We start from the raw sequence: 113,135 nt of genomic DNA, 5'->3' as shown, positions 1-113,135 counted from the left end.
CGTTTCCCACCCGTGGTGTGGCTGGTTTCCGTCTCTTCCCCCGGGCCCCCCCCCCGCCCGCGGGGGGCGGGCGGGGGGGGGGGGGGGCCCCCCCCCCCCCCCCCCCCCCCGCGGCGCGTGTACCTGCCGGACCGCGGCCGCGGACCACTGTGGCGGTCCACCTGCGGCAACAGGCATGATGGGCACATCAGTTCCACACGCCCCCAACATGCCGCGCCCCCGTCCCGCCCACGGGCACCGGGGTCCGGGAGGTAAGAACGTGTCACGCCAGGTGCTCACCGTCGCAGCGGACGGGACGGGCGACTGCCGCACCATCGCCCAGGCCGTCGCCCGGGCCCGCACCGGAGCCGTCGTCAGCATCGCCCCGGGGCGCTACGAGGAGACCGTGACCGTGGCGGTCGCCATCACGCTGACCGCCGCCGAGGGCCGCGGAACCGTGGAACTCGCGCCGCGGCGGGGCACGGCGCTGACGCTCACCGGGGACGCCGTGATGGTGAGCGACCTGGTCCTGCGGGGGCACGACGACGAACTGCCCGTCGTGGACGTGCCGCGCGGTCAACTCGCCCTGGACCGCTGCGACGTCCACGGCTCGGCCTGGGCGGCGCTGTTCGCGCGGGGCAGCGGATCGCTGGCGCTGCGTCAGTGCCGGGTCAGCAATCCGGCGGGGGCGGGCGTGGTGGCCACGTCCGGCACCGAGAGCTTCCTGGAGGACTGCGTCGTCGAGCATCTGGGCACGTCCGCGGTGGTGGCCGGGGAACGCGGCCGGATCTCGGTGCGCGCGAGCCGGCTGCGCGACGCGCGGGGCAACGGCGTCCTCGCCAACGGCCAGGCGCAGGTGCTCGTCGAGGACTGCGAGATATCCGCGGCGGACAAGCCCGGCGTCGCCGCCGAGGAGGACAGCTCGGTCAGGATGGTGCGCGGCACGGTCCGCGAGTCCGTCGTCGGCGTGTTCGTGAGCAGCACCGGCCGGACCGCCCTGGAGGACGTCACGGTCCGGGACACCACCGGGCACGGCTTCGTGGTGGGCGCGGGTGGCTCCCCCTCGCTCATCGGCTGCCGCAGCGAACGCACCGCGGGTCACGGGCTGCTGGTCACCGAGCGCAGCCGGGGCACGGTGAAGGAATGCGTGTTCGCCGCCGCCAAGGAGCCCGCGATCCGCGTGTGCGGCTTCTCCTCCCCGGTCCTGACCGGTGTCGTCGTGCGGGACGCGGAGGGCACCGGGCTGCTGCTGGACGAGGATTCGGCGGCCGAGGTCGACCGGCTGGAGGTGCTGGACGCGGCGGCGAGCGGAATCGTGATCCGCGGCGGCGCCAATCCGCTGGTGCGGCGGGCCACCGTCGCCCGGGCCGGAGGGCACGGCGTGGAGGTCTCCAAGGACGGCCGGGGCCGCCTGGAGGACTGCGTCGTCGAGGAGTCGGCTGGCTCGGCGGTCCATGTCTCGGGCCACGGCAATCTGTACGTCGGCGGCGGGACGCTGCGCGCCGCCGTCGCCGCTGGCGTCCTGGTCGGCGCGCTCGGCACGCTCACGCTGCGCGACACCTCGGTGGAGGACTCCGGCGCGGCGGGCGTGCGGGTCGACGCCGAGGGCGAGTTGAGCGCCGCGCGGGCCCGGGTGAGCGGCTCGGCGGAGCACGGTGTGCTGATCGCCGCGGGCGCCAGGGCCTCGCTGAACGCCTGCGAGGTGACCGGATCGGGTGCCGACGGGGTACGGGTGGAGGGCGCGGACCCGGTGTCGCTGATCGGCTGCACGGTGCGGGAGAACCGGGGCAGCGGACTGCGTCAGGCCGTACCCGGCGACCGTCTCGCCGTCGAGGGACTGACCAGCGCGGAGAACGGCGCCCAGGACGCCTGGGGCACCGCGGCGGGCGCGGAGGCGGCGGGCGACGGGCGGCTGCCCGGCGGCGGTGTTCCGGTCGCGGACGCCCCCGCGGCGGGCACCGGCCCGGTGGCGGAGCTGGAGTCGCTGATCGGCCTTGACGACGTCAAGCAGCAGGTGCTGACCCTGATCAACCTGAACCGGATGGCGCAGCGCCGGGCCAGTCTCGGCATGCCCGCCCCGCCGATGAGCCGCCACCTGGTCTTCGCGGGCCCGCCGGGCACCGGCAAGACGACGGTCGCCCGGCTCTACGGCTCGATCCTGGCCTCGCTCGGCGTGCTGCGCTCCGGCCATCTGGTGGAGGTGTCCCGGGCGGACCTGGTGGCTCAGGTCATCGGCGGCACCGCCATCAAGACCACCGAGACCTTCAACAAGGCCCTGGGCGGGGTGCTGTTCATCGACGAGGCGTACACGCTGCTGTCGGACGGCGGCGGTTCCGGCGCCGACTTCGGGCGCGAGGCCATCGACACCCTGGTGAAACTGATGGAGGACCACCGCGACGACGTCGTCGTGGTGGCGGCCGGTTACCCGAAGGAGATGACCGGGTTCCTCGCCTCCAACCCGGGGCTCGCGTCCCGCTTCACACGCAATGTCGAGTTCACCGACTACACCTCGGACGAGCTGGTCACGATCGTGGACCGGATGTGCACCGGCCACCACTACGAGCTGGACGCGGCGGCCCGTACCGCGCTGCGCGCCCACTTCGAACGGATCCCCCGCGACGCGGGCTTCGGCAACGGCCGCACCGCGCGCAAGGTCTTCGAGGAGATGGTGGACCGGCAGGCGTCCCGGCTCGCCACGCAGGCGGACGTCAACGAACGTGACCTGGCGGTGCTCACGGCCGGGGACGTCGGGGTCGTGGCGGGGCCGGGAGGCGCGGACGCCGGGGCGGACGACGACCCGCTGCTGCGGCTGGACGGACTGGTCGGCCTCGCCGCCGTCAAACGTGAGGTGGGCGACCTGGTCAATCTGCTCGCCACCACCCGGCGGCGCGCGGAGGCCGGACTGCCGACACCCCGGATCAGCAACCACCTGGTGTTCGCCGGTCCGCCCGGCACCGGCAAGACGACGGTCGCCCGCCTCCACGGCGAGCTGCTGGCGTCGCTGGGGGTGCTGCCGCGCGGGCAACTGGTCGAGGTCTCGCGCGCCGACCTGGTGGGCCGCTGGGTCGGCCACACCGCGCAGCTGACCCGGGAGGTCTTCGAACGCGCCCTGGGCGGGGTGCTGTTCATCGACGAGGCGTACACCCTCACCCCCGAGCGGGGCGGTGGTTCGGACTTCGGCCAGGAGGCGGTGGACACCCTCCTGAAGCTGATGGAGGACCACCGGGACGAGGTGGTGGTGATCGTGGCCGGGTACACGGCCGAGATGGACCGCTTCCTCGACTCCAACCCGGGGCTCGCCTCGCGGTTCACCCGGCACATCGAATTCCCGGACTACTCGTCGGACGAACTGGTCACCATCGTCCGCCAGCACGCGGCGGACAACGGCTACGAGTGCGCGCCGGGGGCCGCCTCCGCGCTGCGCGAGCACTTCGACGCGGTGCCCAGGGGCCGTACCTTCGGCAACGCGCGGCTCGCCCGGCAGACGCTGGAGCTGATGATGACCCGTCAGGCAGGTCGGCTCAGCTCGGTCGCCGCGCCGAGCCTGGACGATCTGCGGATGCTGCTGCCCGAGGACCTGCCGAACCGCTGACCATCGTGGGCGGGGCCGTGAACTCCCCCGCCCGCCGAACCGCCCGAGGACCGGTGCCATGCGTCGCCGTACCACGCTGTTGCTGTGCGTCTCCGCCCTGGCCGCCGTCCTGCCGGGGCCGCTCGCGCACGCCGCCGACGGCGGGGGCGTGGCCCTGCCCGGCATCCCCGAGCGGCTGGCCGCCGATCAGAAGTGCACCTCCCACAAGGGGCGCACCACCCCCGACGCGCCGTGGACACGGCAGGCGCTGTCCCTGGACCAGGTGTGGCGGCTCTCGCAGGGGCGGGGCGTGAGCGTGGCGGTCGTGGGCACGGGGGTGAGCGACTCCCCCGCCGTGCTGGCGGGCCGGGTGAGCGCGCTCGGCGACGCGGGCCACGACTGTGTGGGCCGGGGCACCTTCCAGGCCGGCCTGGTCGCCGGGGCGACAGCTCCGGGCCAGGGGTTCTCCGGAGTCGCTCCGCAGGCGACGGTGCTGGCGGTGCGGGGCACCGGCACCCGGGGGGAGCCCGACGCGGGGCGGCTGGCCGCGGGGGTCCGGGAGGCGGCCGAGGCCGGTGCGGACGTCATCACGGTGACGGCCCCGCTGGACGGGGCCGACAAGGCGGTACGGGCCGCGATGGCGGTGGCCGCGCGCGAGGACGCCCTGGTCGTCGTGCCGGCCGCGGCGGACAGTCTGCCGTCCGGGACGGCCGAGGCGCCGCCCGCGCCCGAGGCCCCGGCGACCGCGCTGGCGGTCCTCGACACCGGGCCGCAGGGCGGCAGGCCCGACGGCGCGCCGCGCCACCGGCGGGCCGACCTGTCGGCGCCCGGTGACGCGCTGGTCGGTCCGGGCCCGGTGGGCGACGGCAAGTGGACGGGGTCGGGGTCGTCGCTGGCGGCGGCCGTGACGGCGGGGGCGGCGGCCCTGGTCCGCTCGTACCACCCGGATCTGACGGCCGCGCAGGTGCGGGCCCGGCTGCTCGACACCGCCTACCCCGGGGACCTGCCGGCGCTGGACCCGTACGGCGCGGTGTCGGGGGTGGCCCCGGCCGCGGCGCCGCCCCGGGCCGCGGCGGCCGATCCGGTGCGCCTGCCCGTGCCGCCCGACACCTCGGGGGCCCGGGTCACCGCGTATCTGGTCACGGCGGGTGCGGGCGGCACGATCCTGCTGGTCGCGGCCCTCGCGGTGGTCCTGCCGCGCGGCCGGAGCCGGCGCTGGCGGCCGGGGCGGCCGGCGCAGTGACCCGGGGGGCCGGCCGGGCGGCTCCACCGCTTCCGGCGCACGGCGACGGCCCGCCCGCGCACCGGTGACGCGGGGCGGGCCGCCCGGCCGGTCTCATTCCTCCTCGGCGGCCTCGGGCAGTGCGTCCGGGAGCGCCAGTTGCACCAGGGCGGCCTTGCGGCGCGCGATGCGCAGCGCCCGGCCGGGCGGCAGGATGCGCGGCTTGATGTTCTCGAAGACGTAGCCCTCCGAGGGCGGGCAGGACATCAGCAGGGCCGGGGAGTTGACCTCCTGGAGCTTGCGCATCGTCGGGTCCAGGCGGGACGCGCCGGTGGCGGCCCGGGCGACCACCAGGTGCAGGCCGAGTTCGTACCCGAGCGGAAGGTGCGGCAGGAGCGGCTCGAAGGGGGTGTTGAATCCGGAGCCGACCATCTCGTAGTCGTCGACAAGGACGAACACGCGCGGGCCCTTCCACCAGTCGGCACGCCGCATCCGGGCAGGTGAGATGTCCTCGCCGGGGGTCCGGACGGCCATGGCGCGGCTGACGCCGTCGACGAGTTCGCGCAGCGGGTCGGCGGCGACCGCGTGGCCCAGGCGGTATTCCTCGGGCACCGCCTCCACCAGTTCGCGCCGGTAGTCGACGACCAGGATGCGGGCCTGGTCGGGGGTGTGGGAGGCCACGATGCGCTGGGCGATCAGGCGCAGCGCGCTGGTCTTGCCGCTCTCGGTGTCGCCGACCAGCATCAGGTGCGGGCTCTGCGCGAAGTCGTGCCAGACCGGTTCCAGTTCGGCCTCGTCCAGGCCGACCGGGATGCGCAGCGGCTGTTCGGAGACGGGGAGTCCGGAGGCGGGGAGCCGGGTCGGCAGCATCCGGACCGCGGGGGCGTTCGGGGCGTCCCAGCTCTCGGCGACGGCCTCGACCAGGTCGGTGAGCGCCTCGGTGAGGTCCTCCGCCTGCTCCTGGCCGTCGATGCGCGGCAGCGCGGCGAGGAAGTGCAGCTTGTCGGGGCTCAGACCGCGGCCGGGCGAGGTGGGGACGGCTGCGGCCCTGCGGATGTCGACGGCGGAGTCCATCGGGTCGCCCATCCGCAGTTCGAGGCGGGTGCCGATCTGGTCGCGGAGCGCGGCGGACAGCTCGACCCAGCGGGAGGTGCTGACCATCAGGTGGACGCCGTAGTTGAGGCCGCGCACGGCGAGGCCGTTGAAGACGGCGACGTCGTCGAACATGTCGGAGCGCACCGTGGACCATCCGTCGACGACGAGGAACACGTCGCCGAACGGCTGGTCGGGGTACTGTCCGGCCGCCCGGCGTTTGCGGTAGGTGGCCATCGAGTCGATGCCCTGCTCCTGGAAGAACAGCTCGCGGCGGTTGAGCAGCGAGGTGACCTCGGCCAGGGTGCGGGAGATGCGTTCGCGGTCGAGACGTCCCGCGACACCGCCCACGTGCGGCAGTCCGGCGAGTCCGGCGAGCGCGCCGCCGCCGAAGTCGAGGCAGTAGAACTGGATCTCGCGGGGGGTGTGGGTGAGCGCGAGCGCGGTGATGAGGGTGCGCAGCAGGGTGCTCTTGCCGCTCTGCGGTCCGCCCGCGACGGCGACGTGGCCGCCCGCGGCGGAGAGGTCGACGGTGAGCAGGTCGCGGACCTGCTCGAAGGGCTTGTCGACGATACCGACCGGCACCCGGAGCCTGCCCCGGTCCGGGGACCCGGCGGTGGTGAGGCCGAAGTCCGGGTCCGGCACGAGCGGCGGCAGCAGCGCGTCCAGGCTGGGCGGGGTGTCGAGCGGCGGCAGCCACACCTGATGGGCGGGCGGTCCGCTGTCCCGGAGCCGTTCCAGGGCGAGCCCGAGGAGCGTCTCGCCGGTCTCCGGCTCGGCCGCCGGTTCGGGTTCGGGGGCCGCGGGCAGGGTGCGCGGCACCACCCAGCCGGTGCCCCACGGCACCACCTGCCGGGCGATCTGGGCCTGCTGCACGCTGCCGCGCCGGGGCTTGTACGCGCCCGAGACGTAGGCGGCCCGGAACCGGGTGAGGGCTTCGACGCCGCTCTTGAGGTAGCCGCTGCCGGGGGTGGGCGGCAGGTGGTAGGCGTCGGGGACGCCGAGGACGCCGCGGCTCTCGATGGCGGAGAAGGTGCGCAGGCCGATGCGGTAGGAGAGGTGACTCTCCAGTTGGTGCATGCGCCCCTCCTCCAGTCGCTGCGAGGCGAGCAGCAGGTGGACCCCGAGGGAGCGGCCGAGCCGGCCGATCATCACGAAGAGCTCCATGAACTCGCGGTGCGCGGCGAGCAGTTCGCTGAACTCGTCGACGACGATGAACAGGCTCGGCAGCGGGGCGAGCGGGGTGCCGGCGGCGCGTGCCTTCTCGTACTCCAGGACGGACGAGTAGTTCCCGGCCCGGCGCAGCAGTTCCTGGCGCCTGATCAGTTCGCCGTGCACGGCGTCCTGCATGCGGCCGACGAGCGCGGTCTCGTCGGCGAGGTTGGTGATGACGGCCGAGGTGTGCGGCAGTTCGTCCATGCCGAGGAAGGTCGCGCCGCCCTTGAAGTCGACGAGGACGAGGTTCAGCGTCTCGGACGAGTGGGTGAGGGCGAGGCCGAGCACCAGGGTGCGCAGCAGTTCGCTCTTTCCGGAGCCGGTGGCCCCGATGAGCATGCCGTGCGGGCCCATGCCGCCCTGCGCGGACTCCTTGATGTCGAGTTCGACGGGGGTGCCGTCCTCGCCGACGGCGATCGGCACGCGCAGCCGGGACCGGCTCTCCAGCGGCCGGTCCCACAGCCGGGCCGGGTCGTGGCGGCGCAGGTCGGGGATGCCGAGCAGGCTGGTGAGTTCGGTGTCGGTGGCGAAGGGCTCGGTGGCGGTCGTGCCGCCGCCGAGGCGGTACGGGGCGAGCCGGGCCGCCAGGGTGCGGGCGGCGGCCGGGCCGAGTGTGTCGGGGTGTCCCAGCAGCGTCGCCTGCTCCTTGCGCTCGCGGTCGGTGCGGACCAGGTGCAGACCGTCCTCCTCGATGCGCAGCCGCAGCGTGCCGCGGGCCGGTTTCCAGGCGAAGGCGGCGGACAGGTCGAGGACGACGGTGTTGCGGTAGCCGGGGCCCTCCAGCCGGTGCCCGGTGGGGACCAGCCCGCCGTCGACGACGATCAGCGTGAAGGGTTCCTCGCGGCCGGGCGGGGTGTCCGGGTCGAAGGGCGGGCGCTCGGTGAAGTCCGCGCCGAGCAGTTCCTCCAGTTCGACGATCCCGGCGGCGGCGATGCGGGCCTGGCCGGCGCCGTCGCGCTGGTAGGCGTGCTGGGCGTGCGGCAGCCACTTGACCCATTCCCAGGTGTCCCGGTGCTCGTCGTCGGCGCAGAGGGCGACGGTGAGTTCCTCGGGGGCGTGGAAGGCGACGAGTTGGGCGATCAGGGCGCGGGTCAGGGCGCGGGCGCGATCCGCGTCGCCCTGGACCAGGACCCGTGACCAGGCCCGCAGGTAGAGCGCGATCGGCTGGTCGGGAACGGTGCCGTAGGCGCGGATGAAGCTGCGCAGCGCGTGTGCGGAGAGCGGTTCCAGGTCCTCGACGGGTTTGGTGGCGAGCGGCGCGAGGCGGGTACCGAGCTTCTGCTCGCCGACGGCGACGCGTACCTCGGCGAAGTCCTCGTCGGCGGGGCGGCGTTCCCACTGGCGGCTGGTGCCGGTGAGGGCCCACAGGGCGGCCGGGTCGGGGTGCCGCCAGGCCAGTGCCTTCTGCTGCTCGCCGACCGTGCGGCGGATCTTGCGCCGGGTCTGTGCAAGGTAGCGCAGATAGTCGCGCCGTTCGCCCTTGAGCTTGCGTTTGCGGTCGCCCGCGCTGCGGATCAGCTGGCCGACGATCATGCCGACGGAGGAGAGCAGCATCAGCCCGATCGCGATGTAGCTGAACGTGGTGGCGGCGCCGGGGCGGATGAACATCATGAGCATCGCGAGCGAGGTGAGGCCCATGGGGAGGTACATCCACACGGCGGAGGTGTTCGGCTCGGCCTCGGGCAGGGTCGGCGGCTCCTGGAGGGCGATCTCGCCGTCGGGCATGTCGGGGCCGCGCCGTCGGGCCGGCCTGCGGAACAGAACGGTGCTCACGCTGATGTCTCCTCGGGCTCGTCGCGTCCGTCTCCCGGGCACGCGCGATGGCTCGTCACGTCCGGGCACACGCGCGGTGCTCGCCGCCGGATTCCCGGGCACGGGCGCCGTGCCCGGCGCGTCCGGAGCGGCGGTGCCCACGGATCCTCGCAGCGTACGGAGGGGAGGGCGGGCGCGGGGTCCCTGTGACCTGACGCGCCGCCAACGGTAATGTGCGGTGATCGACTTCGGTATCCCGGCCCCTCGGAGAGGTGCGGCCAGCCACCATGACAGACATATCGGGCCCCGGTCTGTGCCGGCTCACGGTAAAGACCCCGCAGCGGCTCATCGACCTCGCCGTTCCCGCCGACGTTCCCGTCGCCGACCTGCTCCCCACGCTCCTCGACCACGCCGGGGACGACCTGGCGGAGCAGGGCATCGAGCACGGTGGCTGGGTGCTGCAACGTCTCGGCGAGGAGCCGTTGGACGAGGAGAGCACCCCCGAGGCGCTCGCCCTGCGCGACGGGGAGACGCTCCACCTGCGCCCGCGCGCCGAGGCGTTGCCCCCGATCCACTTCGACGACCTGGTCGACGGTGTGGCCACCACCATGCGGGAACGTCCGCACGGCTGGGACACGCGCACCAGCCGGTGGCTGCTGCGCGGCACCGCGGTGGTACTGCTGGCGGCCGGACTCCTGGTCCTGGCACTGCCCGGCGGGTCCGGGCCGCTGCGGGCCGCGGTGGCGGCGGGGACCGCGCTGCTGGTGCTGTTCGGCGCCGCGTCGGCGAGTCGCGCGGTCGGCGACTCCGCGGCGGGGGCGGCGCTCGGCGCGCTGGTGGCACCGTATCTGGCGCTGGCCGGTGCGTTGCTGCCGGTCGGCGACGCCGACGCGGGCGGGCAGTTGCTCGGCTCCCGGCTGCTGGCCGCCTCGGCGGCGGCGGCCGGTGGGGCGGTCCTCGCGGTGGCGGCGGTCGCGGCGTTCGTGCCACTGCTGCTGTGCGCGGCGGTGATCGCCGTGGCGGGTGCCGTGTGGGGGGTGCTGATGCTGACCCTGGACGTGCCGGCCGGACACGCCGCGAGCCTCGTCGCGGTGGTCGCGGTGGTGTTCGGCGGGCTGGTGCCGGGCCTCGCGTTCCGCCTGTCGGGACTGCGGCTGCCCGCACTGCCCACCAACGCCGAACAGTTGCAGGAGGGCATCGAACCGCACCCGCACCAGCGGGTGGTCAGCCGGACCGGGCTTGCCGAACAGTGGATGACGGCCCTGTACACGGCGGTCGGCGTGGTCTGTGCGGGTGTGCTGACCGCGCTGGTGCTGGATGATCCCGGCACCCCGTCGCTGGTGACGGCCGGGGTGCTGTGTCTGCTCCTGCTGCTTCACGCACGCGGTATCGGCAATGTGTGGCAGCGCCCCGCGGTGCTGCTGCCCGGGCTGTACGGGCTGGTGCTGATGGCCGTCCGGGCGGCCGGGGACCTGTCCGCGGGGCAGCGGCCCGCGCTGCTCGCCGGGCTGATCGCCCTGGCGGCGGTCGCGGCGATCGCGTCCTGGACGGTGCCGGGGCGCCGGATGCTGCCGTACTGGGGGCGGGCCGCGGACATCCTGCACACACTGGCGGCCGTCGCCATGATTCCGCTGACGTTGTGGGTGCTGGGCGTGTACGGCACCCTGCGCACCGTGACCGGCTGACGGGGGCGGGGACATGCAGTCGCGCAAGGACCAGGTCCAGGCCCACATGTTCGTCATGGGCCGGCTCACCAGCGGGATGCTGCGCAGCGATCCGGACGCGCCGGAGAGCCCGGTGGGACGCACCAACCGGGGCATGGCGTGGGGTATCGGTCTCGCCGTGGTCCTGGTCGTGGGGTCGGTGCTGCTGGGGCTGATCTCGCCCTCGGGCACCAAGTCATGGCGTCAGGCCGACGCCCTGATCGTGCAGAAGGACACCGGCACCCGCTACCTGTACCTCGACGGCCGGCTGCGCCCGGTGCGCAACTACGCCTCCGCGAAGCTGATCGCGGCGGACCGGCTGAAGGCCGTCCAGGTGTCGGCGGCCTCGCTGCGCGGTGAGGCGCACGGCACCCCGGTGGGCATTCCCGGCGCCCCGGACGCGCTGCCCGGCCTCGCCGACCTGGAACAGGGCGCCTGGCAGGTCTGCGCGGAGGAGCCCGAGCGCACGGGGCCGGACGGCACGGGCCGCCGTCCGGTCACCTCGCTGCGCCTGGGCTTCCCCGTCGGCGGCGGCTTCCCCGACAGGGGCGGGGCGCTGCTGGTCCAGGGCCCCGACGCCGCCCAGTACGTCCTGTGGGGCGATCACCGGCTGCGGCTGGGCAGGCACGGCGCGGCCCAGGCGCTCGGTTATTCCGGCGTGACCCCGGTCCAGGTGTCGGCGGCGTTCCTGGACAGCGTGCCCGCCGGTACCGACCTGGCGCCGCCCGAGATCGGGGCACGGGGCGCGGCGGGCCCGGCCGTCGGCGGCCGTGCCAGCCGGATCGGGCAGGTCTTCGAGCTGGTCTCCCCCGGCGCCGCCGCCCAGTACTTCCTGCTGGAGAAGGCCGGTCTGCGCCCGCTCTCCGCACCCGCCGCCGCGCTCGTCCTCGGCGACGACCGCACCGCGCGGCTCGCCTACAAGGGCGCCGCGCCCGTCCCCATCCGCGTCACGGCCGACCAGTTGACACGGCATCAGGCCCCGGCGGGCACGGCCGGCGAGGACCCGGCCGACTGGCCGTCCCGCACACCCACCGCACAACTCCCCGAGCCGGGTGCGGCGGTGTGCGCCCAGGTGCAGCCGACCGGGACCGCGCCCCGGGTGCGCCTGGCCCTGGTGTCCGGTGCGCAGCGGGTCGCCCCGCCCGCCTCGGGGGCGGAGATCGCGCGGGCCTGCCTGCCGGTGGACGGTGTGGTGGTGCGCCCCGGCGGCGGTGCGCTGGTCCAGGCGCTGGGCGCCGGGGGCGGGGTGATCGGCACGACGACGTACCTGGTCACCGATGTCGGCGTGAAGTACCGGCTGCCGGACGCCGAATCGGTGAACCGGCTCGGTCTGGAGGGCGGTCACGCCCAGTCCGTGCCGTCGCGGCTGCTGGACATGCTGCCGACGGGGCCGGTGCTCGACGCGGCGGCCGCGTCGGGTGACCTCCCGTCGGTGCCGGGCTCGTCCGGCACGACGGGGCCGGCCTGCGGGTGACCCCCGGGCGTCCGTCCGGCGGCACCTTCGCCGGGCGGCGGTCCGACGTGACCTCCGCCCGGGGCCGAAGATCAGGAAAAGCTCAGATTTCGCCTCACCGGATTGCATGGTTCCCCTGAACCTCCTTAGCATCACAGCGCATTGGACAGGTGTTCCCTTCGGGCGCCCCCGGCCGTGATCCGGCCTCCGATCAGACAAGGATTCCGCCATGTCAACCAACGCTCCCGGCAACCTCCAGACGTCGTCGCAGAACGAGAACCAGAAGGGCTACAACGCCCTCGACCAGGCCAAGCGCGGCGTCACGCGCGCGCAGGACGACGTCAAGACGACCATGCAGGGGCTGATCAACGCGTACGGCGGGCAGGACGGCGGTGCCTTCCAGCAGTTGCTCGCCGACTGGAGCGGGCAGGTCGACCTGATCGTCAAGAACATCGGCGACATGATGCGGCAGCTGGAGGAGACCGGGGTCTCCCAGCGCACGATCCAGGCGAACACCACCGATCTGATCAACTCCTCGAAGTCGTCGAACGACGTCTTCGCCACGGTGGTCCCCCAGTAGCCGTTTCCGCCGCACTCCCCCTTCGCACGTCCGACAGCCCGAGGAGCCCGTCATGCCCGATTACTCCAACAAGACCGACGGCATCATCCACGTCGAGTACAACCACGTCGACCAGGCCGCCGAGGACATGCGGCTGCAGACGAAGGCGATCCAGAACACCGTCAAGGCGCTCAACGAGGAACTGGCCGGGCTGCGCGGTGCCTGGCAGGGTGCGGACTCGGTGGCGTACCAGGGCAAGCAGGACTCCTGGAACGAGGCGTCGCAGCAGCTCGGCATGGTCCTCCAGCGCCACAGCGGCACCCTCAACGAGATCTCGGACCTGTACCGCAGGCACGAGAACCAGAGCGCCGACCAGTGGGCGAACGTCCGGATCGGCGGCTGACGGGCCCCGCCCGGTCCCTCCCCGCCGGCCGCCGACCATCCTGCGACGATTGCGAGAGACGTCATGGCTCCCTCCTTCGATCTGTCCCACCTCGATCCGGAGAACCTCACGAAGTTCATCGACGGCACGACCTCGGCCGACGGGACGTCGGAGGGCGTCCAGGGTGTGATCGACGCCCTGGTGGAGCTCCAGACCGACCTGGACGACGCGTCGGTCGACGGCGACGAGGTCATGTCGATGCTGACCCTCTCGAACGCCCTGGCCACCCCCGGTTCGCCCTTCGGCAAGGGCAGCCTGCAGATCGGCCTCCTCAACAAGGAGGGCCCGTTGGCGGGCGGGGTGCTGCTGACCTTCGTGAAGGGCGCGGCGGGCAGCATCCATCCCGTCGAGACCGCCCAGGAGCAGTTGTTCCGGGACATCCAGTCGAACCTCCGCGACACCATCGCCGAGATGAAGAAGGCCCAGCTGGACAGCCTGGCGAAGGTCGAGGCGGAGACGTTCCTCAACGATCTGCACAACGTCGAGGACGACCTCACCACCAGGCCGGCCACCGCCTGACCGGGCGGGACCGGCCCCCGGTCCGCGCGTCCCGCGGATCCGTCACACCCTCTGGAAATCGAGCGCTGCCATGACCACACCAGCCCCCTCTCCCGTGCTGTGGGAGTCCGTCGTCAAACAGCTCACCGGCTTCGACGGCGGCACCCGCGAGGACGTCGGCGGCATCAAGGGCAAGGACGGCGGGGGCGGGGGCGACAACCCGTCCAAGGAGGAGCAGTCCGCCGGCGAGACCCGGTGGATGACGCCCACGATCACCAAGATCAACGGCACCACTCCGACGCTCGGTCACATGGTGCCCGGCCAGGCGGAACGGGTCATCCAGTTCTACGGTGCCAACGACGGCGGCGGCAGCGACTCGACGATCGACACCTACCAGGTCAGCATCACCTTCCCCTGGCTGAAGACCGGGATGGACTGGGACTGGGGCAAGGACGGGATCGCCGGGGCCTTCGACTGGGGCTACGGCCTGGCCCTGGAGGAGCTGAAGAAGAACTACACCACGCTCGGGTTCTCCGTCGGCTCGCGCAGCGTCGGCGCGGACACCGGGCTCAATCTGCGGAGTTTCGTCCAGACGTCGATGGCGTTCGACCGGGTCTGGGAGTTCTTCAACAAGCGTTCGCAGACGCTGGAGCAGTGGTTCCTGGACCTCGGCGAGGAGGACGCCGCCATGCGCGGCAAGGCCGCCGGGGTGTTCCGGCACCTCATCGACGGCCTGCAGACCGGATACAAGAACTACGCGCACGACCTCGCGCCCACCGGCACGACCGCCGCGGTCTCGCCGTCGAACTCCAGCTACCACGCCAGGACGGGCGTGGGCAACAACCTCATCTCCGCCGAGAAGGCGCTGCACGACTGCGCGACGAGCCTGTACGCCGCCTGGCAGGACTGGACCTCCCAGCCGGGCCAGGAGTGGCTGCCGACAGCCGTGCTGCTCAAGCTGCTCGACGAGGTGGCGGAGTGGGTGAACGCCAACAACATCCTCCAGATGGACGGGACCGGACTGAAGTGGAAGCGGACGGACGCCTACAGGGTCAGCATGTCGCCCTACGGCGACCTTCGGCAGGTCCAGGCGTGGCAGCTCATCGCGGATGACGCCTACAAGCGGTGGACCGACAACATCAACACCAAGCTGGACGGTCCCGCCACCACCGCGGCGTCGGTTCTCAACAAGGCTCTTTCGGCGGCCGGCCGCGGCCGCACCTCCTTCAACTTCCGGCCCGGGGTGACCAGTCTGGCCGACGCGCTGGCCAAGGACGAGGCGGCCAAGGAGAAGGAGGAGCTCCAGAAGGAGAAGGAGGAGGCCAAGAAGCAGAGCGACGAGCTGAAGAAGAAGCTGGAGGGGGGCGGCGGCGGTACGGGCGACAGCGACCCGCTGGGCCTCAACCCGACGGGGAACGGCGACGGCACCACCGACAAGGGCATCGGCGACATCAACGGCCTCGGCGGTGGCGACGGCACGGGCGGCGACGGCGACGGCACCGTCTCGAAACTGCCGCCCTCCCTGGGCCTCAACGACATCGGCGGCACGGGCACCGGTACGGGGACGGGGACCGGCACGGGCACGGGCACCGGTCTGGTGACCCACAACGCGGACGGGTCCACCACCGAGATCCGCCCCGACGGCTCCTCGGTCACGACTTACCCGGACGGCCACAAGGAGACGACGCCGCCGGGCACCAACGTGCTGCCGCCCCCGCTGAACCCGAACCAGACGGGCGGCACCGGCGGTCTCGGCGGCCACGGCACCGCGCTCAAGACCACCAAGGGCCCCGACTCCAGCACCACCTCGTACAACTCCGACGGGTCGCGCACCACCACGCACAAGGACGGCACGACGACCACGGTGGACCGCGACGGCACGGTCACCACGGTCAACCCGGACGGCAGCAAGACCGTGCTGAACAAGGACGGCAGCGAGACCGTCACCTACCAGGACGGCACCCGGACCACCATCTCGCCCGACGGCACCGCCGTGACCCAGTACCCGGACGGCACCACGACCAAGCTGGACCCGAACGGCACCCTCACGACCACCGACGCCCAGGGGCACACCACCACCAGCCATCCGGCGCCGGGCCAGACCGTGCAGAACCCCGACGGATCGCGCACGACCTTCGGCGAGGACGGTTCGGCCACCACGACGTACGCGGACGGCACGAAGACGACCGTGAAGGCCGACGGCACGGTGACCACCGTGGACGCCGACGGCACCACAACGGTCGCCCACCTGGGCAAGGGGACCTCCACCATCACCTACGCGGACGGTTCCGTCGCCAAGGTGGAGGCCGACGGCACGGTGACGACGGCGTACAAGGACGGCAGCACGACCAGGCTGGGGCCGGACGGCACGTTCACCTCCACCGACGCCCAGGGCCACAAGACCACGGAGCACCTCAACCCGCTGGGCGGCAACGCGGGGGCGCAGACCACGCACAACGCCGACGGGACGAGCGTCACGAAGTACCCCGACGGGACCGTCGACAAGCAGCTCAAGAACGGCGGTCACGAGATCAGCTATCCGGACGGCCGGAAGGTGACGACGGACGCGGACGGCCGGACCCTGTCGTCCTACAACCCGGGCCTCGGCCTCAACCGGACGTCCGGGAGCGGCGGCACGGGCGGCGGCTCGTCCTACGACTACTACGACTACCCGGACGGCGTCACCCGGCGCTCGCCGCTCGCCGGTGGCGGCGGCGGTTCCCAGGGCGGGGGCACCGGGAGCGACCACACACCGCTGACGCCTAACCCGCTGGGCGGCCAGGGGCTCAATCCGCTGGGCGGCATGGGCGGGGCGGGCGCGGGCGCGGGGGCCGGTGCGGCGGCCGAACGCCTGCGGGCGGGTGCCGCGGAGTCGGGCGGGGCCCGGACCCGGGCCGCGCAACTCGCCGCCGAGGAGGCCGCGATGGCGCGTCGGCCCGCCACCTCCTCGTCCGGCGGCACACCGATGATGCCGCCGATGGGCGGCGGCGCGGGCGGCATGGGCGGTGCCACCCAGAGCGACGAGCGCGAACGGCACACCTGGGTCAGTGAGGACGAGGACGTGTGGGGCACCGACGAGGGCGGCGTGGCGGGGGTGATCGGACGATGACCCGGTCACGGCGTACGGCGGGGACCCGACGGCTACGGACGAAGGCGGTACGGAACGCATGAGCAACCCGATGGAGGAGCGGCTGGCCGAGGCGCTCGCGGAGTTCGAGGAGACGCGCGCGAAACTCGGCGAGGCCGCGGCGGAGGCGGCCCGCATCTCGGCCACCGTCATGGCCAGGGACCGCTCCGTGGAGGCGACCGTCGGGGCACAGGGGGAACTCACGAAGCTGCGCTTCCCCACGGCCCGGTACCGGACGATGGCGCCGGCTCAGCTCGCGGACGTGCTGATGACCACGATCGGCGCGGCGCGCGCTCAGGCGGCGACGCAACTCGCCGAACTGTACCGGCCGTTCGGCCCGATCCCCGGCATGGACCAGGACGCCGCGGGCGGCTTCGCGGAGCTGGACTGGAACGAGCTGTTCGCGCCGATGCGCGAGGAGGGGCTGCCGGTTCCGCCGGTGCAGCCTCCGACCCGGTCCTCGGGCGCGCTGCTGGACGAACTGGTGGACGAGGAAGACAACGGAGCGGCCTCCGGAGGGACGAAGCGATGAGTGGCCTTGAGGTCAACACCCAGGGACTGGGGCACAGCGGCGAGGCCGTGGAGAAGGTGGCGGACTCCATCAAGATCGTCCGGGACGACTACCTGGACAAGATCACCTCGTATCACGGCTGCTGGGGCACCGGGGAGTTCGGCAACACGTTCGCGTCGAAGTACCTGGACGGGGTCGAGTTCGCCAGGATGGGCGTCAAGGAGCTCAGCGAGGCGCTGTCCGGCAGCGCCAAGAGCCTGATCGAGACGGCTGCCGGCTTCCGCAAGCAGCAGAGCAACGTGCTCGACGTCCTCCAGCACCACGGCGGAAAGCAGCGCTGAGCGGTGTCCCTGGAGTTTCCCCCGCAGGCCGCCTGGTTGTTCGCGGCCCTCACCGGCGAGGTTCCGCCGGACGGCGACGAGGACAAGATGTTCGCGCTCGCCGAGGTCCACCGCGGCCTGCACGGAAAACTCACCGGGGACATCCAGCAGCAGGTGGCGGAGGCCCTCGGCATCACCCGGCACAATTTCGGCGGCGACGCGTCCACGGTGTACCAGGAGGCGATGAAGGGGTTCCTGGGCGGTCAGGAGGGCCTCGACTACTTCAACTCCGTCAGTGACCAGGCGCAGTTGCTCGCCGAGTTCACCCGGGAGAGCGCCACCCAGCTCCAGTACACCAAGTACATGATCATCGCCCAGCTGATCGAGCTGCTGGTGGAGGCGGTCGTCGCGGCGGCCCTCGCGTTCTTCTTCGGCGCCTCGATCCAGGCGTATCTGGCCCGCCAGGCGATCGTCAAGTACCTCATCAAGTCCCGCCTGGCCCGGCTCATCGGCACCCTGCTGATGCACGAGATCATCAACGTGGGCATGGGCGTGGCCATGGACCTGCTGGTGCAGTGGTCCCAGCTCAAGGGGGGAACGCGCGACGGCTTCGACTCCGAGCTCACGAAGGGCGCGGCGCTGTCGGGGGCGGTGCAGGGCCTGCTGGCGGGGCCGTTCCACGCGCTGGGCAACAAGTTCGGCAAGGGCCTGGCCAACCTGTTCGGCAAGGACGGCGGCAAGAACCTGGGAAAGAAGCTGGACGACGTCTTCCCGCCGCCCTCCAAGGCCGCCGGGCCGAAGGGTGCCGCGCCCAAGGCCGGCGGCGCCGGGCCCAAGTCGTTCGGCGACGACCTCGCCGACGCGTTCAGGGATCATCTGCCCAAGACCGCCGGGCCCGGCGGCAAGCAGGCCGGGGACGACTTCGTCCACGCCGTCGGTGACGCCTTCCAGAAGCACCTGGGAGGCAAGGAGGCAACGGACGTCGGCCGGAACTGGGCCAGGACGCTCCTCGACAGGACGGGGAAGAAGGATCTGCCGGACGCCCTGGAACAGAGCCTGAAGCCGCTCGGCAAGCAGTTGGACGCCCCGACCACCCAGGTGCTGAGCAGGGGCACTGCCGATGTGCTGGGCAAGGACATCCTCCAGTCGATGGCCCGGGGCACCAATGAGAGCGTGTTCGAGGGCATCCACGCCGCGGTGTCGGAGGGCACGTACAACCTCGTGTTCAGCGACGAGCACGAGTTCAAGACCTCGGGGCTGACGTTCGGCTCGGGCATGGTCGAGGGCCGGGTCGGCAACTTCATGGAGTCGGGCGGTGAGAAGCTCGGCGCGGGACTGCGGGGCAAGCTGCTGGACATGACGTCCTCGTCCGGATTCCCGGGGGACGCGGGCGGCACCGGAAGAGGCGGCGACGGCACGGGGAACGCGCAGCAGAACGGCTCCACGACGTCCCCGGCCACGACGTCGACGACGAACACGGCCCTCACCACGGACACGAACGGTCTGGGCGGACTCGACGGACTCGCCGTGCCCCCGGACCCGTCGGCCGTCCCCGGCACGCCGGAGTCCACCGGCGAGAACCCTGACGATGCGAACACGCCGCAGGAGCACGCCCAGGTCCTCGGTACGCAGGAGAAGACCGACGACGATCAGGTCACCTCGGATACGGAGCGGACCGGCGCCGTGGTGCCGCCCGTGCCGGGCCCGGTGCAGCAGGGCGGCGGGCCGCCGAACGCGGTGAACACCGCGGGTGCCCCGAACCAGACGTCCGGCCCGTCCAACCAGTCCGGCCAGTCCCCGTCGTCGAACGCCCGGCCCGGGAACACACCGGTCAACACCTCGGCGGAGAAGGTCACCGACAAGACCGCGGACACGACCGCGGACGCGGTGAACCCGCCCGTCCAGAGCATCAGCACCCAGACCGACACGTCGACCGAGACACAGACACAGACGGAGTCGGAGTCGGAGGAGGTCCGGAGCCCGCAGCAGTCCCTGATCGACACCGAGTCGAAAACCCCGCCGCACCCGTCGGCCGAGGACCAGCGGCAGAACGCACTCGACGAGAACGGGCAGCACCGGTCCCAGGACCGGGCCCCGACCGGGACCTCCGGGAACGACGGGTCCCAGCAGCAGGTCCACACCCAGACCTCCGACGACGACGCGAACATCCAGCAGCACGGGACACAGCCCCCCGTCGACGGCGTTCCGGCTCAACAGCAGGAGCAAGAAGAGACCCAGACGTCCGGCGACGACCTGGACCGGAAGCAGGAACCGAACCCGACGAGCCGCCTGGCCCGCGACGACGAGGACATGGGCAACGGCTGGCACGAGAGCCGGTCGCCGCTGGTCAACACCTCGGATTCGCACACACAGCAGTCCCCGGACAACACCGGAGGGGAGCAGCTCGGCAACGCGCCGCACGAGTCGATCGAACTCACGAACCTCGCCTCCACCTCGGCCCCGGTCTCGTCCGCGCCGAAATCCCCGCTCTCGTCCGACGTCGCCAAGTTCGGCACCGCCGAGGCGGAGGGGACGGGCGGCGTCCAGCTCTCCCCCCTTCACGACGACGTCGCGACCGGTGTCCAGGAACAGGTGCTGACGGAGCTGAACGTACCCGCCTCGCACGAGGCCGACGTCCGGTCCCAGCTCGCCTCGCTGCTCTCCCCGCAGGCACTGCACGACAACCGTCTGATGCTGCTCAGCCGCGACGGCCACCGGATCACCGTGACCGTGGACGGCACGCCCCGTCCGGTCGACGTGAGGCTGAACCTCTCCGACCCGAGGCCCACCGCCGTCTTCGGCAACGGAAACCGCAAGCCGCCGCACAACAACGAGCAACGGCAGGCGGCCGCCTTCGACACCAGTTCCCAGAGCGGCAGCACCGCGGCGCGGCCGTGGGCGATCCCGTACTCCAACACGTTCTCGAAGGTCTGGCAGTACCTCACCGGCATCCCGGTGTCGGCGAACCTCAGCGGTACCCACCAGCAGCGCAGTCTGACGTCGACCGTCAGTGGGGTGGTCAATTCGACGAGTCTGCTGCGCAGTACGGAACCGGCGAGCCCCTACGACTACCGGGCGTCGTGGAGCGTCCGGCAGCCCCAGCCGCCCTCCTCCGGCCTCGTCACCGAGCAGCCGTGGCAGCCCGCCCAGACGCGCGGCACGGTGACGGCCTGGTTCCCCGAGCACCTGGCCCGGCCGCACTCCGACACGGACACCGGGCCCGCCCATGTCATCAGCCGCGAATCGGAAGCGTTCAACAAGCACCTGGACAAGCTGCCGCTCTGGGCGATGGACTCGATGTCCGATCCCGGAAGTCTGCTGAAGCAGGCCCGGCAGCACTACGGCACCGAGTTCGGGAAGCTCTCCCCGGACTCCCTCAAGGCCGTCGAGAAGTTCTTCGGCGGCGAGCACCAGCTCGGGGCCCTGCCTCTGCAGCGCAGGCGGGACGTGAACGACACCCGCACTCCGGGGACCTTCTCCCCGGTTCTCCTCGACAAGGCCGGCAACGCGTACGGCATGTTCCGTGTCGTGGCGGACGTCGACCCGCGCCGGGGAGACGGCCTGCACGACATCAAGGTCGGCGAGAAGTACAGCTTCGAGCGCTATCTGGACCGGCAGTTGAAGGTCGACTCCTTGTCCAAGGTGTCGAGTTCGCTCGGCGGTGACGCGTCGGCGGGCGTCGTCCTCAACAAGGAACCCGCCGAGGTGGACAAGGCACTGCGTGACTTCCACGTGGGTGGCTCGGTGGCGCCCAAGGCGGGTTACACGTATCAGAAGGACAAGGGCTTCGGTGCGGGCGCCACACACAACGTGGTGCACAACCTCCGCACCAACACCGGACATGTGCTGACCCCCGCGTCGGTGACCTACCACATCGAGTTCATCGCGGCGGACGGAAGCCGGTCCGGTCTGTGGTCGGCCCCGCCGACCGACGTGCGGATACGGACGCTCGCCCCGGACACGGTGAACGGAACCCGTCCGGCCGAGGAACGGAAACTCCCTCCCGAGCTGGACCGACTGGACGCCATCGGTGTCTCCACGACACCGGTGGGCATCCACGGGGACGGTGTCACCAGCGTCCTCGGCAAGGCCGAGAAATGGCTCCAGGACGAGGGGTTCCTCCCGAAACCCGGTGAACTCTCCGCCCTCTCCGCCGAGAACCTCACGAAGGCCAGACTGGAGAACCTGCGCAGGCTCACCCTGCTCGGCTCCCCGAACGGGCTGCTGGGTGCCGTGGACGAACTCGTCGACGGCGGTCTGCTGATCCATTTCAACAAGCCGGAGACGGGCGGCGGCGTCCGCCGGGTCCAGCTGCGTCTCTCCCTCGACCGACGCGACACCGATCGGGCGGCGGCACACCTCACGTCGTTGTCGGGCGTGCACATGCCGAGCACCAGCGGTCTCACCGTCCCGGGGAACAGCCAGCAGGTGACGGCCACCACCAAGACCTTCGCCATGTCCGGGGAACTGACCGGGGCCGCGGTGGATCATCTGCGCGCGAGCCTCACGGGCGACTACAAGGGGACGTGGCAGACGACCGAGACGTCAAGCGTCTCCGCCTCGGTCACGCACTCCCAGTTCATCCTGACGAGCAACCAGACGACCGAGCTGTTCCGGGTCCCCGCGGTGCTCAAGCTCGACGTGTTCGAGGGGACCGGGCAGGACCCGGTGTTCTCCTGGGACTCCCAGATCCAGGCACCGGCGGACCGTGCCTCGGAGGTCTTCGTCGACCTCGCGGTCCCGGAGGGCCGCACCCGTCCTCCGGCCGCCGAGAACGTGTTCACGTACGACCCCGCCCGGGTCGACCCGCCCGGCGCGGTGAAACCGGAGGAGCAGCCGAACGCCTTCCGGCTGCCGGACAGTTCGCTGGTCGACGTCATGCGGGGCAGCGGCAAGCTGTACGAGGCCGTCGACGCGATGCTGCGGGACCTGTCGGAACGGCCGCCGCCGGACCAGGTGCCGGGGGAACTGCCGCCACCGGCCACGGCGAACACTCCCCCGGTGGCCACCAGCACCTCGCCCTCGTCCTCGTCCTGGTGGTCGTCCGCCACGGCCGCGGCGAAGTCCGTCGCCGGCTACGTCCTGCACGCCGGCTCGGTCGTCCAGCACACGTTGACCGGGACGGACCGGGCAGACCACGGCCTGCTGTTGAACGAGGCGATCCACGCGCAGCTCGCACCGGCCGCGCTGCTGGCCCGCTCGCACCAGATCACCAAGGGCCGGTACGTCATCGACGACCTGTTCGTGCCCGGCGCGGTGGTGGGTACGGACCTGGTCGTGGAGGTCCGTGCGGTCGTCTCGAACCCCCGGAGCCTTGGCGAGGTCAGACAGTACGGTGAGACCGACCTCGGTGTCGTCGACGCCGCGTCCCACCAGGTCACCAAGGGCAGCGCGCACGAGGGCGGCCCCGGATTCACCCTGAAGTCGGGGAAGAGCAGGGCCGAGGCGGAGGCCGCCCGGAACACGGACACGGACGCGGACACGCAGTCCGCCTCCGCCTCCCGGGCCGGGAACCCGGTCACGGGCGGCGCGGGCGCCAAGGGCGTGTGGGGCAAGGGCAGCAGCCGCTCCGTGACCAGCGCCGCCTCGACGGGCATGACGCGAGTGCCGTCGGAGAGCGGCACACAGCACCGGATCAGTGCCGATGTCACCTACGAGGTGACGATCCGGCGCGGACTGCACGGTGTCACTCCGCTGAACGTCAAGGCGGACGCCGTGACGCGCACGGTATCGGTACCCGGCGGCATCCAGTTCCTGGCGACCCCGGATCAGCTGCGGCGCAGCGGCAACGAGACCCTCAAGGACCTCGCGGGCCCGGTCGACGAGTCCCGGCCGCGCAATGTGCCGCTGCCGCGCCGATTCCGCACGTACGGCCTGCTCGGCCTCGCGGCGGTCCTCGACGTGACGCCGCTGAAGTCCGCGCTGACGCCCCCCGTGGCGCCGCCCGCGGGCACGGGGCCGGGGCCCGGCGGCGCAAGCGCCTCGCACGCCTCCGTCACCGGGGACCGAACGAACGCGGTCACCGACCGGAACCGGGACAACGAGGACCGGGGCAACGAGGACCGGGGCAACGAGGACCGGGGCAACGAGGACCGGAACGACCAGGACCAGGACGACGAGGACCGGAACAAGGCGGGGAACGACGCGGGGAACGGCGCTGCTCCGGAGCCGTCGCCCGACCACGACCTGCTCCGCGACCGTCTGACCGCCCTGGTCGAGAAGCACGCGCCGGGCAGCCTCACCCCCGGTCACGCCAGCTACGTGCCCGGTCTGCGCCAGCGCATCGCCGACTACACCTCGCCCGCCGCCCTCGGCGTGCTGCCCGGCCGCGGCAGCGACAAGCCGCTGACCTTCACCTTCCCGTACGCCGGCCGTCTCCTCACCCAGGACGTGACGGTGAAGCTGTACGGGCGTCTCGCCTGGGACGAGCAGCAGTTGGACCTGGTGCGCGGGCGGAAGTCGGGGGAGGGATCGGCGCTGGAGAACTTCACCTCGCACGCCCCGGCCAACATCACCGAGGCCACCAGCCGCACCACCCGCTGGGGCTTCGGCCTGCCCGGCAGCGTCAACACGCCGACGTCCGGCGACCGCAAGGCCGTGTTCGGTCCCGGCGTCGCGCACTCGACGCTCAGGACCGACACCACGAGCAACACCAGCACCGCCGAGGACCGCGTCTGGCAACGCACCGAGGGCGGCGACGAGTTCACCCTCGCCTACGTCTTCTCGGCGGAAGTCACCATCGGTGGCAAAACCCACGCGCTTCCCGAACCCGTCGACGCCGCGGTCACCGTCCGGTTCTCCGGCGACCGTGACCAGCAGGCCCCCGATCGCGAGCTGCTGGACGATCTGGTGTACGAGCAGGACCCGACCCGGAGCGTGCCCCAGCTGATCGGCGCGACGCCGCTTCAGCCCACGGGCCACGAGATCGTGTACGGCCTGACCAACCAGCAGCAGCTGCTGGCGGCCGTGCGGGAGGTCGCACCCGCGCTGGACGGGGACGGGCTCGGCACCGGTCTGACGGACGAGGGCGCCGCCATCCGGCTCACCGAACTCGTGCACGGCGGGAAGCTCACCATCGACCCGGTCCGCGGGGCGGCCGGACTCGGCGGCGAGGTCACCGGCACCGGCAAGCACCCGCAGGTCACCATGAGCACGAAGGTGTTCAACCCGAGGCCGGTCGACAGCACCAGAGGAGTGACGGTCGACCGGGTGCGGGCCGTCGGCTTCAGCACGTCGGCGAGTTCGTCGACGACCCGTTCCACCGCGTTCACCCTCTCGGTGTCCGGCACCCTGACGGCCGACGGCAAGCACAGTCTCGGAGTGTCCGTCCCGCTCAACCAGTACCAGTCCGTGCCCGGAGGGCAGGGCGGCGGCATCTCCGCCGCGGGCCGTCGTTGGGAGAAGACCGGCACCGCCGGGAAGCCCGACGCGCAGAACGGCCTGCGGACGCACGAGGTCGAGGTCGATACGGTCACCGAGGTCATCGGCCCCGACGGCACCGTGCGCCACGTCACCGGCACCGCGGTCATGCGCGTGCCGGAACGGGACCTGCTCGGGCTCGGCGTGTTCGCGGATCCGGAACGGGGCGACGGGATCTGGGACCTCTCCGCGACCGGGGACACCTCGACCGGCACCCTTGCCGCGTCGATCAAGGAGACGGGCCCGCTCCCCGAGGGTGCCGTGCCGCAGCTCTGGCTCGACCTCGGGACCGATCCCACCCCCGAGGCCCGGCTGAACGCCCTCCGCCGGGCGTCCGAGATCGCGCGGACGAGCGGACTCGACGTGGAGCTGGCCCTGCGGGACGCCGAGGGAACCCGCTTCTGGACGTTCGACGGCAACGGCAGGCAGACCACCCCGAGCAGCACGGAGTTCAACGGAACCGACCTCTTCGAACTGCACGACCGGTCGACGCGTGACCGCGACGACGCGGCCCGCAGGCTCGACGCCTTCCAGGCGCTTCGCAACCTGGGCCGGGAAGGTGCGCACGCACCACTCACGGGCGGCCGGGACCGGCTCGAACAGCTCCAGCAGGCCATCGAGGCGAACACCACACGACTCACCGCTCTCGACGAACGGCTGGCCGACCTGTCTTCGAGGGAGGCGGAGTCCCGGACGGCGCTCGACGGTCTGAACGGACAGCTCGACAAGATCCGCACCCGCCTTTCCGCCACGCCCCCTCCGCACCCCGACATGGCACGGCGGAACGCCCTGATGGCCGAAGCCCTGCGCGACGAGATCCGCGCGCAGGAGACGGAACTCACCGGTCTGGCCCACGAGCGTGCCCGCGTCGACGCGGACCTCGACGCGACGCGCAAGCAGTTGCGCCTGGACGGGCAGGAGAGGGGGCTGCGGCAGACCCTCGCCAACGCGGAGCAGACACTCGCCGACGCGGACCGGCGGCTCGCGGACGCCGCGACGCAACTGGCGGACGTGCACGAACAGGGCGGCGGCACCAACCCGGTACCGCGTCCGGTGGGCACCCTCTTCGAAGTGCCGCCCCCGACCGATCCGACGACGCAGTCGCTCGTCTCCCAGCCCGTGTCCTGGCCGTCTCCGCAGGCACCGGCCAACGGCCCCGGCGGCACCCGGGACGACAAGCCGAACACGGTGTCGCAGGACCACACGTCCCGGACCGGGCCCCACCCCGTGCGCCCGCCGCGCCCGGTGGGCAAGCTCGTCGACGTCCCCGCGCTCCGCCGCGAGCTGCGCCGCTTCCTGGGGGCACCCACCGCCGCCGTGAACACCGCGCGCTTCGATCCGCAGGTCGTGCAGTCCGGTCAGAACCCCGGACAGCTCGACGGCTCGATGACCCTCATCCGCAATCACGTCCGCCGGGAGCAGCTCCCCGACGGCCGCACGGTGCGGCACTTCTTCGTCACCCTGCCGGTCGCCCTGTCCGACGGGCTGTCCCCACAGCATCTCGCCGATCTCCGGGCCCGTATGCAGTCGGCCCTCGACGAGCACGTCAACGTCGGCTACGAGCTGCCCGAGTCCGGCGACCAGTTGCTCGTCACGGTGGAGCTGGTGAACGATCCCGGCCACAGCGAGGCCGTGAAGATCACCAACGCGGCCGTACCGGGCCGCGCCGATCAGCGCCACTGGGACATCGGACACAGCGACGCCGTACTGATCCACGAGACCCTGCACTACCTCGGCCTCGCCGACGAGTACTCCGACGCGAGCGCCGAGAACCCTCACCTGTTCCGCCGGAACGCCCACGCGTCGGGCGTCCACTCCGACGGCGTGATGGTCCACGCGGACGACGCCTCGTTGCTGACCATGCCCCAGGACTACCTGCGGACCATCGAGCGGGTCAGCATGCACGCCGTGATCCCGCTGCACACTGCCGACGCGCCGCTGCCCCCGCCCGTCTCCCCCGCGTCGAACCGAATGGCCGACTCCGACCACACCGGCGCCCCCTCGTGGCCGACGAGCGCGGCGCCCCCGGGCTGGAGCCGACCGCTGTCGGACTACGTCAGGAACTACGGCGGTCAGGGCTTCGACGGTGTCGGCATGGAGCAGTTCGATCCGCTGTCGACGGCACAGCTGGACGACCTGGCCGCCCAGGTCGCCGCCGCCCTGACCTCCTCCGGCCGTCCCCTGTCCGCCTCCGAGACCACGGCGGTGCGCGAGGAGATCGGGACCCAGTTCGGTACCGCGGCGCTGAACGCGCGGATGCCGTACGTGCTGAGTGAGCACGGGTACGCCGTGACCGTGCAGCTGGACGACGGCCCGCACACCGTGGACGTGCGGCTGACGCTGTCCGACCCGGTGACATCCACCCGGTTCAGCGGCCACACGCTGGAGGACCCGCAACGGCGCATCGAGAAGCGGGCGACGAGCGCCCTCGAAAGCAGTTCGCCCTCGGGGTCGGTCAACCCGCGCTCCCTGCCTATCGCGTTCACCGGCAGTCTGCTGGCGGGCGCCATCGGCATGTACACCGGCCTGCTGTTCAGCCCGTCGTTGAGCGTGACGCACAACCAGCGCAGCTTCTCCTCCACGACCGCCGACACCGTCGCGCAGACGCAGGTCATGCGGAACAACACGCCGTCGCATCCGGTGGACTTCACGACGCACTGGCAGGTGCGCGTCCGCGACCGGACCGGCGGCGAAACGCCGAACCCCTCACGCGACCCGGAGCAGGGCGACGCCGTCCCCCTCGTCGAGCGCTGGGGGCAGGGACAGGAGCACGGCACGCTCACCGTGCAGTTCCCCGACCACGTGGCCACCGTCCCGGCGGAGACTCCCCCGACCGGCACCACCACGAGCCACACGACCACGAACCAGAACACCACGAACGACACGACCGCGAGCCACACCGAAATCGGCGCGAACGACAACAGCGCGGACAACACCGGGATCGGGGCGGGCGACGACACCGGGAACAACACGCGGAACGACGCCGACCTCACGCCCGTCACCACGGACGATGCCCTGGGCAGCCTGCCGCTGTGGGGCGTGGACTCGATCAAGGACCCCGGGGCCATCGCCCGTGCCGCGGCGGCCGACCCCGAGTTCCGCAAGCTGCTCGACTCGCTCTCCGAGCAGTCGCGCAACGAGGTGCTGACGCTGCTGAGCGAGACCAACCAGCGCGGCGGACTGCCCCTCCAGCGGGTCGACCGGAACGGAAAGGGCGGCCAGTACACCCCCCTGCTGTACACACCGGGCGGCAAGGCCGTGGGCATGCTGCGCCTGGAGGCGCGGATCGAACGCGTCGAGAACGCCGCGATCTCCACGGTGTCGGGGAACTTCTTCCTGGAGAGCCACCTCACCCGCACGATGAAGCTCGACACCTCGGTGAAGATCAGCTCGGGCCTCGGTCTGGATGTCGCCGTCAACGCCTCGGCAGACCTTGCCGCGAGCATCTTCACGTCGGCGGCCGACTGGGTGATCGGACTCACCGGCGGGTTCAAGGGCGGCTGGAAGCGCAGCTGGACCCACGGCCACAACTCCGGCGGGTCGACCACGGTGAACCACACGCTGCGCACGACGAAGGATCACCGACTCGTGCCGTTCACCCTCACGTACACCGCCCATCTGGTGGGCCGGGACGGCACCGGTCCGTCGTTCGACCTGAAATCGAGCGCGGTCAGGATTCGGATGCTGCCGGACTCGGTCGGTATGGCGCCGAACACCGGCAACGCGCTCCAGCCGTCCGCCGAGATCGCCCAGCTCCAGGCGATCGGTCTGTCGGCCACCCCGCTGCGGATCGACGGCACCGAGCGCATCTTCGACGCCACCGAGAAGTGGTTGCGCGACGCGGGCTTCCTGCCCCCCGCCCCCCGCCAGACGCCGGGCTCCCCGCTCGAACGGGCCAACGGCCTGGTGACGGACGTGCTGAGCCGTCCCGGCGAGAAGACGGTCGCGGCACGCCTCGCCAATCTGCGGCTGTTCGAGCAGATGCGCTCCCAGCTCGGCCTGCGTGCCGCGCTCGACGACATGGCGGGCGGCGCCCACCGCGTCTGGCTCACGCTGCCGGGCGGACTGACCGGGCCGGAGCGGCGCGTGGAACTCTCCCTCGAAGCGCTCCGTCGCACCTCGGAGGCGGTCACGCAGGTACGTTCCCTCGACGATGTCGAGACCATCAACATGGTCGGGCTGTCGATGCCCGGCAGCGAGCAGAAGGCGGTGGCCTCGGGCTGGTCGGCGGGCGGCGGCGGCTCGCTCTCGGGCCCCGCCGGCTCGTCTCCGGTCGGCGCGTCGGGCGGATACACGTACACCTACAACTCCCAGTGGGGAGTGACGGCGACCGACGGCAACGGAATCGGCCACGACCAACTGGTGCTCACACGGAACAAGGCGACCGAGGTGTTCTCCATCCCGGCGGACTTCCGGCTGACGGTCACCGAGAGCAACGGGCACGAGCCGGTGCCACCGTTCACCACCGTCGTCCCACCGGACTCGACAACGATCCAGATCGATCCGGAGGCCTCGCCCACGATCCTGATCGCGGTGCCCGCCGACCGCACGACGCCCGTGGACTCCCTCCTCGCCCCGCAACCGACCGGCACCGTGCGCGAGGTCACCACGACGGGGACGAACAGCGACATCGCGCTGCTCTCCTTCCGCCCCTCCGGGAACGAGAGCACGTCGACGCCCGCGCCGAACCGGTCGGAGAACGGCGAGAGCAGCACCACGCCCCCCGCACCGATCCGGCCGATTCGCCTGCCCGACGACGCGTTCGTGGACCTGGTGAAGGAGGCGGACCTCATCCACAAGACCGTGTTCGACGGCTTCCGGCAGATCATCGGCGAGAAGACGGAGACGGTCACGGAGACGGAAGCGGAGTCGGAGGCGAACGCCTCGTCGCAGCAGGCGGACCCGGCCACCGCCAAGAGCCGCGGCAGGATCGGCCGGGCCCTCATCGGCGCCGAGGCGAACGACCACACCACGGCCCTCGCCGAGCAGTTGCACACCGCCATCAACGCCGGTCAGCTCGCCGCCCACGCACACCAGATCTTCAAGGGCGGCTACGTCATCGAGGGCCTGGTGCTCCCGGGCATGACCCTCGACACGGAGTACTCCGTGGAGATCCAGGGATACGCCACGGCGCCGAAACTGCTGTCCGATCCGAAGGGGCACGGCCAGTACATCGAGACGAGCGTCATGGGCTCCGCGTCGCACGCCTCCCAGAAGTCGACAGGCTCCTCGCACGACCACGCCGGAACGCTCACCCTGAAGCCGTCGGCCGAGTCCCCGGTGTCATGGCTCCAGCCGTCCGGGGGGTACACGTACAGCGCCCGCCGGGACCACAACGAGAGCCGGACCGCGTCCAGCACCGTCACCCGCACCCCCGCCGAGGCCATGACGCTGCTGCGCATGGGGGCCGACACGACCTTCGTGATCACGATCAGGCGCGGCCATCGCAACCTGTTCCTCAACGCGGCCCCGCAGGTGGTGCAGAAGGCCGCGAACCTCGGGCCATCCGTCGTGCGGATGGCGGTGGACGTCCCCGGCGGGGTCCAGTTCCTGACGACTCCGGGCCAGTTGCGTCGCAACCGGGAGTTCTTCCCTGACATCGCCGGCCTGACCCCGTCCCCGGACAAGGACAGGACCGTCGCCTTCCCCCGGACGCTCCGCGACGGGCGCGCCTTCGGCATCGGATCCGTCCTCAACGCGGTCCCGCTCGCCCCGTCACAGGACTCGGGCGTGCAGTACGTGCCCGACACGGAACGCAACCGGTTCGGCGACACCATCAAGAAGCTGGTGGAGAAGGCGGCGCCCGGCCTGCTGACGCCCGGCGACTCCTTCAGTCCGGGCGCGCGGGCACGCATCAACGACCTGTCGTCCACGGCGGGCATGCGCATGCTCCCGTCGCGCGGTCCCGGAAACCCGATGCGTGTCCACTTCGTCCATGTGCGCAACGGGATCGCCAGGCTCGTCGAGGTGTCCGTCCGGGCGACCCCGGTCGACGACCTCAGCACGGTCATGGGGATCGAGGCCGACACCGGATCGGGGCAGGAGAACACGTTCACCCAGGTGCCGGGGAACACCCAGGTGTCCGACGTCGTCACCACGAAGCACTCCCTCACGGGTTCGTCCGGAACCCGCTACCCGCGTCCGCCGGTCGGGCAGCACGCCGACACCCTGGCCCTGCAGGGGACGCACAGCAGCGGCCGCGCCGTCACCACCACCTCGGCAACCACCTCGGACCAGCGGTTCTGGCTGCGGACCGACAACGCCGCGGAGTTCCGGATCACGTACGAGTACCACGTCGACGTCCGGACGAAGGTCCTGCCGTTCGCGCCCGTCCAGCTCGCACAGGACGCCCTGAACAGCTCCGTGCTCACCGACAGCCGGTGGGCCAAGTGGCTGGACAGCACGCTTGACGGTTTCTGGGAGTACACGGCCGCCTCCGTCGACGACACGCCCCCGGTCCGTGTCCAGGTCGATGTGCGGCTCACCGGCAGCGACGTGCACGAGGCTCCCGACACGCGCACGACGACCGGCGGGCCGGAACGGAAGCTGCCGCGCAACGGGCGGGTGGTGGTGCACCGGTTCACCGGGGTCGAGCAGTTGCGGGCCGCGGTGAACAAGGTGGCGCCCTCGCTGGGCTTCGGCGGAGCAATGCCGTTCGAGAGCACCGAACCGGGATCGGAGGCCGGCGACCTGGCCGCCGTTCAGTTCACGCGCCTGGTGCAGGACGAGTCGGTGGAGTTCGGCGCGCTCAACATGGCGGACCTGCTGGGCATCGTCCCGCCGGAACACTCCGACGACCGGGTCACGTTCTCCGTGGACCTGCTGCGTCCGGTATCGCTCGCGCACACCGGCTCCATGGCGATGGACCGGGTGGACATCCAGGCGAGGAACGCCGCCTCCTCGGCCGTCCAGTCGGACAGTTCCGCGGTGAACGTCCAGGTCAAGTACGACCTGAACGAGGAGAAGACCGCGACCCTGGGCACCGCCGCACCCCTGGTCCAGGGGCAGCCGCAGCGCCCCGCGGCCGGCGGCTCGCACACCGTCACCGACCGCAGCTGGCAGCGCCAGGGCGTCACCTCCGAGCCGAAGGACGGGCGCGTCTGGCAGACACACCTGGTCACCGTCGAGACCCGGATCACGGTCACGGGCCCGGCGGGTGAAGAACAGGTCCGGGGCACGGCGGTGGTGCGGCTCCCGGAGCGCGACCTGCTGGGGCTGGGGGTGCTGCCCGGCCATGTCACCTCACACGTCTTCGACGGCGAGTCGCTCCTGCGGGAGAACGATCACGAGGACCACTGGGCCGACGGCGGGCAGAACGACGTGGCCCGGGCGCTCGCGACGGCCATCAGGACGGCGGAACCCGACGGACCGGGGGCTGAGCTCTGGCTCGACGTCCGCGAGACCCCGCCCGGGAACACGTCCTCGGAGCGTGGCGGTGACGAAGGGGCAAGGATCGAGCGGGCCAAGGAGATCGCCGAGCTGGTGGCCGGCCTGCTCGGCCGCCCGGTGCGGCTCGGTCTGGTGACCCGGACGGGCATGGACCTCACGGACTTCGCCGCACCCGTGCGCGAGCCCGGGCCGACGACCACCACCACGACCACGACCACGCAGAACGGCAGTACGTCCTCCGGGCCCTCGACGATCTCCGACGGCGTCCTTGCCGCGCTGATCCCCAGTTGAGCCCTGGAGGTTCCGCATGACGCGGCGAAAGCTATGGTCAACGCTTCGTCGTCGTTGGATCATTGATGGAGGCTCAGTGCAGTACTGCGGTATCGGCGCCTGGTGGGAGACCCGGTGAGCGGAATCCCCACGCGTCTCACCCGGTGGCTGGGGCGGCGCGGCAACGCTTCCGGAGAAGCCCATGACGGTTCCGCTTCGGTGTCGTCCACCGGCCTGACGTCCCGGACGGCGCCACGCACCGTGCTGGAGCAACACGGCGAGAGGTTCCTGCTGCGCTCCTCCGCCGACGACCGCGCATCGGTCCGGGACCTCGCCCGCGCCCTCCCCGCCGATTCGCGACGGCCGGTCGTCGTGGTCGACGTCGCACCGGAGGCGGCCGGAAACCTGGGCGAGGAACTGGGTGGCCTGCTGGCCAGGCTCCGCGACGAACGGCGTCCCGCCGCCCGGCTGGTGCTCTCCGGGGCGGCGGCCCCGTCCGGCGACCGCGCCCCACTGGCACAACGACTGGCGGACGCCTGGGAGCTGGAGCTGGAGGCACCGGACGCCCCGGCGGTCCTCGTGCCCGGTGGCGGGCTGTACGTCGCCGAACCGGCCACCCCCGCCGGCGGCTGGTGGCGGTTCGCCCCGGGCGCCGAGCCGGAGGCGCTCGGCGCCCGCATCCCCGCGCCCCGCTGGCAGCGGGCGCTGGCCCGGGTGCCGCTCGGCGCGCTGGGCGGGTGCACGGTCCAGCAGATACCCGCCGGGCTGCTGATCCGTCCTGCGGGAAGCGCCCCGCCCCGCCCCGGCGAACTCGCGTTCGCGTCGGCCGTCCATCCGGACCGGCTGACCGTACTGGTGGGTGCGGCTCGGGCCGGGCAGGTGCCGGTCGACGACCTGGCGACGCTGCTCGCGGGGCTGCCCGCCGATGTGCGCCGGTCGGTCCGGCTCGCCCCGGCCGACGGCCGTGACCTGCTGCCCCTCGCCGAAGGTGTGGCCGATCTGCTCGCCACCGAGGTCGAGATCTGCACCGGGCTCCCGCTCACCGCCCCGTCCCCCGGCACCGGCGTCGCCCTCGACACCGGCGGCTCCGCACGGCACACCGAGTCCGTACGGCTGACGACGGCGGAGGGCGACTGTACCTGGCCCGCGCTGCTGACCTCGGTGATCTGTTCGCCCGCCGAGGCCGATGGCCACCGTGTCCCGCTCCGCCCCGCGCACTGGCTGTTGCCCGACGGCTCCGGAACACCCGTCCCGGAGCCCGCGGCCCTGCGCCTCCCGGACGGCAACCATGCCGTGGCGGTGCGCGCGGGGCTCTGGCTCGGCGGCAACCCCCATCCGCCCGCCGGGTTCCGTGACCGCCCGGCCGACGCCAGGGCCGCCCGGATCGAGGTGGCCGCGGAAATCGCCGACGACGCCGACGGCCTGGCCCGCCTCCTGGAAGGCCTGCCGGAGCTGCTGGCCGGACTGGACGACGGGATACGGGAGTACGCGGAGCTCTCCGTCCCCGCCGGTGTGCGTCCCGAAGCCGTGACCGAACTGCGTCGCTTCGCGGTACGCAACGGTCTCACCTTCGCGGCGGCGGCGACCGGTGCCGGTCACGATCACGATGACGGGGCCGCGTCGTCGTTCGGGGAGTCCGGCGGGCCGTGCGCACCGGAGGGGTCGCCCGCCGCGGCCCCGGAGACGGAAACACCCGCCCCCGCCCCGGCGCCGGTCACCGAGTCCGGCGGTCCCGGTGCCTCCGCCGCTGCCGAAGCCCCGCCGGAGCCCGGCCACCGGACCACCCCCGTCAGCACCACCGTCAGCACCGCCGCCGACACCGACACCATCGGCGCCTCGCTGTCCGTCGCGGGATCGGCGGCCCCCGTCCCCGGGCAGGTGTCCGCCCCGCTTCCGATCGCCACCACCGCCACGGCCACCGCCCGGGAGGCGACCGCCCCGCCGCCCCGTCCGGCGACGAGCGGCACCCGGCCCGCACCCGCCGCCGTGGGCCGGGACGGGGCGGGGCCGGCCGTCGCCGTGTCCGGTCCTGCGCGGCCCGCCGGTCCGCACGCGGCTTCCGTCACATCGAGCGCGACGCCCTCCGCCGCCGCGCTCGCCGCCCCTCCGACGGCCCGGACCCCCGACGTACCCGCCGTACCCCCCGCCCCCGCCCCCGTCCCCGCCGCAGGTTCGTCGGGTGCGCCCGGTACGGCGCCCGCACCCACCACCGACGAGGCGGCCGCCATCCGGGCGCCGGGCAGCACTCCGCCCCCTCCCGCCTCCCGCGTTCCCCGGCGTCCGACGGTCTCCCGCGCCCTCACGCCCGAATCCGCGACGCGGCCCCCGATGGCCGTGGCGGGTGCCCGTCCTGCCCGGTCCCGCGCGACCGTGTCCGCTCCGGACGGGGCCGACGACGCGGACCGGGTCGCCTTCCGGGAACTGGCCGCGGACGTCTGGGAGGAGCACAGCGGACCGGTGAACCAGGCACTCATCCGGCTGCCCGGCCTGCGCGGCCCGGCGCAGGACGCGGCACGCGCCGATCTCGTGGCCGTGCACCTCTATCTCTCCTCCCCCGCCGACGGCCCCTTCGGCGCGCGGGCCCTGGCGGCGGACACGGGTGCGCTGCGCCCGTACGCGGCCTGTCTGTCCGCCGGGCTGGGCCGTCTGCCCGCCGTGCGCGGAACGCTGGTGCGCGCGATCGCGGGACGGGGCATCCCGGACGACATCGTGCAGGGTGCGGTGCTGCACACCGACGCCCCGCTCGATGTCGTCCACCTTGAGGCGAAGGACGCCCCGGTGCCGCCGTCCGGGTCCGTCCGGTACGTGATCCGTCCCGTCACCGCACGCCGTACCTCGGTGCTGACGCGCGACGGAGCCGGCGCGTCGGCGCTCTTCGCCCCGGGCACCGTGTTCTCCGTACTGGCCCGGCACGAGGCGGACGGCGACCTGCCCGCCCGGGTCCTGCTGACCGAAGTACCGCCCGGGGCGGGCCGGTTCCGGGAGCCGACCGCCGAAGCGGTCGCCCGGATGGACACCGCTGCCCGTCGTATGCCCGCGGCGGCGGACCCGCCGTGGCCCGACCGCTGCACCGGACCGTTCCCGTGCGCACCCGTCGGCCGCTGAACCGTCCCTCGCCCGCACCCCGTCCCCAACGTCCAGAGAGGCACGTCATGGCAAGCAGTGGGTCCGCTCCGGAAGGCGCGAACACCGGCTCCTCCGGCTCACCCGTCCGCCGCGCGGCAGCACTCGCCGTACTGACCGAGGAACCTGCCGAGGGCCTGTTCCCGGCGTCCGCCCCCGGAACCGCCACGGCATCCGTCGCCGCGGCGGTCGCGACCGCCGGGGCCGCCGCGACCGCCGGGGCCTCCACCCGATCCGACGCGGGGAAGGAGACACCGGCCCCGGAGCAGAACGCACCGGGGAAGGCTCCGAGGGCCGCCGCGGCGGGGAACGGTGCCCCGGAGTCCGGCACCACGGCACCCGACGCGGCAACGACGGATCCGATGACCGAGAAGGAGACCGCGGAACCGAAGGAGGATCCGGCCGGAACGGCCGCCGAGGGACGGGCCGGTACGGCCGCGGAGGGACGGGCCGAGGCGGACACCGCGGCCGAGGCCCGGCTCGCGACGGCAGGCCGGCCGGCCACGGTCTCCCGTCGGGCCGTCGGCCTTCCGCTCGGCCGGCCGGGCAAGCCCATGATCGCCGCGGCCGTGGTCGGCGGGCTGGTCCTGATCGGGGTGCCGTTCCTGATATCCGGACCGGACGACAAGCCGGGCCCCACCGCGGCCGACGCCCCCGCCGGAAGCCCGATGGGCCCGGACGGCACCGGCCCCGGCCTCGTGCCGGGCGAGCAGCGGGCCCCCGACTCCGGCTCGCTGAAGGACGGTCACAAACCCGCCGCCCACGTCGGCGGCGCCTCGGACCCCACGAAGTCCGGCACCACTCCCACCGGCGGCATCCACGAGGGCGGCAATGTGGAGGCGAAGGGCAGCGCCGCGTCCCACGCCGCTCCCGGCACCGCGGCCACCAAGACCGCCGACCGGACCACCTCCGCCTCGAACTCGGCCGGCGCCGGGAAGACCACCACGAGCAAGAGCGGTTCCGGCAACACTGTCGCGTCCGGGTCCGGGACCGGAACCACCCAGAAGACCACCGCGACATCGACCGTGGTGTACACCGGCATCACCGGGCGCGGCTGCGCCACGCCCTCCGGCGGCGGCTACCAGCGGGACAACTTCTACACCGACGGCAGCAACGGCTGGTACGCCCGGTCCTCCGGCGGCTGGACGGGCGACGGGTGCAACGGCAGCTACGACTCCGTCCCGATGTCGGGCGACACCAATACCGACATGCAAAGCCGCGTCAAGTGGTGGTGGAACCCCGGCACCAAGGCCCGCACCTGCCAGATCTCCGTGTACATCCCGAACATCGGCTCCACGCTCTACGTGGGCGGGCACCCGACCACCTACCACGTGCTCGTGAACGCCAACGACCGTACGACCAAGTACGACAGCTTCACCATCAACCAGGTGAACCACCGCGGCCAGTGGGTCAACGCGGGCACCTTCGCCATGAAGGGATCGACGATCGGAGTGAAGCTGCTCGACCGCGGTGACGACTGGTCCAAGGGCTGGGAGAAGGCCCATCACGCCGCCGCCCAGATGAAGGTGACCTGCCGCTCCTGACCCCGAAGCCGCCCCGGGCCGGCCTCCGTCGCACCGGCCCGGGGCACGCGCATACGAACACACACAGATGAACCGCGCATCGCCCACGACCACGACCACGAAATGACGCTTTCCTCGAAACGTGGACAACGTTTGCTATGGATCCGAAGCGCTTGTGATTCATTGTGATTCGGGGTCGTTGACCAGGATGCGAGTGATCTGGTGGGGGACGCGCGACATCTGTCGCCCTCTGTCCAGGAGGTTCTGCGGTTGCGGGCTGTGGACAGCACACAGGGCAATCCCTGGGAGCCTTCCCGGAAGACATTCATCACGGAAATCTGCGGATTCGGAGGCAGGCGATTCGCTACAAGAACATCTCCGGAAAGTACACACCGAAATACGCCCCGCTGAAGCATCGGAAAGAGGGCGAGTGGCGGGACATACCCATACCCGCTTCCCTTGAGTCATTCATCGATCGGCTTCCGATCCGCAATGCCAACGGCGGATTGCCGTATCCCGATCTCCTGCACAAGTCGTGGAATCGCACCATCAGGCGGCTCGGTCTGCCCGCAAACGACCCGCACGACTTGCGGCGCACATGGTCCACCGTGGCCCTGACGAACGGTGTGTCCATTCACGAGGTATCTCGCTAGTGCTCTGACCGGAAACGATCACCGGATTGGTGCTGACTGGCCTTGTGTCGATTGGATGTGACGGTACGTCCGATTGACGCGGGGAGGCGGAATGGCAGAGGCGGTCAGGGTGCGCAGCCTGACTGAGCAAGAGGGGCAGAAGCTGCAGCGGATCGTGCGGCGGGGCAGTACCAGCACGGTGCGGTTCCGCAGGGCGATGATGCTGCTGGCCTCGGCGGGTGGGAACACCGTGCCGGTGATCGCTAATTTGGTGCAGGCTGACGAGGACACCGTCCGTGACGTCATCCACCGCTTCAACGAGATCGGGCTGGTCTGCCTGGACCCTCAGTGGGCAGGAGGCCGTCCCCGCCTGCTCGATGATGACGACGAGGAGTTCGTCATCCAGACGGCCACCACCTGCCCCGCCAAACTCGGCAAGCCCTTCACCCGCTGGTCGATCCGCAAGCTTGCTGAGCATCTTCGGCGCAATGTCGCCCGTCCGATACGCATCGGCCGCGAGGCCCTGCGCTGTCTGCTCCACCGTCGCGGCGTGACGTTCCAAAGGACCAAGACCTGGAAAGAATCCACCGATCCGGACTTCGACGCCAAGCTGGATCGGATCGAGTACGCCATCAACAAGCGGCCCGATCGAACCTTCGCCTTCGACGAGTTCGGGCCGCTCGGCATCCGCCCCACCGGTGGGTCCTGCTGGGCGAAGAAGGGCAGGCCCGACCGATTGCCGGCGACCTTCCACCGCACCCACGGGGTCACGTACTTCCACGGCTGTTACTCGGTCGGCGATGACACCTCGTGGGGCGTCAACCGACGCCGCAAAGGGATCAATCCGACCTGGGCCGCGCTCAAGAGCATCCGATCAGCACGGCCCGACGGCGCCCCGATCTACGTGATCCTGGACAACCTGTCCGCCCACAAGAACGGGCGCATCCTGCACTGGGCGGCCAGGAACAAGGTCGAGCTGTGCTTCACCCCGACGAATGTGTCCTGGGCGAACCCGATAGAGGCGCACTTCGGGCCTCTGCGGCAGTTCACCCTCGCCAACTCCCACCACCCCAACCACGCCGTCCAAACCAGGGAGTTGCACCGCTATCTGCGCTGGCACAACCAGAACACAAGGCACCCGGACGTCCGGGCCGCCCAACGACGCGAACGGGCCCGCGTCCGCAGCGAGAAGGGTATCCGCTGGGGCGGACGCCCTGCTCTCGGCGCCGCGTGACAGAACCCCGAGACCGGGATCAACTAACGGGAACACTCTCCTTGAGGAAGCCGATCAGTAGATCGGTGACAACCGATGGCCGCTCCAGGCTGGGCAGATGGCCTGCCCAAGGCAGTTCGAGATGCTTGGCGTTCGCCAGCAGATCCGGAAGCCGGACAGCGATCTGTCGGAAGTCCGCCAGATCGTGCGCGCCCGACACGGCAAGGCAGGGAGCCTGAATGGCCGCCAGATCAACCTCGGCCTCGATCCGCTCGAACTCCTCAGCGGCAGACATCTGCACCTCGAAAGCGTGCCGCTGCATACGGCGTACCGCCTCGCGGGCGCTCTCGTCGGCATCCGGCCCTAGCCAGGTTTCGACCATCAGCTCCGTCGCGCCGGCTACGTCGCCCGCCTCGATCAGTGCTTCCTCGCGCTCGCCAAGCGCGTTCAGTTCGGCAGAAGGTTCGTGCCCAGGAAGACCGGCGCAGAGCAACGCAAGGGTGTTCACCCGGTCCGGCCACTGCGCGGCGACCTCCAAAGCGACGTACCCCCCATACGAGGACCCCACCAGTGCCGCCTGCCCGATGCCAAGACTGTTCAGGAGGGCCAGCACATCCTCAGGATCGCTGTGAGAACGGTCCGGCGCGGGAGTCCCACCGAAGCCCCGGAAATCACAGCGCACCACGCGATAACCGGCATCAATCAGGGGCAGCCACTGGGCATCCCACATCTGCCGGTCACACACCCCGGAATGCAAAAGCACCAGTGCAGGACCATCGCCGACCACGTCATGAGAGAGCGTCATCGAAAGATCCTATGCAGCGGCTACTCACCCGTCACCCCTGCAGCCTCCCCCATCACCCCGGCGAACGTTCGCGGTCACGGCACTAGCTCGGACATCGTTCGATCAAGGTCACGATGGACCGGTACGGCCACCTCGCGCAGGACGGCCGGGAGCGCTGCCGTCAGGTCGTGGAGACGGCCGTGGGACCGTACACGCTCACAACAGGCCGAGCGACCTCAGAGCACGGCGCTGCAGCGGTGTCGGCCGAGCGGGCCAGTAGACGTAGCAGACTCCGCCCGTACCGCTTCTGACCTTGCCGCTCGCGTCGTAGCGCTTGGTGCGAAGCCAGATGTTCTCCAAATGGGAGGGCGTCACCGACCACGCGACGCTCTCTCACACAAACATGCAGGTCAGAGGCATGCTCCGCGCGAGGTAAATCGAGCACAGACGCGCTGGTGCTGACCCGGTGCTGACTTCCGCTGGCGTCCGTTCCGGTCCGTTCGGGTGCGTCGCGCTGGATCGGTGCTGGCTCCGGGGCCCTCGCCGACCGCGCTCTCCCTGATCCCCACCACCTTCGAGGAGGGGCCCGAAACTCACCCGAGCCTTCGGCGTGTTCGCGGGAGTGTCGGCGGACGGCAGAGCGATCGGCCTGCTGGCGGGCGGAGTGTTCGTCGAATGGCTCGACTGGCGCTGGGTCTTCTTCGTGGACGTGCCGATCGCCCTGACGATCGCGCTGCTGACTCCCCGTCGTGTCAAGGATTCGGAACGTCACCCCGGCCACTTCGACCTGGCGGGCACGCTCACGTCGACCCTCGGCATGGTGGCGCTGGTGTACGGCTTCATCCGCGCGGCGCAGGAGGGATGGAGCGATCCCTACACGATCGCCTCGTTCTGTGCCGCGTCGTCCTGCTGGCCACGTACATCCTGGTGGAACACCGCTCCCGGCAGCCGATCTTCCGCCACATGTTCGCCGACTGGAACAGGGCGGGCACGTACGGCTCATGCTCTGCCTGGCGGCGGCGATCTTCGGCATGCCCTTCTTCCTGCGCTCTTCGTGCAGCAGGTGCTGGGCTTCAGCCCACTGGAGGCGGGCCTCGCCTTCCTGCCGGTCAGTACGGTGATCGAGGTGGTGGCCGAACTCGCCTCCCAACTCCTGCCGAAGTACGGCTCGAAGCACTTCATGGTCCTGGGCTCGCTCTGCCTGGCCCTGGGCCTCTCCTGGCTGCCCCTGACGGATGTCCGCTCCACCCACGAGGGCTCGATCCTCGGCCCGATGCTGGTGTTCAGCGCGGGTATGGGCATGATGTTCGTCTCGCTGACCCTGATGGCCCTCTCCGATGTCCGGCCCGCCGAGTCCGGCGCGGCCTCCGGCCTCCTCAACGCCACCCAGCAGGTCGGCAGCTCGCTGGGCCCCTCCATCCTGGTGACCGTCTTCGGCACCGCCGGCCGCAACGAGGTAGACCAGCAGATCCCGGCCTTCCTCGCCCGGGCGGACCCGGCCGAGAAGGCCCTCTTCGCCCGCACCGGCCGGCTCCCACCCGCCTGAGGCAACCAGATCCTCACCTCCGGCGTCTCGGCCGGCTTCATCGTCGCCGCCGCCTTCGCCTGGTCGCCTTCCTGGTCGCCCTCTTCGCCATCCAGGTCCGCCCCTCCGAAATAGAACGGCTCAAGGGCAGCGGGATGATGCCGGGCGGCTAAACAGAAATAACTCGGCCGTTCTATTTGTGATGCGCGCACCGACTTGTGAATTCCATGCCCATCCGGAGCTCCTCTCCTCTAGCTTGACCGCATGAGCGAAGATGATTCTCTTCCGCCGGCTCCTGTGTGTGCTCTCGTGCCGGACGAGGAATGGGCGCGACTGACGCGGTATCCGGAGCAGACCTACCTCGCGGGCCGCGCCTTGCTGCGGCAAGGCGCCCGGGGGACCCATGTGCTTGCCCTGGTGGAGGGGCTGGTGAAGGTCGTCAGGAGCGAGCCCGACGGGCGGCAGCGAGTGCTCGGTTTCCGGGGGCGGGGCGAGATCCTGGGGGAGATGGCTCTTCAGCCCAAAAGCGTCCGGATGGCCGATGTGTGGGCGCTGAGGAAAAGCAGGGCATGCATTGTGCCCGCGCAGGATTTCCATCGCTTCGTCCAGGAGAACAAGCTCGCGCCCTCCATTTTTGAATTGGCCTGGAATCGTATGCGCGAACAGGTCGAGCTGTGTGAGGGGGCTGTTCACGAACGTCTCGCCCTGGCCCTGCTCCGCCTGGTCGCGGCCGCCGGTGGAGAGAAGCCCTGCTTCTCCCTCACCAGGGAGGAGCTGGCCCAGCACATCGATGTGGGCCGCAAAGCCGTCAGCAAGGCGCTCGAACGGCTCGGCCCTGACTGCGTGAGAGCGGGAAACCGCCGGATCGAGGTGGTCAGCGTGGAGGGCCTGCGCAAGGCGGCCGGCGGCTGACACCTCCGTCGGGGATGTGGTCCACCTCACTCCCTATCGGGTCCTGCGGAACGGAACGGCTCCCCGCCCGCTGTGAAGCTCGACGTGCTCGACATCGCACGCGACAGCGTTCCCACCCGGCCCGAGAGCGGCCGGGCGGGCTTCACGGAGGAGTGACATGCCCGAGTTCAGCAGCGCCCTACCCCAGCGGATCGCCGCCCCGTACACCCACAGCCGGCCGTTGCCTCCCTACCGGGGCATTCTGGCTGTCGATGCGAAGGACTTCACGGGCCGCCCGGCGATCGAGCACGAGGCCGTCAGCCGGGTCGTCCCCGAACTCCTCAAGACCGCGCTGCTCAGGGCCGACCTCGGAGACCTGTGGGAGGACCGTACGTTCCCGGCCACCACCGGGGACGGCTATGTCTTCGGGTTCGACCCGGCACGCATGCCCTTCGTCATCCACCCCCTGCTGCTCGCCCTCCAGGAAGTTCTGACCGACTTCAACGTCCTCTCCCACGGGGCGGTGCCGATCAGGCTCCGCGTCAGTCTGCACGTCGGCCCGCTTCCGGAGACCGGGGACGAGTTCAGCGGCAACGGCACAGCGCGCAACGACACCCACCGACTGCTCGACTCGCTCCCCGTCAAGGCCGTGCTCACCTCCCACAACGAGAACATCACCCACGTCGCGGCCATCCTCTCCGAGCGGTGCTACGAGGACGCGGTCGCCGGCGGGTACACGGGGCGCCACCCCGACCACTTCGTGGAGGTGGCCGCGACGGTCGAGGGTAAGTCGTTCTCCCGACGGGCGTGGCTCTACGTCCCCAAGCCCTCCGGCCCCCTCTACGAGGGCACCCCCGTCGACGGCGCCGCTCCGGAACCTGTACGGGAGCCCTCCCCGCGGTCCGCCGAATCGTCCGGCGACGACACGACGGCCCGCCGCACGGATGTCATCGCCGCTCCCCACGGCAACATCAACACCGGTACCCTCCACGGCGGTCAGAGCGTGCGCAATCACCATGTGGCCGGTGACCACGTGGCGGGCGACCGGATCGCCGGTGATTACGTGGAGGGCTACAAGATCGGCAAGATCCGCCGCTTCCAGGGCGATCAGGTCCGCGGCGACAAGCGCCAGGGGCGCAAGTGACGGGGAACGGGAGAACGGAGGCGGCCGGGCTGCCCGGCCCCGGACCTCTGCCCGAGGACGGGGCTCCGCGATCCGAAGCGGAGTACGACATCACCGAGTTGATCGGCGGGGCGAAGGAGTGGGCGTCCGTCATCTACGCGCCCGGAGGGAACATCAACAACGGTTCCGTGTACGGCGGTCAGGGCGTACGCAACGGCTCCGGGCCGGAAGGGCGGCTACGGGAAAGCAGAGTGCGCGAGGGGCCGATCCCGGACATGGAGAGGGAGGCCGCCTCGCACGGTTTCGCACGCCCCGACTGGTTCGACACAGCCCTCGCAAAGCTGAAGCAGGGGCCCCTGTTCCTGGCCGGCCGACCAGGAACAGGCCGTCGTACCGCGGCGCTCAACCTGCTACGGGAGAGCTGCGGGGCTGATGCGCCGCTGCGGACACTGGACGGCGTCACCGAACTGGACCGCTGGAAGCCCACCGACGCCTCGGCGCGGGGCTACCTGATAGACGGGCTGTTCCCCTCCCGGCCTCTTTCCCCGGTCATGCTGAGAAACGTGCGGGAGCTGCTCAAGAAGGCCCATGCGTGCATGGTGATCGTCCTGCCCGACGACACGGCCCTGCTGCACCGCCTCGAACGGGACCTCCACATCAGCGCCACCGTGTGCTCCCCGCCGTCACCCTCCCTGGTGTTCGGCAGCCACTTCGAGGCGGTGGTGCCGGACCGGTGGGAGCGGGACCGGCTGCTGTCCGCGCTCGCCGACCGTCATGACCTGGGCGAACTTCTGGTGCCGGAGCTGGTACCCGCAGAAGTGGTGGAGCTGGTGACGGCCCTCGTCGAGGCCGACGGCGATCCGGAGGCTCTCGGCGACCTGGGGCTCCGGCTGAGCTACCGGGCCGAGCGGGAGGTCCCGGAGCTCATCAAGAGCTTGTGCGGCGAGCCGCAATCACTGGCCTTCCTGCTGGCCGCTTCGGTCTACGAGGGGCTGGACCAGCAGATCGTCAGGAATGAGGCCGACCGGTTGACGAAGCTGGCGGGCGACCGGCTGACGGCGATGCTGCCCGGCACAGACGCCGACGGGGCCGCGAAGCCGGACCGGCCCAATCCGAAGTTCGTCTTCCGGCACTCCCTGACAGAACTGCTGCACGCCGTGCGCGCGGTCCGCCAGGACCGCGAGATCCGGGCGGACGGAGCCTATTCACACAGTGTGGAGGCTGTGGCGTTCATCAGGCATCGACAGGCCGAGGCCGTTCTCAGACATGTGTGGCGCGAGTACGGGCAGTTGTCAGAACTACTCGTCGAGTGGTTGCGGGACGTACCCCGCTCCAGCGGGCTCGCCGGACCGGCGGGCCGGGCCATGGGACGGGTGGCGAGCTGGGGCGGCGGGCACAACGCCCTGGTGCACCTCCGGGAACTCGCCCGGTCGGACCGTGCGACCAGTCGGCTCGTCGTAGCGAACGCGCTGGGCGTCGCGGCCGAGGACCCCGTGCTCGCCGCCGAGATTCGCTACCGACTGCATCGCTGGAGCACGGCGACCGACTTCCGTCTCAGGACGACGGTGGCGCACGCGTGCGGCGAGGAATTCGGCCTGGCCCGCCCCGACCTGGCCCTGCGGCTCCTTCAAAATCTCTTCCGCGCGGCACAGGTCCGGAAGGAAGAGGAGTACCAGGTGAGGGTGGCGGTGGAAGCGGCGGTCCTGCGGCTATTCCAGGCCGGCAACGAGACGAAGGTATTCGACTTGCTCCGGAAGTGGCTGGACAACGGGGGGTACGACCAGGAGCAGGTGCTCTCCCTCTTCAGCCGAATGCTCTGGTCTCCCCAGTGGTTCATGAGGAACCTCGCGCCGTGGACGCCGGAGGCGCAGGTGCTGGCCGACCTCACGGGCCGCGCCCTGAACACGGAGAGTTCCTTCGAAACGACGTGCGGGACGTTGCTGCGCTGGGCGGAGTCGGGCCAGTGGGACGACGGAAAGTTCCGGGCCGTCGAGAACCTGTTCGCGGCCATGGCCCAGTCCATGCGCTCCGGTGAATTCCGGTTGTTCGTGGAAATGGACCAGGCAGGTGCGAACGGCTGGCCCGGCCTCGTCACCGCCCGCGACGCGCTCCATCGGTGGCGGACCGGCGCGCACAGGGAGGCAGCATGAACGACGACACCACCGCCCGCCTCTTTCACCGGCTGAACAGGCAGCCCTGGCGGGAGATCCTCGGCCACCGCTGGTCCGCGTCGAAGGACTGGGCGCTGGTGCTCAGGGACGAGGCGGGGGAGTACTCCTTCCTCGGCCGGCAAGGGGACCCGGAGGGTTCCGGCGCCTATGCGCCCCTGGTGGACGAGGCCCCCGCTCCTCACCTGAACGGAAAGTACAGCGACGTCTTCCGGGTGGACATGACGGAGCATGTGGACACGCGGGCGGTCGGCCTCCCCACGGTCTACGGTACGGAGTCGATCGACCTGTGGGTCTCCTGGTGGGTCCACGACCCCGTACGCGTCGTCCGTGCGAGGAGTCTGCACGGCTGGCACCTGGTACGGACCCATCTCGCCTCTGTCCTGCATTACTTGGCGGATGCCCAGGCCGCCTCCGACAACGGGCTGGGGGCGCCGGAGATCATGCAGCACCTCGGGCTGCCGCAGCGCCTGGAGGAACACGGCCTGAGCTACCGGGTGTTCGATGTGCGGCTCCGGGAGAACGGTGAGGAGCTGCTTCTCGGCCGGCGGGAAAGCGACGGGGTCCGTTACTCCTGGACGGCCAGCCGTCGGGGCGAGTACGAGTTCTGTCTCCAGGCCCTCCACGCCGGCCCGGTGTCGCTGGCGGCACTGTGGTTGCTTCGTCACCCCGAAGAGGTGCGGCAGGTACTGGACTGGGCGGTCGACCACCAGGATCTGCTGAGTCCGCCGCGTTCCGACTGGCAGGAGGAGCTGGCCTCCCTGCTGGGCACGTTGACCGAACAGGAGCGCAAGGAGCTCTCCAGTCTGCTGCGTGACCGGATCGGGGCGCTCGGGAGGCCAGTTCCCGGCGAGTACATCTGACCCTGGGAAAAATATTCGAATATTGAATTTCTGAGCGGGTGTGTCGCCTTTCGGTGACACACCCGCTCTTCTTCTCCACGCCGTTCCGTAAACCCTTTCCGTGTGTGACTGGGGTTACTTGATTCGTGGTCCTCCGGAGCGGCTTCGGGGATGAATCCGCGGGAATCTCGACGTGTCCGAAAGGAAGGCGCCCGCACGATTCCCGGGCGCCCACGGAAGGAAAGGGCGACATGCGAGCAGAAGAACCCCAGGCCCCGGACAATGTCCTCGCGTTCCGCCGGCGACGAGAGACCACAGGCCCGGCACACGAGGCCGAGGCAGCCCCGGACGCCGCTCCCCGGGCGGCGACCTCCCCCGCGACGGTGCTGAACGCCGAGCGCGGCATCATCAACACCGGCACCGTCCACGGCGGTCAGCACGTCACCACCGTCGGATTCTCCGGCCACACCGGCGGAGGAACCGATGGCGACAGCTGATCTCCCCAGCGAGACCGAGCCCGAGACCGAATTCGCCGAGTTCGCGATGGCTCTGGCGGGTCGGGGACCGGCGATCTGGGCCCCCAACGGCGTCATCAACACCGGATGGCTGACAGGCGGCCAGCACCAGCGGCTCGCACCTTCGGCGGAGGGCGGCGCGGTCCCGAGACCGATACGGCAAGGCCCTGTACGGGCGAAGCATGTGCAGGCGGCGCGGCGGCGCTTCGTGCCGCCGCCCGGCTTCGAAGAAGCCCTCGCGGTGCGCGAATCCGGCATCGTGGTGCTCGTCGGCGAGGCCGGGACGGGGCGGGAAACACACGCGCTCAACCTGCTCGCGCACGGCCACGAGGCCCCCGTCCTCGTCCAGGTCGACGGAACGGCCAACCTCTCCCGGTGGTCGCCGCGCGCCCAGGGCGTGGACGGATACCTGGTGACGGAGCCCGCGGATCCCTTCGCGCTCCGGGCGTGGGACCTGGCCCGCCTCGAAGGGCTCCTGACGGAGGCGGGCGCCCGCCTCGTCATCGTCCTGGTGGAGGCCCCCGGCCTGGTGGGCGCACTGGAGGACCACCTCGGCGTGCCGGTCGTGCGCCACCGGCCGCCGGACCCCCGGAAGGTCTTCACCACCCACCTCGCGGACGGCTGCCCCGACGAGGCGGTACGCGCCCGGTTGCTGCGGGCCCTGGAACCCGGCGATCTCGACGAACTGTTGCCCGCCGGCCTGCCGCCACGCCACGCCGCACAGGCCGCGGACACCCTGCGACGCCTGGGGGCGGCGGGCGGCCCGGCGTCGGGGGAGCTCATGCGCACCCTGGCCGGGGCCGAGGGCCCCGAGATCCTGGCCCGGGCCCAGCGCGATCCCGCCCTCCTGGCCTGTCTGCTCTCCCTCGGCGTCTACGGAGGGCTGCACCGTGCCGTCGTGATGGAACGGGCGCGGGAACTGCTGCGGCTGGCAGGCACGGACAGGATGCGGGGTCCCGGCTCCTACCGTCATCCGGACGAGGCCCCCCCGACGAGGCCACCGGCAGAGGTCCTGCGGATCCTCGGAGCCCATCGCGTGAGCCGCGCCGATGACGAGGCCACCGACACGGTGTCCTTCTTCTGGCCCGCCGTGAGCGGGGCCGTGTGGGAGAGCCTGTGCCGGGACCGTGCGGACCTCGTGCCGGTGGTGCACGCCTGGCTCGCCGACCCCGGCCCGGAGGAGGGCCAGATCGAGCGGGCCGGCCGGGCCGTCGCCGCTCTGGCGGAAGCCACGAGCGGCCAGTCCCTGGAACTGCTGCCCGCGCTGGCCTCCGCTCCGGTCCTTCCCGCCCCGAGGGTGGCTGCCCGATGCCTGGCGACACGGTTCCGGGACCGGGCGGTGGCACAGACGGCGGCCGACCTGCTCGACCTGTGGAGCGTCACGCCCGAAGCCTCCTTGAAGCACGCTGTGGCGTACGCCTGTGAGGAGCCCGAGGGGCTCGGGGACGAGCAGGCGTTGCAACTGCTGGAAAAGCTCACGGAGACCCTGGGCGCCGGGCCGGACGATCTCTCCGTCTTCGAGGCCGCCAAGGGGGCACTCGTACGACGATTCAACAGAGGCGACCACACCACCAGGGTGACCGTCCTGCACCGGATGCGGGACTGGGCGCGGACCGACGCCACGGCCGGCCTGCTGACCGCCTGCGCTTTTCCCGTCTTGGCCCGCACCGACTTCCTGTGGTGGAGCGGACGCGCTCTGGCCCGCGCCGGGTCGGCGGCGGTCGCCGTCCACCTCGTCGGACACTCCCTGAACGAGTCGGTCGCCTTCTCCAGCATGGGAGACGCCCTGCTCACCTGGTGCGCCGGGGCGGCCGGCACCAAGGGCCGGTCCCGGGCGGTCGCCCGGCTCCTCGACGGGCTGGTGACCGCCCGGGAGCCGGGCTTCCTCCGCTGGCTCCTGGCGGTGGAAAGAGGCCCGGACACGATGCCCGGCAAGGTACCCGCCGCCCGCGCGCTGAAGACCTGGCGGGACAACACCCCGGCCCCACAGGCCGGTTGAACAGGAGGCAACCCATGACTTTCTTCTCTCGCCCCGGCATCTTCACCACCGTCGAACGCCGGTGGGCCGACAACGACCCCACGCCCCCGCTGCGTTTGTTCGACGGCACGGAACCGGCGGGCGTACCCCTTTCCCTGAACCGGGCCCGTGCGTTGCTCTACGACCGCACGGCATGCTCCCTGGCACGGACTTCCCTGTGGCACCAGATCGCGGAGCGCTTCCGGACCGGAGGGACCGACTGGCGGGAGGCGGTGGTGTGGCTGGGGCTCCAGGGGTTGCGCCGCAACGCGTCCCGGATCACCTGGTGTCGCCGTGCCGACCGCGAGGACGTCGAGGCGGAGCTCGTCACCTGCTACCTCGAAGAGCTGGCGAAGCTGGAGCCGCGGGACCCTGAACCCGGGAGGACGGTGCTGCGGTCCGCCTGTTCCCGCGCCTGGGAGGTCTGGTGTGACACGCACCGCGAGAACACGGTGGAGGACGTGGAACGCGCGGGCGGTACTTCCCCCGGCGCGGGCAGCGACGACGTCTGGCGGGCGGACTACGACCCGGCCCCGCGCTGGTCGGGGCTCTCCGCGAGCCTGCGGATCTCCGTACCCGCGCACCGTGTCGAAGGCGTACGGATCGGCGCTCTCGCCAGTGCCTGGGGCGTGGCTGGTACAGCCACGAGCGTCGGGCACTCCGGCCGGGGCCGCCGGGTCGCCACCCTCTCCCTGCGCCGGGTCGGGAGGAAGGGATGAACGGCCGCCACGACACCCCCCTCACCTTCCGCGAGATCTTCGACCTGCCGGTGAGCGTCGACCTGCGCACGGCGGCCCGGGCGTTCGGTATGTGCATGGGCACCGCCTACCGGTTGGTCGCCCGTGACGAGTTTCCCTGTCCCACTGTGCCCGTCGGCCGCCGCCACCGGGTACGGACCGTGGAACTGCTGGCCGCGCTGGGCATCGAGGAGCGTCCCGTCTTCGCCGACGAGATCGCCGACGGCGTGGCACTCACGCTCTTCGACTGACCCCTTTCCCGCCCTGCCGGACCACCACCGAAAGGAATCCACCATGCCCACCTGCCTCGTCATCGACGGGACCGCGACCATCACCTACGCCGCCGCCCCCTGCCTCCCGGAGGCGCGGCACCGGTCCGCCGTCCTCCACGAGGAGATCGTGCGCCCGGTATGCGAACAACTCGGCCTCACCCTGCTGAGGGCGGGCAGCCTCGCCGAGGCCGGCCTGCCCCTGGACCAACTGCTGCACCTGCTCACTGAGGCGGACGTCGTCGTCGCGGATCTCGGCGGTTCCGACCCGGAGCTGGCCTTCGCCTTCGGCGCGCGCCACGCGCTCGGCCGGCGCACCGTCCACGTCACCCAGGACGCCGAGTGCCGTCCCGCCCCCGGGACGGTGCTCCACCTGGCCTTCCCGTCCCACCCGGACGGCACCGCCACTGCCCGGAAGCAGCTGCTGGACACGCTGGCGGCGGACCCGCTGCGGACGGACGGCCCGATCGAGACGAGCTCCGCGACCGGAGTGGAAAGCGGCCCCGACGAGAACCTCCCGGGCATGTTCGATCTGATCGTGGAGGCCGAGACCCAGCTGGAGGTACTCGCCGACGACATGGACGACGTGGACGCGGCCATGTCGGACCTCACAGAGCTCATGATGCTCCTTGGGGAGGAAATGACCCAGGCCACCCACTCCGGGGCCCCGGCGAACAAAAGGATGGCCGTGGTGAACCGTCTGGCCAAGGCCATCGAGGGACCGACCGGAGAACTGGAGGCTGCGGCGGACCGCTTCGTCGAACATATGCGCACCTCCTGCACCGCCTTCCAGGCATTCCTGGACTGGCTGGCCACCACTCCTCCCGCCGAATGGCCGGAGGACGCGGAGGAAGCGCTGGAACAGATCGCCTCGATGGACTGGGGCGCCGAGATCGAATCGGCTTCCGTCCAGGAAGGCATGGCCATGATCAATATGCTCGGTGCCGCCAGCCGCCTCATGCGCCGCCCCGCACGCAGGATCACGTCGGCCTTCCGGAAATTGCTCCACAGCATCACCATGATGCAGGAACTGCACTCCAAGGCAGTGGAGTTGCGTCGCTCCTGAACAGTGCCCCCGGCGCGGCGCGGCCCCTGGGATTGTCGAACTCGCCGACCATCACGGCGCTGTCCGACATCGAACTGAAGGGGTCGGGTGCGCTTTCCCCTGCTCAACACCATGCGGCAGGTGGTGGGTTCGTTCGCCCTGTCGACCCTGGGTGACGGTCTTCGGCACCATGAGCCGCAGCGGGGGAGGCGGAGACCTTGGTCTCCGCCTCCCCCGCCCGGGCGGCCCCGCGCAGCGGGCCGGATTCGCCCAGATCGGCCAACTTCCCTCCCCACTGGGGCGGCCAGACCCTCATCGCCGCCGTCGCGGCCGAACTGTCCACGCTCCCTTGAAGCACCGGAAGGAGGGTGAATGGCGCGACATCCCGGTGCCGGCCTCTCCTTGAGCAGTTCATCGGTCGGCTTCCTGTCCGAAACGCGAACGGTGGATTGCCGTACCTCGATCTCCCGCGCAGGCCGTGATGCCGCGCCGTCAAGCGGCTCAATCTTCCCGAATACAACCCGCACGACTTGCGGCACAAGTGGACCACCGTGACCCTGACGAATGACGTGTCCATCTACGAGGTGTCTCGCCGGCTCGGGCACCGCTCGATCAAGGTCACGGTGAACAAGTACGGCCACCTCGCCCAGGACGGCCAGGAGCGCTGCCGTCAGGTGGTCGAGGCGGCCGTGGCACCGCACAGGCTCACAGAAGGCCGAACGACTCCAGCACCCGGCGCTGCACCGGTGCCGGCCGAGCGGGCCAGTAGACGTAGCAGACTCCGCCCGTACCGCCTCTGACCTTGCCGTTTGCGTCGTAACGCTTGGTGCGGAGCCAGATGTTCTCCCACTCGCGGCGCCGGTAGACCCGGCGCACGGCCTCGTCGCTCGGCGAGGCCGGGTCGTTGGCGATCACGTCGCCGTCCGCGGTGAAGCCGATCACCGTCATGAGGTGTCCGGAGGTCCCGTAGCCGGCGCCGGTCAGTTCCTCCTTGAGGAAGGACTGCGAGGTGATCACCGGGATGCCCGCCCGGATCAGGGTCTCCAGATCCGTGAGCGAGCCGAGCCGGGTCACCGCGGCACTCATGCCGTCGTACGTCGCGGCGTAGGCGGCGTTGAACGGCCAGTTGCCGCAGCCCTCGTACTGGTAGTCGTAGGTGAACCGGGCGGCGTGGCAGACCTGCGGGTCGGGCAGGTCCGGTTCCACCCAGGCGAGGTCCTCGGCGGTGGGGCGGCGCCCCCAGTACTCGATGATCATCTGTGAGGAGGTGGGACTGCACCACGCCTCGCCGCCGTTGTCGTACTCCGGGTACTGCCCGGCGTGGATGTTCTGCGAGTAGCGCGGGACGACGAGCTCCCGGACGAGACCGGGGGCGGCGGCCGGAACGGTGAAGCGGTCCGGGACGTCGGACGCCATCGCGCCGATCCGCCACACGACGGGCGTGCGACGGGTGCCGGGGGTGCGGTGAAGGGTCAGGCGCAGCCGGTAGGAGACCAGCCGCACTCCGCTCGCCGCGTCGTCCACCGAGAGCGTGTCGGTCCAGACGGAGCTCCTGCCGTCGGCCTGGTCGTCGACGGAGGTCCTTCGGATGTCGCCGTCGCCCGAGGCCCAGCGGCCCATCACGTACCACGGGGTCCGGGTGGCGTCCGCGTAGCGGCCCTGGAGTTCGATCTGGATCCAGGTGCCCTCGGGGGTGTGGGCGTTCCAGGAGGCGATCACCTCGGTCGCCGGGACCGACGAGCGGTGGTCCGGCGAGGTCCAGGTCGCGTACTCCCAGGTGGTGGTCCGTCCGGTGTGCGGATCGGGGTAGTCGGTGCGTCCGTCGGCACGGCGGATCACCAGACCGGGGCGGAGACCGGCGACCGCACGCGTCCCGGTACCGGAGCCGCTGTGCCAGTCGAGATACGTGTGCCAGGAGTGGTTGTCCACGTGGGAGGTGCCCGTCGGGTGCGCGGTGGGCGGGGTGGTGGAGGACGGGGAGGCGTTCGCGGCGGCGGACGACACCGTGCCCGCGGTGGCCGCCGCCGCGAGTGCGGCGGTCAGCACGGTCCTGCGCGAGGTCGGTCGGTTCATGGGCGGGACCCCCGGTGATCGGCGGGATGGGGTTGCGGGTGCGCGACAGTGCGCCAACTATCGCGGTTCACAGCCGGGTTCGGCCAGCGATTCGACCCGCGCCGGGGAACCAATATTGGTCTGGTCCACTGGCGTGACCTGCGACTGCTCCGGGGCGGCTCGTGCACCGGACTCGTAGGCTGGGGTTCATGAACGACCGCTCGTCCCTTCCCGCCCGGCCGCGCGCATGAACGGCCTCGCCGCCCCCGCCGCGCGCCTGCGCGCCCTGGCACCGTCCTGCGGACCGGTGCGGCTGATCGCTGTCGACGGCCATGCCGGCTCGGGCAAGAGCACCTTCGCGACCCGGCTCTCAGCCGCGCTCGGCGACGCCCCCGTGCTGCGTCTGGACGACCTGGCCACCCATGAGTCCTTCTTCACCTGGACCGGCCGGCTTCTGGAGCAGGTGATCGAACCGCTGTCGCGCGGGGAGACCGCTCGCTACGCGCCGTACGACTGGGTCGCGCGGACGTTCGCGGCCCCGCGCGCCCTGGAGCCCGCGCCCGTGGTGCTGATCGAGGGGGTCGGCGCGGGCCGCCGGGCGCTGCGCCCCCATCTGGCGCGGCTGCTCTGGATGGATCTGCCGGCCGCGGAGTCCTGGGCGCGGGGCCGCCGCCGGGACGGGCCGCCCCTGTCCTCCTTCTGGGACGGGTGGACACAGGCCGAGACGGAGCATTTCTCGGCCGATCCCTCGCGCCCCGACGCGGACGTTCTGGTGCGGCAGTTGCCGGTGGGGTACGCGTGGCTGGAGAGGTCCGGTCCGGCAGCGGAATCGGACCGTTGAGTCACGCACGGTGAGCATCCCGCGGCGCCGTGCCAAGTCCTGAGAAATCGTCCCGGACGACCTCAACTCGGCTTGACCGGAGGGCGGTACAGGTCTTACGTTCTCAATGTGCGGCTTTTCGGAGCCCCCACAGACACGAAGCCCCCGGTTGTTCCCCCGTGATCGGGGGCTTCGTTCTGCCTTCGTGCGCTCGCTCACCCGCCGGTCCGGCACCTCCCGCTCACCCTGGGTCACGGTCTCCCTTCTGCCTGCGGAGCCCTTAGTCGTGCACTCCCCGCGCAGGTACGATGCCTCTCGGTGCGGTCAATTCCCGTTCGCGGCACAGTAATTCGGCACACCTCGTCGGGCAGGTGGTGCGGCGGGACATCCTGGGGCACGGTTTGTGGGGGACCAGATGGACAGCGGCACGCAGGGCGCTCAGGCCCCGGCCGACCTCGCCTGGCTGCGCGGCGTGGACGCGTACACCATGGGGGGCTACCCGCAGGCCGAGGAGGAGTTCAGGACCGCGGTACGGCTGGATCCCGGCATGGCGGACGGCTGGCTCGGTCTCCACGCGCTGCGGGTCGACACCACGACGGCGCTGCTGCGCATGTACCGCCACCGCGAGCGCTTCGGCGAACAGCGCGCACGCCATCGCCGCACCCTCAACTCCTGGTACTGGCTGGGCTGGTGGGTGCAGCCGGTGCTGGAGAGCCCGCACGACCTGCTGCTCGCGCACGCCTCCCACTGGCTGGACGGGCGCCACGTCCCGGAACTGGACCGCGCCCTGGCCGGCCTGCCGCCGGTGGACACTGACCCCCAGGTGAGGTTCCTGCACGCCTGCCGCTCCTATCTCGTCAAGGACTGGGAGCAGCTCGTGCGCAACACCGAGCAGCTGATCGACGATCCGATGCTCGGCATCGAGGCGGGCCTGTTCGGCGGGATGGCGCGGGTGCGGCTGGAGATGTACGGGCAGGCCGAGCCCCTGCTCGCCACCGCGCTGATGCGCTGCCGCAGCGAGCAGCCGCAGCGCAAGGAGCTGCGGTACTGGCTGGCCCGGGCGCACGAGGGAACCGGCCGCAGCGCCGCCGCCCTGCCGCTGTACCGGGCCGTGCACCGGATCGATCCGGCGTTCATGGACACCTCGGCGCGGCTCGCCGCGATCGCGGACTACGACGGTCTCGACGGCTCGGACGAGGTCGCCGGGATCACCACGGTCTCCCTGGCCGGGCCGGGCCCGGACGCCGCGACGGAGCCCCTGGCGGACGGGGACGCGTTGTTCGGCTCCGATCCGGCGGACGGCCGGGATTCGCGGCCGGGCGGTGAGGCCCCCGGGCTCGGCGGCATCGGGGTGCCCCCGCCGTCCGACGGGGCACGGCGCAAGACCGCGGTGCCCGGGCCGCCGTCGGCGCCCGCCCCGGCCGGGCCCAGTGATCCGGTGCTGCTCGCCGAGGCGCTGGCGCAGTTGGAGCGGATGGTCGGCCTGGAGCCGGTCAAACGCCAGGTGAACGCGTTGTCCGCGCAGCTGAACATGGCTCGGCTGCGGGCGGGCCAGGGACTGCCGGTACAGCCGCCGAAGCGGCATTTCGTCTTCTCGGGTCCGTCCGGCACCGGCAAGACCACCGTGGCCCGCATCCTGGGCCGGGTCTTCTACGCACTCGGCCTGCTCGGCGGGGATCATCTCATCGAGGCCCAACGGGCGGATCTGGTGGGCGAGTTCCTCGGGCAGACCGCGGTCAAGGCCAATGAGCTGATCGATTCGGCGCTCGGCGGGGTGCTCTTCGTCGACGAGGCCTACAGTCTCTCCAACACCGGCTACAGCAAGGGGGACGCCTACGGCGACGAGGCCCTCCAGGTCCTCCTCAAACGGGCGGAGGACAACCGCGACCATCTTGTCGTCATCCTCGCCGGCTACCCGGAGGGCATGGACCGGCTGCTGGCGACCAACCCGGGGCTCTCATCGCGTTTCACCACCCGGGTGGACTTTCCCAGCTACCGGCCGTCGGAACTCACCTCGATCGGTGAGGTGCTGGCCGCGGAGAACGGCGACGTCTGGGACGAGGAGTCCCTGGAGGAACTGCGTTCGATCAGCGGTCACGTCGTCGACCAGGGCTGGATCGACGAACTGGGCAACGGACGCTTCCTTCGCACCCTGTACGAGAAGAGCTGCGCCTACCGCGATCTCCGGCTCTCCGGGTATCCGACGGTGCCGGGCCGGGACGATCTGGCCACGCTGCGGCTGCCGGATCTGATGCAGGCGTACGGCGAGGTGCTGTCCGGCCGGGGTCCGGTGGACCGGGGGCCGGAGGAACCACCGGCGCTGTGAAGGCGCCCTGCGGCCTCCCGTGCCCGCCGCCGGCGAGGGGAGGCGTGGTGCTTCCCTCCGCCGGCAGCGGGCACGGGGTGCGGTGCGGTCAGTGGACCGCCGCGGTGAGTTCGCCGGGTCCGGTCGCCGGCTCGGCCGTGCGGCGCGGGACCGCGACCCGGTGGGCCGGGTCGCGCACCTCACCGACCAGCATCTCCAGCACGTCCTCCATGGCGACCAGGCCGAGGACCCGGCCCGACGCGTCGGCGACCTGCGCCAGGTGTGTGGCGGCGCGCCGCATCACGGTCAGGGCGTCGTCGAGCGGCAGTTCCGCCCGGACCGTCGCCATCGGGCGCCACACGTGCTGGGGGACGGCCCGGTCCCCGTCCTCCAGGTCCAGGACGTCCTTGACGTGCAGATAGCCCATGAACGGACCGCCGCCCTCCGCGCAGACGGGAAAGCGGGAGTACCCGGTCCGCACGGTCAGCTCCTCGATCCGGCGCGGGGTGACGGAGGGATCCACCGTGACCAGGGAGGCCCGGCGGAGCAGCACGTCGGTGACGGGCCGGCTGCCCAGTTCCAGCGCGTCCTCCAGGCGCTCCTGCGCCTCCGGCTCCAGGAGTCCGGCCTGGCCGGAGTCCTCGACGAGCCGGTTGAGCTGCTCGCTGGTGAAGACGGCCTCCACCTCGTCCTTGGGTTCGACGCCGAAGACCCGCAGCACCAGCCGGGCGCAGGCGCCGAGCGCGGAGGTGACGGGGCGGCACAGGCGGGCGAAGCCCACGAGGCCGGGGCTGAACCACAGGGCGGTCTTCTCCGGTGCCGCCATGGCGAGGTTCTTCGGGACCATTTCGCCGATGACGAGATGGAGGAAGACCACGAGGGCGAGCGCCAGGACGTAGCCGAGCGGGTGGATGAGGCCCTCGGGCAGGTGGATCGCCTGGAAGACCGGCTCCAGCAGGTGGGCGACGGTCGGTTCGGCGACGGCGCCGAGGGTCAGTGAGCAGACGGTGATGCCGAACTGGGCGGCGGCCATCATCTGGGGCAGGTTCTCCAGGCCGTACAGCACCTGGCGGGCCCGGCCGGACCCGGCTGCCGCGTAGGGCTCGATCTGGCTGCGCCGGACGGAGACGAGGGCGAACTCGGCACCGACGAAGAAGCCGTTCGCCAGCACGAGGAGCCCGGCGAACAGCAACTGGACCAGACTCATCGCACGGCCTCCAGGACCTGGTGGGGCACCGGGGTCCCGGCGGCGGGGTCCGTTTCGTCCGCCGTGCGCACGAAGCGGACCTTCTCGGCCCGGTAGTGGCCGACCTGGCGGACGGAGATCCGCCAGCCGGGAAGTTCGGCCCGGTCACCGGGGGCCGGGATGCGGCCCAGCAGGTCGGCGACGAGTCCGGCGGCGGTCTCGTACGGGCCGTCGGGCACGTCGAGCCCTATCCGGCGCAGGGTCAGGACCCGGCAGCTTCCCTCCACGTCCCAGGCGGGGCGGCCGTCCTCGGGGGCCGCGGGCACCATTTCGGGCCGGTCGGCGCCCTCGGCGTCGTGCTCGTCCCTGACCTCGCCGACCAGTTCCTCGATGATGTCCTCAAGGGTGACGACTCCGGCGGTGCCGCCGTACTCGTCGACCACGACGGCGATCGGCTGCTCGTTGCGGAGCCGCTGGAGCAACTGCTCGACGGGCAGGGTCTCGGGCACCAGGAGCGGGGGCACGGCTATCCGGCCGGCCGGGGTGCGCAGCCGTTCCCGGGCGGGCACGGCGAGCGCGTCCTTGAGGTGGATCATGCCGACGACCTCGTCGATGCGTTCCCGGTAGACCGGGAAGCGGGACAGGCCGGTGGCGCGGGTGAGGTTGAGGACGTCCTGCGCCGTCGCCGACGTCTGGAGGGCGCTGACCTTCACGCGCGGAGTCATGACGTGCTGCGCGGTGAGCCCGGCGAGCGACAGGGTCCGTACGAAGAGGTCCGCGGTGTCCTGTTCGAGGGTGCCGGCCTCGGCCGAGTGCCGGGCCAGGGAGACCAGTTCACCGGGGGTGCGGGCGGAGGCCAGTTCGTCGGTGGGCTCGACGCCCAGCAGCCGCACCAGACGGTTGGCGACCGTGTTCAGCAGGCTGATCACCGGCCGGAGCGCGGCGGAGAAGCGGTGCTGGGGTCCGGCGACGAACCGGGCCACCTGGAGCGGCCGGGAGACCGCCCAGTTCTTCGGCACGAGTTCGCCGATCACCATCTGGACGGCGGAGGCCACCAGCATCCCGATCACCACGCTGACGCCGGGCACGACGCCGCGGGGCAGGCCGGTCGCGGCGAGGGGACCGTCCAGAAGCCGGGCGAGCGCCGGTTCGGCGAGCATGCCGACGACCAGGGAGGTGATGGTGATGCCGAGCTGGGTCCCGGAGAGCTGGAAGGAGAGCTCGCGCAGGGCGTCGACGACGGTGCCGGCCCGCCGGTCGCCCTCGGCGGCGGCGCGCTCGGCGTCCGGCCGCTCGACGGTGACGAGCCCGAATTCGGCCGCCACGAAGAATCCGTTGGCGAGGATGAGAAGGAATGCCGCGCTCAGGAGCAGCAGGGGGATGGTCATGCCGCCGCCTCCGGGGAGGGGGCGGCGCAGGTACTACCGGACGATCCGTCCATTGCTGGAAGGAGTCACTCCTTGGGTCGCAGGAAAAGCCCCGCCGGTCTCGTGGACCGTTCGTGCGGGGCGGGGCGCACCGGGGCGCCGCCGTTCTCCAGGGTAATCAAGAATGGCCTGTTCCGGGCAGGGGGCTCAGCCGACGTCCTGCCCGGACGGGGCACGCGGGTGCACCGGACCGGCGCGCGCCGCGTCTACCGGGCGGGACCGCTGCCGGTGCCGTGGTGCTCGGCGAGGGCGCGGAGCGTGCGGGTGTCCCGGATGGCCTGCTCCTTGGCGATTCCCGGCTGGATGCCGAGTGCGGGCATGCTGGTTCCGTCGCTCAGGTCGAGGAAGACCCAGGGGTCGCCGGCCCTCAGGTTGACGCGGAGGATCTCCGGCCAGGACAGGCGGCGCGTTCGGGTGAGATTGACCACGGTCACGCCGTCCGCGTGCGCGACGATCTTCGGGCGGCTGAGGAGCGCCAGCACGCCGAAGAACAGCAGCGCGGTGAAGACGAAGCTGGTCCGCTCCCCCGGGCTCAGCTGTTTCAGGGTCAGGGCGATGGCGGTGATGACGACGAACAGGACCGCGCCGACGGTCAGCAGGACCACCCGGGTGCGGGTGGGCCGGAAGGTGACCGGGAGCGTGGGGAGTTCGGGCGCGGGGGCGGACATGGTGTTCAGCTGTCTTCCGGAGTGACCCGGCCGTCAGAGGCGGCAGGCGTGGATGGCGGTGGTGAGGATGGCGCGGGCGCCGAGGGCGTAGAGGTCGTCCATGATCCGCTGGGCCTCGCGGGCGGCGACCATGGAGCGGACGGCGACCCAGCCCTCGTGGTGCAGCGGGGAGATGGTCGGCGACTCCAGGCCCGGGGTGAGGGCGACCGCGCGCTCCAGGTGCTCGACGCGGCAGTCGTAGTCCATCATCACGTAGGAGCGGGCGACCAGGACGCCCTGGAGGCGGCGGAGGAACTGCTGGACCTTGGGGTCCTCGGCGGTCGCGCCGGTGCGGCGGATGACGACGGCCTCGGACTTCATGATCGGTTCGCCGATCACTTCGAGCCCGGCGTTGCGCAGGCTGGTGCCGGTCTCCACGACGTCGGCGATGACCTGGGCGACACCGAGTTCGATGGCGGTCTCGACCGCGCCGTCGAGGTGGACGACGGAGGCGTTGACTCCGATGTCGGCGAGGTGCTTGGCGACGATGCCCTCGTAGGAGGTGGCGACGGTCTTGCCGTCGAAGTCCTGCGGGCCCTCGGCGATGCCGGGCTTGGTGGCGTAGCGGAAGGTGGAGCGGGCGAAGCCGAGCTGGAGGATCTCCTCCGCGTCGGCGCCCGAGTCCAGCAGCAGGTCGCGGCCGGTGATGCCGATGTCGAGGCGGCCGGAGCTGACGTAGATCGCGATGTCGCGCGGCCGCAGGTAGAAGAACTCGACCTGGTTCTCGGGGTCGACGAGAACCAGTTCCTTGGACTCCTTGCGCTGCTGGTACCCGGCCTCATGGAGCATCGCCATCGCAGGCCCGGAGAGTGATCCCTTGTTGGGGACGGCGATGCGCAGCATGAGGTCGGGTTCCTTTGCGAGGAGGAGGAAGGGTTCTTTTCCGTATGTGCGGGGCGTGCGGTCCGGGGCCCGGGGTACGGGCCCCGGTCGTGCTCAGAGGTGGGCGTAGACGTCGTCGAGCGAGATCCCGCGGGCGACCATCATCACCTGGACGTGGTACAGCAGCTGGGAGATCTCCTCGGCGGCGGCGTCCTTGCTCTCGTGCTCGGCCGCCATCCAGACCTCGGCGGCCTCCTCGACGACCTTCTTGCCGATGGCATGGACACCCTTGTCCACCAGCTCGGCGGTGCGGGAGGTGGAGGGGTCGCCGTTGGCTGCCTTGAGCTGGAGCTCGGCGAAGAGCTCTTCAAAGGTTTTGTTCGCCATGATGGTGCTCAGCCTACGGGGTCCGGCCTCCTCGATCAGCGCCAGGGCTCGCTGACGGTCCGCAGGGTTGCGGCGGTGGCCACGGCGGCGGTGACCGCTTCGTGCCCCTTGTCCTCGTTGGACCCCTCCAGTCCGGCCCGGTCGAGTGCCTGCTCCTCGGTGTCGCAGGTGAGTACGCCGAATCCGACCGGGACCCCGGTGTCGACGGTGACCTGGGTGAGCCCGTGGGTGACGCCCTGGGACACGTATTCGAAGTGCGGGGTGCCGCCGCGGATGATCACGCCCAGCGCGACGATCGCGTCGTAGCCGCGGCCGGCGAGGACCTTGGCGACCACCGGCAGTTCGAAGCTGCCGGGCACCCGGAGCAGGGTCGGTTCGTCGATGCCCAGTTCGCGCAGGGCGCGCAGGGCGCCGTCGACGAGGCCGTTCATGACCCGGTCGTGCCACTGGGCGGCGACGATCGCCACGCGCAGGTCACCGCAGTTGCGTACGGACAGTTCGGGTGCGCCCTTGCCGCTCATCTCTCTCCTGCCTCCGGTCTTTCGATCGTCACTGGTTGCCGCAGGTCGTCGCCGCGGCGGCGTCGAGCCAGGGCAGGTCGTGCCCCATGCGGTCGCGCTTGGTGCGCAGGTAGCGCAGGTTGTGTTCGCCGGCCTGGACGGGCATCGGCTCGCGGCCGGTGACGGTCAGGCCGTGCCGCCGGACGGCGGCGGTCTTGTCGGGGTTGTTGGTCATCAGCCGCAGGCTCCGGACGCCGAGGTCCCTGAGGATCTGGGCGCCTGCCGCGTAGTCGCGGGCGTCGGCGGGCAGGCCGAGTTCCAGATTGGCGTCGAGGGTGTCGATGCCGCGTTCCTGGAGTTCGTAGGCGCGCAGCTTGGAGAGCAGGCCGATGCCCCGGCCCTCGTGGCCGCGCAGGTAGACGACGATGCCGCGGCCCTCCTCGGTGATCCGGCGCATGGAGGCCTGCAGCTGCGGCCCGCAGTCGCAGCGCTGCGAGCGGAAGATGTCGCCGGTCAGGCACTCGGAATGGACCCGGACGAGGACGTCGTCGCCGTCGCCGAGGTCGCCGTGGACGAGGGCGACGTGTTCGACGCCGTCGGCGGCGGAACGGTAGCCGTACGCGGTGAACGTGCCGAAGTCGGTCGGGAGCCTGACCTCGGCCTCACGGCGGACGGTCGGTTCCGAGGTGCGGCGGTAGGCGATCAGGTCCTCGATGGAGATGATCGTGAGGCCGTGCTTGCGGGCGAAGGGGACCAGCTGCGGCAGGCGCAGCATGGTGCCGTCCTCGGCGGCGATCTCGACGATCGCTCCGGCGGGGCGCAGGCCGGCGAGCCGGGCGAGGTCGACGGCGGCCTCGGTGTGGCCGGGGCGGACCAGCACGCCGCCGGCGCGGGCGCGGAGCGGGAAGACGTGGCCGGGCCGGACGAAGTCGCCGGGGCCCGCCTCGCCGGAGGCGAGCATCCGCAGGGTGGTGGCCCGGTCGGCGGCGGAGATGCCGGTGGTCACGCCGTGCGCGCAGGAGGCGTCCACGGAGACGGTGAACGCGGTGCGCATCGACTCGGTGTTGCGCTCGACCATCTGGGGCAGGTCGAGCCGTTCCAGTTCGTCGTGCTCCATGGGGGCGCAGATCAGGCCGCGGCACTCGCTCATCATGAACGCGATGATCTCGGGGGTGGCCTTCTCGGCCGCGAGGACGAGGTCGCCCTCGTTCTCCCGGTCCTCGTCGTCAACGACCACGACGGGCCGCCCCGCGGCGATGTCGCGGATCGCCTGCTCGACGGGGTCGAGCGCGAGGTCCTCGATCACGGGCTCGTGCTCCCGGTGCAACCAGGTGGGCTGGGCAGTCATGCCGTGGCTCCTTCCAGAGCGGGGGTCCGTGAACGCAGCCACCAGTCGCGCATGCCCCACAGGACCAGGGCGCCGTACACGACGTAGATGAGGCCGGAGAAGGCGAGGCCGCTGTGGAAGTTCAGCGGCACGCCGACCAGGTCGACGAGGAGCCAGGCGAACCAGAACTCGACCATGCCCCGGGCCTGGGCCAGCATCGCGACGAGCGTGCCGGCGAAGATGTACGCGTCCGCCCACGGGCTCCAGGAGAGCGAGGGGAAGGCGGTGAACAGGCCGCCGACGGCAAGGGTGCCGAGTGCGGCGCCGCCCAGCAGCAGACCGCGCTCGCGCCAGGTGGCGAACCGGACGGCGAGCGAGCCGTCCTGCGCCTGCCGCCTGCCCCGGGTCCACTGCTGCCAGCCCCAGACCGCCACGGCGATCACGACGAGCTGCTTGCCGACGCCGCCCGTCTGGTGCACGAAGGCGTTGGCCGCGACCAGTACGACGCCGGACAGGAGCTGGGCGGGCCAGGTCCAGACGGACCGCAGCCAGCCGAGGGTCAGGGCGACCAGACCCGCCGTGTTGCCGATCAGGTCGGACCAGATGATGTGCTGCCCGAGGACGGTGAACGCCTCCGAGTTCAGCCAGATCGGCGCGGTCACCGCACCGGCTCCTCGGGGCCTCGGGCAGCGCCGCCGAGCAGCCGCTCGACGTACTTCGCGATGACGTCCACCTCCAGGTTGACCGGGTCGCCGGGCCCCTTGATGCCGAGGGTGGTCAACGCCAGGGTGGTGGGGATGAGGCTGATGGTGAAGTAGTCGGGCCCGGCGTCCACGACGGTGAGGCTGACCCCGTCGACGGTGATCGACCCCTTCTCGACCACGTAGCGGGCCAGGCCGTCGGGGAGGGAGATCTTCACGATCTCCCAGTGCTCGGAGGTCTTCCGCTCGACGATGCTGCCGGTGCCGTCGACGTGGCCCTGGACGATGTGGCCGCCGAGCCGGCCGCCGACCGCCATGGGGCGTTCCAGGTTGACCCGGGAACCGGCCTCCAGGGCGCCGAGGCTCGACCGGTTCAGGGTTTCGGCCATGACGTCGGCGGTGAACTCGCCGTCGCCGAGGTCGACGACGGTGAGGCAGACGCCGTTGACGGCGATGGAGTCGCCGTGCCTGGCCCCCTCGGTGACCAGGGGGCCGCGCAGGCGGAAGCGGGAGGCGTCGCCGAGCTGCTCGACGGCGGTGACCTCACCCAGTTCTTCGACAATTCCGGTGAACACTCAGATTCCCTTCCGGGTGGGTCCGGGGACGGCCGTGACGCGCAGATCGGGGCCGATGCGGACGGTCTCGGTCACGTCGAGGCGCAACGCCTCGGCGAGGGTGGAGATTCCGGCGTCGGCGAGGGCCGCGGGGCCGGCGCCGAGGAGCACGGGTGCGAGGTAGCCGACGACCTTGTCGACCGCTCCCGCGGCGACGAAGGCCCCGGCCAGGGTCGGGCCGCCTTCGAGCAGGACGGACCGGACGCCGCGCCCGTACAGCGCGGCGAGCAGGGCGGGGATGTCCAGGCCGGGGCCGGTGGTGGCGCGCGGCAGCGGCAGGACGGCCGCCGGGGGGAGGTGGCCGGTGTCGGCGCCCTCGGCGACGGCGACCAGGGTGGGCGCGGTGTCGTCGAGGACCCGGGCGCCGGGGCGCACGGCGCGGGCGCCGGTGTCCACGACCACGCGCAGGGGCTGCACGACGCCCCCGACACCCCTCGCGGCCAGCTGCGGGTCGTCGGTCCGGGCGGTGCCGGAGCCGACCACCACGGCGTCGGCCTCGGCGCGCAGCCGGTGGACGTCGGCGCGGGACTCGGGCGAGGTGATCCAGCGGCTGGTGCCGTCGGCGGCGGCGACCCGGCCGTCGAGGGTCGCCGCGTACTTCCACAGGACGTACGGGCGGCCGAGGCGCACGGAGGTCAGCCAGGCCGCGTTGCCCGCCTCGGCCTCCTCGGCGAGGAGTCCCCCGAGGACTTCGGTCCCGGCCGCGCGCAGCGTGTCCGCGCCGCCGGTGGCCTGCGGATTCGGATCGCCGACCGCGTAGACGACACGGGCGACGCCCGCCTCGATCAGCGCCTGGGTGCAGGGGCCGGTGCGACCGGTGTGGTCGCAGGGTTCGAGGGTGACGTAGGCGGTTCCGCCCCGGGCCCGCTCGCCCGCCTCGCGCAGGGCGTGGATCTCGGCGTGCGGTCCGCCGGCGCGCCGGTGGTAGCCCTCTGCGACCGGGCGTCCGGCGGAATCGAGGACGACGCAGCCGACGACGGGGTTGGGGCTGGTGGAGCCGAGGCCGCGGGCCGCGAGCACGATCGCTCGGCGCATGGCGGTGATGTCGGCTGCGGTGTCCACCGGGTCCTCCTGCCTCTTCGGGCACGGACTCCGGGGCCTGTCGAAGGACGACAGAAGAAGCGGAACGCAACAGGGGGACGCCGAAAGCCGAGAACACGGACGGTCCGGTTGCCCGAAGACCATCCGCCGACGGCGGCGTACCCGTGAAACGGCCCGCCGCGCACTGCCTCCCATCCGGACTTTAACCGTCGGTCCAGGAATCCCACCTGGTCAACCGGCCGCTGGCTGCGGACGGGTCGCGGACTATAACCGCCGGTTCGGAATTGCACCGACCCCGGAGTGCGCTGCTACTGGTACAGGGTCAGTGTGCCACGCCCGGCCCTGGGCCATGCGGGTGAACGCTGTGGGGTGGCTCACAGGGAACGGCGGCGGCGCCGCCGGATCGATCAGCGGAGCCCCCAGAGGTCCAGACCTATTGACGGAATGGTCTAGTCCTTTTAATCTCTGCGTCACCTCCGAGGAGTCGTTCCGGGTGTGCGCACACCCGGGGCATCAACACACCCCACCCCCTTGCCCGTTGTGTTCCGCCGAACCTCCCCAGGAGGAACGAACGTGTTGTCCCCCACCCGCGCGAGAGCCACCCTGCTCGCGACCGGCGCCGCCGTGGCCGGCCTGCTGCTGGGCTCACTCACCGCCACCCCGTCGGCCGCGGCCGACCAGGAGTCCTGTCGCCCCGACGGTCTGTACGAGACACCCGGCGTCTCCGTCCCCTACTGCTCCGTGTACGACGGCGAGGGCCGCGAGAAGATGGGCGCCGACCACCCGCGGCGCGTCATCGGATACTTCACCAACTGGCGGACCGGAAAGGACGGCAAACCCGCCTACCTCGCCCCCGACATCCCCTGGGACAAGGTCACCCATCTGAATTACGCCTTTGCCCACGTCGACTCCGGCAACAAGCTCTCCGTCGGCACCGACGGGCCGGACAACGCCTCCACCGGCATGACCTGGCCGGGCGTCGCGGGCGCCGAGATGGACCCGGACCTCCCCTACAAGGGCCATTTCAACCTGCTGAACAAGTTCAAGAAGAAGTACCCGAACGTGAAGACCATGGTCTCGGTCGGCGGCTGGGCCGAGACCGGCGGCTACTTCGACGACAGCGGCGCGCGGGTCGACTCCGGCGGCTTCTACTCGATGGCGACCAACGCCGACGGCTCGGTCAATCAGGCGGGCATCGACACCTTCGCCGACTCGGCCGTCGCGTTCATCAAGAAGTACGGCTTCAACGGCGTCGACATCGACTACGAGTACCCGACCACCATGAAGGACTCGGGCAACCCGCTGGACTGGACCCTGTCCAACGCCCGCCGGGCCGGTCTGGTCAAGGGGTACGCGGCCCTGATGAAGACGCTGCGCGAGAAGCTCGACCGCGCGTCCGCCGCCGACGGCACCCACTACCTGCTGAGCGTGGCCGCGCCCTCGTCCGGCTACCTGCTGCGCGGCATGGAGACGTTCCAGGTCCAGAAGTACCTGGACTACGTGAACATCATGTCGTACGACCTGCACGGCGCCTGGAACGAGTACGTCGGCCCGAACGCCGCGCTCTTCGACGACGGCAAGGACGCCGAGCTCGCCCAGGCGAGCGTCTACTCGACGTCGCAGTACGGCGGTGTCGGCTACCTCAACACCGACTGGGCGTACCACTACTTCCGCGGTTCGATGCCGTCCGGCCGGATCAACATCGGCCTGCCGTACTACACCCGCGGCTTCAAGAACGTGCAGGGCGGCACGGACGGCCTGTGGGGCCGGGCCGCCACCACCGACTGCCCGGCCGGGACGGGGCTGACCAAGTGCGGTGACGGCGCCGTCGGCATCGACAACCTCTGGCACGACCTGGACACCGACGGCAAGGAGTCACCCGCCGGTTCCAACCCGATGTGGCACGCGAAGAACCTGGAGAAGGGCGTCGTCGGCGACTACGTCACCGACTACGGCTTCCCCGCCGACACGAAGCTGACCGGCACCTACGCCCGCAAGTACGACGCGACGCTGGTCGCGCCCTGGCTGTGGAACGCGGACAAGAAGGTCTTCCTGTCCACCGAGGACGAGCAGTCGGTGGCCGCGAAGGCGGACTACGTCGTCGACCGGGGCATCGGCGGCACGATGATCTGGGAACTCGCCGGCGACTACGGCTGGAACGCGGAAAAGGGGCAGTACGAGCCGGGCTCGACGCTCACCTCGACGATGTACGACGCGTTCAAGTCGGCCGCCCCGTACGGCGCGAAGCGTTCCACCATCGACCTGCCGACCGAGGCACTGGACATCGACGTGTCGTTCGGCCAGTTCCCGCTCGGCGACTCCAACTACCCGATCAGCCCCAAGCTGACGATCACCAACCACACCCAGGCGACCCTGCCGGGCGGCACGGAGTTCCAGTTCGACTACGCCACGTCGGCGCCCGCCAACGCCAAGGACCAGTCGGGCTTCGGCACCACGATCGTGCGCAGCGACCACACGGCCGCGAACAACGTGGGCGGGCTGAAGGGCGACTACAACCGGGTCTCGCTGAAACTGCCGGGCTGGCAGAGCCTGGCCCCCGGCGCCTCGGTGCAGCTGGACTTCGTCTACTACCTGCCCACCTCCACGCCGTCGAACTGGACGGTGACCTTCGGCGGGAAGTCGTACGCCCTCGCCGGTGACCTGGCGCGCGGCACCACGGTGGTCGAGCCGGGCAGCGGCAGCACACCCACGCCCGACCCGTCGACCAGCCCGACCCCGGGCCCCGGCGGCGGCAGCTGCGCCGCGGACGCCTGGACGGCGACGGCCGAGTACGGCGCCGGTACGACGGTCGCCCACGACGGGCACCAGTGGAAGGCCGCGTGGTGGACGAAGGGCGAGGCGCCCGGATCCACCGGCGACTGGGGTGTCTGGCAGGACCTCGGCGCCTGCTGACCCTCCCCCGCACCGCCCGGCGGTGACCGGCCTGCCCCCGGTCGCCGCCGGGCTCTCCCGCGCCCCCGTCCGAGACCCCGAAGCGTGTTCCGGAAGTCCCGTCTGCCACTTCCGGAACACGCTTCGGGCCGGGGCCGCCTCAGAGGCCCGCCGGGGCGAACAGGTCGTCCTGGGCCGCCTCCCGGGCGGCGAGCAGCGCGCCGCGCAGCACCGCGGCGCCGCCCAGCCGCCCCGCCCTGACCTCGGTGCGCAGCGGCGACATGGTGGTCAGCCGTTCCTCGACCCGCGCCGCCAGCGCGTCGCCGCCCGCGTGGCCGACTTCCCCGGCCAGCACCACGCACCCCGGGTCGAGCACCGAGGCGACCGAGGCGGCGCCGAGCGCCAGGCGCTCCGCGAGGGTGTCCAGGAACGCCTCGCTGTTCCCCTCCCCCGCCAGCGCCGCCCGCACCGCGAACGCGGCACCCGGCTCCTTGTCCCCCTCTGCGGTGTCCGGGGGCACCGCGATGCCGTGGGCGGCGGCGAGTGCGCACACCGGGGCGGAGCCCACCAATGAGTGAAACCCCCCGTCGCAGTTGACCGCCGACGGGGCGGCGGCCGTGCCGGGCACCGGCAGGAAGCCGATCTCGCCCGCACCGCCCGAGGCCCCGCGCCGCAGCCTGCCGTCCAGCATGACCGCCGCGCCCACGCCGTGGCCGAGCCAGAAGAGGACGAAGGTGTCGCGCTCGCGGGCGGCGCCGATGCGGTGTTCGGCGACGGCGGCGAGATTGGTCTCGTTCTCCACCAGGACGGTCGCGGGCAGCCGTTGCTGGAGCACCCGTACCAGTCGCCGGTGCCAGGCGGGCAGTCCGCTGGTGTCACGCAGGTCGCCGGTGACCGGGTCGATCAGGCCGGGCGCGCCGACGCCGACGCTGTGCAGCGGGGCGCTGCCCGCCTCGCGCACGGTGCGTTCCAGGAGTGAGGCGGCCCGTTCGGCAGCGGCCTCGGTGCCGGCGTCCCCGGTGATGGGCAGAGTGGCCTCGGCGAGCGTCCGGCCCAGGAGATCGGCGACGACCACGGCGACGCTGCCGGTGCGCACGTCCAGCGCGGCGAGATGGGCGCGGTCGGCGACGATCCCGTACAGCCGGGCGTTGGGGCCGCGGCGCTCGGCGCCCGCCTCGCCCACCACCCGGATCAGCCCGGCGCCCTGGAGCCGTTCGACGAGGTCGGCGACGGTGGGACGGGAGAGCCCGGTCAGCTTCTTCAGCTGTGCGGCCGTCAGCGGCCCGTCCTGCTGGAGCAGCCGCAGGGCGAGCCGGTCGTTGATGGCCCGGGCGGTACTCGGTGATGCGGCCATGCCGGGATCCTTCCAGATCGCCACCGCACGGGAACGAGTGGGTGGTCTATTTATCAGGCAGGGTTCCTGATAGTTTACCGCTCGCGCTGCGCAGACGAGCGCCGGGGCCGTCGGTGACGACGGGTTCCCGATGGATTCCCGAGGGAGGGCATGGCGTATGACGACGGATTCCACGACGGCGGACTTCACCGCGGAGCAGGTGAGACGGGCCAGATTCGCCGTCGCCGCGGTCTTCGCCGTGCACGGCTCGGTGACGGGCAGTTTCGCCACCCGGGTGCCCTGGATCCAGGACCATGCCGGGGTGAGCGCCGGGCAGCTCGGTCTCGCCCTCGCCTTCCCCGCGATCGGTGCCTCGCTCGCGATGCCGCTCGCGAGCGCGATCAGTCACCGCTTCGGCGCCCGGACGGCGCTGCGGGGGCTGCTGGCGCTGTGGACACTGGCCCTGATCCTGCCCTCGCTGGCGCCCAATCTGCTGACGCTGTGCGCGGCGCTCCTGGTGTACGGGGCGTCCGCCGGCATGTCGGACGTGGCGATGAACGCCCTCGGGGTCGAGGTGGAGAACCGGCTCGGCAAATCGATCATGTCCGGGCTGCACGGTCTGTGGAGCGTCGGCGCCCTCGTCGGTTCGGCCGCGGGCACCGTGGCCGCGCACCTGGGCACGGACGCCCGGCTGCACCACGTCGTCGCCGCTCTCGTCCTCACCGTGCTCGGCGTGCTCGCCTGCCGGGGGGTGCTGGATCTGCGCAGCGAGCCCGACGAGGAGCCGCCGCCGCGCTTCACGCTGCCGCCGAAGTCCGCACTGATCATCGGCGCGGTCGGATTCTGCGCGGTGTTCGCGGAGGGGGCGAGTCTGGACTGGTCGGCGGTGTACCTGCGGGACATCATGGGCACCTCCGCCGGGCTCGCCGCCGCCTCCACCACGGCGTTCGCGCTCACCATGGCGGTCGCCCGGATCGCGGGCGACAAGGTCGTCGACCGTTTCGGCGCGGTCCGGACCGTACGGGTGAGCGGGGCCCTCGCGACGGTCGGCGGGGTGCTCGTGGTCACGGCGCCGAGCGCGGTGGCCGCCATGTGCGGCTTCGGACTGCTCGGCCTCGGTGTCGCGGTCGTCGTCCCGCTGGCCTTCGCGGCGGCCGGGCGCAGCGGCCCGAACCCGAGCCAGGCGATCGCGGGCGTCGCGACCATCACCTACACCTCCGGGCTGATCGCCCCGTCGGCGATCGGCACGCTGGCCGAGGCCACCTCGCTGGTGGTGTCGTTCGGCCTGGTCACGGTGTTGGCGTTCGGCCTGATCGTGGGGGCCGGGGTACTGCGGGCGGGCGACCGCGCGAAGACCGTGCCGGCCGCGGGCGCCGACGCCCCGGGCACGGCCGCGGCCGAGCCGCGCGGCTGAGAGCCCGCCGGCCGGCCGTCCGGTCCGCCGACGGTGTGCGACACGGCGGCCGGGGCGGCCGGAAGGGCGGCCCCGGCCGCTCGCCGCGCGCCCCGGCCCTGGTCACCGGCCTCACCCCGCCGCGAGGGGCCCCCGATCCGGCATTACCATGTCGCTGATTCGATTCTGCGGATGTGCGCCATGCCGGGCGAGGTACTGGGCTCCGCACCTACACACAGGGAGCGACCATGGGCCTCGGCGTGCGCTGGACCTTGCACGGCGACGGGAGGACCCCCGCGCCGGGAGCCGTGGTCCGGCCGGACGAACGCCTCTCCTGGCCCCGTACGTTCGGGCTGGGCGCGCAGCACGTGGTCGCGATGTTCGGTGCGTCGTTCGTCGCCCCGGTGCTGATGGGCCTGGACCCGAACCTGGCGATCATGATGTCGGGTGTCGCGACGGCCATCTTCCTGCTGGCCACGCGCGGCAAGGTGCCCAGCTATCTCGGCTGCTCGCTCTCCTTCGTCGGGGTCGCGGCGACCATCCGGGCGAGCGGCGGCAGCAGCGCCGTGGTCACCGGCGCGGTCTTCGTGGTCGGTGTGGCGCTCTTCCTGGTGGGCCTCGCGGTGCAGCGGTTCGGCGCGCGGATCATCCACGCGGCGATGCCGCCGGTGGTCACCGGGGCCGTCGTCATGCTCATCGGCTTCAACCTGGCCCCGGTGACCGCGTCGACGTACTGGCCGCAGGACCAGTGGACGGCGCTGCTGGTGATGCTGTTCACCGGACTGGCCGTGGTGTGCCTGCGCGGGTTCCTCTCCCGGATCGCGATCTTCCTGGGGCTGGTCTTCGGTTACGTGCTGTCCTGGGTCCTCGACCTGGTCTTCGGCAAGATCCACTCCCCGGCGGGCGGCGCCGAGGCCGTCGACCACTGGCGGCTGGACCTGTCGGGGGTGGCCAAGGCCGACTGGATCGGGCTCCCGTCCTTCCACGCGCCGAGCTTCGAGTGGTCGGCGATCCTGGTGGCGCTGCCGGTCGTGATCGCGCTGGTCGCCGAGAACGCCGGACATGTGAAGGCCGTCGGCGAGATGACCGGCGCCTCGCTGGACGGCAAGCTGGGCACCGCGATCGCCGCCGACGGCGCCGCGTCGATGCTGTCGACCGCGGTCGGCGGCCCGCCGAACACCACGTACTCGGAGAACATCGGTGTCATGGCGGCGACCCGGGTCTACTCCACCGCCGCGTACTGGGCGGCCGCCTGCTTCGCCCTGCTCTTCGGTCTCTGTCCGAAGTTCGGCGCGGTCGTCGCCGCCGTCCCGGGCGGGGTGCTCGGCGGGATCACCGTCATCCTGTACGGCATGATCGGCCTCCTCGGCGCCCAGATCTGGCTGCACGCCAAGGTCGACCTGCGCAATCCGCTGAACCTGGTCCCGACCGCGGCGGGCATCATCATCGGCGTCGGCGGGGTCGGTCTGAAGATCAGTGACAACTTCGAGCTGAGCGGCATCGCGCTCGGCACCATCGTGGTGATCACCGGCTACCACGTGCTGCGGGCCTTCGCCCCGGCGCACCTCAAGGCCCAGGAGCCGCTGCTGGACTCGGGGACGTCGGCGTACGACGCGCGGACGACGGACGAGAAGTGACGCGAGCGGCGGGGGGGGGGGGGGGGGGGGGGGGGCGCCGCCCCCCCCCCCCCCCCCCCCCCCCCCCCCCCCCCCGTTCCGCCGCCCCGTTCTGCGTCCGGCCGGACCGGGTCGTCCGGTCCGAACCGGGTCCGCTTCCCGTCGGCGGGATCCGGAGGACGGCCCGTTCCCGGCAGGAAACGGGCGGGTCCGGACGCGGCGGAAACCGCTCGGCTCAGATACGTACCTGGACGGCGCGGGCCAGCCGGTCGTGCAGGCCCCGCCCGTCCCGGTCCCAGACCAGCGCGGGAACGGCCAGGCACAGCAGCAGGCTCCGGACGACGACCCGCCCGAACCCGAGCCGGCCACCGTTCTCCGCGACGACCCTGATGCCCAGGACGCGCTTGCCGGGCGTGCAGCCGATGGTCCCGACGGTGAGCACGCTGAGTACGAGGAAGACGCCGAGCGCCCAGTTCCCGGCCGCCTGCTGATCACCGCGGGCGAACAGCCCGTACGCGATCAGCAGGCACAGGGCCCAGTCGATGAGGAGCGCGCCGAAGCGCCTGCCGAGCGGCGCCACGGACCCGGGCCCGTTCTCGGGCAGACCGAGCCGTTTGCCCCGGTAGCCGAAGTCGGCCCCCATCTCCTCGGCGGCCGCGCGCGGCCCGGAGAGCCACGATCCGATTACTTGCCTGTTGTCCACCCGACCACGGTACTGCGCCCGCCCGCGCCCCCTTCCGGGCGGGGCCGTCCCGCTCCCGTGACCGCCCCGGCCGCCGTACGCCCGGACGGGTCCGGAACGACGCCCCCGACCCGGCCACGCGGTGCCGTGCGCACACGCTCCGGTTAACTTCTGCGAAACAAATGGGTCATGATTGAGAAATCCGGTCTGCCTATGGTCGGGGACAGCGTGTGCCACCGCACTGGCCGCACGATGGGCTACAACCCCGTCCCTCCCGGGCCGGGAGTAGGAGGAGTTGGATGTTCCAGAACGCCGACGACGCGAAGAAGTACATCGCCGACGAGGACGTCAAGTTCATCGACGTCCGGTTCTGCGACCTGCCCGGAGTGATGCAGCACGTCACGGTCCCGGCGGCGACCTTCGACCCGGCCGAGGACCTCGCGTTCGACGGCTCGTCGATCCGCGGCTTCCAGGCCATCCACGAGTCCGACATGGCGCTGCGCGCGGACCTGTCGACCGCCCGCGTCGACCCGTTCCGCCGCGACAAGACCGTCAACATCAACTTCTTCATCCACGACCCGATCACCGGCGAGCAGTACAGCCGCGACCCGCGGAACGTGGCCAAGAAGGCCGAGGCGTACCTGAACTCCACCGGCATCGCCGACACCGCCTACTTCGGCCCCGAGGCCGAGTTCTACGTCTTCGACAGCGTCCGCTTCCAGACGTCGGCGAACGAGAGCTTCTACCACATCGACTCCGAGGCGGGCGCCTGGAACACCGGTGCGCTGGAGAACAACCGCGGGTACAAGGTCCGCTACAAGGGCGGCTACTTCCCGGTGCCCCCGGTCGACCACTTCGCCGACCTGCGCGCCGAGATGTCCCTGGAGCTGGAGGCGAGCGGTCTCCAGATCGAACGCCAGCACCACGAGGTCGGCACCGCCGGCCAGGCCGAGATCAACTACAAGTTCAACACGCTGCTCGCCGCCGCCGACGACCTGATGCTCTTCAAGTACATCGTGAAGAACGTCGCCTGGCGCAACGGCAAGACCGCCACCTTCATGCCGAAGCCGATCTTCGGCGACAACGGCTCGGGCATGCACGTACACCAGTCCCTGTGGGCCGGCGGCCAGCCGCTCTTCTACGACGAGCAGGGTTACGCGGGGCTCTCGGACATGGCCCGCCACTACATCGGCGGCATCCTGAAGCACGCCCCGTCGCTGCTGGCCTTCACCAACCCGACGGTCAACTCCTACCACCGCCTGGTCCCGGGCTTCGAGGCCCCGGTGAACATGGTGTACTCGCAGCGCAACCGCTCCGCCGCGATGCGCATCCCGATCACCGGCTCCAACCCGAAGGCCAAGCGCGTCGAGTTCCGCGCCCCGGACCCGTCGTCCAACCCGTACCTCGCCTTCTCGGCGCTGCTGATGGCCGGCCTCGACGGCATCAAGAACAAGATCGAGCCCGCCGAGCCGATCGACAAGGACCTCTACGAGCTGGCTCCCGAGGAGCACGCGAACGTCCAGCAGGTCCCGACCTCCCTCCCGGCCGTCCTGGACGCCCTGGAGGCGGACAACGAGTACCTCCAGGCCGGCGGCGTCTTCACGGCCGACCTGATCGAGACCTGGATCGACTACAAGCGCACCCACGAGATCGCCCCGATCCAGCTCCGCCCGCACCCGCACGAGTTCGAGCTGTACTTCGACCTCTGAGAGGCGGGGCCGGGCCGGACGGCCCGGGAGACGACGGCGAGGGCCGCTGCCGCGGAGTACGGGCAGCGGCCCTCGTCTCGTGCGGAGGAGTCCGGCCCGTCAGCCGGGCAAGGGACGGTCACGCGCCGCTCGCCGTTCTCCTGGCCGGTCTCACCGGTTCCGGGAGGACCACCGTCGCACGGGCCCGGCCGACCGCGGCCGGACGCGGCTGTCCGTGGGCGAGGAGGTGCACCGCCTCCACGGCCGGTACGGCGTGGACTACCCGGAGCACACCTGCTTCGCGCGCGAACGGCCCGTGGTCGAGGCGATCCGCGCCCGCGCCCGGCGCGGGGGGTCAGGGGCCGGTGTGGAGGTAGGGCGCCCAGAGCGCCGGGGACTCCGGGCGGGCGGCCCGGAGGTGGAGGACCGCGGTGCGCAGGGCCGCGGCGGCCGGCAGTGGCCTCCCGTCGGGGAGCGGCCGACGACGGAGCGCGCGGTAGAAGTCGCGTGCGACCTGGGGGGCGCGCAGGTCGCTGATGGTCCACTGGGTGGCGATCACATGACTGAAGCCGGCGATGTTGAGCCCCCCGGCCAGGTGGGCGAATTCGTCGGCCAGATCGGTGATCCCGCGGGCCGTCTCGCATGCGGAGAGGAAGGCCAGTTCGGCACCGGAGAGCCGGAGGGCGGTCACATCGCGCAGGCTGATCGCCGCGTCCGTGCAGTGCAGTGCGCCACCGGCGAGCGAGTACTGCGAACCGTGGCCGGCGAAATGGAGCCGGCTGTGGCACTGGAGCTGTTCCAGGACCGACTCACGGGTGGCTCGGGGCCCGACCAGTGCGGTCATGGTGGGGAACTCCTCGCGCAGCGACCCGACCTCCGGCACCGCGTGGCGCAGCGCCGTCATGCCCGGCGCACCCGGCACGGCGACCCCGAGCAGGCCGGGTGTGCCGGGGGCCGGGCGGTTCCGGGCAGCCACCAGCGCCCGCAGGGTCGGCGCGTACGAGCAGACGGCACGGTCGAGAAGGCCGGGGACCTCCGGGCCGGGCCGGGCCGGGCCGCCTCCGGCTCGCGGGTACACGCCCGCCGCGTGCAGCGGGAGCAGGCCGAGCGCACCGGTCGGACACCACCACAGCCGCGGTTCCCGTCCCGGCTCCGGGTGCTCCGGCCAGTCGAGTGCGGTCAGCACCGGCTCGGCGATGTCCGTCCAGAGCCGCGCGAGAAGCGACCCCAGCACCGTGTTCCGCTCCTGCGCGGTGGTGTCCGCGCCGCCGCTGAAGACCTCGACGAGGTCCCGGGCCCAGCCGTCGACCGCCTCGCGAGTGATCCTCTCCAGCCGGACGAGCCGGGGCGGCGCGCCCTCCTCTGCGGTCACGATCAGGGCGTCGCAGCGGTGCCGTCCGATGTTGACGATCACGACCGGGCCGTCGCACGCGGCCTCCCGCAGGCAGCGGTAGGAAGGCGGCAGAAGGAATTCCGGGAGCAGCGCCCTGGCCCGTACCAGCAAGAGGTCCCATTCGGCGGCGGCCTCCCTTCGCTGTGCCCCCGATTCCGGCGCGGCCGCCGGGGACCGCCCCGCGCCGCGCAGGTCGGCGGCCGTGCCCGCCCGGTCGAGCAGATGCCGGACCTCCTCCATGCGATCGGCGAGACCGGCGTCCAGTTCCCGGAGTTCGTCCAGTTCGGTGCGGGCGTCGAGGGCCTGTGCCAGCAGGACGCCGCGACCCAGTTCCAGCAGTTCCACCGCGGAGACGAGGTCGCCCTGCTCGATGGCGACGGCCGCGGCGTCCGGGGCGAGGCCGTTGGCGTCCGCCAGGAACTGGGCCCGGTCGTCCCGGTCCAGGCCGTGCCAGGCCGCCTGGGGCAGCAGTCCGACGGCGTATCCGTAGCCCTGCCGGGCCTCGGTCCACAGCCGGTCCGCCGCGGCGAGACCGCCCCAGCGCAGGGCCGCCGTCAGCCGGATCGTCATCGGCCCGGTGAGGAGCCGTGCGGCCTCGCGGAAGACGTCCACCGCCTCGGCCGTCAGTTCGGCCTCGCGGAGCGTGTCTCCCAGGTCGAAGAGGCAGGCGGCCCTGCTCGCGTGGTCGGCGGGGCAGCGCGCGACCGCACGGCGGCCGAGGTCCAGCGCCTCGCGCAGGTCGTGCTCCCGACCGGGGCGGCGGGACCGGCGGCGCAGCATCCCGGTGAGGTTCGACAGGAACTTCACCTGATCGGGATGGTCGTCCGGGGCCGCCGTCGTCGCCTCCCTCATGGCCCGGATCGCGGTGTGCAGGTCCTCCTCGTCCTCCGCGTCGTCGAAGCGGACCATCAGGGCGACACCGAGGTTGGACAGGTTCATCGACCGCCGGTGCGAACCGTGCGGGGTCGCGTCGACCGCGAGCCGGGCGGTCTCGACGGCCCGGTCCAGGTCACCGGGATGTCCTCGGTACCGATGGGCGCTCAGCAGTGCCAGGCTCAGATTGGCGAGATACCGGTCCTGAGCGGGGTGATCGGGCGGCACGGTGCGCACGGCCTCGCTCTTGACGTCCACCGCCGCCGCCAGGTCCGCGCCGTCCCCGGTGCGATCGAACCGGGCCAGCAGGCTGACTCCGAGCCCGCTGAGGCACATGGCCCGCAGTGCGGCGTGGTCGCCGCTCATCCGCACGGCCTCGTGCTTGGCGTCCAACGCGGCCCGCAGGTCATCGAAGCCGCCGCAGTGCTCGTACCTCGCCTGCAGGGCGCTGCCCAGGGAGTTCAGCGCGGTGGCCCTGTTCCGGCCCCCGGCGGGCACGCCCGCCACGCACGCGGCGGCGGCGTCGACGGAGGCGTCGAAGTCCGCCCGGTCGCCGGTGTGCACGGCACGCATCCGAAGGGCGCCGCTCACCACCTCCAGAACGAGCGGGCGGAGCCCGGTCCCGGCGGGCACGCTCCGCCCGGCCCGAAGGCTCACCGCCACCGCTTCGTCCAGGGCGCCGCGGTCCCCGAGGTCCTCGAAGCGGCGGCGCAGCAACTCGCCGAGTGTCGCCAGGGCGCGGCTGTCTCCCGCGTCGTCACCGCGCCGCGCCGCGCTCCGTCGCACGGCCTCGATCGCCTCGTCCAGGTCCGCGACGTCCGCGGTGTGGTCGGTGTAGAGCGTGTGGAGACTCGATCCGAGGAGCAGCAGGACCTCGGACGGTTCGTCGCCGTCGGACAGTCCACGAGCGGCCGCCCGAAGGAGATCGACGGCGCCCCGGGCGTCACGGACGTCACCGGTGCGGTGGTGGCGGAGAGCGAGGCACAGGGCGAGTTCCACACGCATCGATGCCTCACGACCGGTCCCGGAACACTCCGCCAGGAGCCTCTCGTACAGGATCGCCGCCTCGTCCAGGTCCGTCCGGTCCAGGGTGGGTTCGGCGCGGGCCACCAGGCTCCTGGCGAGCAGCCACAGGCAGCTGCCGAGCTCCGGGTCGTCCGGGACGCCCAGTTCGACGGCCCGGCGTGCCGCCCGGACCATGTCGTCCAGTTCGTCCGCCGGCACGGTGGTTCCGGAGTGTTCCAGCCAACTGGCCCTGAGCAGCAGCGACCGGGCCAGCCCCGCCCACGCCAGTGCACGGCGGAGCCCGTCCGCACGGCGCAGGCCGATCACGTGGCGGGCCGCCTCGATCGACAGATCGAGGTCGCCGAGATCCCGCGTCTCCCCGTACTCCGTCCTCGCGATTTCGCTCAGGTGGAAGTACACGACTTCGGTCTGGGGGTGTCCCGGCGGCATCGCCGCGGCGGCGTCGCGCGTCGCGTCGAACGCCTCCACCCGGTGCGTGGCCGACCGCGTGCGGTCGAAGCGGTGCAAGAGCATCTGGGCGAGATTGGCCAGGCGGCCCGGGCGCGGCTCCGCGTCATGGGCGGTGAGGGCGATGCTGCGCCGCGCCGCGAGAATCCCCGCCTCCAGATCGGGCATGCGGCCCACGACCTCGAATCGCTCCCAGAGAGCGAGGCCCAGGTTGGACAACTGCTCGTCCAGATAGAGGTGGCCGTGCTCCTCGCTCTCCCGCACCGCCTCGGCGCTCGCCTCCACGGCGCGGTCGAGCCACTCCGGCTCGTCGGTGAGCCGGGCCCAGCCGCGCAGGGCCCGGCCGAACTCGGTGAGGACCGGGGGCCTGAGGGCCGATCCGGACGGTACGACCTCGCTGAGCGTCGACCACATCCGCAGCGCGGTACGCAGGGCTTCGGGGTCCTGGTGGTTCTGCCAATCGCGGTGGTTCGCGAGGCCGGCCTCCATCATCTGGCGAATCGTCATGCGATCGTCCGCAGAGCCCGCCATGAACGCCCCCGTCACCGGTCGAAGAGTGCCCGATCTGCCGTAACTTCCTTATGATGACACCCTGTTGAGGATCAGAAGGATGGCTGGGGGTTGTGTGACCGACTGGTCGAACGCGTGGGAGGAAGCGGACCTGCTGCTGGCCGCCGCGGGCGCGGTCGAGTCGACGAGCGCTCGGGGCTGGGCCCGGCTGGACCGGGCTCTCGGCGAGGTGGACGCCGCCCTGGACGGCCGGGACCTCGACGCCCTGCGGCGCACACTGCACGCGTTGGAGGACTCCCTGCCGTCGGAGCGCATGCGGATGCTCGGCGGCCCCGGCCTTCCGGTCCCGCCGCCGTCCGGGCTCGCCGACCGGATCGAACGGCTCGTGACCCGTATCCGGGTGGCCGCCGCGAACGACGAGGACGCCCCTGTCCCGGTGGACTCCACCGAGTCGGCGGGCGCCCCGGACGACCGTGCCGGGTAACCGCTTCGAGGGCCGTGCCCTGATCGTCCACACCTTCGTCCCGCCGGTCGCGGCGGTGCGGGACGCGGACGGCGGCGGGGACCGGCCCCCGAGCCGGTTGTGGGCCCGGCTGGGCGACCGGCTGGGCATGACCGATCCGGTACCCGGCTTCGGTCCCGTCGAACTCCCCGCCCCTGCGGCGCCGACCGCGTCGGGCGGGGGCGTCGGGTACGCGCTGCTCGCGTCACGCCAGTGCTCGGGGCCGTCTCCCGCGCAGGCCTTCGCGTACCGCGTCGGCGATGCCATCGGCGTCACGGCCGTGCTGTTCCCCGGCCCGGGGGTCTCCTGGCGGGATCTGCGCCGCCGGTGGGACGCGGCGGCGCCGCTGTCCGAGCTGCCGGGTTCCTCCATCGCGTACGTCCACCGCGTGCTGGACAACGGGCGGACCCCGCCCGGCGCCGGCCGGCTGGACCGGCTGCTCACCTCGGTGCCCGCGGTCGGGGTGCCCGTGTCACCGGAGGGGAGTTGGCGGCGGTCGCCCGACGGATACCTGGTCCGGTTCGCGCACGCCGCGGGGCCCGGGACGGTCCGTTCGGCCGTGGTCGTGGGGCCGGCCTCGCGGGAGGCGGAGTTCGACGCATGGCTGTGGCACATCGGTCCCACGGGTGCCGTCGCGCCCTTCCTCCGCGGCTTGGAGGGGGCGGCGCGGCTGCGGCACCACGCGTCGGTGCACCGCGCCCACCGGCCGGCCCTCCACGAGCTGTGCGCACGCCTCTCGGCCGCTTCGGAACGGCTGGCGGGACTCTGCGGCGACGTGCTGGCCACCGGTTCCGGGCCGGACGAGCTGATCACCGCCGATGCGTCCATCGCCGCCCTGTACGTGGGCGACCAAGGGCTCAACCAGTCGCTGAGGGACCTGCGCGACATGCGCCAGTCGACGCGGATCACCCTGGAGTCCCTGGCGGATCTGCTGCCACCGGCCGCCGGAGCGGGCACCGGTCCGGACCAGGACCTGGGGCGCTCGCTCCTCGCCCTGCTCGACGACGACATCGCTCACACCGAGTCCGTCAAGCGGGAGGCCGACGAGATCTCCCGGACGACCGAGTCGATCGTGCGGCAACGACTGGCGCTGCTTCAGCAGCGCACGACCGTTGTGCAGGGGGCGGTGCTCGGGTCCCTGCTGACGGCACTGGCCGCGGTGCAGACCCTCTCCTACAAGCTGCCGCTGCCCGGTTCGCTGCACGCGCCGTTGATCACCTGGCTGTCCGTACTGGCCCTGCTGCTGCCCGTTCAGTCGATGCGCTGGCGACGGGCGGACGGAAGGGCCCGGCGGCCCTCCCGGTTCGACCGCCTGTCCGTCCTGTGCCTGGGCGCGGCGACGGGCTGGCTCGGCGCCTCGGTGTTCTCCGTGGTCGCCCTGCACGTTCCGGCGCGCCCGGCGGTGAGCGCCGGCTGCGCGGTGGTCTGCGCCCTCGTCTCCGCGCTGGCCGACCGGCGCTGGGTGGCGCGCGCCGTCTGAGGCCCGCGGTTGCCGCGGGCCGTGGTCTCACCGGACGCCCCCGGCACGACGTCGCCCACCGTCACGACCACCACGCCCCAGGTTTCCCTTCGGGTCGGGGAAGTCGGCCTGCACCGGGTACGGCTTCGCGGTGTCGGCGCCGTTCGTCACGGTGGGCTCGGCGGTGATGTGACCGTTGTGGCCGGTGTTCGGTGGCCGGTGCGGACGGCTCGACGCCGTTCGCCGCGCCCACCGTGAGCGGTGCCCGGGTCGCGGGGCAGGCGGGTACGGCCGAGGCTGGGGTGATGAGCGACTGGGAGCCGGGTGGGGCCGGGGGACGACGGCGGTGGCCCTGGGTGGTCCTGGTCGTCGTGCTGGCCCTGTCCGCAGGTGGCGCCGCGGCCGTCGAGGTGGTCTCGCACACCCTGGCCCGGGACGGGACGAAGCGTCTGCGGATCGGTTACGAGGTCAGCGGCACCGCCGAGGAGGTCACCGTGACCTACCCCGCGTGGCGCGACGGCGAGCTGTCGACGGCACGCATGGCGCTGCGGTCGCTGCCCTGGGCCGGGGAGACCGAGAGCAAGGGGTTCATGCGGGGCGGCGCCTTCACCGCGACCGTCGGGCGGTCGGGCGGCACGGTCGTGTGCACCGTGACGGTGGACGACGGGACCGTCCGGCGGGCCTCGGCCTCCGGGGCCTTCGCCACGGCCACGTGCGCGGGCTTCTGATGTCGGACGCGTACCCGGTACGTCGTCCACCCCGTGCGGGGCGATGACCGGAAGAACCGAAGACGCGGAGGCCCGGGAACCGGGCAACCGGGGAACCCAGGACGCGGAGTCCCCAGGACGCAAAGGTCCGAAGCCCGCGCCTCCGGGGGCGGGCTTCGGGCCTTCAGCGGTCAGCGGTCAGCGGTCAGCGGTCAGCGGCCGTATCGGATCAGGGCGCGGACCATGCGGCAGGTGGTGTCGGAAGGCGGGTGGATGCCGATGCGCTCGGCGGTCGTGCGTATCTTGTGGTTGGTCGCGGTCGACGGGTAGTAGACACCCGTGTCGAGCAGGGCGATCGTCAGGCGCATCGCCTTCAGGCGTCGGTTGTGGGTGATGTACCACTCGCGGGGGCGGCCCGCGGGAAGCGGCTTCTTGCGCAGGGGCTTGTGGTACTGCTCGGTCGTGACTGCGGCAACGGCCATGGGCATCCTCCTGGCACGGTCGTGGAACCCTCACGAACTCCCTCCATTTTACGGCCCACCACTGACAATCGCCCCTGGCCAGCGGCGCTTTCGAGGGTCCCTCCCGTACCGTTGGCACCATGGAGATCTGGATCAATCCCGCCTGCTCGAAGTGCCGCGGCGCGCTGACGCTGCTCGACGCGGAGGGCGCCGAATACACCGTCCGCCGCTATCTGGAGGACGTACCGTCGCCGGACGAGATCCGGGCGGTGCTCGACCGGCTCGGGCTGGAGCCGTGGGACATCACCCGGACGCAGGAGGCCGAGGCGAAGGAGCTCGGGGTCAGGGAGTGGCCGCGCGACGACGGTTCGCGGGAGCGGTGGATCGAGGCGCTCGCCGGGCATCCGAAGCTGATCCAGCGGCCGATCATCACGGCCGACGACGGAACCGCCGTCGTGGCCCGTACGGACGAGGCGGTACGGGACGCCCTGGGGCGCTGAGGGCCGAACCGCCCCCGGTGCACCTGCCCCACAAGATGTCCGGCACCACGCCTCTCGGGCCGTCCGGCCCACCCGCCGCGGTGACGCCCCCGTGACGACGCGGGTGCCCGGGGCGATGCGCGCGTCGTCGCCCTCAGGCGCCTCGCGTCCGGAGCCGTCGCGCACGGGCGGCGCCCCCGCCCTCGCACGGCGGGGCGCGCGGTCCGGGCGTCCGCTACTCCCCCGCCCGTTCCTCCGCCTCGGCCAGCAGTTCCGTCAGCCGCAGCCCGAACCGCACGTCGCACGGGTGCGGTTCCCCGGTGCGGGCCGATTCGACGAGCGCGTCGACCGCCGCCCCGAACGCCTCGACCGCGCCGTCCCACTGCGGCAGCGTGACCACGCCCTGCTCGCCCCGGAGCTCGACCGTCGTGCCGACCGCACCCTCCGGTGCCCCGAGGGACAGGGTGACCGTGCTGGACGCACCGGAGGTGTGACGGAGGATCAGGTGCGTGGTGTCGGAACGCCCCCGGGCCGCGGTCAGGTGCGTCACGTCGCCCAGTACGGGGATCAGCACCGACAGGACGTGCGGGCCGACGTCCCACAGTCCGCCCTTCTCGCGGCGCCAGGGCGAGGCGGCGTACTCGCTGGTCGCGCCGGGGGCGAACAGCGCGCCGATCCACTCGGCGCGGGCGGTGAACCACTCGTCCGCGGCGGCCTGTTCGCTGATCCAGGCGGCGGTGCGGGGGGCGAACCGCAGGGTGCAGAAGACGACGGACGCGACGCCGCTCCGCTCGACGGCCCGGGCGACCTCGCGGGCCCCCGCGACGGTGGTCGCCACCGGCTTGTCCATCAGCAGGTGCCGCCCGGTGGCCGCGGCGCGGGCGGCGAGCGGGGCCTGGACGTCCGGCGGCAGGGCGAACGCGAGGGCGTCGCTGGTCGCGAAGAGTTCGTCGATGCCCGCCTCACCGGTGTACGCCGTGGTCCCGTGGGCGGCGGCCAGCGCCCGGGCCGCCTCGGGACGACGGCCCCATACGCCGCTGAGTACCGCGTCGGGGTGGGCGGCGAGGGCAGGGGCCTGCGTGTTCCTGGCCCAGGGGCCGGTACCGACGAGACCGATGCGCAGGGGGGACGGGGAGTGTGTCGTCATGGGGCAAGTCTGCCGGGTCCGCCGGACCGGTCCCGTATTGAACTGCCGTCCGTCGGACCGGTCCGGGGGTGCCGGACCGGTCCCGGATATCGGGTTGGCGCGGGGCGGACGTGACGGGTTACGTTTTGCGGAGCCGGCCGCGGGACTCCGGCCGCGACTTCCGGGACTTGCCTCTGAAGCAAAGATTTCGCTGCTCGCGCCTCCATTCCCCGGCCGGCGCCCGCCCCGCGTCCGGCGGCGCGCGATCACGGGGGAAGCGATGACGACGAGTACGGGCACGGAGACGACCGGCGGCGCACGGCCCGCCACCGGCGCCGGTCTCGTCGCCGCCGAGGACGTGCTGCTCTTCGTCAACGCGGCGATCACCGCGACCGGCCAGCGCGAGTTCCGCTCGTCGGCGCACCGACAGCAGTTGTCGCTCGACTTCCTCCACGAGTACGTACGGGTCAACTACCGTCGCGTGTACTCCGCCGCCCTGGCCCTCGACATCAACGACCACAACGCCGTGCGCATCGTCCAGGGCCTGCTGGAGACCGCCGGCGAGGCGACGGCGCGGGAGAAGCGGGACGAGGGGCGGCTGATCGCCGCCCGGCTGGCGAAGCTGCCGCCGCAGCGCGTGTACCGGCTGTTCGGTGCGTTGCGCCGGGCCGGGGTGAACAACCGCCGCACCCGGGCGATCATGCGCGACTGGCTGAACGCCCGGCCGGACCTGGCACACGACGCGGTGAAGTACCGCTCCGGCCTGAAGACGGCGGCCCGCCACGTCCACCTCCGGTTCGACGACGGTCCGGGCGGGCCGGGGACCGGGACTCCGGAGATCCGCGGGCCGGGGACCGGGCGGGGGGACGGGGCGGGTGAGACGGGGGACTTCCTGTTCCGGCCCGGTCGCCGGTCGCGCTACCGGCACTCGTCGCTCGACGCGTGGCGCCGTGCCCACTACGAGCAGGGCGCCGTCGAGGAACTGCCGTTCACCGTCGCCGAGGGTTTCGCCGCCCGGCACGGGATGCGGCGCGAGGTGTTCCTGGAGCGGGTGGCGCCGCGGATGACCCGGCTGGAACGGCTCCGGACGCTGGGGCAGCGCGGGGTCGGGACGCGGGTGCCGCCGCCCGCGGACGTCGATCTGGCGGCGATGCCGCTGACCCGGCTGGCCCTGTACGTGCTGTCGCTCGGTTTCGACGTGCGCGCGGCGCACCGTGCGGAGCTGACGGGGGCGTTGCGGGCCGGTGCCCGGCGCGCGGCGGGACCGCAGCGCGGGAGCTGGGGAAGGGTCGCGGGTGTGCTGGACGACAGCTACTCGTCGTCCGGTTCGGGCGAGAAGCGGCGCCGCCCGCTCGCCGTGGCGCTGGCCTGCCATTTCCTGCTGGAGGCGCTGGCCGCGCCGGGCGGGTACACCGCGTTGTGGACCTCGGGCGCCGCCGATCCGCTGCTGGTCGGGCCCTGGGGGCCGTCCCCGCTGGGCACGCGGGTGCTGGACGCGCTGGAGCACGGCCCTCAGCGGCTGGTGATCGTCTCGGACGGCTGGGACAACGCCCCGCCCGGTCTGGCGGGCGAGGTGCTGCGGGTGTGGCGGACCCGGCTCGATCCGGACCGGCGCACGGCGGTGGTGCACGCGAATCCGGTGTACGACGCGGACGGTTTCGATGTGCGGCGACTCGCCCCGGGCGTGCCCACGGCCGGTATCCGGGACGCGGAGGACCTGCCTGCCCTGGTGGAGATCGCGCAGTTCGCCGAGGGGCGTACCGGGGTCGACGCGCTGTACGGCTACCTCGACGACCGGGTCGCGCGTTTCGCCGGCGGGCGTGGCGCGGCCGGGGCCGGGACGGGGGCACCGTCGTGAACGGGCTCGAACTGACCGGGCTCGTCACCCGGCCCGCCCAGGTGTGGGGCGGAATCCGGCTGGTGCCCCTGGTACGGGAGCGGCCCGTGGACGGGCTGCGGCTGCACCGGGAGGTCTACCCGGGCGAGAGGGGTGTCGTCGACGTAGGACCGGACACGCACTACGTCTCGTACATCCCGCACGGCTTCGTCGCGGACTGGTCCGGCGAGGGCGTGCGGTCCGCCGCGTACGGCACCCAGCTCGGATCCGGCGCGAACGGCCCGGCCGGGGGCTCGCCGCCCCGGACCGCGCCGCCCCGGACCGCGCGGCTCCAGCGTCACCGTCACCACCGGATGGCCAAGCGGCAGCCGGGTGACCGGCTGCGTTTCCTGCCGCTGCATCTCGCGCTGGAGGGCTACCTTGCCCTGCACTTTGGCGGGCCCTCCGTCGCCTGGGAGGAGTGGTCGCGCCGGGCGTTGCGCGACGGGCTGTCACCGCGTGCCGAGGACGCGTACCTGGGTCTGTCGGTGCGCGGGCTCGGCGACGCGCTGCGGGTCTTCGAGATCCATCCCGGCCAGTGCGGAGTGATGGTGTACGCGGCCGACGCGCTCGCCGCCGCGTTCGTGGTGCCGCACCCGGACGACTACCGGCTGCTGCACGCCTCGCTGGTCCAGGACCTGTACGGGGAGCTGGTCCACCATTACGCGCTGTACGGCGCTCCGGTGGCGGAGTTCGCGGCGCGGATCGCTGACGGCCCGCACCTGCGGACGCTCGACGATCTGCGGGCGGCGGCGCTGGCGCAGGAGGAGGAGTGGGCGCGGGCGCACGACACCCTGTTCGCGCGTGAGCTGCTGGACCCCTCGTACGCCTTCGACCGGGTCTACCGGATGGGCTCGTTCACGCTGTGGCGGTTCCTGCCGCCGTTCCGGCTGGACGGAACCGGCCGGCACATCGGCGAGACGATCACCGATCACAAGGGGCGGGTCGCGTATCTGAAGACGTTCCGGCTGTCGGACGCCCAGATCCGGCGCGGTCATCTGCTGCACCGGCTCGCCGACGCCGACTGGCGGCTCGCGGCGGCGGCCGAGGCGCTGGGCACCGACGAGCGGGAGCTGGTGCGCCGGATCCGGGCGGCGGGTTTCGAGGAGCTGCTCCGGCACCGCGCGCCGGGCGGGCTGCCCCGGTAGTTCGGTAACACCGGGTTCACACACGGGCAACGGACGGGAAATCGCGGCTTGCGAGGCTGTCGCCGTACAGACCGGACCGCTGCACGGACCGGGCCCGCGGCACGCACCGGATCGCGGGGCAGGCCGGACCGCAGCACCGCAGGACCCGCAAAGGATGGCTTCCGTGACGTTCAAGGCCGAGTACATCTGGATCGACGGCACCGAGCCGACCGCCAAGCTCCGCTCCAAGACGAAGATCATGACCGGGGGCGCCTCGCGGGACGTGGCCGGGCTGCCGGTCTGGGGCTTCGACGGCTCCAGCACCAACCAGGCCGAGGGGCACGCGTCCGACCGGGTGCTGAAGCCGGTGTTCTCGTGCCCGGACCCGGTCCGTGGCGGCGACGACATCCTCGTGCTGTGCGAGGTGTTCGACATAGACATGACGCCGCACTCCTCCAACACCCGTGCCGCGCTGCGCGAGGTGGCCGAGCGGTTCGCCGACCAGGAGTCGGTCTTCGGCATCGAGCAGGAGTACACCTTCTTCGACGGCCACCGGCCGCTGGGCTTCCCCGAGGGCGGCTTCCCGGCCGCGCAGGGCGGCTACTACTGCGGTGTCGGCGCCGACGAGATCTTCGGTCGCGACATCGTCGAGAAGCACCTCGACAACTGTCTGCGCGCGGGGCTCGGCATCTGCGGCATCAACGCCGAGGTGATGCCCGGCCAGTGGGAGTTCCAGGTGGGACCGCTGTCCCCGCTGGAGGTCTCCGACCAGCTGTGGGTGGCCCGCTGGCTGCTGTACCGGACGGCCGAGGACTTCGGCGTCTCCGCGACCCTCGACCCGAAGCCGGTCAAGGGCGACTGGAACGGGGCGGGCGCGCACACCAACTTCTCCACGCGGGCGATGCGCGAGGGTCCCGACGGCTACGACGCGATCATCACCGCGTGCGAGTCGCTGGGTGAGGGCTCGAAGCCGATGGACCACGTGAAGAACTACGGCGCCGGTATCGACGACCGCCTGACCGGTCTGCACGAGACCGCCCCGTGGAACGAGTACAGCTACGGCGTCTCCGACCGCGGCGCCTCGGTCCGCATCCCGTGGCAGGTCGAGAAGGACCGGAAGGGCTACATCGAGGACCGCCGCCCGAACGCCAACGTCGACCCGTACGTCGTCACCCGGCTGATCGTCGACACCTGCTGCACCGCGCTGGAGAAGGCCGGTCAGGTCTGAGCGGACCGTGTTCCGGGGGTGACCGCCGGTCGGGGCGCTCACCCCTCTCGCCGCCGCCCGGCCCGTTGTCAGTGGTGTGTGCGAGGGTCGGAGCATGCTCGACATCAAGGTGGAGACCGAGAACTGGCAGACCCACGTCCGTGTGACGGACCGGGTACTGAGCGATCTGGTGCACCGGATCGGCGGGGAGGACGACCACTTCCTGGTCGTGCAGCGCATACCGGATATTCCGGGCACCTATGTGCAGGTCTGGCACGAGCACGGTGGCGACTACCAGTTGGAACGCCGCTCCGGCGGGCCGGCCACCCACCGCAGGGCGATGATCGGCGAGCCGGAGCGGGTCGCCGGGCTCATGGTCCGCTGGGCGCGCGAGGAGCCGGAGTGGGACGCGGGCGTCGGGTGGGAGGACGCCGGGATGCCGGAGGAGAAGCCGGTGCCCGGCCTTCCCGACGAGATCCGGGAGCAGTTGGAGGAGCAGGTTCGGCTGCTGCTCCGGTGCGGGTACGGGACGGTGAGCGACCTCGCCGAGGCCGCCGAGGAGCATCTCGTGGCGGACGGGGTGCGTCCGGTGACATCGGAGCAGGCGCAGCAGCTGGCGGAACGGCTCTGGCTGGAGCGGGTCGAGGAGCAGCGGCAGTGGTCGGACACGACCGACGCGGACCGGCTGGAGCGGGCGTTCGCCACGCTGGACGAGCGCGGGATCACGGCGCGGGAGCACTTCTCCTGCTGCCGTTCGTGCGGGCTCGGCGAGATACATGAGGCCGGGCGCGAGGACGCGCGCGGTTTCGTCTTCTTCCACACGCAGTGCACGCAGGGCGCGGCGGCGGGTCATGGACTCTCGTTGTACTACGGCGGATTCGACGAGTCGGCGGAGACGACGACCGCCGTGGGCCACGAGGTGACGGCGGCGCTGCGCGAGGCGGGTCTGACGGTGGAGTGGGACGGTTCGCCGGACCGGGCGATCGAACTGTCGCCGCTGGACTGGCGCAAGCGGCTCGTGGGCTGAGCCGGGGGCGGGCACGGGTGGCGGGGCACCGGTGACACCCCGTCGCGTCGAACCGGGAGCCGGGTGACCGGCATCGGCATCGGCATCGGCATCGGCATCGGCATCGGCATCGGCGCATCGTCCCGGGCGACCCCGGAGTGAGGAAGCCAACACCGGGAGTCGCGACGGCGGGTGGCAGAGGCCTGCTGCGCCGTCGCGTTGTCTGGTTGAATGGGGCCATGGCCGGTATCCAGTACACCTCGACGGGTCGCAGGGACCTCGAACCGTTCTGGCCGTCCCGTCAGCACCACGACTTCGACCGGGTGTGTTGCCGCGCGTGGAACGCGCAGGCCCTCTAAAACCGCTCATCGCGGCCTTCGGCCCGCGCGCAAGCAAGTCCGTCCGCAGACGACTCCTTCGCGCGAAAGAGCTGACCCCCATGAAGAACGTTCGTGCCCTCTCCACCACTGTCACCGCTGCCACCACTGCCACCGCGGCTCCTCCGGCGGCTTCCGTCGCCACCGCCCGCCCGCTGTCCCCCGGCCGCCATCGATTGCGCGCCGTCGACCCCGGGGAGGTCGTCCGGCCCGCCGACGTGGCGGAGTTCCTGCCGCCGGGCGCCACCTGGCTGCCCGCGCCCCAGCACACCGTTCCGGCGTTGCCCGGCAGGCCGCCGATGATCGGCTACCTGGTCCTCGTACCGGCCGATCAGCAGCCGGGCGCCGCCGCGGCGGGCCAGTACGTGGTGGTCCCACCGGTGGACGAACCGGCTGCCGGTCCGGTGCGCATCGACCCCGTGCAGCGCACGGCGGCCGTGAACGGGACGCCGCTCGACCTCACCTACCTGGAGTTCGAACTCCTCGCCCATCTCGTCGCGCACCCGCACCGGGTGCACACCCGGGACCAGTTGGTGACGACGGTCTGGGGCTACGGTCATGTCGGCGACGGGCGCACCGTGGACGTCCACGTCGCCCGGCTGCGCCGCAAGCTGGGCGCCGAGCACCGCCGTTCGATCCAGACGGTACGGCGCGTCGGCTACAAGTACGCTCCCTGAGGCCGGCGGGCCCGGCACCGCGGCCCGACACGCACACCGCCCCGCCCCGGCCCGCCCCGCCCCGGTGCGTACCGGGCCGGGGCGGTTCCGCGACCGGGGGCGGGCCGGAGGTCAGCCCCGCGTTCCCGGCAGGACCGGGACTCCGGGCGTCACCGGTTCCGTCGCCGGCTCACCCTGCCGCCCGGAATCCGGCAAGCGGGACGTTCCTCGCGGGGTGCGCCAGTTCCGCTCCCCCAGCAGCGTCATCACGGACGGCAGCAGGACCATGCGGACGAGCGTGGCGTCCAGCAGAACCGCGACGGCGAGGCCGACCCCCATCTGCTGCATGTCCTGCATGGACAGCGTCCCGAAGACCGCGAAGACCGCGACCATGATCACGGCCGCGCCGGTGACCGCGCCGGCCGTCCGCCGGATGCCCTCGTCGATCGCGTCCCGGGTGCTCAGCCCCCGCTCGCGGGCCTCACTGATCCGGGAGACCACGAACACGTGGTAGTCCATGGAGAGTCCGAACAGGACGACAAGGACGAACAGCGGAATCCACGCCTCGATCGCGCCGACCCCCTCCGAACCGATGAGTGAGGCGCCCCAGCCGTGCTGGAACACGGCGACCATCACTCCGTACGCGGCGGCCACGGAGAGCAGGTTGAGCAGGATCGCGGTCAGGGCGATCACGTACGAGCGGAAGCAGAGCAGCATCAGCAGGAACGTCACCGCCGTGATGAAGGCGAGGACGGGCACGATGCCGCGCCTCAACTGGTCGTTGAAATCGACGGACCCGGCCGTCTCACCGGTCACATGGACCTGCGCACCCGTCCCGTCGAACGCGGCGGGCAGCCGCTCGCGGCGCAGTTCGGAGAGGGATGCCGCACCGTCGGGAAGCGGCACCTGGATCTCGGCCACGTTCTGCTCGCGGTGGACCGTCACCTCGTCGAAGCCCGCGAACGCCTCGCGCAGTGCCGGGGCCTCGATGTCGTCGGCCTTGACCACGACCCGGGCGGGGGCGGGTCCGCCGGGGAACTTCTCCTGGATCTGCCGGTAGGAGACGGAGAGCCGTGAGCCGGAGCCGAACTGCTTCTCCAGACCCAGCTGTTCGGTCTTCATGCCGAGGGCGGGCGCGGCCAGGACGAGCAGAACGGCGGCGGAGGCGAGGGCGAAGATCTTCGGCCTGGCCAGAACCGGCCTCAGCACCTTGCCGGCGAACCCGCCGCTGGTGCGCGCGTGCCGGTTCCCGCGCCGGCCGAGGAGGGGTACCCGTCCCGCGTCGACCCGGTCGCCCAGCATGGAGAGCAGCGCGGGCAGCACCGTCACCGAGCCCAGCATCGCGACGAGGACCACGATGATCGTGGCGAGGGCGAACCCCTTGAACAGCATCAGTCCGGACAGGAACATGCCGGCCATCGCGACCATCACCGTGACCCCGGAGACCAGTACGGCCCGGCCACTGGTCGCCGCCGCGATGCGCAGCGCCGTCCCGGCGTCGTGCCCCGCCGCGCGCTCGTCGCGCTCCCGCCTCAGGTAGAAGAGGCAGTAGTCGACACCGACGGCGAAGCCCATCAGGAACATCACCGAGTAGGTGGTCTGGAACAGGTGCAGCCGGTGGCTGGCGAGCGACAGCAGCCCGAAGGCCGCCATGCACGCGGTCAGCGCGAGGCCGACCGGGAGCAGCGCCGCGACGACGGCGCCGAAGGCGACCAGCAGAATGCCCAGGGCCAGCGGGACGGCGGTGAACTCGGCCTTCTTGAAATCCTCGGAGAGCAGGTCGCCGAGCCACTTCCCGGCACTGGCGTCGCCGAACTGATGGATGGTCACGTCGGGGTGGTCCGCCCCGACCGCGGACACGGCGTCGAGTACGGGCCGCACCCGGTCGGGCGCGGTCGCCGCGTCGCCCTTCATCTCGAAGCTGATCAGCGCGTCCTTGCGGTCCCGGGAAGGGATCGGGGCCCCGAGGCCCGTGACCTCGCCGGTTCCGCGGATCGCCGCGGAGACCGCGCGGGCCGCGTCCTGCCAGTGGCCCGCCTCGGTGGCGGACACCATGACCAGTTCGCCGGCCGGTTTGCGCAGGCCCGCGTCGTCGAGGATGCGTTCGGCCCGTGCCGATTCACCGGCGGCGTTCTCCGCGTCGGACATCTCGACAAGGCCGGACGCGCCGCCGATGCCGGTGGCCAGTAGGACGAAGATCAGCCAGCCGAGAACAGCTGTGGTGCGGTGGTGTGCGCTCCACACACCGATGCGTGCCGCGAGGTCGCGCCTCATGGCCATGTCGCCCCCAGGGGTCGGATGAGATCGGTCGGACATGCGTGCGAGGGAAGGGGTGCGGCCGTGGACACGGTGACGGCCCCGTCGTCGCCTCGTGCCGAGGAATCTAGGAACGGGCGACCGGCCGCCCCAGCCGTCGGTCCCCCCTCTCCCGGAGCCGTGGGGCGAGGTCGGCGGGGTGGTGCTGGGTACACCCCGGCCAGGAGGCGAAACGGCTGACGCGTGCGGAAGCCGCCGGGAGAGACTGTGTCCGGGCGAGCCCGGACACAGGGCCCTGCGAGGGGGAGAAATGAGCCAGCTGAACGCGATACGCACCCGGGTGCGGGGTGTGCCGAGAACCGCGGGGCGGAGCATCGTCCTGTCGTTCGCCTCCCTTGCCGGGTCGCTGACGCTCTTCGTGTGGGCCGTGCTCTCGATCGCCTGCGTCCCGTTGGGGATCGGTCTGATCACCACCCCCTACGTGCTGAACCTGACCCGCAGGCACGCGCTTCGGCGGCGGCTGCTCGCGGCCACCTGGTGCGGGGTCCGCGTCCCGGTCCCGTACCGCCCCTTTCCCGGGGATCTGCGCACCGGCGTCGTCGGGCAGGTGGAGCGGACCTCGCTGATGCTGAAGGACCCGGCGACCTGGCGGGACCTGAGGTGGCTGATGGTCGACATGACGGCCGGCTACCTGCTGGTGACCCTGGCGGCAGCGCTGCTGATCTACCCGGTGGAGGGCTTCGTCCTGGCGGCCGGGCTGTGGCGGGTCTTCACCGACGACCGGTACTGGTACGGGTTCGTGCCGGTCGACAGCCAGGCGACGGGGCTCGCGGCGGCGGCGCTCGGTGTGGCGATCCTCGCGATCGGTCTGCTGGCGAGCGAGCCGCTGCTGCGGGTGCACTTCCTGCTCACCCGCGCGATGCTGGCCCCTTCGCAGGAGGAGGAACTGGTCCGGCGCATCGACCGGCTCACCGAGACCCGGCATGAGGCGGTGGACACCGCGGCCTCGGAACTGCGGCGCATCGAGCGGGATCTGCACGACGGGGCGCAGGCCCGGCTGGTCGCGATGGGGATGAATCTGGGTGTCGTGGAGGCGCTGATCGAGAAGGACCCGGCACAGGCGAAGAAGCTCCTCGCCATGGCCCGCGAGTCGTCGGCCGAGGCGCTCACGGAGTTGCGCGATCTGGTCCGCGGCATCCATCCGCCGGTCCTCGCCGAGCGCGGACTGGGCGACGCGGTACGGGCGTTGGCGCTGAGGCTGCCCGTCGAGGCGGAGGTGCTGGTGGAGTTGGGCGGCCGGGCGGACGCCGCTGTCGAGTCGGCCGCCTACTTCGCGGTGAGCGAGTCCCTGACGAACGTGGTCAAGCACTCGGGGGCGGACCGCGTCCAGGTCGACGTCCGTCACGTGCGGGGCGCGCTGCGGGTCTGCGTCACCGACAACGGGTCGGGCGGCGCGAAGGTCGGAGGCGGTTCGGGCCTGAGCGGAATCGAACGCCGACTCGGTACATTCGACGGCGTCATGGCCGTCAGCAGCCCCGCGGGCGGTCCCACCATGGTGACCATGGAGATCCCTTGCGAGTTGTCCTAGCCGAAGACCTCTTCCTGCTGCGCGACGGTCTCGTCCGCCTGCTGGAGGCGTACGGCTTCGAGATCGCGGCGGCTGTCGAGAGCGGACCCGAACTGACCCGCGCGCTGGCCGAGTCGGAGCCTGACATCGCGGTCGTCGACGTCCGGCTCCCGCCGTCCCACACGGACGAGGGCCTGCAGTGCGCGCTGGCGGCGCGGCGGGCCAGGCCGGGCCTGCCGGTGCTGGTGCTCTCGCAGCACGTGGAGCAGTTGTACGCCCGCGAGTTGCTGGCGGACGGCAACGGCGGCATCGGCTATCTGCTCAAGGACCGGGTCTTCGACGCCGAGCAGTTCATCGACGCGGTGCGCCGGGTCGCGGCGGGCGGCACCGCGATGGACCCGCAGGTCATCTCGCAACTGCTGTCCCGGCGTTCGCGGGACGAGCCGATGGGCGGGCTGACCCCGCGCGAACTGGAGGTCATCGAACTGATGGCGCAGGGGCGTTCCAACGGGGCGATCGCCGCGCAGATGGTGATCACGGAACGGGCGGTGGCCAAGCACACCTCGAACATCTTCCAGAAGCTCGGCCTGCCGCCGTCCGACGACGACAACCGCCGTGTTCTCGCGGTGCTCGCCTACCTGGACCGGGGCTGACCGGGCCGGATCGAGACGTCGGCCTCGGCCGGGTACCACTGGAGGTGGCGCACCGACGGGTCGAGGAGCCAGGACCGGTGTCCGGACCGGCCGAGTCGTTCGGGAGGCCGCCGAGAACGGCCCACGGTTCGGTGGCGTGCGGGAGGCCGCCGCCGTCAGGAACCGGCACCTCGACGCGGAGGCCGCCGCCGTCAGGAACCGGCACCTCGACGCGCAGACGCCGCCGCCGTCCACGACCGGAAAATCCCCGCACGCCTCTGTTCCGGCGCGGTACCGATCAGTACATTGACAACATGTCTAACACGAAGCCGGCGCCGGTCGTGTCGGAGCGGACCCCACTCAAGGCCCGCAAGGTCTCCTTCGCCTGGGAGAGGACTCCCCTGCACTGGGTACCGGGCGACCCGTTCACCACGCACACGATCAATGTGCTCCATCTGCTGCTGCCCGCCGGGGAGCGCTGGTTCATCCAGGTCTACCGGCAGGTGCTGCCCCACATCCACGACGAACAACTGCGCCAGGACGTCATCGGGTTCATCGGGCAGGAGGCCGTGCACTCCCAGGCGCACGACGACGTGCTGCCGCGTCTGAGGGAGCTCGGGCTCGACCCGACGCCGTACACCGCGCAGGTCGACTGGTTCTTCGAGAAGCTCCTCGGCGACCGGACGATGCCACCGGGGCGGGCCCGGAAGTGGTGGCTGATGGAGCGGGTGGCGACGATCGCGGCGATCGAGCACTACACCGCGTTCCTCGGCGACTGGGTCCTCAACGCCGACGAACTGGACCGGCGGGGCGCCGACCCGACGATGCTGGACCTGCTGCGCTGGCACGGCGCGGAGGAGGTCGAGCACCGCTCGGTCGCGTTCGACGTGTTCATGCATGTCGACGGCGGCTACCGGCGGCGGGTGCGGACCTGGGCGACGGCCTTCACCGCACTGCTCTTCCTCTGGCAGCGCGGTACCCGCTTCTTCATGGAGAACGACCCGAGCCTGCTGGACGGAAAGGCGTCGTTCCGGGAGTTCTACACCAGCGGCAGGCGCGGCACCCTGCCCGCGACGGGCGACCTGCTGCGCTCCGTCCCCCGCTACCTGAGCCGCTCCTACCACCCCTCGCAGGAGGGCAGCACGGACCAGGCGATGGACTACCTCGCCCGCTCCCCCGCGGCGACGGCCGCCGAGGCCCGGACGGCGGGGGCCCGCTGACCATGCCTCTCCCCCTGCCCCGTCCGCGCACCGTCGTGGTCGCCGTCGGCGCCGCCCTGCTCGCCAGGCGAGCCCTGCGCCGACGCGTCCGGCGCTCCCCGCTGTGGCCGCTGCCCGCCCTGGAGACCCCCGTCTCGGGCCACTCGCAACGCAGGTCCACCACCACCCGCCGCCTGCTCGTCACCGAACGGACCGTCCCGGCCGAGGGCGTGGTCCGACTCCGCCTGGAGGGACCTGACCTGCCCGCCTGGCAGCCCGGCGCGCATCTCGATCTGCTGCTGCCCTCCGGCCTGGTCCGGCAGTACTCGCTGTGCGGCGACCCGGACGCCACCGGCACGTACACCATCGCGGCCCGGCTGGTGGAGGACGGCCGGGGCGGCTCCCGGGAGGTCCACGAGCGGCTCCGCGAGGGCGACGAGATCGAGGTCCGTGCCCCGCGCAACCGCTTCCCCCTGGTCGAGGCGCCCGCGTACCTCTTCGTCGCGGGCGGCATCGGCATCACGCCGGTCCTGCCGATGCTGCGCGCGGTCGCCGCCTCGGGGGCCGACTGGCATCTGCTGTACGGCGGACGGTCCCGCGCCACGATGCCGTTCCTCGACGAGATCGAGAAGCTGGGCGCGGAGGGCGGCCGGGTGACGGTGGTCCCCGAGGACGAGGCAGGTCGCCCGGACGCGACCGCGGCCCTGGCGGACACGTCCGAGGGCACCGCCGTGTACTGCTGCGGCCCGGAACCCCTGATGGACGCGGTCGCCGCCGCCCTGCCGCCCGGCCGCACCCTCCACCTGGAACGCTTCGCCGCGGCGGGCACGTCGGCCGCGGACTCCGGACCGATCGAGGTCGAACTGCGCCGCTCGGGCCGCACCGTCGCGGTGGCGGCCGGGCAGTCGGTGCTGGCCGCGGTCCGCGAGGAACTCCCGTACGTGGCGTACTCCTGTGAACAGGGCTTCTGCGGCACGTGTCAACAACGCGTCCTGGAGGGCGAGGTCGACCACCGCGACGAGCTCTTGACGGACGCGGAACGGGAGAACGCGATGCTGATCTGCGTGTCCCGGTGCCGGGGAGAACGGCTGGTCCTGGACCTGTAGACGGGTACGGGCCGGCCGTCGCGCGGAGGACCTCGGCGGAAGCCCGCCGCCCCGGGGGCACCGCCCCACTCGGTACGCTGTCCGGCATGACGACCGGGGTGCGGCGCAGGATGGGCGTCGAGGAGCGCAGGCAGCAGTTGATCGGTGTCGCGCTGGAGTTGTTCAGCCACCGCGCCCCGGACGAGGTGTCGATCGACGAGATCGCGGCGGCGGCCGGGATCTCGCGGCCCCTGGTCTACCACTACTTTCCGGGAAAACAGAGCCTGTACGAGGCGGCGCTGCGCAGAGCGGCGGAGGAGTTGTCCGCCCGGTTCGTCGAACCCCGCGAAGGCCCCCTCGGAGAGCGGCTGTTGAGGGTGATGGAGCGGTTCTTCGACTTCGTCGACGAGCACGGCCCCGGGTTCTCGGCACTGATGCGGGGCGGACCGGCGGCCGGTTCCTCGACGGCCAACGCGATGATCGACGGGGTGCGGCAGGCCGCCTACGAGCAGATCCTTGCCCATCTCGGGGTCGAGGCTCCCCCGGCACGGCTGGAGCTGGTGGTGCGGTCGTGGGTGTCGCTGGCCGAGTCGACGGCGCTGATCTGGCTGGACGGGCGGCGGGTTCCGCGCCAGGAGCTGGAGTTGCAACTGGTGCACGACTTCGCGGCGCTGGCGGCGGTGAGCGCCGCGTACGACACGGAGATGGCGGGCATCGTTCTGCGGGTACTCGCGCGGGAACCGGCGGACGGGCCGTTCGGCGAGTTGCTGAACCGGCTCTCCGCGCTGGCGCCCGCCGTTCCGGCCGTTCCCGCGCAACGACTGCCGTGACGACCGGGGCCCCGGCGGTACCGGGGCCGTCCGGCGGGGCGCGGCCGGGGCACCCGGGGCTTCCCTACAGGAGCAGTTCGCCCTGGAGCGCCGCCGCCAGTCCGACCTCGGCGTTGTCCGCCCGGCCCCGCTCGTAGGCGCGCTGATAGGCCGCGTCGCCGACGGCGGCCCGGGCCTGGCGTTCGCAGGCCTCGCGCAGCGGACCCAGTTCGGGGGTGCCGCGCTGCGGATGACCGACCATGCGCCAGTAGACCTGCCCGGTGCCGTAGACGCGGGCGGCGCGGGCCCCCGCCCCCTGGGCGGCGATCGCCGCGGCGAGGATGTCCAGCCCGAGCGCGATGCCGAAACGGTCACGGAGACGGTACTTGCCCGCGATCATCGAGCGGGCGTGGGCGGCGGAGGTGTCGGCGTCGCCCCGCAGCAGGGCGATCAGGGCGAGCTGGTAGTCGACGTAGCTACGGGTCCAGCACTCGTCCTGGACCTCGCAGACGGCCCGCAGCCGCCTGGCGGCTCCGGCCGCCTCGTCCAGACGGCCGAGGCTGGTCAGCGCGAAGACGGTGATGAGGTGGCAGCGCAGCTGGTAGGCGGCCTCCAGCCGGTTGGTGACGCTGGTGGTGCGCAGGACCTGTTCGATCCGGCGCAGGCTCGCCTCGGGCTGGCCGGTCATCAGGTGGGTGAGACCGCAGAGGTAGGCGGCGGAGAGGATGCCCTCGTCGGTGCCGTCCCGGGCCGCGGCCCTGGTGCACTCCCTGCCCAGTCGGCGGGCGGTCGGGTAGTCGCCCTGGAGCACGACGGTGATGCCCAGCACCCACAGCGCCCGGGTGCGGTGCGGGCCCTCGGACGGGCCGGCGTCCAGGGCGCGCTGCGCGTAGTCGCGGGTCTGCGGCAGATGGCCGCAGCAGCACCAGAAGAAGCCGATCCGGCCCGCCATCTCCTGGGCGGCCTCGGTGTCGTGGACCAGCAGGTGGTCCAGGGCCGCGCACAGATCGGCGTGCGCGTCGGCGATCCGGTGGTACCAGGTGATCTGGTCGTCGCCGGTCCAGCCCGCGTGGGCGTTGCGGGCCAGGCCGAGGAAGCAGACGGCGTGCCGGTCGGCGGCGGCCCGTTCCTCGCCGAGTTCGCCGAGCCACATCCGGCCGTACTCGCGGATGGTGTCCAGCATCCGGTGGCACGCGCCGTCCCGCCGGACGACGGACTTGGCGACCAGGCCGTTCAGTGCCTCGGTCACCCCGTCCTCGGTGAGCGGTCCCCCGGCGCAGACCTCACGGGCGGTGGCCTCGTCGAAGCCGCCGCGCAGGACGGTCAGCCGGGCCCAGAGCAGCCGTTCCAGGGGGGTGCACAGCTCGTGGCTCCAGCCGATGGCGGTGCGCAGGGTGCGGTGGCGCGGCGGCCGGGCCGACGCGTCGGACGGCACCTCGAAGCGGGTGCCGATCCGTTCGGCGACCTGCTCGACGGTGTCCTCGCCCACTGCACCGGCCGCGAGTTCGATGGCGAGCGGGATGCCTTCGAGACTGCGGCAGATCTCGGTCGCGGCAGCGGCGTTGCCCGGTGCGTCGAGGGCCAGGTCGGGGGCGGCCGCGGCGGCCCGGTCGCGGAAGAGGGTGAGTGCGTCGCCGGCGCCCTCGACGGGCAGCGGTGTCACCTCGACGAGCCGCTCGCCCCGGAGCCCCAGGGGCTGGCGGCTGGTGGCCAGCACGGTGAGGCCGGGTGAGGTGGTGAGGATCTCGCCGAGCAGGTGGGCGCAGGCGGGGAGCAGGTGTTCGCAGGAGTCGAGGACCAGGAGCAGTTCCTTGTCGGCGAGCCATTCGCACAGCGCGTCGATGGGCATCCGCAGTGTGTGGTCGGACAGTCCGACGGCGTCGGAGACTGTCGCGATGAGCAGGCTGTCGTCGTGGAGCGGGGACAGGTCCGCCCACCGGGCGCCGTCGCGGTGGGCGGGGGCCGCCTGCCGGGCTGCGCGGAGTGCGAGCCTGGTCTTGCCCACGCCCCCGCTGCCGGTGAGGGTGGTCAGCCGGTGGGCGGCGACGGTGTGTTCCAGCCCGGCGAGTTCCGCTTTCCGTCCGACAAAGCTCGTCGTCTCCTCGGGGATGTCGCTCGCCATGGTCACCGTCGCCGAAACAGGTGGACCGGTCGGCCCCGGCCCCGGTCCGGTGCGGCCCAGGCATGGGAGTGACCTGGTACGTCGGAGCGGGGCCGGGACCGGCCGAGGGTGGGAAGAGCCCGCCGGGCAGCACGGTGGTGCGGCGCCGCCCGGCGGTCGCTGGGTCCCAACCTAGCCCTGTGCGGGGCCGTTGAGGGAGAAGACCGCCACGGTGCGTCCCGGAACGGTGAACCTTCCCGAACTCTTCTCGTAGATCGACTTCTTGACGGTATTATCTGCGCCCGCCGCTTGGACGGGGTGCAGGGTGTAGCGCTTTCCCGCCAGGTCGGCGACGGTCTGGGAGGCGGTGCCGGGGCCCGCGTTGAGGACGACGACGAGCCTGCCGAGCCGCATGGTAATCACGCCCGGTGTCTCGTCCTTCCCGGAGAGCGGGAAGGACAGCGCGTTCTGCACCTGCCCGGTGGTGGCGAGGGAGAAGTCCCGTTCCGTGGTGCGGATGGTCAGCAGGTCCCGGTAGGCGGCGGAGGCTCCCTGGATCTGGGCGCACCCGGGCTTGATCGCGGGATCGGCCAGCAGCGGCCGTGCGTAGGGCCACTTGGGCTCGTTGTCGGCGGCCGGGGGCAGCCCGCGGCCGAAGCCGTTGCCGTCGCGGCAGTCCCAGTGCAGGGCGTTGAACCAGTCCCCGCTGTCGTACGAGTTGCGGTCCAGGGACTTGGAGCGCAGCAGGTCGGTGCCTGCCTGGGAGAGCGAGGGCCCCTGGGACAGGGTGGCCGTCGCCATCGCGAGGACCTGGCTCCGGGCCCGGTCGGCCGCCGACGTGCCCGCCGGGAGCTTGAAGGCGAGTGCGTCGTGGAGCGATTCGTTGTCGTGGGCGTCCGCGTAGGCGAGGGCGTCGCCGGGGGCGGCGGCGTAGCCCGCGGGGGCGCCGTTGTAGTCGACGTCGGAGCCCTTGACCGTGCGGCCCGAGGAGTCGGTGAAGGTGTAGTCGGCGAGGTCGCCGGTGAGGCCCACCTTGATCAGGTCCTGGTAGTGCAGCAGCCGGGCCCGCTGTTCGGCCTTCGTGCCGTTGGCGGCCGAGGTGTTGGGGTCGGTGTACAGGCCGGTGGCGAAGCCCTGCACGCCCGGGTCCTCGTCGAACGGGCTGCCGCCGCGGACGGCGTCGCGGGCCCGGTCGGAGAAGGTGGCGATGCCGGTGCCGGCCATGTTCTTCTGGGTGGCCTGGACGAACCGGGCGTCGTCGGCGATCTCGCCGAAGTTCCAGCCCTCCCCGTACAGGATGATCTCCTTGCCGTCGACGCCGTCCTTCGCCTCGGTCAGCGCGTCCAGCGCCGCGCGGACGGCGAGGATGTTGGCCTTGGGGTGGTGGCCCATCAGGTCGAAGCGGAAGCCGTCGACCTTGTACTGCTTGGCCCAGGTGACGACCGAGTCCACGACGAGCTTGCCCATCATGGTGTGTTCGGGGGCGGTGTTGGCGCAGCAGCTCGAGGTGGCGACGGTGCCGTCGTCGAGCAGCCGCTGGTAGTAGCCGGGGACGATCCGGTCGAGTACGGACCTGTCGTCCTGGCCGGCGGCGACGGTGTGGTTGTAGACGACGTCCATGACGGTGCGCAGTCCGGCGCCGTTCAGTCCCTGCACCATCCGCCGGAACTCGACGGTGCGCCGGGTGCCGTTCGGGTCGGAGGCGTAGGAGCCCTCGGGGACGGTGAAGTGCAGCGGGTCATAGCCCCAGTTGAAGCCGTCGCGGGCGGCGGTCCTCGCCACGCAGGCCTGCTGCTCGGCGGAGTCGGGGGCGTACACGGACAGGTCGCAGGCGGGTTCTCGCCGGTCGGACTTCTTCTCGGGGACGGTGCCGATGTCGAAGGCGGGGAGCAGGTGGACGTAGCTCGTGCCCGCGTCGGCGAGTCGCTTGAGGTGTTTCATCCCGTCGGAGCGGGTGTCGGTGAAGGCGAGGTATTCACCGGGGTGCCCGGAGGTGCGGTCGGCGATGGAGAAGTCGCGGATGTGCAGTTCCTGGATCTGCGCGTCGCGCGGCGGGACGGCGGCGGGCTTCCGCAGCGCGGACCAGCCGCCGGGCGCGAGCCCCGGGTCGTCGAGGTCGGCGACGAGGCTGCGCGCGGAGTCGGTGGTCAGGGCGGTGGAGTAGGGGTCGGTGACCTTGTTGGTGACCATCTTCCGGACGGTGGGGGCCCACACGTCCACCAGGTAGCGGTAGGGCTTGCCGGTCCACGCCTTCGTGCCGGTGACGGACCAGACGCCGGTGCGGTCGTCGCGGCGCATCGGGACGCGGCGGCCGTCGAGTTCGAGGGCGACGGTGCGGGCGGTGGGCGCCCAGACGGACAGCGTGGGACGGCCGCGGTCGAAGACCGGGCCGAGCGCGGCCGTCGTCGCGTGTTTCCCGTACAGGTCGTCGAGGGCACCCGGGCTCTGGACGCCGGTGGCGGCGAGCAGGGCGCCGTTCGCGGCGCGCTGGGTGGCGATCAGCTGGCCGCGCAGTGCCTCGCGGACCCTGCGCCGGTCGCGGGCGTCGACGGTGAAGGCCGGACGGTCCTTGAGGTGCGGGTACTTCGCCCTCTGGGCGTCGGTCAGCGCGGACGGGGTGAGCCGGATCCACCGGCCCTCGTCGGAGAGTGCCCCGTCGACGACGGTGATGCCGCCGTCGGGCGCGTACACGAGCTGCTGGCTGGTGGCCCCGGTGGCCTCGACGTCCCAGACGACGGTGTCGGCGTCGATCCACTGCGCCTCGGCCCGGGTGAGGTCGGGTGCGGGTGCGGTGCCGGTCTGCGGCAGCAGGTAGCCGGGGGTGGCGCCGAGCAGCCAGACCTCGTGCCCGTAGGTGGTGAGGTCGAGGGACTGGTCGGCGGGCAGGTCCTTCTCGTCGCCCCGGTGGAGGATGTAGGAGAGCGAGTCGGCGCCCTCGGCGAGCGGGACCTCGAAGGTGGCCCCGGAGGCGTCCACCTTCACCGGCCGCAGCGGTGCTGCCCAGTCGGTGGGATGCGTCGCCCCGGTCCAGGTGTGCAGTCCCCAGCCGTCGTAGGCACCGTCGGGCCGGTAGTAGTGCAGGACGGCCCTGCCGGTGTCCTGCGGCGGTTGGGCGCCGTCGGGGGCGGTGTCCGACTGGCCGGTGCCGCCCTGTTCGATCCAGACCTGGCCGGTCCTGGCGAGGTCGACGCTGCGCTGCGGTCCGTCGGCGGTGCCGTCCTTCTCGACGGTGTACGGGACGGAGGTGACGCCCTCGCCGGGCTCGATCCAGGCGAAGGCGCCGTAGGCGTCGCGCCCGGTGAAGCCGGCGGTGGTGTCGCCGGACCTGAGCTTCCAGCCGTCGTAGTCGCCGTCGGTGCGCCGGTAGTGGACGACGACGTGGTCCCGTTCGACGGCGACGGGCTTCTCGGCCGGGGGTGCCTGTCCTGCGGTGGTGGTGGCGAGGGCGCTCGCGGTGCGGCCCCGGCGGTCGACGACGACCGCCTTGTAGCGCAGGGGGGTCCCGGCCGTCACGGTGTCGTCGAGGTGCTGGGTGACCTTGTACGGGGCGTGGTCGGCGGAGCCGAGCACGGCCCACTTCCCGTTGCCGGTCTGCGCGGCGAACACGACGCGGTCGAGCGTTCCGCCGTCGACGTCGGCGCTGATCTCCACGGTGCCGGTGGCTCCGGCGGCCGGGGCCCTCAGCGTGATCGAGGGCTTGGCGGCGGGGTCGGCCGATGCCTTCTGCGCGCGCAGCACGACGCCGGACAGGGCGGGCACGGTGACGGTGAGCCTGCCGTCGGCGCCGCTGCGGACGGTGCCGGAACCGCCGTACAGCGTCTTGAAGTCCGTCCGGGGGGACGCGGTGGGCAGCTCGACGGTGCGCGGGCCGGTGGCGTTGTTGGCGGCGACGAGGTATTCGTTCGGCCGGTCGGGATCGGTGCGGGAGAACGCGTAGACGGAGCCCTCGGCGTACCGCTCGGTCTGGACCCCGTCGCGCAGGGCCGGGTGCTTCCGGGTCAGCTCGGAGAGGGCGGCGATGTTCCGGTACAGCGGGTGCGTGGTGTCGTAGGCGTCGGAGGCGTGGGTGCGGTCGGTGCCGATCTGGTCGTCGTCGAGGTAGTCGGCGGTCTTCGAGGCGAACATGGTCTGGCGGGCGTCCTTGTCGCCGCCGGCGCCGGTGAAGCCCTGTTCGTCGCCGTAGTAGACGACGGGGTTGCCGCGGCTGAGGAACATCAGTTCGTTGGCGAACCGGGTGCGGGCGAGGAGTTCGGCGTCGTCGGCCTCGGGATTGTCCTGCTCGACGAACGTCCCGATGCGGCCCATGTCGTGGTTGCCGAGGAAGGTGACCTGTTCGTAGGCGTTGGCCTTGTCGGTGGTGTAGCGGTAGTCGTCGGCGAGGACGGCGGCGAGCTTCGAGGCGGGGGCGCCCCGGGAGGCGTACTGGCGGGCCGCCTCCTGGAAGGGGAAGTCGAGTGTGGCGTCGAGCCGGCCCCGGGTGACGTAGGGCGAGGTGACGGCGGTGTCGGCGGAGTAGACCTCGCCGAACATGAAGAAGTCCTCGCGGCCGTGGCGCGCGGCGTAGGTGTCGAGGGCCGTCGCCCACTGGGTCCAGAAGTCCAGGTCGACGTGTTTGACGGTGTCGATGCGGAATCCGTCGATGTCGAAGTCGCGGACCCACTTCTGGTAGATCTTCTCCATGCCGGAGACGACTTCGGGCCGCTCGGTCCACAGGTCGTCAAGACCGGAGAAGTCGCCGTAGGCGGTGGACTCCCCGGCGTAGGTCGAGTCGCCGCGATTGTGGTACATCGTCGGGTCGTTGAGCCAGGCCGGGACCTTGCCGCCGGTGCTCGTGGGGGTGTACGGGAAGGAGTCCGGGCCGACCTTCGCCATGCCCCGGGCGTCGTCGAACGGGCGGCCGTTCACGTCCAGGTAGGGGTAGGCGCCCTTGGGCCTGTAGCCGTACTCCTTCTCGGCGTAGTCGACGGTGTCGGCGGTGTGGTTGGTGATGACGTCGAAGAAGACCTTCATGCCCTTGCCGTGGGCCTTGTCGATGAGTTCCGACAGGTCGGCGTTGGTACCGAAGTGCGGGTCGACCTGGGTGAAGTCGGTGATCCAGTAGCCGTGGTACCCGGCCGAGGCGTCCTTGCCGGTGCCCTGGACCGGGCGGTTCCTGAAGATCGGGGCGAGCCAGATGGCGGTGGTGCCCAGGCCCTTGATGTAGTCGAGACGGCCGGTCAGGCCCTTGAGGTCGCCGCCCTGGTAGAAGCCCTTGTCGGTGGGGTCGTAGCCGGTCTCCAGGCGTGAACCGGTGAGTCCGCCGAGGTCGTTGGCGGTGTCGCCGTTCGCGAACCGGTCGGGCATGACGAAGTAGAACTGCTCGCGGGTCAGGTCGTGCCTTGCCGGTTCCCGGGCGAGCTTCGCGTCCGGGGGCGGGGCCGGGGGCCTGGGCGCGGCGGAGGCGGTCGCCGCCGGGACGACGGGCAGCAGTGCCGCGCACAGTGCGGCGACGACTCCGCGTCTGAGGGTGGTTCGGGACACGGAAGGGTTCTCCTCGGGCTTTCGGGGCGGGCCGGGCGGTTGCCGGGCACGGTCCGGCTCAGCGGTGCGGGCCGGGGCGCGCCGTCGCGCGTCCCGGCCCGCGGGAGGGTGGGGGTCCAGAGCCTGCCGGGTGGCCTCTGACCGGGCGGCCACGTCCTGGCACGCACGCGTCCGGCGTTTCCGGCATGACCGAGCGGCTCCGCCACTGGGCCCTCCCGGCGCCTTGGAAGCGCACGCACCATGCCGCGTCCGCCTTCCGGTCGAAGGCAACCCGACCGGCTCTCAGTCGCGCCAGACGTCGGTGGTCAGGGCGACGCGGCCGGTGGGCGGGACGGTGGCGGTGCGGTTGGCGCCGCTCTCCCAGGTGACGTTGCCGTTCGCGTCCTTGCGGAGGTACTTGTACGCGAACGCGGTCCCGGCGGGCAGGGCGACATCCAGCTTCCAGACGGGGTACGTCGCCGGGTCCAGCTTCAGGGCGCTGGCGGGGTTCCAGTTGCCGAGGGCGGCCCGGTCACCGGTGACGTAGATGTTCTGGCCCGGGACGGTGGTGGCGTCGACGCCGAAGGAGGCGCCGGACTCGCCGGTTTCGCCGCCGTTGTCACCGCCGTTGTCGCCGCCGCCGGTTCCGGCGCAGGTGCGGGCGCCGGTGTGCAGGGCGACGGCGGTGTGCGCGCCGAGGGTGGCGGTGAACCGGCCGGAGCCGTCGACGGTGACGCCCTTGCCGGACTGCACGTCGCAGTAGTCGCCGGACGCCAGCGAGGTCTGGAAGGTACGGGTCAGCGAGGAGTCGTCGTGGTTGATCGCGACGTACGCCTTGGCGCCGCGCCCGAAGGCGATCCGGCCACCGCCGTTGTCCCACCAGTCCGTGACGCCCTGGCCCCGTGCGGTGTTGCGGAGACCGACCATAGAGGAGATCTCCCGCCAGGCGTGCTGGCACTTCCATCCGTCGCTGTAACAGGCGTTCACCGTGCCGCCGTTGGGCGGTCCGGCGTCCTTGTCGGACCACTCGTAGCCCGAGTGCACGTCCGGGGAGCCGTACGGCCAGGCCAGCATGAAGACACTGGCCAGGGTGTACGCGGAGCCGTCCTTGTAGTTGAGGGTGTCGCCGCCGCGCTCGGTGTCGTGGTTGTCGACGAAGACCGCGGACGTGGACGAGGGCATGAAGCCCCAGCCCTCGCCGAAGTTCTTCAGATCGGCGAGGTTCCGGTTGGTGAAAACCTGCTTGAGGCTCCTGGCGTACCGGAATTCCTGGACGTCGCCGGTGCCGGTGTACTCGTCGGGCTGGACCGCCTCCCCGGCCCCGTGGATCGCCTCCTGCTTCCAGTAGACGTCCGGCTTGCTCAGCCGTGACTTGATGTTCGCCAGGTCGGCGGCGGGTATGTGCTTGGCGGCGTCGATCCGGAAGCCGTCGACGCCGAGGGAGAGGAGGTCGTCGAGGTATCCGGCGATCCGGCCGCGGACGTACTCCTCGCCGGTGTCCAGGTCGGCGAGGCCGACGAGTTCGCAGTTCTGGACGTTCGCCCGGTCCTGGTAGTTGCTGATCTGCGCGGTGCAGTCGTCCATGTCGGGCGCCGAGTACAGGCCGGGGTAGTCGTACTTGCTGTACGCGGAGCCGCCGGTGCCGGTGCCCGATCCCGCCGACATGTGGTTGATGACGGCGTCGGCGACGACCTTGACGCCCGCGCCGTGGCAGGTGTTCACCATGTTCGCGAAGGAGGCGCGGTCACCGAGCCGTCCGGCGATCTTGTAGCTGACCGGTTGGTACGAGGTCCACCACTGGCCGCCCTGGATGTGCTCCTGGGGCGGCGAGACCTGTACGTATCCGTAGCCGGCCGGACCGAGGGTGTCCGTGCACGCCCTGGCCACGGAGTCGAACTTCCACTCGAAGAGAACGGCGGTGACATCCTTGTCACCCGGCGCCGAGGCCCGGGCGGCGGTGGCGGCGCCCAGCCCGGCCGGGACGGCGAGGACGGCGGCGCCCATGGCGAGGGCGAGCGAGGCAGACAGCGATCTGCGTGCCATATGACTTTCCTCCTGCGGTGGGGGAAGTGCGGGGGATGGCGGAGCAGCCTCGCATGGCAACGCGCCGTGCCCTGAAGGCTTACGACCCGGAGGGAGCGGCGGGGGGCGCCCCCCTCTCCTGCCCCCCGGGCCGATATGAAGGTTCTTGCAGCAAGTCTGCAAAAGACCGTGCGCAGCAGACCGTACGAGTCTGACCTGTCACGGTCAACCCCCTGGACATCACTCGATTACGTCCCGCTCACATCGATGAAATCTCGGAGATTTCTCCCTGCAAGGACTTACGCAAGATATTGCGACCCTGTTAGGTTCGTCCCGACTCCGGCCCGGTCGGCCGCGGGTCCGGCACGCCGGATCCCACGCGCCCGGCCGGCCGGGCCGGTCACAGCACGGAGAGGCCCCGGGGCCGCTTCCCCGCAGGCCCGTCCCGGGCCGGCCCGGGGGCTCTCCCGTGCGTGTGGCAATCGAGGGCTCCGGACACGCACCGGCACCGTGAACTCCCACCGGAACGGCTGTCAGGCGTCGGCCACGCCCTCCTGCACCGTCAGAACGCCGAACCCCCGCCCGCCGGTCCCCCGCCGTCCGCACCGGCATCCGGTCCCGCGACGGCTCCGAGCAGCCGGTGGGGCCGCGCACCGGCAACGTCATTCGCCTGTGTCACCGGTGCGTAGAGCAGGCCGCGCGCACCGTCCTCGCTCACGAACACGTGCGCGGTGCCCATGCCGGGAGGCGGAGCCGCCCGTAGCCGGTCAGCAGTGACCTCGGCCCATCGCGCGGCAGGGTCCCCCGGCTCGCTCCCGGCGCGCGCGACGACGATCACATCGGTCGTGCCGCCGTCGGCGCCGTCCGTCGCGACGGTGTGCGCCAACCGGTAGCGGACCAGCCCGGGACGCCGGATCCCCGGGATCTCGCGGTCGATGCGGCCGACCATCTCAGCCCGGTGTTCGCGGACGAAGGCGAGATGGGCGTCGTCGCTGGTCCACTGCGCGACACTGAGCAGCACACGCCCGTCAGCGCTCGCGAAGCAGCTGAGCCGCAGGAAGGCCTCGGGGCGAAACCTGGCCGACAGCTCGTCCCACTCCCCGAGCAGTGCCCGGGCCGCCCGCTCCTGACGGTCCGGCGTGTCCACGATCCACTCGCTGATCAGTGTGGTCCCGGCATCGGGCCGGGCCAGATCCGGCAGCTGAAGCGTTGTCACACGAGCCTCCTGTCGTCGCCGTGCGCCCAGCGTGGAACGTCAAGCGAGGTTGAGGTCAAGCCGGGGCTCAGAGCCGAGTTGCCGTCGCGGTGACCGCCTCGACGGCACATACGAAGACGCCGGGCCGCCGAACGGGATGCGGTCCTTCCGAAGGCGCCCTCGACCTCACCGGCCGTCTCCGCCTCGGCGCATGACCGCGGGCACACTCCCATCGGCTCCGAAGTCACCCCCGAAGGACTTGCGGACCCGGCCACCGAGCTCCTGACAGCAGCCAGTTGATCACTCGTGTTGCGACGCCCCTGGAACCCGCCTCCCTCCCCGGGTGCCGGTCAGGCGTCCCGGGCGGCGGCGGTCGATCCCCGCACCACCAGGTCCGGCTGGAACACGTACTCCGTGCGCTGCACCGGGCTGCCGCCGATCTCCTCCAGCAGGGCGCTCACCGCGGCCCCCGCCATCGCCCGCACCGGCTGGCGCACCGTCGTCAGCGGCGGGTCGGTGAACGCGATCAGCTGCGAGTCGTCGAAACCCACCACCGAGACGTCGCCCGGCACGTCGAGGCCGCGGTTGCGGGCCGCGCGCACCACGCCCAGCGCCATCAGGTCGCTGCCGCAGACGACTCCCGTGCACCCCTGGTCGAGCAGCGCGCCCGCCGCGACCTGGCCGCCCTCGACGCTGAACAGGGTGGTGCAGACGAGGGATTCGGCCTCGGCTCGGTCCAGGCCCAGGAGCCGGCCCGCGGCCTCGACGAAGCCGTCGCGCTTGCGGCGGGCCGGGACGTAGCGCTGCGGGCCGACGGCCAGACCGATCCTGCGGTGTCCCAGTTCGACGAGGTGGCCGACGGCCATCCGTACGGCGGCGGCGTCGTCGGACGAGACGAACGGGGCGCTGATCCGTTCGTTGCAGCCGTTGATCAGCACGAACGGCACGCCACGCTCGCGCAGAGCGGCGTACCGGGCCGGGTCGGCCGACAGGTCGGCGTGCAGCCCGGAGAGGAAGACGATGCCGTCGACGCCGCGTTCGACGAGTTGCTCGACGAGTTCGTCCTCGGTGGCGCCGCCGGGCATCTGGGTGCAGAGCACCGGGGTGTAGCCGTGCCCGGCCAGGACCTGTTCCACGGCCTGCGCGAACGCCGGGAAGATCGGGTTGGTGAGTTCGGGCGTCACCAGTCCGATGAGCCCGGCGCTGCGCTGCCGCAGCCGTACGGGGCGTTCGTAGCCCAGCACGTCCAGCGCGGCCAGCACCCGGCGCCGCGTGGGGTCCGCGACGCCGGGCTTGCCGTTGAGCACCCGGCTGACGGTCGCCTCGCTGACCGCCGCCCGGCCGGCGATGTCCGAGAGTCTCGGCGCACCGCCGGTTCCCGCGATCGTCACACCGTCCACCACACCGTGGTGTCGGCGGGCAGCTCGAACTCGGCGCCGTCGGTGGAAACCGGGTCGCTGGCGAGCAGGACGCTGCCGCGCACCGGGACGCGGACCGGACGGTCCGTGGTGTTGACGGTGCAGACGAAGCCGGGACGGGCGAAGACCAGCAGCCCCTCGGGGGCGTCGAGCCACTCCACCTCGCTTCCCGCGCCGAGTCCGGGGTGCGTCCGGCGGGCGGCGATCGCGGCCCGGTACAGCTCCAGGGTGGAACCCTCGGCCCCGGTCTGCGCCTCGACGCTCAGCTCACCCCAGCCGTCGGGCTGCGGCAGCCAGCTTCCGCCGTCGCCGAAGCCGTACGAACTCCCTTCGCGGGTCCACGGGATCGGGACCCGGCAGCCGTCGCGGAAGCCGTCCTGACCGGCGGCCCGGAAGAACGACGGGTCCTGACGGACCTCGTCGGGCAGGTCGGTGACGTCGGGCAGGCCGAGTTCCTCGCCCTGGTAGACGTAGGCGGAGCCGGGCAGTGCCAGCATCAGCAGGGTGGCGGCGCGGGCCCGGCGCAGGCCCAGCTCGCGGTCGCCGGCGGTGCGGATCTGGGTGCCGAGGCCGGGCGGGTTGGCGAACCGGGTGGCGTGCCGGGTCACGTCGTGGTTGGACAGCACCCAGGTGGTGGGGGCGCCGACCGGGCGCATCGCGTCGAGCGAGGCGTCGATGACCGTGCGCAGCTCGGCGGCGTCCCAGGCGGTGGAGAGGTACTGGAAGTTGAACGCCTGGTGCATCTCGTCGGGGCGCACGTAGTTCGCGGTGCGCTCCACGGTGGGGGTCCATGCCTCGGCCACCGCGATCCGGTCGCCGGGGTACTCGTCGAGGATGGTGCGCCAGGAGCGGTAGATCTCGTGGACGCCGTCCTGGTCGAAGAACGGCATGACGTCGTTGCCGAGCAGTTTGAGCTGGTCGTGGGTGCCGAGGTCGGGCAGGCCCTCGGCCTTGACGAGGCCGTGGGCGACGTCGACCCGGAAGCCGTCGACGCCCATGTCGAGCCAGAAGCGCAGGATCGAGCGGAACTCGTCGGCGACGGCCGGGTGTTCCCAGTTGAGGTCGGGCTGTTCGGGCGCGAAGAGGTGGAGGTACCAGTCGCCGGGGGTGCCGTCCGGGTCGGTGGTGCGGGTCCAGGCGGAACCGCCGAAGACGGACTCCCAGTCGTTGGGCGGGAGTTCGCCGTCCGCGCCCTTGCCGGGACGGAAGTGGTAGCGGTCGCGCAGCGCGGAGCCGGGGCCCTCGGCGAGGGCGCGCCGGAACCAGTCGTGCCGGTCGGAGGAGTGGTTGGGCACCAGGTCGACGATGATCCGCAGGCCCAGTTCGTGGGCGTCCCGGATCAGCCCGTCGGCGTCCAGCAGGGTGCCGAACATGGGGTCGATGGCCCGGTAGTCGGCGACGTCGTAGCCGGCGTCGGCCTGCGGGGAGGCGTAGAAGGGGCTGAGCCAGACGGCGTCGACGCCGAGGTCCCTGAGGTACGGGAGTCTGCCGCGTACGCCCGCGAGGTCGCCCATGCCGTCACCGTTGCCGTCGGCGAAGCTCCGTGGATAGACCTGGTAGATCACCGCGTCCTGCCACCAGCCGGTCTGGTGGGCCGGAGCGTCGGCGGACGTGCCGGTGGAGGGGGCAGCGAGGTGCTGGGTCATGTCGTCCCTGGGGTGTCGGGGTGGGTGCGCCGCCGGAGACCTGGTGGGGTGTCCGGCGGCGCCGTGACGTGGTGCGTGCGGGGCGTACGGGGCGCGCGGGGCGCTGTCGTCAGCCCTTGACGGCTCCGGCGGACATGCCGGTGACCAGGTGGCGCTGGGCGAAGAGGAAGACCAGGCCCGCGGGTATCGCGATCAGCACGGACGCGGCGGTCATCGGCCCCCACTGGGCTCCGTACTGGTTGACGAAGAGCTGGAGACCGCCGGCGAGGGTGAGGTTGTCCTCGCCGACCATGAAGGCGGAGGCGTAGGCGACTTCGCCCCACGCGGTGATGAAGGAGTAGAACGCGGTGACGGCGAGGCCGGGCTTGGCGAGCGGCAGGACGAGCCGCCAGAACGTGCCGAACGGGGTGAGGCCGTCGACCTGGCCCGACTCGTCGATCTCGCGCGGGATGGTGTCGAAGAAGCCCTTCATCATCCAGGCGCAGAACGGCACCGAGATGGTGAGGTAGGTGATGACGAGTCCGGCGGGCTGGTTGAGCAGCCCCATGCCCGACATGATGTTGTAGATCGGCACGATGAGGACGGCGACCGGGAACATCTGGGTGATCAGCAGCGTCCACATCAGCCCGCGCTTGCCGGGGAACCGGAAGCGGCTGACGGCATAGCCGGTGGAGGCGGAGACGATGACGCCGAGAAGCGTGGTGAACCCCGCGACGAGCAGGGAGTTGCCGAACCAGGTGAGGAACTTCGTGTCCCGGATCAGGTTCGTGTAGTTCTCGAACGTCGTCTCCTTGAAGAAGTCCGTGGTCGTCGCGTACGCGGCGGGCTTCAGCGAGGTGAGCAGGACCCACAGCACGGGGAAGACGGCGATCACGGACGCCACGACGAGCGTGAGGTGCAGCGCGACGGAGGCGACCGGCGAACGCTCGCCGCGCGGCCGGACCTCGCGGGCCGCGGTGGGTGCGGGGGCGGTGGTCACCAGTCGTCTCCCTGGGTGCGCAGGACTCGCCGGTAGACGGCGGCGAAGATCAGCAGGAGCACGAGGATCAGCACGCCCCAGGTGGAGGACTGGGCGAAGTCGCGCGGGCTGATCTCGAAGGAGAACTTGTACGCCTGGGTGACCAGGATCTGGGTGGCCTCGCCGGGTCCGCCGCGGGTCAGCAGGAAGATCACCGGGAACATGTTGAAGGTCCAGATGGTGGAGAGCAGGATCACCGTGGTGGAGACCGGCCGCAGTCCGGGCAGCGTGATGTGGCGGAACCGCTGCCAGGCCGTGGCGCCGTCCATCTCCGCGGCCTCGTAGTGCTCGCTGGGAATGGACTGCAGCCCGCCGAGCAGGGCGACCATCATGAACGGCACCCCGAGCCAGACGTTGACGGCGATCACGGAGAACTTCGCCCAGGTGGGGTCGTTCAGCCAGGGGATGCCGTCGATGCCGGTGCCGGAGAGGATCTTGTTGAGCAGGCCGCGGTCCTCGTTGTAGAGGAACCGCCAGGCGAAGACGGAGACGAAACCGGGGATGGCCCAGGGCAGGATGAGCGCCATCCGGTACGCCGAGCGGCCCGCGATGCGGCGGTTGAGGATGTTGGCGAGGGCCATCCCGAGGCAGAAGGTGATGGCCACGCAGGAGACCGTCCACACCAGCGTCCACCCGAGCGTGCCGAGGAACTGGTGACCGGTGAGCGCTTCGGTGTAGTTGTCCAGGCCCACGAACTCGTACGTGGCGGGCATGTGGTTGACACCGATGGACCGGGCGACATTGCGTTCGTTGGCGTCGGTCATCGACAGGTAGACGCCGCGGACCAGCGGGTATCCGATGATCACGCCGATCACGACGACGACCGGGGCGACCATGGTCCAGGCGTACCAGTGGGTCGACAGCGCCCGTCGGAGCCTGCCGGGCCTCGGCGGGGGGTTGCCAGTTCCGCGGCTCCGGGGGGGGGGGGGGCCGGGGGGCCCCGGCCCCCCCCCCCCCCCCCCCCGGGGGGGGGCGGCCCCCCCCCCCCCCCCCACGGAAATAAAAAACCCCAGGCGCCGTGGGGGGGGTGGGCG

General features: G+C 71.9%; 70 protein-coding genes, 3 pseudogenes and 1 riboswitch. Of the genes and pseudogenes, 45 read left to right on the top strand and 28 right to left on the bottom strand.

Going from position 1 to position 113,135, the window contains the following annotated elements; genetic code table 11:
- Window positions 1-259 precede the first annotated feature (259 nt).
- Both ACF1CT_RS10525 and ACF1CT_RS10520 read left to right on the top strand, forming a co-directional pair.
- Window positions 260-3,571 carry a right-handed parallel beta-helix repeat-containing protein gene (locus ACF1CT_RS10525; protein ID WP_391783399.1) on the top strand — a complete coding sequence of 1,104 codons (3,312 nt, stop codon included), beginning with the start codon at window positions 260-262 and terminating at the stop codon, window positions 3,569-3,571.
- A gap of 58 nt (window positions 3,572-3,629) precedes the next feature.
- Window positions 3,630-4,793: a S8 family serine peptidase gene (locus ACF1CT_RS10520; RefSeq protein ID WP_391783398.1), complete on the top strand. Its 1,164-nt coding sequence runs from the start codon at window positions 3,630-3,632 to the stop codon at window positions 4,791-4,793.
- A gap of 93 nt (window positions 4,794-4,886) precedes the next feature.
- On the opposite strand, the gene eccCa is transcribed toward ACF1CT_RS10520, so the two are convergent.
- The gene (gene eccCa / locus ACF1CT_RS10515; protein WP_391783397.1) at window positions 4,887-8,852 is read right to left on the bottom strand and encodes a type VII secretion protein EccCa; all 3,966 of its coding nucleotides are present in this window, start codon (window positions 8,850-8,852) and stop codon (window positions 4,887-4,889) included.
- Between the two features lie 266 nt (window positions 8,853-9,118).
- Between eccCa and eccD the strand changes: the two genes are divergently transcribed.
- From eccD to ACF1CT_RS10455, 12 genes are all read left to right on the top strand, one after another.
- Window positions 9,119-10,516, top strand: a complete 1,398-nt coding sequence (eccD, locus tag ACF1CT_RS10510) for a type VII secretion integral membrane protein EccD (protein WP_391783396.1) — start codon at window positions 9,119-9,121, stop codon at window positions 10,514-10,516.
- A 13-nt stretch (window positions 10,517-10,529) separates the two neighbouring features.
- Window positions 10,530-12,008 (top strand): type VII secretion protein EccB, encoded by a 1,479-nt coding sequence (eccB, locus tag ACF1CT_RS10505; RefSeq protein WP_391783395.1) that lies wholly within the window; start codon window positions 10,530-10,532, stop codon window positions 12,006-12,008.
- Between the two features lie 208 nt (window positions 12,009-12,216).
- Complete coding sequence (locus tag ACF1CT_RS10500; RefSeq protein ID WP_391783394.1) at window positions 12,217-12,567, top strand: hypothetical protein; 351 nt, start codon at window positions 12,217-12,219, stop codon at window positions 12,565-12,567.
- 52 nt (window positions 12,568-12,619) lie between these two features.
- Window positions 12,620-12,949 (top strand): WXG100 family type VII secretion target, encoded by a 330-nt coding sequence (locus ACF1CT_RS10495; RefSeq protein ID WP_391783393.1) that lies wholly within the window; start codon window positions 12,620-12,622, stop codon window positions 12,947-12,949.
- Window positions 12,950-13,012: 63 nt separating this feature from the next.
- On the top strand, window positions 13,013-13,507 hold the full coding sequence (locus tag ACF1CT_RS10490; protein WP_391783392.1) for a type VII secretion system-associated protein: 495 nt from the start codon (window positions 13,013-13,015) through the stop codon (window positions 13,505-13,507).
- 70 nt (window positions 13,508-13,577) lie between these two features.
- Window positions 13,578-16,595 carry an AAWKG family protein gene (locus ACF1CT_RS10485; RefSeq protein WP_391783391.1) on the top strand — a complete coding sequence of 1,006 codons (3,018 nt, stop codon included), beginning with the start codon at window positions 13,578-13,580 and terminating at the stop codon, window positions 16,593-16,595.
- 58 nt (window positions 16,596-16,653) lie between these two features.
- Window positions 16,654-17,145 carry a YbaB/EbfC family nucleoid-associated protein gene (locus ACF1CT_RS10480; RefSeq protein ID WP_391783390.1) on the top strand — a complete coding sequence of 164 codons (492 nt, stop codon included), beginning with the start codon at window positions 16,654-16,656 and terminating at the stop codon, window positions 17,143-17,145.
- Entirely contained in the window at window positions 17,142-17,465 is a 324-nt protein-coding gene (locus ACF1CT_RS10475) for a hypothetical protein (RefSeq protein ID WP_391783389.1), read from the top strand. Before ACF1CT_RS10480 ends, ACF1CT_RS10475 begins: the two co-directional genes overlap by 4 nt.
- Window positions 17,466-17,468: 3 nt before the next feature.
- Window positions 17,469-32,543 carry a hypothetical protein gene (locus ACF1CT_RS10470; RefSeq protein WP_391783388.1) on the top strand — a complete coding sequence of 5,025 codons (15,075 nt, stop codon included), beginning with the start codon at window positions 17,469-17,471 and terminating at the stop codon, window positions 32,541-32,543.
- A gap of 114 nt (window positions 32,544-32,657) precedes the next feature.
- Window positions 32,658-35,627 carry a hypothetical protein gene (locus ACF1CT_RS10465; protein ID WP_391783387.1) on the top strand — a complete coding sequence of 990 codons (2,970 nt, stop codon included), beginning with the start codon at window positions 32,658-32,660 and terminating at the stop codon, window positions 35,625-35,627.
- 47 nt (window positions 35,628-35,674) lie between these two features.
- Window positions 35,675-37,189: a hypothetical protein gene (locus ACF1CT_RS10460; RefSeq protein ID WP_391783386.1), complete on the top strand. Its 1,515-nt coding sequence runs from the start codon at window positions 35,675-35,677 to the stop codon at window positions 37,187-37,189.
- Window positions 37,190-37,912: 723 nt separating this feature from the next.
- Window positions 37,913-39,034 (top strand): IS630 family transposase, encoded by a 1,122-nt coding sequence (locus ACF1CT_RS10455; RefSeq protein WP_391783385.1) that lies wholly within the window; start codon window positions 37,913-37,915, stop codon window positions 39,032-39,034.
- A gap of 19 nt (window positions 39,035-39,053) precedes the next feature.
- On the opposite strand, the gene ACF1CT_RS10450 is transcribed toward ACF1CT_RS10455, so the two are convergent.
- Window positions 39,054-39,818: an alpha/beta fold hydrolase gene (locus ACF1CT_RS10450; protein ID WP_391783384.1), complete on the bottom strand. Its 765-nt coding sequence runs from the start codon at window positions 39,816-39,818 to the stop codon at window positions 39,054-39,056.
- 195 nt (window positions 39,819-40,013) lie between these two features.
- Window positions 40,014-40,154 (bottom strand): annotated as a pseudogene (locus ACF1CT_RS10445) (peptidase C39 family protein); the annotation flags it as partial.
- 183 nt (window positions 40,155-40,337) lie between these two features.
- On the opposite strand from ACF1CT_RS10445, the pseudogene ACF1CT_RS10440 reads away from it, so the two are divergent.
- The 11 genes and pseudogenes from ACF1CT_RS10440 to ACF1CT_RS10390 all read left to right on the top strand — a co-directional run.
- A pseudogene (locus tag ACF1CT_RS10440) lies at window positions 40,338-41,495 on the top strand (MFS transporter); the annotation flags it as partial.
- Between the two features lie 91 nt (window positions 41,496-41,586).
- Window positions 41,587-42,234: a Crp/Fnr family transcriptional regulator gene (locus ACF1CT_RS10435; RefSeq protein WP_391783383.1), complete on the top strand. Its 648-nt coding sequence runs from the start codon at window positions 41,587-41,589 to the stop codon at window positions 42,232-42,234.
- 157 nt (window positions 42,235-42,391) lie between these two features.
- Window positions 42,392-43,357 carry a hypothetical protein gene (locus ACF1CT_RS10430; RefSeq protein ID WP_391783382.1) on the top strand — a complete coding sequence of 322 codons (966 nt, stop codon included), beginning with the start codon at window positions 42,392-42,394 and terminating at the stop codon, window positions 43,355-43,357.
- Window positions 43,354-45,486, top strand: a complete 2,133-nt coding sequence (locus tag ACF1CT_RS10425) for a hypothetical protein (RefSeq protein WP_391783381.1) — start codon at window positions 43,354-43,356, stop codon at window positions 45,484-45,486. The genes ACF1CT_RS10430 and ACF1CT_RS10425 overlap by 4 nt, the downstream gene beginning before the upstream one ends.
- The gene (locus tag ACF1CT_RS10420; RefSeq protein WP_391783380.1) at window positions 45,483-46,367 is read left to right on the top strand and encodes a hypothetical protein; all 885 of its coding nucleotides are present in this window, start codon (window positions 45,483-45,485) and stop codon (window positions 46,365-46,367) included. Before ACF1CT_RS10425 ends, ACF1CT_RS10420 begins: the two co-directional genes overlap by 4 nt.
- Window positions 46,368-46,597: 230 nt before the next feature.
- Window positions 46,598-46,843: an S-type pyocin domain-containing protein gene (locus ACF1CT_RS10415; protein WP_360113624.1), complete on the top strand. Its 246-nt coding sequence runs from the start codon at window positions 46,598-46,600 to the stop codon at window positions 46,841-46,843.
- Window positions 46,830-48,860: a hypothetical protein gene (locus ACF1CT_RS10410; RefSeq protein WP_391783379.1), complete on the top strand. Its 2,031-nt coding sequence runs from the start codon at window positions 46,830-46,832 to the stop codon at window positions 48,858-48,860. Before ACF1CT_RS10415 ends, ACF1CT_RS10410 begins: the two co-directional genes overlap by 14 nt.
- Window positions 48,861-48,874: 14 nt before the next feature.
- Complete coding sequence (locus tag ACF1CT_RS10405) at window positions 48,875-49,597, top strand: hypothetical protein (RefSeq protein WP_391783378.1); 723 nt, start codon at window positions 48,875-48,877, stop codon at window positions 49,595-49,597.
- Complete coding sequence (locus ACF1CT_RS10400; RefSeq protein WP_391783377.1) at window positions 49,594-49,866, top strand: DNA-binding protein; 273 nt, start codon at window positions 49,594-49,596, stop codon at window positions 49,864-49,866. The genes ACF1CT_RS10405 and ACF1CT_RS10400 overlap by 4 nt, the downstream gene beginning before the upstream one ends.
- Window positions 49,867-49,909: 43 nt before the next feature.
- Window positions 49,910-50,950 carry a hypothetical protein gene (locus ACF1CT_RS10395; protein ID WP_391783376.1) on the top strand — a complete coding sequence of 347 codons (1,041 nt, stop codon included), beginning with the start codon at window positions 49,910-49,912 and terminating at the stop codon, window positions 50,948-50,950.
- Between the two features lie 476 nt (window positions 50,951-51,426).
- A pseudogene (locus ACF1CT_RS10390) lies at window positions 51,427-51,729 on the top strand (tyrosine-type recombinase/integrase); the annotation flags it as partial.
- Here ACF1CT_RS10390 and ACF1CT_RS10385 read toward each other — a convergent pair.
- Window positions 51,635-53,002 (bottom strand): peptidase C39 family protein, encoded by a 1,368-nt coding sequence (locus ACF1CT_RS10385; RefSeq protein WP_391783375.1) that lies wholly within the window; start codon window positions 53,000-53,002, stop codon window positions 51,635-51,637. The pseudogene ACF1CT_RS10390 and the gene ACF1CT_RS10385 sit on opposite strands and share 95 nt — an antisense overlap.
- 226 nt (window positions 53,003-53,228) lie before the next feature.
- Here ACF1CT_RS10385 and ACF1CT_RS10380 point away from each other — a divergent pair, with 226 nt between their 5' ends.
- Window positions 53,229-53,822: a uridine kinase gene (locus ACF1CT_RS10380; protein ID WP_391783374.1), complete on the top strand. Its 594-nt coding sequence runs from the start codon at window positions 53,229-53,231 to the stop codon at window positions 53,820-53,822.
- 394 nt (window positions 53,823-54,216) lie between these two features.
- Complete coding sequence (locus ACF1CT_RS10375) at window positions 54,217-56,127, top strand: AAA family ATPase (protein WP_391783373.1); 1,911 nt, start codon at window positions 54,217-54,219, stop codon at window positions 56,125-56,127.
- An 88-nt stretch (window positions 56,128-56,215) separates the two neighbouring features.
- On the opposite strand, the gene ACF1CT_RS10370 is transcribed toward ACF1CT_RS10375, so the two are convergent.
- The 10 genes from ACF1CT_RS10370 to ribD form a co-directional block, all read right to left on the bottom strand.
- On the bottom strand, window positions 56,216-57,313 hold the full coding sequence (locus ACF1CT_RS10370) for a hemolysin family protein (protein WP_391783372.1): 1,098 nt from the start codon (window positions 57,311-57,313) through the stop codon (window positions 56,216-56,218).
- Window positions 57,310-58,680, bottom strand: a complete 1,371-nt coding sequence (locus tag ACF1CT_RS10365; protein WP_391783371.1) for a hemolysin family protein — start codon at window positions 58,678-58,680, stop codon at window positions 57,310-57,312. Before ACF1CT_RS10365 ends, ACF1CT_RS10370 begins: the two co-directional genes overlap by 4 nt.
- Window positions 58,681-58,925: 245 nt before the next feature.
- Window positions 58,926-59,387, bottom strand: coding sequence for a PH domain-containing protein (locus ACF1CT_RS10360; RefSeq protein WP_391783370.1), 462 nt, complete (start codon window positions 59,385-59,387; stop codon window positions 58,926-58,928).
- 33 nt (window positions 59,388-59,420) lie between these two features.
- Entirely contained in the window at window positions 59,421-60,269 is an 849-nt protein-coding gene (gene hisG / locus ACF1CT_RS10355) for an ATP phosphoribosyltransferase (protein WP_391783369.1), read from the bottom strand.
- Window positions 60,270-60,362: 93 nt separating this feature from the next.
- Window positions 60,363-60,635 carry a phosphoribosyl-ATP diphosphatase gene (locus tag ACF1CT_RS10350; RefSeq protein ID WP_018524273.1) on the bottom strand — a complete coding sequence of 91 codons (273 nt, stop codon included), beginning with the start codon at window positions 60,633-60,635 and terminating at the stop codon, window positions 60,363-60,365.
- Window positions 60,636-60,670: 35 nt separating this feature from the next.
- The gene (gene ribH, locus ACF1CT_RS10345; protein WP_391783368.1) at window positions 60,671-61,156 is read right to left on the bottom strand and encodes a 6,7-dimethyl-8-ribityllumazine synthase; all 486 of its coding nucleotides are present in this window, start codon (window positions 61,154-61,156) and stop codon (window positions 60,671-60,673) included.
- A 28-nt stretch (window positions 61,157-61,184) separates the two neighbouring features.
- Window positions 61,185-62,483 (bottom strand): bifunctional 3,4-dihydroxy-2-butanone-4-phosphate synthase/GTP cyclohydrolase II, encoded by a 1,299-nt coding sequence (locus ACF1CT_RS10340; RefSeq protein ID WP_391783367.1) that lies wholly within the window; start codon window positions 62,481-62,483, stop codon window positions 61,185-61,187.
- Window positions 62,480-63,124 (bottom strand): nicotinamide riboside transporter PnuC, encoded by a 645-nt coding sequence (locus tag ACF1CT_RS10335; protein ID WP_391783366.1) that lies wholly within the window; start codon window positions 63,122-63,124, stop codon window positions 62,480-62,482. Before ACF1CT_RS10335 ends, ACF1CT_RS10340 begins: the two co-directional genes overlap by 4 nt.
- Complete coding sequence (locus ACF1CT_RS10330; protein ID WP_391783365.1) at window positions 63,121-63,738, bottom strand: riboflavin synthase; 618 nt, start codon at window positions 63,736-63,738, stop codon at window positions 63,121-63,123. The genes ACF1CT_RS10335 and ACF1CT_RS10330 overlap by 4 nt, the downstream gene beginning before the upstream one ends.
- Entirely contained in the window at window positions 63,739-64,839 is a 1,101-nt protein-coding gene (gene ribD, locus ACF1CT_RS10325; RefSeq protein WP_391783364.1) for a bifunctional diaminohydroxyphosphoribosylaminopyrimidine deaminase/5-amino-6-(5-phosphoribosylamino)uracil reductase RibD, read from the bottom strand. It abuts the gene before it with no gap.
- A 156-nt stretch (window positions 64,840-64,995) separates the two neighbouring features.
- A riboswitch (FMN riboswitch) is annotated at window positions 64,996-65,126 on the bottom strand.
- Between the two features lie 265 nt (window positions 65,127-65,391).
- On the opposite strand from ribD, the gene ACF1CT_RS10320 reads away from it, so the two are divergent.
- Complete coding sequence (locus ACF1CT_RS10320) at window positions 65,392-67,731, top strand: chitinase C-terminal domain-containing protein (RefSeq protein ID WP_391783363.1); 2,340 nt, start codon at window positions 65,392-65,394, stop codon at window positions 67,729-67,731.
- 139 nt (window positions 67,732-67,870) lie between these two features.
- On the opposite strand, the gene ACF1CT_RS10315 is transcribed toward ACF1CT_RS10320, so the two are convergent.
- On the bottom strand, window positions 67,871-69,064 hold the full coding sequence (locus tag ACF1CT_RS10315; RefSeq protein WP_391783362.1) for an ROK family protein: 1,194 nt from the start codon (window positions 69,062-69,064) through the stop codon (window positions 67,871-67,873).
- Between the two features lie 157 nt (window positions 69,065-69,221).
- Here ACF1CT_RS10315 and ACF1CT_RS10310 point away from each other — a divergent pair, with 157 nt between their 5' ends.
- Together ACF1CT_RS10310 and ACF1CT_RS10305 are read left to right on the top strand one after the other, a co-directional pair.
- Window positions 69,222-70,457 (top strand): MFS transporter, encoded by a 1,236-nt coding sequence (locus tag ACF1CT_RS10310; RefSeq protein WP_391783361.1) that lies wholly within the window; start codon window positions 69,222-69,224, stop codon window positions 70,455-70,457.
- 227 nt (window positions 70,458-70,684) lie between these two features.
- On the top strand, window positions 70,685-72,073 hold the full coding sequence (locus tag ACF1CT_RS10305) for a uracil-xanthine permease family protein (protein ID WP_391783360.1): 1,389 nt from the start codon (window positions 70,685-70,687) through the stop codon (window positions 72,071-72,073).
- Between the two features lie 214 nt (window positions 72,074-72,287).
- Here ACF1CT_RS10305 and ACF1CT_RS10300 read toward each other — a convergent pair whose 3' ends face one another.
- Window positions 72,288-72,755, bottom strand: a complete 468-nt coding sequence (locus ACF1CT_RS10300) for an RDD family protein (RefSeq protein WP_391783359.1) — start codon at window positions 72,753-72,755, stop codon at window positions 72,288-72,290.
- Between the two features lie 278 nt (window positions 72,756-73,033).
- Here ACF1CT_RS10300 and glnA point away from each other — a divergent pair, with 278 nt between their 5' ends.
- On the top strand, window positions 73,034-74,443 hold the full coding sequence (glnA, locus tag ACF1CT_RS10295; RefSeq protein ID WP_391783358.1) for a type I glutamate--ammonia ligase: 1,410 nt from the start codon (window positions 73,034-73,036) through the stop codon (window positions 74,441-74,443).
- 334 nt (window positions 74,444-74,777) lie between these two features.
- On the opposite strand, the gene ACF1CT_RS10290 is transcribed toward glnA, so the two are convergent.
- Window positions 74,778-78,668: a CHAT domain-containing protein gene (locus ACF1CT_RS10290; RefSeq protein ID WP_391783357.1), complete on the bottom strand. Its 3,891-nt coding sequence runs from the start codon at window positions 78,666-78,668 to the stop codon at window positions 74,778-74,780.
- Between the two features lie 118 nt (window positions 78,669-78,786).
- On the opposite strand from ACF1CT_RS10290, the gene ACF1CT_RS10285 reads away from it, so the two are divergent.
- The 3 genes from ACF1CT_RS10285 to ACF1CT_RS10275 all read left to right on the top strand — a co-directional run bounded on the left by ACF1CT_RS10285 (window position 78,787) and on the right by ACF1CT_RS10275 (window position 81,360).
- A complete protein-coding gene (locus tag ACF1CT_RS10285; RefSeq protein ID WP_391783356.1) occupies window positions 78,787-79,155 on the top strand; it encodes a CATRA system-associated protein in 369 nt (122 codons plus the stop codon).
- Window positions 79,145-80,653, top strand: coding sequence for a CATRA conflict system CASPASE/TPR repeat-associated protein (locus ACF1CT_RS10280; RefSeq protein ID WP_391783355.1), 1,509 nt, complete (start codon window positions 79,145-79,147; stop codon window positions 80,651-80,653). The genes ACF1CT_RS10285 and ACF1CT_RS10280 overlap by 11 nt, the downstream gene beginning before the upstream one ends.
- Window positions 80,654-80,937: 284 nt before the next feature.
- Window positions 80,938-81,360, top strand: a complete 423-nt coding sequence (locus tag ACF1CT_RS10275; protein ID WP_391783354.1) for a hypothetical protein — start codon at window positions 80,938-80,940, stop codon at window positions 81,358-81,360.
- A 191-nt stretch (window positions 81,361-81,551) separates the two neighbouring features.
- Here the strand turns inward: ACF1CT_RS10275 and ACF1CT_RS10270 are convergent, their stop codons facing one another.
- A complete protein-coding gene (locus ACF1CT_RS10270; RefSeq protein WP_391783353.1) occupies window positions 81,552-81,821 on the bottom strand; it encodes a hypothetical protein in 270 nt (89 codons plus the stop codon).
- A gap of 119 nt (window positions 81,822-81,940) precedes the next feature.
- Between ACF1CT_RS10270 and ACF1CT_RS10265 the strand changes: the two genes are divergently transcribed.
- On the top strand, window positions 81,941-82,300 hold the full coding sequence (locus ACF1CT_RS10265) for an arsenate reductase family protein (RefSeq protein WP_391783352.1): 360 nt from the start codon (window positions 81,941-81,943) through the stop codon (window positions 82,298-82,300).
- 214 nt (window positions 82,301-82,514) lie between these two features.
- Here ACF1CT_RS10265 and ACF1CT_RS10260 read toward each other — a convergent pair whose 3' ends face one another.
- Window positions 82,515-83,426, bottom strand: coding sequence for a Gfo/Idh/MocA family protein (locus ACF1CT_RS10260; RefSeq protein ID WP_391783351.1), 912 nt, complete (start codon window positions 83,424-83,426; stop codon window positions 82,515-82,517).
- Between the two features lie 259 nt (window positions 83,427-83,685).
- On the opposite strand from ACF1CT_RS10260, the gene ACF1CT_RS10255 reads away from it, so the two are divergent.
- From ACF1CT_RS10255 to ACF1CT_RS10235, 5 genes are all read left to right on the top strand, one after another.
- The gene (locus tag ACF1CT_RS10255) at window positions 83,686-85,263 is read left to right on the top strand and encodes a hypothetical protein (RefSeq protein WP_391783350.1); all 1,578 of its coding nucleotides are present in this window, start codon (window positions 83,686-83,688) and stop codon (window positions 85,261-85,263) included.
- The gene (locus ACF1CT_RS10250; protein ID WP_391783349.1) at window positions 85,260-86,429 is read left to right on the top strand and encodes a hypothetical protein; all 1,170 of its coding nucleotides are present in this window, start codon (window positions 85,260-85,262) and stop codon (window positions 86,427-86,429) included. The genes ACF1CT_RS10255 and ACF1CT_RS10250 overlap by 4 nt, the downstream gene beginning before the upstream one ends.
- Before the next feature lie 163 nt (window positions 86,430-86,592).
- On the top strand, window positions 86,593-87,636 hold the full coding sequence (gene glnII / locus ACF1CT_RS10245; RefSeq protein ID WP_391783348.1) for a glutamine synthetase: 1,044 nt from the start codon (window positions 86,593-86,595) through the stop codon (window positions 87,634-87,636).
- A gap of 94 nt (window positions 87,637-87,730) precedes the next feature.
- Window positions 87,731-88,642, top strand: a complete 912-nt coding sequence (locus tag ACF1CT_RS10240; protein WP_391783347.1) for a DUF6891 domain-containing protein — start codon at window positions 87,731-87,733, stop codon at window positions 88,640-88,642.
- A 418-nt stretch (window positions 88,643-89,060) separates the two neighbouring features.
- A complete protein-coding gene (locus ACF1CT_RS10235; RefSeq protein ID WP_391783346.1) occupies window positions 89,061-89,675 on the top strand; it encodes a winged helix-turn-helix domain-containing protein in 615 nt (204 codons plus the stop codon).
- A 111-nt stretch (window positions 89,676-89,786) separates the two neighbouring features.
- Here the strand turns inward: ACF1CT_RS10235 and ACF1CT_RS10230 are convergent, their stop codons facing one another.
- Window positions 89,787-91,928 carry an MMPL family transporter gene (locus ACF1CT_RS10230; RefSeq protein ID WP_391783443.1) on the bottom strand — a complete coding sequence of 714 codons (2,142 nt, stop codon included), beginning with the start codon at window positions 91,926-91,928 and terminating at the stop codon, window positions 89,787-89,789.
- Window positions 91,929-92,220: 292 nt separating this feature from the next.
- Between ACF1CT_RS10230 and ACF1CT_RS10225 the strand changes: the two genes are divergently transcribed.
- From ACF1CT_RS10225 to ACF1CT_RS10205, 5 genes are all read left to right on the top strand, one after another.
- A complete protein-coding gene (locus tag ACF1CT_RS10225; protein WP_391783345.1) occupies window positions 92,221-93,498 on the top strand; it encodes a histidine kinase in 1,278 nt (425 codons plus the stop codon).
- Entirely contained in the window at window positions 93,483-94,130 is a 648-nt protein-coding gene (locus ACF1CT_RS10220) for a LuxR C-terminal-related transcriptional regulator (protein ID WP_391783344.1), read from the top strand. Before ACF1CT_RS10225 ends, ACF1CT_RS10220 begins: the two co-directional genes overlap by 16 nt.
- A 293-nt stretch (window positions 94,131-94,423) precedes the next feature.
- Entirely contained in the window at window positions 94,424-95,329 is a 906-nt protein-coding gene (locus ACF1CT_RS10215; protein ID WP_391783343.1) for a metal-dependent hydrolase, read from the top strand.
- Window positions 95,330-95,331: 2 nt separating this feature from the next.
- A complete protein-coding gene (locus ACF1CT_RS10210; protein ID WP_391783342.1) occupies window positions 95,332-96,414 on the top strand; it encodes a PDR/VanB family oxidoreductase in 1,083 nt (360 codons plus the stop codon).
- 86 nt (window positions 96,415-96,500) lie between these two features.
- Window positions 96,501-97,223, top strand: coding sequence for a TetR/AcrR family transcriptional regulator (locus ACF1CT_RS10205; protein ID WP_391783341.1), 723 nt, complete (start codon window positions 96,501-96,503; stop codon window positions 97,221-97,223).
- Between the two features lie 64 nt (window positions 97,224-97,287).
- Here the strand turns inward: ACF1CT_RS10205 and ACF1CT_RS10200 are convergent, their stop codons facing one another.
- The 8 genes from ACF1CT_RS10200 to ACF1CT_RS10165 all read right to left on the bottom strand — a co-directional run bounded on the left by ACF1CT_RS10200 (window position 97,288) and on the right by ACF1CT_RS10165 (window position 113,114).
- Window positions 97,288-99,324 carry an ATP-binding protein gene (locus ACF1CT_RS10200; RefSeq protein ID WP_391783340.1) on the bottom strand — a complete coding sequence of 679 codons (2,037 nt, stop codon included), beginning with the start codon at window positions 99,322-99,324 and terminating at the stop codon, window positions 97,288-97,290.
- 171 nt (window positions 99,325-99,495) lie between these two features.
- Entirely contained in the window at window positions 99,496-104,823 is a 5,328-nt protein-coding gene (gene pulA / locus ACF1CT_RS10195) for a pullulanase-type alpha-1,6-glucosidase (protein WP_391783339.1), read from the bottom strand.
- 282 nt (window positions 104,824-105,105) lie between these two features.
- Window positions 105,106-106,845: a carbohydrate-binding module family 20 domain-containing protein gene (locus tag ACF1CT_RS10190; RefSeq protein WP_391783338.1), complete on the bottom strand. Its 1,740-nt coding sequence runs from the start codon at window positions 106,843-106,845 to the stop codon at window positions 105,106-105,108.
- Between the two features lie 541 nt (window positions 106,846-107,386).
- Window positions 107,387-108,040, bottom strand: a complete 654-nt coding sequence (locus tag ACF1CT_RS10185) for an antibiotic biosynthesis monooxygenase (protein ID WP_391783337.1) — start codon at window positions 108,038-108,040, stop codon at window positions 107,387-107,389.
- Window positions 108,041-108,369: 329 nt separating this feature from the next.
- Window positions 108,370-109,422, bottom strand: coding sequence for a LacI family DNA-binding transcriptional regulator (locus tag ACF1CT_RS10180; protein WP_391783336.1), 1,053 nt, complete (start codon window positions 109,420-109,422; stop codon window positions 108,370-108,372).
- Window positions 109,407-111,083, bottom strand: a complete 1,677-nt coding sequence (locus tag ACF1CT_RS10175; RefSeq protein WP_391783335.1) for a glycoside hydrolase family 13 protein — start codon at window positions 111,081-111,083, stop codon at window positions 109,407-109,409. Before ACF1CT_RS10175 ends, ACF1CT_RS10180 begins: the two co-directional genes overlap by 16 nt.
- A gap of 109 nt (window positions 111,084-111,192) precedes the next feature.
- Window positions 111,193-112,065 carry a sugar ABC transporter permease gene (locus tag ACF1CT_RS10170; RefSeq protein ID WP_391783442.1) on the bottom strand — a complete coding sequence of 291 codons (873 nt, stop codon included), beginning with the start codon at window positions 112,063-112,065 and terminating at the stop codon, window positions 111,193-111,195.
- The gene (locus tag ACF1CT_RS10165) at window positions 112,059-113,114 is read right to left on the bottom strand and encodes a carbohydrate ABC transporter permease (protein WP_391783441.1); all 1,056 of its coding nucleotides are present in this window, start codon (window positions 113,112-113,114) and stop codon (window positions 112,059-112,061) included. The genes ACF1CT_RS10170 and ACF1CT_RS10165 overlap by 7 nt, the downstream gene beginning before the upstream one ends.
- Window positions 113,115-113,135: the final 21 nt, after the last annotated feature.

The organism is Streptomyces sp. NPDC014734, from assembly GCF_043083325.1.
In the GTDB taxonomy this organism is placed as follows: Bacteria; Actinomycetota; Actinomycetes; order Streptomycetales; family Streptomycetaceae; genus Streptomyces.
Note: the sequence above shows the minus strand (reverse complement) of the source record. Positions and strands in the feature narration are given on the sequence as shown.

Excerpts from the sequence above, each read along its gene's own strand:
- eccB (WP_391783395.1), top strand. The coding sequence starts at position 10,530 with ATGCAGTCGCGCAAGGACCAGGTCCAGGCCCACATGTTCGTCATGGGC.
- ACF1CT_RS10455 (WP_391783385.1), top strand. The coding sequence starts at position 37,913 with ATGGCAGAGGCGGTCAGGGTGCGCAGCCTGACTGAGCAAGAGGGGCAG.
- ACF1CT_RS10290 (WP_391783357.1), bottom strand. The coding sequence starts at position 78,668 with ATGACGATTCGCCAGATGATGGAGGCCGGCCTCGCGAACCACCGCGAT.
- ribH (WP_391783368.1), bottom strand. The coding sequence starts at position 61,156 with ATGAGCGGCAAGGGCGCACCCGAACTGTCCGTACGCAACTGCGGTGAC.
- eccD (WP_391783396.1), top strand. The coding sequence starts at position 9,119 with ATGACAGACATATCGGGCCCCGGTCTGTGCCGGCTCACGGTAAAGACC.
- ACF1CT_RS10420 (WP_391783380.1), top strand. The coding sequence starts at position 45,483 with ATGAACGACGACACCACCGCCCGCCTCTTTCACCGGCTGAACAGGCAG.
- ACF1CT_RS10275 (WP_391783354.1), top strand. The coding sequence starts at position 80,938 with ATGAGCGACTGGGAGCCGGGTGGGGCCGGGGGACGACGGCGGTGGCCC.
- ACF1CT_RS10270 (WP_391783353.1), bottom strand. The coding sequence starts at position 81,821 with ATGGCCGTTGCCGCAGTCACGACCGAGCAGTACCACAAGCCCCTGCGC.
- ACF1CT_RS10200 (WP_391783340.1), bottom strand. The coding sequence starts at position 99,324 with ATGGCGAGCGACATCCCCGAGGAGACGACGAGCTTTGTCGGACGGAAA.
- ACF1CT_RS10490 (WP_391783392.1), top strand. The coding sequence starts at position 13,013 with ATGGCTCCCTCCTTCGATCTGTCCCACCTCGATCCGGAGAACCTCACG.
- ACF1CT_RS10310 (WP_391783361.1), top strand. The coding sequence starts at position 69,222 with ATGACGACGGATTCCACGACGGCGGACTTCACCGCGGAGCAGGTGAGA.
- ACF1CT_RS10315 (WP_391783362.1), bottom strand. The coding sequence starts at position 69,064 with ATGGCCGCATCACCGAGTACCGCCCGGGCCATCAACGACCGGCTCGCC.
- ACF1CT_RS10255 (WP_391783350.1), top strand. The coding sequence starts at position 83,686 with ATGACGACGAGTACGGGCACGGAGACGACCGGCGGCGCACGGCCCGCC.
- ACF1CT_RS10410 (WP_391783379.1), top strand. The coding sequence starts at position 46,830 with ATGGCGACAGCTGATCTCCCCAGCGAGACCGAGCCCGAGACCGAATTC.
- ACF1CT_RS10520 (WP_391783398.1), top strand. The coding sequence starts at position 3,630 with ATGCGTCGCCGTACCACGCTGTTGCTGTGCGTCTCCGCCCTGGCCGCC.
- ACF1CT_RS10350 (WP_018524273.1), bottom strand. The coding sequence starts at position 60,635 with ATGGCGAACAAAACCTTTGAAGAGCTCTTCGCCGAGCTCCAGCTCAAG.
- ACF1CT_RS10370 (WP_391783372.1), bottom strand. The coding sequence starts at position 57,313 with ATGAGTCTGGTCCAGTTGCTGTTCGCCGGGCTCCTCGTGCTGGCGAAC.
- ACF1CT_RS10260 (WP_391783351.1), bottom strand. The coding sequence starts at position 83,426 with ATGACGACACACTCCCCGTCCCCCCTGCGCATCGGTCTCGTCGGTACC.
- ACF1CT_RS10175 (WP_391783335.1), bottom strand. The coding sequence starts at position 111,083 with ATGACCCAGCACCTCGCTGCCCCCTCCACCGGCACGTCCGCCGACGCT.
- ACF1CT_RS10240 (WP_391783347.1), top strand. The coding sequence starts at position 87,731 with ATGCTCGACATCAAGGTGGAGACCGAGAACTGGCAGACCCACGTCCGT.
- ACF1CT_RS10450 (WP_391783384.1), bottom strand. The coding sequence starts at position 39,818 with ATGACGCTCTCTCATGACGTGGTCGGCGATGGTCCTGCACTGGTGCTT.
- ACF1CT_RS10400 (WP_391783377.1), top strand. The coding sequence starts at position 49,594 with ATGAACGGCCGCCACGACACCCCCCTCACCTTCCGCGAGATCTTCGAC.
- ACF1CT_RS10380 (WP_391783374.1), top strand. The coding sequence starts at position 53,229 with ATGAACGGCCTCGCCGCCCCCGCCGCGCGCCTGCGCGCCCTGGCACCG.
- ACF1CT_RS10265 (WP_391783352.1), top strand. The coding sequence starts at position 81,941 with ATGGAGATCTGGATCAATCCCGCCTGCTCGAAGTGCCGCGGCGCGCTG.
- ACF1CT_RS10405 (WP_391783378.1), top strand. The coding sequence starts at position 48,875 with ATGACTTTCTTCTCTCGCCCCGGCATCTTCACCACCGTCGAACGCCGG.
- ACF1CT_RS10360 (WP_391783370.1), bottom strand. The coding sequence starts at position 59,387 with ATGTCCGCCCCCGCGCCCGAACTCCCCACGCTCCCGGTCACCTTCCGG.
- ACF1CT_RS10495 (WP_391783393.1), top strand. The coding sequence starts at position 12,620 with ATGCCCGATTACTCCAACAAGACCGACGGCATCATCCACGTCGAGTAC.
- ACF1CT_RS10395 (WP_391783376.1), top strand. The coding sequence starts at position 49,910 with ATGCCCACCTGCCTCGTCATCGACGGGACCGCGACCATCACCTACGCC.
- ACF1CT_RS10415 (WP_360113624.1), top strand. The coding sequence starts at position 46,598 with ATGCGAGCAGAAGAACCCCAGGCCCCGGACAATGTCCTCGCGTTCCGC.
- ACF1CT_RS10225 (WP_391783345.1), top strand. The coding sequence starts at position 92,221 with ATGAGCCAGCTGAACGCGATACGCACCCGGGTGCGGGGTGTGCCGAGA.
- ACF1CT_RS10340 (WP_391783367.1), bottom strand. The coding sequence starts at position 62,483 with ATGACTGCCCAGCCCACCTGGTTGCACCGGGAGCACGAGCCCGTGATC.
- ACF1CT_RS10485 (WP_391783391.1), top strand. The coding sequence starts at position 13,578 with ATGACCACACCAGCCCCCTCTCCCGTGCTGTGGGAGTCCGTCGTCAAA.
- ACF1CT_RS10235 (WP_391783346.1), top strand. The coding sequence starts at position 89,061 with ATGAAGAACGTTCGTGCCCTCTCCACCACTGTCACCGCTGCCACCACT.
- ACF1CT_RS10205 (WP_391783341.1), top strand. The coding sequence starts at position 96,501 with ATGACGACCGGGGTGCGGCGCAGGATGGGCGTCGAGGAGCGCAGGCAG.
- ACF1CT_RS10230 (WP_391783443.1), bottom strand. The coding sequence starts at position 91,928 with ATGAGGCGCGACCTCGCGGCACGCATCGGTGTGTGGAGCGCACACCAC.
- ACF1CT_RS10435 (WP_391783383.1), top strand. The coding sequence starts at position 41,587 with ATGAGCGAAGATGATTCTCTTCCGCCGGCTCCTGTGTGTGCTCTCGTG.
- ACF1CT_RS10460 (WP_391783386.1), top strand. The coding sequence starts at position 35,675 with ATGGCAAGCAGTGGGTCCGCTCCGGAAGGCGCGAACACCGGCTCCTCC.
- ACF1CT_RS10190 (WP_391783338.1), bottom strand. The coding sequence starts at position 106,845 with ATGGCACGCAGATCGCTGTCTGCCTCGCTCGCCCTCGCCATGGGCGCC.
- hisG (WP_391783369.1), bottom strand. The coding sequence starts at position 60,269 with ATGCTGCGCATCGCCGTCCCCAACAAGGGATCACTCTCCGGGCCTGCG.
- ACF1CT_RS10385 (WP_391783375.1), bottom strand. The coding sequence starts at position 53,002 with ATGAACCGACCGACCTCGCGCAGGACCGTGCTGACCGCCGCACTCGCG.
- ACF1CT_RS10500 (WP_391783394.1), top strand. The coding sequence starts at position 12,217 with ATGTCAACCAACGCTCCCGGCAACCTCCAGACGTCGTCGCAGAACGAG.
- ACF1CT_RS10365 (WP_391783371.1), bottom strand. The coding sequence starts at position 58,680 with ATGACCATCCCCCTGCTGCTCCTGAGCGCGGCATTCCTTCTCATCCTC.
- glnA (WP_391783358.1), top strand. The coding sequence starts at position 73,034 with ATGTTCCAGAACGCCGACGACGCGAAGAAGTACATCGCCGACGAGGAC.
- ACF1CT_RS10210 (WP_391783342.1), top strand. The coding sequence starts at position 95,332 with ATGCCTCTCCCCCTGCCCCGTCCGCGCACCGTCGTGGTCGCCGTCGGC.
- ACF1CT_RS10430 (WP_391783382.1), top strand. The coding sequence starts at position 42,392 with ATGCCCGAGTTCAGCAGCGCCCTACCCCAGCGGATCGCCGCCCCGTAC.
- ACF1CT_RS10375 (WP_391783373.1), top strand. The coding sequence starts at position 54,217 with ATGGACAGCGGCACGCAGGGCGCTCAGGCCCCGGCCGACCTCGCCTGG.
- ACF1CT_RS10305 (WP_391783360.1), top strand. The coding sequence starts at position 70,685 with ATGGGCCTCGGCGTGCGCTGGACCTTGCACGGCGACGGGAGGACCCCC.
- ACF1CT_RS10480 (WP_391783390.1), top strand. The coding sequence starts at position 16,654 with ATGAGCAACCCGATGGAGGAGCGGCTGGCCGAGGCGCTCGCGGAGTTC.
- ACF1CT_RS10475 (WP_391783389.1), top strand. The coding sequence starts at position 17,142 with ATGAGTGGCCTTGAGGTCAACACCCAGGGACTGGGGCACAGCGGCGAG.
- ACF1CT_RS10215 (WP_391783343.1), top strand. The coding sequence starts at position 94,424 with ATGTCTAACACGAAGCCGGCGCCGGTCGTGTCGGAGCGGACCCCACTC.